The sequence below is a fragment of the Jiella soli genome, assembly GCF_020615385.1.
Taxonomy (GTDB): Bacteria; Pseudomonadota; Alphaproteobacteria; order Rhizobiales; family Rhizobiaceae; genus VKMB-3413.
On the sequence record NZ_JAJAVB010000022.1, the window covers coordinates 68,212 to 154,695 of the forward strand.

76 protein-coding genes and 1 pseudogene are annotated in these 86,484 nt (G+C 66.7%); 31 read left to right on the plus strand and 46 right to left on the minus strand.

All coding sequences use genetic code 11. The features are described 5' to 3' along the window. Positions 1 to 96 precede the first annotated feature (96 nt). On the plus strand, positions 97 to 408 hold the full coding sequence (locus LH400_RS11880; RefSeq protein WP_229152905.1) for a polyhydroxyalkanoic acid system family protein: 312 nt from the start codon (positions 97 to 99) through the stop codon (positions 406 to 408). A 131-nt stretch (positions 409 to 539) separates the two neighbouring features. Here LH400_RS11880 and LH400_RS11885 read toward each other — a convergent pair whose 3' ends face one another. Beyond that, positions 540 to 1,049 carry a hypothetical protein gene (locus LH400_RS11885; protein ID WP_229152906.1) on the minus strand — a complete coding sequence of 170 codons (510 nt, stop codon included), beginning with the start codon at positions 1,047 to 1,049 and terminating at the stop codon, positions 540 to 542. A gap of 248 nt (positions 1,050 to 1,297) precedes the next feature. Between LH400_RS11885 and LH400_RS11890 the strand changes: the two genes are divergently transcribed. Beyond that, positions 1,298 to 1,576 (plus strand): hypothetical protein, encoded by a 279-nt coding sequence (locus tag LH400_RS11890; protein ID WP_229152907.1) that lies wholly within the window; start codon positions 1,298 to 1,300, stop codon positions 1,574 to 1,576. A 150-nt stretch (positions 1,577 to 1,726) separates the two neighbouring features. On the opposite strand, the gene LH400_RS11895 is transcribed toward LH400_RS11890, so the two are convergent. From LH400_RS11895 to fliF, 19 genes are all read right to left on the minus strand, one after another. After that, entirely contained in the window at positions 1,727 to 2,215 is a 489-nt protein-coding gene (locus LH400_RS11895) for a hypothetical protein (RefSeq protein WP_229152908.1), read from the minus strand. After that, positions 2,212 to 2,559, minus strand: a complete 348-nt coding sequence (locus tag LH400_RS11900; RefSeq protein WP_229152909.1) for a hypothetical protein — start codon at positions 2,557 to 2,559, stop codon at positions 2,212 to 2,214. Before LH400_RS11900 ends, LH400_RS11895 begins: the two co-directional genes overlap by 4 nt. Before the next feature lie 16 nt (positions 2,560 to 2,575). Further along, the gene (locus LH400_RS11905) at positions 2,576 to 3,091 is read right to left on the minus strand and encodes a rod-binding protein (RefSeq protein WP_229152910.1); all 516 of its coding nucleotides are present in this window, start codon (positions 3,089 to 3,091) and stop codon (positions 2,576 to 2,578) included. A gap of 72 nt (positions 3,092 to 3,163) precedes the next feature. Further along, positions 3,164 to 3,571 (minus strand): hypothetical protein, encoded by a 408-nt coding sequence (locus LH400_RS11910; protein ID WP_229152911.1) that lies wholly within the window; start codon positions 3,569 to 3,571, stop codon positions 3,164 to 3,166. Beyond that, positions 3,568 to 4,323, minus strand: a complete 756-nt coding sequence (locus LH400_RS11915) for a flagellar biosynthetic protein FliR (RefSeq protein ID WP_229152912.1) — start codon at positions 4,321 to 4,323, stop codon at positions 3,568 to 3,570. Before LH400_RS11915 ends, LH400_RS11910 begins: the two co-directional genes overlap by 4 nt. Continuing rightward, positions 4,320 to 6,431 (minus strand): flagellar biosynthesis protein FlhA, encoded by a 2,112-nt coding sequence (gene flhA, locus LH400_RS11920; protein ID WP_229152914.1) that lies wholly within the window; start codon positions 6,429 to 6,431, stop codon positions 4,320 to 4,322. The genes LH400_RS11915 and flhA overlap by 4 nt, the downstream gene beginning before the upstream one ends. Positions 6,432 to 6,721: 290 nt before the next feature. Next, positions 6,722 to 6,991, minus strand: coding sequence for a flagellar biosynthesis protein FliQ (fliQ, locus tag LH400_RS11925; protein WP_229152916.1), 270 nt, complete (start codon positions 6,989 to 6,991; stop codon positions 6,722 to 6,724). Between the two features lie 4 nt (positions 6,992 to 6,995). Then, complete coding sequence (gene flgD, locus LH400_RS11930) at positions 6,996 to 7,403, minus strand: flagellar hook assembly protein FlgD (protein WP_229152917.1); 408 nt, start codon at positions 7,401 to 7,403, stop codon at positions 6,996 to 6,998. A gap of 2 nt (positions 7,404 to 7,405) precedes the next feature. Further along, the gene (gene flbT, locus LH400_RS11935; RefSeq protein WP_229152919.1) at positions 7,406 to 7,867 is read right to left on the minus strand and encodes a flagellar biosynthesis repressor FlbT; all 462 of its coding nucleotides are present in this window, start codon (positions 7,865 to 7,867) and stop codon (positions 7,406 to 7,408) included. 2 nt (positions 7,868 to 7,869) lie between these two features. Next, positions 7,870 to 8,217 (minus strand): flagellar biosynthesis regulator FlaF, encoded by a 348-nt coding sequence (gene flaF / locus LH400_RS11940; protein ID WP_229152920.1) that lies wholly within the window; start codon positions 8,215 to 8,217, stop codon positions 7,870 to 7,872. Positions 8,218 to 8,591: 374 nt separating this feature from the next. Further along, positions 8,592 to 9,680, minus strand: coding sequence for a flagellar hook-associated family protein (locus LH400_RS11945; RefSeq protein ID WP_229152921.1), 1,089 nt, complete (start codon positions 9,678 to 9,680; stop codon positions 8,592 to 8,594). An 11-nt stretch (positions 9,681 to 9,691) separates the two neighbouring features. Beyond that, positions 9,692 to 11,074: a flagellar hook-associated protein FlgK gene (gene flgK / locus LH400_RS11950; RefSeq protein WP_229152922.1), complete on the minus strand. Its 1,383-nt coding sequence runs from the start codon at positions 11,072 to 11,074 to the stop codon at positions 9,692 to 9,694. A gap of 38 nt (positions 11,075 to 11,112) precedes the next feature. Continuing rightward, a complete protein-coding gene (locus LH400_RS11955) occupies positions 11,113 to 12,273 on the minus strand; it encodes a flagellar hook protein FlgE (RefSeq protein WP_229152923.1) in 1,161 nt (386 codons plus the stop codon). A 163-nt stretch (positions 12,274 to 12,436) separates the two neighbouring features. Then, positions 12,437 to 13,108: a response regulator transcription factor gene (locus LH400_RS11960; protein ID WP_229152924.1), complete on the minus strand. Its 672-nt coding sequence runs from the start codon at positions 13,106 to 13,108 to the stop codon at positions 12,437 to 12,439. 242 nt (positions 13,109 to 13,350) lie between these two features. Beyond that, positions 13,351 to 14,922 (minus strand): flagellar hook-length control protein FliK, encoded by a 1,572-nt coding sequence (locus tag LH400_RS11965; protein WP_229152925.1) that lies wholly within the window; start codon positions 14,920 to 14,922, stop codon positions 13,351 to 13,353. Between the two features lie 208 nt (positions 14,923 to 15,130). Further along, a complete protein-coding gene (locus LH400_RS11970) occupies positions 15,131 to 16,570 on the minus strand; it encodes a hypothetical protein (protein WP_229152926.1) in 1,440 nt (479 codons plus the stop codon). After that, positions 16,567 to 17,808, minus strand: a complete 1,242-nt coding sequence (locus tag LH400_RS11975; protein WP_229152928.1) for a MotB family protein — start codon at positions 17,806 to 17,808, stop codon at positions 16,567 to 16,569. Before LH400_RS11975 ends, LH400_RS11970 begins: the two co-directional genes overlap by 4 nt. After that, on the minus strand, positions 17,805 to 18,671 hold the full coding sequence (locus LH400_RS11980; protein ID WP_229152929.1) for a hypothetical protein: 867 nt from the start codon (positions 18,669 to 18,671) through the stop codon (positions 17,805 to 17,807). Before LH400_RS11980 ends, LH400_RS11975 begins: the two co-directional genes overlap by 4 nt. 3 nt (positions 18,672 to 18,674) lie before the next feature. Continuing rightward, positions 18,675 to 20,369 carry a flagellar basal-body MS-ring/collar protein FliF gene (gene fliF, locus LH400_RS11985; RefSeq protein ID WP_229152930.1) on the minus strand — a complete coding sequence of 565 codons (1,695 nt, stop codon included), beginning with the start codon at positions 20,367 to 20,369 and terminating at the stop codon, positions 18,675 to 18,677. 436 nt (positions 20,370 to 20,805) lie between these two features. Here fliF and LH400_RS11990 point away from each other — a divergent pair, with 436 nt between their 5' ends. After that, entirely contained in the window at positions 20,806 to 22,188 is a 1,383-nt protein-coding gene (locus LH400_RS11990; RefSeq protein ID WP_229152931.1) for a chloride channel protein, read from the plus strand. A gap of 44 nt (positions 22,189 to 22,232) precedes the next feature. Here LH400_RS11990 and alaS read toward each other — a convergent pair whose 3' ends face one another. Together alaS and recA are read right to left on the minus strand one after the other, a co-directional pair. After that, positions 22,233 to 24,890, minus strand: a complete 2,658-nt coding sequence (gene alaS, locus LH400_RS11995) for an alanine--tRNA ligase (protein WP_229152932.1) — start codon at positions 24,888 to 24,890, stop codon at positions 22,233 to 22,235. A 155-nt stretch (positions 24,891 to 25,045) separates the two neighbouring features. After that, on the minus strand, positions 25,046 to 26,122 hold the full coding sequence (recA, locus tag LH400_RS12000) for a recombinase RecA (protein WP_229152933.1): 1,077 nt from the start codon (positions 26,120 to 26,122) through the stop codon (positions 25,046 to 25,048). Positions 26,123 to 26,285: 163 nt separating this feature from the next. Between recA and LH400_RS12005 the strand changes: the two genes are divergently transcribed. Beyond that, positions 26,286 to 27,254 carry a PfkB family carbohydrate kinase gene (locus LH400_RS12005; RefSeq protein ID WP_229152934.1) on the plus strand — a complete coding sequence of 323 codons (969 nt, stop codon included), beginning with the start codon at positions 26,286 to 26,288 and terminating at the stop codon, positions 27,252 to 27,254. Between the two features lies 1 nt (position 27,255). Beyond that, complete coding sequence (locus LH400_RS12010; RefSeq protein ID WP_229152935.1) at positions 27,256 to 28,170, plus strand: pseudouridine-5'-phosphate glycosidase; 915 nt, start codon at positions 27,256 to 27,258, stop codon at positions 28,168 to 28,170. Positions 28,171 to 28,308: 138 nt separating this feature from the next. Here the strand turns inward: LH400_RS12010 and cckA are convergent, their stop codons facing one another. Beyond that, positions 28,309 to 30,846, minus strand: a complete 2,538-nt coding sequence (gene cckA / locus LH400_RS12015) for a cell cycle histidine kinase CckA (protein WP_229152936.1) — start codon at positions 30,844 to 30,846, stop codon at positions 28,309 to 28,311. 267 nt (positions 30,847 to 31,113) lie between these two features. Between cckA and LH400_RS12020 the strand changes: the two genes are divergently transcribed. Further along, positions 31,114 to 33,246 (plus strand): flagellar biosynthetic protein FliO, encoded by a 2,133-nt coding sequence (locus LH400_RS12020; protein WP_229152937.1) that lies wholly within the window; start codon positions 31,114 to 31,116, stop codon positions 33,244 to 33,246. 449 nt (positions 33,247 to 33,695) lie between these two features. Here LH400_RS12020 and dksA read toward each other — a convergent pair whose 3' ends face one another. Beyond that, complete coding sequence (dksA, locus tag LH400_RS12025; RefSeq protein ID WP_229152938.1) at positions 33,696 to 34,115, minus strand: RNA polymerase-binding protein DksA; 420 nt, start codon at positions 34,113 to 34,115, stop codon at positions 33,696 to 33,698. Between the two features lie 475 nt (positions 34,116 to 34,590). Between dksA and LH400_RS12030 the strand changes: the two genes are divergently transcribed. Then, entirely contained in the window at positions 34,591 to 35,643 is a 1,053-nt protein-coding gene (locus LH400_RS12030) for a M42 family metallopeptidase (RefSeq protein ID WP_229152940.1), read from the plus strand. Positions 35,644 to 35,706: 63 nt separating this feature from the next. On the opposite strand, the gene LH400_RS12035 is transcribed toward LH400_RS12030, so the two are convergent. Further along, entirely contained in the window at positions 35,707 to 36,777 is a 1,071-nt protein-coding gene (locus LH400_RS12035) for a YeiH family protein (protein ID WP_229152942.1), read from the minus strand. A 148-nt stretch (positions 36,778 to 36,925) separates the two neighbouring features. Between LH400_RS12035 and LH400_RS12040 the strand changes: the two genes are divergently transcribed. Next, complete coding sequence (locus LH400_RS12040; RefSeq protein WP_229152943.1) at positions 36,926 to 37,822, plus strand: LysR family transcriptional regulator; 897 nt, start codon at positions 36,926 to 36,928, stop codon at positions 37,820 to 37,822. 66 nt (positions 37,823 to 37,888) lie between these two features. Here the strand turns inward: LH400_RS12040 and LH400_RS12045 are convergent, their stop codons facing one another. Further along, a complete protein-coding gene (locus LH400_RS12045) occupies positions 37,889 to 38,596 on the minus strand; it encodes a GntR family transcriptional regulator (RefSeq protein WP_229152944.1) in 708 nt (235 codons plus the stop codon). Between the two features lie 201 nt (positions 38,597 to 38,797). Here LH400_RS12045 and LH400_RS12050 point away from each other — a divergent pair, with 201 nt between their 5' ends. The 5 genes from LH400_RS12050 (at position 38,798) to LH400_RS12070 (ending at position 44,430) form a co-directional block, all read left to right on the plus strand. Further along, positions 38,798 to 39,754, plus strand: coding sequence for a Bug family tripartite tricarboxylate transporter substrate binding protein (locus tag LH400_RS12050; RefSeq protein ID WP_229152945.1), 957 nt, complete (start codon positions 38,798 to 38,800; stop codon positions 39,752 to 39,754). A gap of 82 nt (positions 39,755 to 39,836) precedes the next feature. Beyond that, positions 39,837 to 41,381: a tripartite tricarboxylate transporter permease gene (locus tag LH400_RS12055; protein WP_229152946.1), complete on the plus strand. Its 1,545-nt coding sequence runs from the start codon at positions 39,837 to 39,839 to the stop codon at positions 41,379 to 41,381. Beyond that, positions 41,365 to 41,871 carry a tripartite tricarboxylate transporter TctB family protein gene (locus LH400_RS12060; RefSeq protein ID WP_229152947.1) on the plus strand — a complete coding sequence of 169 codons (507 nt, stop codon included), beginning with the start codon at positions 41,365 to 41,367 and terminating at the stop codon, positions 41,869 to 41,871. The genes LH400_RS12055 and LH400_RS12060 overlap by 17 nt, the downstream gene beginning before the upstream one ends. Positions 41,872 to 41,921: 50 nt before the next feature. Beyond that, a complete protein-coding gene (locus LH400_RS12065) occupies positions 41,922 to 42,995 on the plus strand; it encodes a tartrate dehydrogenase (RefSeq protein ID WP_255617150.1) in 1,074 nt (357 codons plus the stop codon). Between the two features lie 265 nt (positions 42,996 to 43,260). Further along, a complete protein-coding gene (locus tag LH400_RS12070; RefSeq protein ID WP_229152949.1) occupies positions 43,261 to 44,430 on the plus strand; it encodes a mandelate racemase/muconate lactonizing enzyme family protein in 1,170 nt (389 codons plus the stop codon). An 86-nt stretch (positions 44,431 to 44,516) separates the two neighbouring features. On the opposite strand, the gene LH400_RS12075 is transcribed toward LH400_RS12070, so the two are convergent. From LH400_RS12075 to LH400_RS12095, 5 genes are all read right to left on the minus strand, one after another. After that, positions 44,517 to 45,119: a 2'-5' RNA ligase family protein gene (locus tag LH400_RS12075; protein WP_229152951.1), complete on the minus strand. Its 603-nt coding sequence runs from the start codon at positions 45,117 to 45,119 to the stop codon at positions 44,517 to 44,519. Between the two features lie 81 nt (positions 45,120 to 45,200). Then, positions 45,201 to 46,196 (minus strand): Ldh family oxidoreductase, encoded by a 996-nt coding sequence (locus tag LH400_RS12080; RefSeq protein ID WP_370638378.1) that lies wholly within the window; start codon positions 46,194 to 46,196, stop codon positions 45,201 to 45,203. Further along, the gene (locus LH400_RS12085) at positions 46,193 to 47,125 is read right to left on the minus strand and encodes a hydroxyacid dehydrogenase (protein ID WP_229152952.1); all 933 of its coding nucleotides are present in this window, start codon (positions 47,123 to 47,125) and stop codon (positions 46,193 to 46,195) included. Before LH400_RS12085 ends, LH400_RS12080 begins: the two co-directional genes overlap by 4 nt. A gap of 328 nt (positions 47,126 to 47,453) precedes the next feature. Further along, entirely contained in the window at positions 47,454 to 48,632 is a 1,179-nt protein-coding gene (locus LH400_RS12090) for a UxaA family hydrolase (RefSeq protein WP_229152953.1), read from the minus strand. 78 nt (positions 48,633 to 48,710) lie between these two features. Next, positions 48,711 to 48,998, minus strand: coding sequence for a UxaA family hydrolase (locus tag LH400_RS12095; protein WP_229152955.1), 288 nt, complete (start codon positions 48,996 to 48,998; stop codon positions 48,711 to 48,713). A gap of 161 nt (positions 48,999 to 49,159) precedes the next feature. On the opposite strand from LH400_RS12095, the gene LH400_RS12100 reads away from it, so the two are divergent. After that, positions 49,160 to 49,888, plus strand: coding sequence for a GntR family transcriptional regulator (locus tag LH400_RS12100; RefSeq protein WP_229152957.1), 729 nt, complete (start codon positions 49,160 to 49,162; stop codon positions 49,886 to 49,888). An 80-nt stretch (positions 49,889 to 49,968) separates the two neighbouring features. Here LH400_RS12100 and acmB read toward each other — a convergent pair whose 3' ends face one another. Next, positions 49,969 to 51,165, minus strand: a complete 1,197-nt coding sequence (acmB, locus tag LH400_RS12105) for a methyl acetate hydrolase AcmB (RefSeq protein WP_229152958.1) — start codon at positions 51,163 to 51,165, stop codon at positions 49,969 to 49,971. 543 nt (positions 51,166 to 51,708) lie between these two features. On the opposite strand from acmB, the gene LH400_RS12110 reads away from it, so the two are divergent. After that, entirely contained in the window at positions 51,709 to 52,767 is a 1,059-nt protein-coding gene (locus tag LH400_RS12110) for an AbrB family transcriptional regulator (protein ID WP_229152960.1), read from the plus strand. A 12-nt stretch (positions 52,768 to 52,779) separates the two neighbouring features. On the opposite strand, the gene LH400_RS12115 is transcribed toward LH400_RS12110, so the two are convergent. After that, a complete protein-coding gene (locus LH400_RS12115; protein ID WP_370638379.1) occupies positions 52,780 to 54,168 on the minus strand; it encodes a cation:proton antiporter domain-containing protein in 1,389 nt (462 codons plus the stop codon). 200 nt (positions 54,169 to 54,368) lie between these two features. On the opposite strand from LH400_RS12115, the gene LH400_RS12120 reads away from it, so the two are divergent. From LH400_RS12120 to LH400_RS12130, 3 genes are all read left to right on the plus strand, one after another. Then, positions 54,369 to 54,797, plus strand: coding sequence for a DUF4112 domain-containing protein (locus LH400_RS12120; protein ID WP_229152963.1), 429 nt, complete (start codon positions 54,369 to 54,371; stop codon positions 54,795 to 54,797). Positions 54,798 to 55,000: 203 nt separating this feature from the next. Continuing rightward, positions 55,001 to 56,203, plus strand: coding sequence for a chromate efflux transporter (chrA, locus tag LH400_RS12125; RefSeq protein WP_229153171.1), 1,203 nt, complete (start codon positions 55,001 to 55,003; stop codon positions 56,201 to 56,203). A gap of 156 nt (positions 56,204 to 56,359) precedes the next feature. After that, the gene (locus LH400_RS12130; protein WP_229152964.1) at positions 56,360 to 56,530 is read left to right on the plus strand and encodes a hypothetical protein; all 171 of its coding nucleotides are present in this window, start codon (positions 56,360 to 56,362) and stop codon (positions 56,528 to 56,530) included. 271 nt (positions 56,531 to 56,801) lie between these two features. Here the strand turns inward: LH400_RS12130 and LH400_RS12135 are convergent, their stop codons facing one another. Next, the gene (locus LH400_RS12135) at positions 56,802 to 57,017 is read right to left on the minus strand and encodes a hypothetical protein (RefSeq protein ID WP_229152965.1); all 216 of its coding nucleotides are present in this window, start codon (positions 57,015 to 57,017) and stop codon (positions 56,802 to 56,804) included. Between the two features lie 330 nt (positions 57,018 to 57,347). Here LH400_RS12135 and LH400_RS12140 point away from each other — a divergent pair, with 330 nt between their 5' ends. Beyond that, a complete protein-coding gene (locus tag LH400_RS12140; protein WP_229152966.1) occupies positions 57,348 to 57,611 on the plus strand; it encodes a hypothetical protein in 264 nt (87 codons plus the stop codon). Between the two features lie 40 nt (positions 57,612 to 57,651). Here the strand turns inward: LH400_RS12140 and LH400_RS12145 are convergent, their stop codons facing one another. After that, complete coding sequence (locus LH400_RS12145) at positions 57,652 to 60,180, minus strand: ligase-associated DNA damage response DEXH box helicase (protein WP_229152968.1); 2,529 nt, start codon at positions 60,178 to 60,180, stop codon at positions 57,652 to 57,654. 778 nt (positions 60,181 to 60,958) lie between these two features. On the opposite strand from LH400_RS12145, the gene LH400_RS12150 reads away from it, so the two are divergent. Continuing rightward, positions 60,959 to 62,230, plus strand: a complete 1,272-nt coding sequence (locus LH400_RS12150) for a tlde1 domain-containing protein (protein ID WP_229152970.1) — start codon at positions 60,959 to 60,961, stop codon at positions 62,228 to 62,230. A gap of 90 nt (positions 62,231 to 62,320) precedes the next feature. Here LH400_RS12150 and LH400_RS12155 read toward each other — a convergent pair whose 3' ends face one another. The 3 genes from LH400_RS12155 to LH400_RS12165 form a co-directional block, all read right to left on the minus strand. Next, positions 62,321 to 63,169 (minus strand): DMT family transporter, encoded by an 849-nt coding sequence (locus tag LH400_RS12155; RefSeq protein ID WP_229152971.1) that lies wholly within the window; start codon positions 63,167 to 63,169, stop codon positions 62,321 to 62,323. Between the two features lie 107 nt (positions 63,170 to 63,276). Continuing rightward, positions 63,277 to 63,636, minus strand: a complete 360-nt coding sequence (locus tag LH400_RS12160; RefSeq protein ID WP_229152973.1) for a DUF4156 domain-containing protein — start codon at positions 63,634 to 63,636, stop codon at positions 63,277 to 63,279. Positions 63,637 to 63,832: 196 nt separating this feature from the next. After that, entirely contained in the window at positions 63,833 to 65,116 is a 1,284-nt protein-coding gene (locus LH400_RS12165) for a flagellin N-terminal helical domain-containing protein (protein ID WP_229152974.1), read from the minus strand. A 406-nt stretch (positions 65,117 to 65,522) separates the two neighbouring features. Between LH400_RS12165 and LH400_RS26500 the strand changes: the two are divergent. Next, a pseudogene (locus tag LH400_RS26500) lies at positions 65,523 to 65,672 on the plus strand (DUF922 domain-containing protein); the annotation flags it as partial. Positions 65,673 to 65,714: 42 nt separating this feature from the next. Here the strand turns inward: LH400_RS26500 and LH400_RS12170 are convergent. The 3 genes from LH400_RS12170 to LH400_RS12180 form a co-directional block, all read right to left on the minus strand. Then, complete coding sequence (locus LH400_RS12170) at positions 65,715 to 66,389, minus strand: DUF1007 family protein (protein WP_229152975.1); 675 nt, start codon at positions 66,387 to 66,389, stop codon at positions 65,715 to 65,717. Positions 66,390 to 66,408: 19 nt separating this feature from the next. Further along, positions 66,409 to 67,581 carry a nickel/cobalt transporter gene (locus tag LH400_RS12175; RefSeq protein ID WP_229152976.1) on the minus strand — a complete coding sequence of 391 codons (1,173 nt, stop codon included), beginning with the start codon at positions 67,579 to 67,581 and terminating at the stop codon, positions 66,409 to 66,411. A gap of 158 nt (positions 67,582 to 67,739) precedes the next feature. Beyond that, positions 67,740 to 68,438, minus strand: a complete 699-nt coding sequence (locus tag LH400_RS12180; RefSeq protein ID WP_229152977.1) for a DUF1007 family protein — start codon at positions 68,436 to 68,438, stop codon at positions 67,740 to 67,742. A gap of 316 nt (positions 68,439 to 68,754) precedes the next feature. On the opposite strand from LH400_RS12180, the gene LH400_RS12185 reads away from it, so the two are divergent. The 6 genes from LH400_RS12185 (at position 68,755) to LH400_RS12210 (ending at position 78,697) form a co-directional block, all read left to right on the plus strand. Continuing rightward, positions 68,755 to 70,791 carry a hypothetical protein gene (locus tag LH400_RS12185; protein WP_229152979.1) on the plus strand — a complete coding sequence of 679 codons (2,037 nt, stop codon included), beginning with the start codon at positions 68,755 to 68,757 and terminating at the stop codon, positions 70,789 to 70,791. A gap of 164 nt (positions 70,792 to 70,955) precedes the next feature. Beyond that, entirely contained in the window at positions 70,956 to 74,357 is a 3,402-nt protein-coding gene (locus LH400_RS12190; protein ID WP_229152980.1) for a hypothetical protein, read from the plus strand. Position 74,358: 1 nt separating this feature from the next. Then, on the plus strand, positions 74,359 to 75,186 hold the full coding sequence (locus LH400_RS12195) for an FTR1 family iron permease (protein WP_229152981.1): 828 nt from the start codon (positions 74,359 to 74,361) through the stop codon (positions 75,184 to 75,186). Next, positions 75,183 to 76,586 (plus strand): FAD-dependent oxidoreductase, encoded by a 1,404-nt coding sequence (locus tag LH400_RS12200; RefSeq protein WP_229152982.1) that lies wholly within the window; start codon positions 75,183 to 75,185, stop codon positions 76,584 to 76,586. The genes LH400_RS12195 and LH400_RS12200 overlap by 4 nt, the downstream gene beginning before the upstream one ends. Positions 76,587 to 76,650: 64 nt before the next feature. After that, entirely contained in the window at positions 76,651 to 77,232 is a 582-nt protein-coding gene (locus LH400_RS12205) for a hypothetical protein (RefSeq protein WP_229152983.1), read from the plus strand. A 133-nt stretch (positions 77,233 to 77,365) separates the two neighbouring features. Next, the gene (locus LH400_RS12210; RefSeq protein WP_229152984.1) at positions 77,366 to 78,697 is read left to right on the plus strand and encodes a hypothetical protein; all 1,332 of its coding nucleotides are present in this window, start codon (positions 77,366 to 77,368) and stop codon (positions 78,695 to 78,697) included. A 6-nt stretch (positions 78,698 to 78,703) separates the two neighbouring features. Here the strand turns inward: LH400_RS12210 and LH400_RS12215 are convergent, their stop codons facing one another. The 3 genes from LH400_RS12215 to LH400_RS12225 are packed head-to-tail and all read right to left on the minus strand — an operon-like array spanning position 78,704 to position 80,203. Continuing rightward, positions 78,704 to 79,162 (minus strand): hypothetical protein, encoded by a 459-nt coding sequence (locus LH400_RS12215; protein ID WP_229152986.1) that lies wholly within the window; start codon positions 79,160 to 79,162, stop codon positions 78,704 to 78,706. After that, a complete protein-coding gene (locus LH400_RS12220; protein ID WP_229152987.1) occupies positions 79,159 to 79,734 on the minus strand; it encodes a hypothetical protein in 576 nt (191 codons plus the stop codon). The genes LH400_RS12215 and LH400_RS12220 overlap by 4 nt, the downstream gene beginning before the upstream one ends. A 4-nt stretch (positions 79,735 to 79,738) precedes the next feature. Next, positions 79,739 to 80,203 (minus strand): YbjP/YqhG family protein, encoded by a 465-nt coding sequence (locus LH400_RS12225; protein ID WP_229152989.1) that lies wholly within the window; start codon positions 80,201 to 80,203, stop codon positions 79,739 to 79,741. 221 nt (positions 80,204 to 80,424) lie between these two features. Between LH400_RS12225 and LH400_RS12230 the strand changes: the two genes are divergently transcribed. Continuing rightward, positions 80,425 to 81,471, plus strand: a complete 1,047-nt coding sequence (locus LH400_RS12230; protein WP_229152991.1) for a histone deacetylase family protein — start codon at positions 80,425 to 80,427, stop codon at positions 81,469 to 81,471. Positions 81,472 to 81,522: 51 nt separating this feature from the next. On the opposite strand, the gene msrB is transcribed toward LH400_RS12230, so the two are convergent. After that, entirely contained in the window at positions 81,523 to 81,930 is a 408-nt protein-coding gene (gene msrB, locus LH400_RS12235) for a peptide-methionine (R)-S-oxide reductase MsrB (protein WP_229152992.1), read from the minus strand. Positions 81,931 to 82,083: 153 nt separating this feature from the next. Here msrB and LH400_RS12240 point away from each other — a divergent pair, with 153 nt between their 5' ends. The 3 genes from LH400_RS12240 to LH400_RS12250 all read left to right on the plus strand — a co-directional run bounded on the left by LH400_RS12240 (position 82,084) and on the right by LH400_RS12250 (position 85,167). Then, positions 82,084 to 82,296: a hypothetical protein gene (locus LH400_RS12240; RefSeq protein ID WP_229152993.1), complete on the plus strand. Its 213-nt coding sequence runs from the start codon at positions 82,084 to 82,086 to the stop codon at positions 82,294 to 82,296. A gap of 155 nt (positions 82,297 to 82,451) precedes the next feature. Further along, positions 82,452 to 84,221, plus strand: a complete 1,770-nt coding sequence (gene ggt, locus LH400_RS12245; protein WP_229152994.1) for a gamma-glutamyltransferase — start codon at positions 82,452 to 82,454, stop codon at positions 84,219 to 84,221. Positions 84,222 to 84,258: 37 nt separating this feature from the next. Beyond that, complete coding sequence (locus tag LH400_RS12250; protein ID WP_229152995.1) at positions 84,259 to 85,167, plus strand: SHOCT domain-containing protein; 909 nt, start codon at positions 84,259 to 84,261, stop codon at positions 85,165 to 85,167. A gap of 162 nt (positions 85,168 to 85,329) precedes the next feature. Here LH400_RS12250 and LH400_RS12255 read toward each other — a convergent pair. Further along, positions 85,330 to 86,484, minus strand: a 1,155-nt coding sequence (locus LH400_RS12255) for a DHA2 family efflux MFS transporter permease subunit (protein ID WP_229152997.1), incomplete at its 5' end; no start/stop codon positions are given.

An 86,484-nucleotide genomic window follows, 5' to 3' on the forward strand; every position in this document is an offset into this window, starting at 1 on the left:
CCGTCGCCGGCCGCTTCATGATTTCAGACGCTTCGCGTTGTTCTCCTGCCTGCCCGTCGCCATATCCGGCCGAAGGAACCCCGCAAGGAGAGCATGATGGCCGAGACGGTCAAGGTCGACATTCCCCACAAGCTGACGCGCCAGGCCGCCCGCGAGCGGATCGACGAGGGCTTCGGCCGCCTGCGCCAGGACATCCTGGGCGGTATGGTCAAGTTCGAGGACGTGTGGACCGGTGACCGGCTGGACTTCCGCGCCCGGGTGATGGGGCAGACGGTAACCGGGCGCCTCGACGTCGGCGACGACAACGTCCATGTGGAGATCGACCTGCCGAGCTTCCTCGCCGCGATCGCGGACAAGCTGAAGGGCCGCCTGCGCAAGGAAGGTCAGATCCTGCTCGAAAAGAAGTAGGCGGCGGCGGGCTTCGCCTGAGCGGCCCGCGCTGTCTGGAGCCACGAAAGACGCGAAGCGCGCCGGCGCTTTCGCGTCCTTTTCGTTGCCGGATCTCGGCTATGGCTGCGGAAGCGGCTCTGCGCTCCGGCTTACTGCGAGGCGTTCATCGCCTTCAGCGTGGCGTGCTCGGCCTTGACGATACCGCCCTCTTCATTCGGCTCGATCGCCAGGATCTTACCGAGACCTGGGAGCACGGACCCCACCTTCACCCGCCACAATTCGCCCGGGGAGGCCAGATGCGCCTCGTTCTGGAAGACCATGACGATGGCATAGTCCTGCGGCTTCAGTGGCACGGAACGCACGATCGTCGGTGCCGGGATCGCCGCGACGCCATTGAGGGACCCCGCCTTCTCGGTCGACCCGACGGCCATGGTGTCGAGATTGTCGGCAACCGACGAGATCAGCATGCGGTCGAAATAGTTCGGATCGAGATAGGAAATGACCGTCACGGCACAGAAGAAGCCGGACGAGAGCATGAAGACGGTGAAGGCGAGCGCCTTGACGATCCGGTCGGAGGCGCTGGACGCCTGAATATCCGCCCTCGTCGGCACGGCGATCTGGGCGCGGGCGGCCGCGCGCGAAGAAATCGTGATGCTCATCCCGGCCTCGAAGTCTGTCCCCTCGCGAGAGCCCGTCAGGGACCCGCTGAGAGCCATCATCGCAGCTGCCGGTTAACGATTTCTGGCGCTCGTGGCGCGCATGCGTCACGGCGACGGCGAGGCGCCGCACGACGCTCGTCGGATTCAGGAATTCTTGGCAAACGAGGCGCTAGGCTCGCCTGATGGTGAAGGATCCGATTCCGCGGAATGGTTCGGAGAGCCGCACATCGTCGCGGCGACGCACTCGTTTGCGGCCGGTGAAGCTGGCGACGCTCGACCGGCGGTTTCTCGACGACGGCATGGCCTGCGATCTCTCGCTCGGCGGCGCGCGGATCCGCCGCTACTCGCCCCGCCCGCTGCCGACGCGGCTGATGATCTTCGATGAGGCGGCGCGCTCGCTGCGGCCCGCCCTTATCGTCTGGACGGCCGGCCAGGAAATCGGCGTTCGCTTCACCGGACCCGAGCGACCGGCCGACCGCAAGGAACTGCTCCGGCTCGCAGCACGCTACTACGCCGTCGGAAGCTGACGGCCTGTCCACGCGGGTCTCGTCCACGCAGGCCGCGCGGCATTCCGTCAGAACCCCTGCGCAGTTCGAGCCAAGCCAGATCCGGCAGCGCGAAACGCTCGCCACGGGTCGCTTGCGAGGACCCGGGATTGATCCCCGACGCCCGGACTGTCAGCTCTTGGATGCGTCCTTGCCGTTCCCGCCGCGCGCTTCGTTCTTCGGGACATAGTCGAACTGCTCGACCAGAACCTCGTGGATGAGCTTCTGCCCGTAGCGCTTGTTGATCTCTTCCTTGATGCTGTCGGTGAGGCTGTTCAAATCGTAGCGTTCCGGCCGGTCAAAGTCGAAATCGTCGGTCGAGTACAAGCGACGGAAGACCTCGTCGAGAATGAACGGGTCCGGCGGCACCTGCAGCTCGGCCGCCGTCTTCCCGTCGATCGTGTAGACGAAGCGCGCCAGGATGTATCCCTGCAGCTTTTCGCGCGAGATCATCGGGATGGTGACGGTTTCCGTACTCTTGTAGTCGAGCCCCTGGAAATAGTCGGGGTCCTTCGGCTTGGCCCCCGCCTCGGCTGCCGGCGACACCAACGTGGCCACGAGATAGCTCGAGCCGAGCGCGACCGCGCAGACCCAAAGACCGATGCCGATGAGCTTGATCACGCAGGCGCGCCCCTGCGGACCGTCCGCGCACTGTAGGTGCCGTCGGATTCGGCTTCGGCGATCGTGCGGGTGATCAGCGCGGCGATCTCACGGCTGGCCCTGATGTGCATGTCGAGAACCCTCTGGTTCTCCTCGACCGACAGCTTCAGGCCCTCGAGCCGGCGCCGCAGCGCGGGATCGGTGTCCGGAAGGGTGCGGGCGAGCCGGCTGAACTCGAGCAGGCACTGGTTCTTGCGCGAGGTGATCTCGGCGAGATTGACCGCATTTCCGGAGCGCAGCGCCTCGATCTCCGAGGCGAGAACGGATTCGAGCCGGTCGGCGGCCTTGTCGACGGCAGTGTTCATGGGGGCGGGATCCTTCCTATTCGTCAGACGTGTCGGCGAGCGTTCCGGCGCGGACGACGTCGGAGCGTGCGAGCAGAGCGTTGAGACCGCCGGAGATTGCGGCGCCGGTCGAAGACGAGCCGGTCAGCTTTTCCTTGGCGGCGATGGCGTCGGCGATGCCGATTCCGCCGTCCTTGGCGATCTCGTCGCCGATCTGTTCGGCAAGCATCGATTTCCAGACGGAGCCGGCGGTGCCGCTTCCGAAGAAGCTCGAGGATTCCGACGGCAGCATCGATTCCACGAAGCTGCGCAGGACGAAGCCTTCGAACTGTTCGAGCGGCGAGGCCTTGCGGGACTGGTGGGCGACGAGTGGTGCGAGCTGCGGCGAAAACGCCGACTGGCTCTTGGCGTCGTCGGTTTCGCCAACCAGCCCTTCGAGCGTGGCGGCAAAATCGTCGCCTGCGGCCGCGGCCTGTCCGGTCGCCTCACCCCGCTCGGCAAGCACCGACGTTGCGAGACTGGCGATCTTCGGAGAGATTGACGATACGGTCATGGGATTGGCGGGCCCCTCTTGCGATCCTGCGAAGGGTTAATTTTCCATGACCCGACTTGTAATCGCGCGGGCTTATTCGAAGCTTGATCCTGTCCGCGCCAGGAAGCTGTCGATGCTGGCGTCGCGCTCCTTGGCTTCCGTCTCGGCATCCGCCGTGCGCCGCGCCTGGTCGCGCCGCTTCTCGACCCCCTTCTCCACCCGGCGCACAGAGCGGATCCGCTCCTCGACCGCCGCCTTGCGCTGCTCGATCGCGCGGCGCTCGACATCGTTGCGGCGCAGCGTGCGCACCTTGACGTCGATAAACAGGCCGTGAAGCTGGGAGCCGGTGCCGAGGCTCGCCAGAAGCTCCGCGTCGGTCCGGTCGAGTTCGGCGCGCTCCTCGCGCAGATGATTGAGGCGCCATTCCTCCAGGAGGCGCTTCTGCGCCTGTACCTTGAGGATGCGGTTCAAGCGGTGCACGCGGTCGTTCTTGTTGCTCATCCGGCCAGCACCCAGTGTTGGAAGTCCTGCATGAAGAAGATCAGGAAGTCGGCGATCGAGTAGCCGAAGAGGACGAGCCCGCCGGCCAGGACGAAGGGCAGCGAAATGAAATAGATCGGGATCGTCGGCGTCAGCTTGTTGGCGAGGCCGATCGCGAAGTTGACCACCACCGCATAGAGGATGAAGGGGCTGGAGATCCTCAGGCAAAGCAGGAAGGCCTCGTCGAGATTGTCGACGATGTTGACGAGGTTACCGCGCGCCGAAAAGCCCAACGCGGGCGGCATCGCCGAATAGGAGGCGACGAGGGCGCGGGCGATCTCGGCATGCAGGTTGAGGACGAAGATCAGCGTCGTCGCGGTCATGGTGATCAGCGAAGTGATCGCTGGCGCCGCCTCATGGTCGTCGATCGAGACGCCGAGCGCCTGACCCATGCCGATCGAGTTGGCGACGACGTGGCCCCCGAACTGCAGCGCGATCATGAAGCTGCGGCCCAGGAGACCGATGAACAGGCCGTTGAGGAGCTCCGTCGCCATCAGCTGCAGCCGGGTATTGTCGTTGCCGGCGCTGACCAGCGGCTCGAGGGTCGGCAAAAGGGCTGGCGCAAGGGCCAGTGAGATCGCCAGGGCGACGAAAAGACGGATCTGCGTCGGCACGCGGCTCGACGAGATGCCGGGAAGAAGCAGCAGGCAGGTACCGACGCGGCAGAAGATCACGAAGAGCGACAGCACCACATCGGGCATGTCGCTGATCATGAGATCGATCCGATCGGCCTGATGTCGACACCGCGCGCGATCTCGACATGGCTGAGCACAGGCAGGTTGACGAAGATCCGCTCGATCATCATCCGCACGTAGGGACGGGCGTCCGGCGCCGCGACGAGAACGAACATCTCGCCCTGGTCCATCTTCTCGCGGATGACCTTGGTCGCCTCCGTCGCGAACTGCTCGACGAGACGGGGATCGATGTCGAACTCGACGACATCGCCCTTGGAGTCCCGCTTCAGCGCCTGGTGGAAGGCGAGGTCCCACTGGTTGCCGAGCCTGAGGACGTTCAGCTTGCCGTCATGCAGGAGATCGCCGCAGATCTGCTGGGCCATGCGCATTCGCACATGTTCGACGATCTGCTCGGAACGGCGCACATGCGGCGCGATCTCGGCGATCGCTTCCAGGATCAGGTTCATGTTGCGCACCGAGACGCGCTCGGCGAGGAGAAGCTTCAGCACCGCCTGCAGTCCGGAATAGGACATGTGGGTCGGGATGATCTCGTCGATCAGGCGCTTGTATTCCGGCTCCAGCCGGTCGAGCAGCGCTCGCATGTCCTTGTAGGACAGAAGCTGCGCCAGATTGTTGCGGATGACTTCCGACAGATGGGTGAGAACGATCGAGAGCGTGTCGATCGGCTCGAAGCCCTGGCGCTTCAGCTCCGAGGAGAAGCTCTCCGACACCCAGGCCGCCCGCATGCCGAAGGCCGGTTCCTTGGTCACGTCGTGCGGCACGTCCGGCGCCGGCGCATCCCCGAGGACGATCATCAGCTCGCCGAGCCTCAGCGTCTGCGAGGCGAGCGTCGTGCCGTGGATCTTGATCTCGTAGGACTTGGGATTGATCGCCAGATCGTCGGAAAGCTTGATCTCCGGCACGACGAATCCGTAGCGGGCCGCAAAGCGGCGGCGCATCTTCTGGACCCTGAGGGCCAGTTCGTCGCGCTGCACCACCAGATGCGCCGAAGTCTGCCGGCCGAGCACGAGCTCGATCTCGACGATCCGCAGCGACTCCTTCACCGAGTTCTTCTCGGCGTCGCGCGCGACCTTCTGCTCCTCGGCCTGCTGGGCTTCCTCCTGGCGCTTTTCCTGCTCGCGTGCCCTGGGGACGAGATAGGCGACCGAGGCGAGGATGCCGGCGATCCCGATGAAGGGCAGGAACGGCAGCCCGGGAAGGAAGGCCAGAATGCCCATCAGCATGGCCGCCACCGACATGGCCCGCGGATAGAAGCCGAGCTGGCCGATGACGGCGAGCTGCGCGGCGCCGCGGTTGCCGCCCTTGGAGACCAGGAGGCCCGCGGCGAGCGAGACGATCAGCGCCGGGATCTGGCTGACCAGACCGTCGCCGACCGAGAGCTTGGTGAAGACGTCGGCGGCGCTGGACGCATCCATGCCGTGGCGCGTGATGCCGATGACGATGCCGCCGAAGATGTTGACGGCGGTGATGATGAGGCCGGCGATCGCGTCGCCGCGCACGAATTTCGAGGCACCGTCCATGGAGCCGAAGAAGGCGCTTTCCTCCTCGAGCTCCTTGCGGCGGCGCTGCGACTCCTTCTCGTCGATCAGGCCGGCGGACAGATCGGCGTCGATCGCCATCTGCTTGCCCGGGATCGCGTCGAGGGTGAAGCGCGCGCCGACCTCGGCGATACGCGTCGCGCCCTTGGTGATCACCATGAAGTTGACGATGATCAGGATGGCGAAGACGACGAGGCCGATGAAGAAATCGCCGCCCATGACGAATTGCGAGAAGCCGCCGATGACATGGCCGGCGGCGTTCACGCCCTCGTTTCCCTGCGACAGGATCACGCGCGTCGTCGCGATGTTCAGCGACAACCGCAGCATCGTCGCGAGCAGGAGGACGGTCGGAAAGGCGGAGAATTCGAGCGGCCGCTCAATCCACAGCGCCACCATCAGGATCAGCACTGACAGCGCGATCGACAAGGCGAGGCCGATGTCGATCATGAAGGCCGGAATTGGGACGAACAGGATCGTCAGGATGAAGACGACGCCGAGCGCGAAACCGATGTCGCGGCCGCCCCCCTTGGTCGCACCCGTTCCCGATTTCGGAGCGCTCGTTCCCGCTTTCAGCGCGTCGACGGCCATGGCGCGTTCCCCGTTGCTGCAGTCCCTGGGCGGGAGACGGCGGGCCGCCTCATGCGAGCCGCCATCGTCCCCAGACGTCTCGTCGCAAACGAAGATTGCTCAGGGCTGATGCGGGGCGCCGCTCGGGCAGTCACCTCCCGACCGGGCCGGGTCCTGCCCCGCCGCTTGTGGCGCGGGTCCCAGAACGAACGATGCCGCGCCCGGCAAGCCGGCGCGGCATCAACACACTCATTTTAAGGAGCTCAAGCCCCTCGCCTCCTGCCGCGGAGCCTAGCCGCGGCAGTGGGCGATCATTTGAAGCCGTTCTCGATGCGGGAATAGGACTCGCTGGTGAACGCATAGACTTGTGCGCCGGTGAAGGATGCCGTCAGCGCGATGACGATGAAGATCCCCAGGATCTTCGGCACGAAGGTGAGCGTTACTTCCTGGATCTGGGTCAGCGCCTGGAAGAGCGCGATGATGACGCCGATCGCCATCGCCGCGGCGACCGCGGGGCCGCATGCCAGGACGATGGTCCACACCGCTGACTGGACGATCTCGATTGCTTCCGCCTCGTTCATGGCTCTACTCCACCTCTGTGCCGGACTGGAGCATCACGGTGTCGCCGCCTTCGAGGACGGCCTGGACGCCGCCATCGGCGACGCGCACCGCCGTCACGACGCCCGAGACCGAACCGTCCGCCGAGGTCACGGTCCGGCCGATCAGCTGGTTCGCCTGGGTCAGCGCCGAGACGGTCATCATCGAGTCGAGCTTGGTGTTGGTCTGAACCGCCTGCTCGACCGAGGAGAAGGTGGCGAGCTGCGACACGAACTCGGTGGAATCGGTCGGGTTAAGCGGGTCCTGGTTCTTCATCTGCGCCACGAGCAACGTCAGGAAGGCGTCGTAGTCCACCGTGTTGGATTTCGCCGCCGTGTTCTTTGTCGCATCGGCGCTGGTGGTGCCGGTCGTGGGGGAAACGCCGCTGACGCTCATGATTAGACTCCGGCTGCAAGCCGCAGCGCTTGCCGCGGCGGATTGATGGGCGCGTTCGACTGGCTGCGCCCGTCGCGCCCTTCGAGAATCTCGTCCTCGATCGGAATGAGGACGCGCAGCCGCTTCAGAGCCTCGAAACAGCGATTGCGCAGCACCAGCCCTTCGAGTTCGATCAGACCGTCGATGATGTCGCGATTGCTGTAGCTCTTCAGCATCGTCGGCTGGGTCTCGGCGAACAGCTTGCGGGCTGCGTCGGCGCTGTCGGGATCCATCAGGATCATCTGGACGATGAAGTAGAGCTGACGCAGCGGGGTCGTCGCCTGCTCGGCCTGGATGACGTGGCTTTCCAGGAGGAAGGTCACGTCATTGAGAAATTCCAGCGTCGTCTTCCGGTCGACCTTGAGGACCGCTCCGTTGACGAAGATGCGTTCGCCGGCCCTCAAGGAAATGCGGAGCGTTGCCATCGTCAATTCAATCCGTCGCGGATGAGCGTGGTGATCTCGATGATGCCGGCGAAGTTCTGGGAGCGGCCGAGCCGGATCGCCTCCGCCTCGCGCATGATCCACAGGCCGATCGAGATCAGCTCGGCGCGCAGCACTTCCGGAAGCCCGTTGTCGGAGCTCGACAGATCCTCGACGAGGATCGCCCAGAGGCTGCGCGTCGTGTAGATCGCCTCGATCGCGTCACGGGACCGGGGGCCGCTCTTCTCGGCCTTCCGGAGAAGCTCGATCGAGTGATCGAGTGCGCGCCGCTCGCGCTCCCGTGCATCGACCTCAACATCCCGAGCGACTTCCGCATATGAGAACTGGTACATTCCTACCCCTTGATCATCGCCCGGATGGCGCCTCGTCGCTACGATCCGAGCTTTGCAAAGCTTACTGATTGTCTCTGATCGATCTTGCCGCGACCTGACCTGGCGGTCCGTCCGGCTACACTCTTCAGAACAACCCGTCGGCGCGATCGGCGCCGCCAGGCAGAGGCTGCGTGCAGCAGACGATCCCCTTCGCCTGCCGGCCGGCAAGCCCAGGGACCTTGATCCGGCCACCAGAAAATCCGCGCATCGCGAGGGGCCTGTCCGGCGCCGGCAGGGACGCGCAGGAAATCGCGCGCCGCCACTCCAATGCGCCCTTGGGCCGATCGAATGATCTGTCCGTTCGCCTCATCGCCCTGCCCCGTCCGTCGTGAATTCTAGAGGTAGTCGAGGAGGCTCATGCGCGAGATCCGCGCAGTGAGCGCATAAGACGATTCCAGAAGATTGGTCAGCGTCGTGACCCGCGTCGAAGCCTCGTATGGATCGACGTCCTCAAAGCTGGAGATCGACAGCTTCAGCACGTTGCTTCGGCTGTTCAAGGCTTCGTCGGTGGTATCGAGACGCTGTTGATTGCCGCCGATCTCGGCCTGGATCGTCGTCAGCTGCGACAGTCCCCGGCTCAGAGTTTCCGTCGCCCGCCTTGTGAGAAGCTGACGTGCGGAATCGTTCATCCCGTCGGCTCCGAGATCCGACATCATGACATAGGCCTTGGCGATGTTGCGGAAGGCCTGGCTATTGGCGGAGTAGCTCGAATTGATGGTCTCGCTGTCGCTGATCCGGTTGCTGATCGAGGCATTGTCGGCCTTAGACCAGTTGGCGGTCCAGTTGGCGTCGTTGAACAGATTGTCGGGATCGCTGGAATCGTCGAAATACTTGTCCAGGAAGGCATCGAGCTGCGTATCGGTCATCGTCGACATGGCGCTGATGCCGTTGGCGCTCATATAGGTGCTCAGCGCATCGCTGACCGACTTCTGCGCCGTCGATCCGTCATAGCCCGCGGACGGCAAGCCGGTGCCGTCTTCCGTGAAGCTGATCGGCGCCTGGTCGGTCGCCGAGCCGGAGAACAGGAAGCGGCTGCCGAGCGACGCGTTCAGCGCGCCGACGAACTGCTGCATGTTCGCGCTCGCCTGATCCATGTCCGCGTTGATACCGGCGTCTTCCGTCCCGTTCGCCATCACCGACTGCAGGAGGCTGTTGCCGGTGTCGGCGAGAGACTGCAGCGAGGTCTGCATGATCTCGAAGCGCTGGCTGATGATGGAATTGGACTGGCGCTGGCGATGGGCCGCTTCCTGTTCGGCACGCAGCGAGATCGTCTGGATCGTGCGCACGCCGAGGGCGAGACCGACATCGTCGAGGTGGCCGGTCGTCACCTCCTTCTGCGCCTTGGTCAGGTCGCTCTGGATCCGCGAAATCGCGGAGCGCGGAGCGTTCATCAGGGAGAGATTGGAGACAAGAAAGTTGGACATGCTCTTGCCGATCAGCTGACGTTGAGAAGCGTGTCGAGCATCTGGCCGATCGTCGCGACGATCTTGCTCGATGCCTGATACGAGCGTTCGAGATCGAGGAGATGCGTCATCTCCTCGTCGAGATTGATGCCGGTCTTGTTGGACAGGGCGTCCTGGGTGCCGGTCAGCAGCGTCGACTGGTAGTCGATGTCGGAGGCCGTGGTGGCACGGGCGTTCTCGAGCCAGCTGATCGACGATCCGGCATAGCCGATCAACGAGGACTGGCCTCCGGAGCCGAGCGCGGGGTTGAAGCTGCGCTGGGTCGTCATCGCCGAGATCAGGCTGTTGATACGGTCGGAAAAGCCGCTGGAACCGGTGGTGTTATACTGGCCGGCCGAGCCGTCGCGCACGAGCGTGGGATCGGCGTCGAAGGCGGCCGTGACATCCAGCGAACCGGCCGAGCCAGGCGCGGTGCCGGCGGAAAAGAGCCCAGGCCCGCTCGCTTCGGAAAAGGCGTCGACGAGGTTCGTCGCGATCGCGTCGAGCTGGCCCTGGAAGGTGATGGCGGTCTCGTCGCGCAGTTTCAGAAGCCCGAAGACGCTGCCGCTCCCGATCGGCATGGTCGACGAGGCGCCGACACTGACGCCATCGATCTTGAAGGCATTGCCGGTCACGGTGGCGTCGTAGGCCGGCTGAGCGCTGAATTCGACCGAGCGCGGGGTCGTCTCGAAAAGGGTGATGCCCGAATCCGTCGTCAGCACCATGTCGTTGCCGGTTCGCATCTGGGTGTTGATGCCAACATAGCCGGAGAGCTTGGTGACGATCTGGTCCCGCTGGTCGATCGCGTCGGTGACGTCCGTGCCGAGCGCCGTGCCGGACACGACCCTGTCGTTGAGTGACTGGAACTGCTTGAGCAGCTTGTTCATGTCGTCCGCGGCCGCCGAAAGCTGGGTATCGGCGTCCTTGCGCGCGTTCTGAATGGCGGTGGTCGCGCTGTTCAGGCTGTTGACGACGTCCTTGGCGGCGTCGACCGCCGCCCGTGCGGTCTGGGCATCTTCCGGCGAGACCGCGAAGTCCGCGAGCGCCGACTTCAACGCGGTAAGCGTCGCGGCCGGCGTGTTGGTGGAATCGACGTCGCCGATGACCGCCCGGATGGAATTCAACGCGTCCGACATCGCCTTCGAGGCCGCCAGCGAACCGTTGGCGGCCGTCATCGAGCGGAAGAGCGCCTGATTTTCCGACTGGGAGATGGACGTGATCTTTACGCCGCCCAGACCGTTGCTGATCTGGTTGGCGTATTTGCGCGTCGCGCCGCTGTTATCGGCGTTGGCGATGTTGCGCGACACGAGGGCCGTCTGCGCCGAAACGGTTGCCAGCGACGATCGGGCGTTCGTGAATGCGGAAAGCAGCGACATGTCGCGACAGGCTCCCTAGGTGACGCTGGCGAGGCCGCTCAGCGCTTCAGATTGACGAGGACGTCGAGGATCTCCGAGCCGGTCTGGAAGACCTTCGAATTGGCGCTGTAGGACCGCTGCGCCGAGATCATGTCGGTCAGTTCGCCGGCCAGGTCGACGTTGGACTGCTCGAGCGCACGCGAGGCCATCGTGCCGAAACCGTTGCTGCCGGCCGCGCCATAGGTCACGGTTCCGGACCTCTGATTGGCCGAGTAGACGTTGCCGGTGTTGGCGGTCAGCTGGTCGGGGCTGGAGAAGTTGGCGAGGTTGACCGTGTAGAGTTCCTTGGTGGCGCCATTGTCCATGACGCCGCTGACAACGCCATTCTCGTCGACCGAGAAGTCGGTGAAGGAGCCGGCGGGATTGCCGTCGGCGGTCAGCCTGGCGGAATAGGCAGTGTTGTATTCGGTCAGCGTTCCGAAGTTGAGGTCGACGGCGCCGCCCCCGAGGGGGAAGTTCATGGTCGCCGGCGTCGCAGTCCCGACGCCGCCAGTAAACGTCAATGAACTGGTCGTCGTGGTCGTGCCGTCCGTCGCGCTGACGTCCCAGCCGCCTGTCGTCTTCGTCAGCGTGAACGTCAACGAGGTGGGGGTGCCGACATCGTCATAGACGATGAGCGAACTCGTCTTGGTGTCGCCGACGGCGGCTGTCGTCGGAAGCTGGAAATCGAGATTGGCGGTCGTGCTCGCTTCCGGCGCCTGGATCTCGCCGACCGGCAGCGTGATCGGGCCGATCTTGCCGTCTGCGGCGGTTCCAGTGAGCCGGTAGCCCGCGGAATTGACCAGATAGGTCGTCTCGACGCCGCCGACGGTCTCCGTCTTCTGCACGAAGGCGCCGGCCCTGGTGTAGAATTCGCGGCCCGCCGCATCCTGCACGACGAAGAAGCCGTTGCCCTGGATCGCGAGATCGGTCGAGGAGGAGGTGCCGGCGATGCTGCCCGATTGGGTGATCGACTGGCGCACCTGCGTCCGGACGCTGCCGGAATTGTAGTCGCCGCCACCGCCGCCGCCCTGGGCGAGGACGATGGTCGAAAACTCGGCCGAGTTTCGCTTGTATCCGGGGGTGTCCGAATTGGCGATATTGTCGGACACGGCCGACAGGCGGTTTGCCTGCGCGTTCATGCCCGATACGCTCGTCCTGAAGACGCCGTTGATGCTCATCCGCTGATGCTCCGTGCCATCCACACAGCGAAAGCAATAGGCGTCAAAGCTTGCGTCTGGCTGTTGGCGACCGCAACCAGATCGACATTCTCAATGTAGAAACGCCCCGCCAATATAATATTGGCGAGGCGCTTTCAATTAACGTTTTAGTAACGCTTCCTGTTTACTCAACACCAATGCCATACCCGAGGTAACGCTTGGACGAGACCGGGTCGTAGCCGAGGCGCATCTTGAGCTTCTTGCGGAGCTTGGAGATGTGGCTCTCGATGACGTTCTCTTCGACGTTCTCGTCGAAGATCCCGTAGATGGCGTTGAAGAGCTGCTGCTTGGACACCCGGCGGCCACGGTTGGACACCAGATATTCCAGGATCCGGCGCTCGCGGCGGGGCAGAGCCATCGGCTTGCCGGCGACTTCCGCGTCGCGGCCGTCCTGATAGACGCTGATTTCGCCGATCACGGTACGCGCCGCCTCGCTCGCCTCGCGGCGGCGGATCGCGCCGACACGGGCGAGGATTTCCTTGACATGGATAGGCTTGGAGACGACGTCGTCGACACCGGCAGCGAAGAGATCGAGGGTCCCGTCGAGGTTGCGGTTCTCAGAGAGCGCGATCAACGGAGCCTTGGAGCGGGCCCGGATCAGCCGCGGAGATACGGCGCGATCGTCGAAGTCGCCGAGCAGGAACGCCTCGACTGCGGAGATGTCGGCCTCCGGGGCGGTCTCCACCCAATCGCGAAATTCGCCGGCGTCGAAGCCCGCCGCAGAGACGCCCTCGCGGGCAAAAAGCGACTGGTAGCCGCTGGTCACGAGTTCACGATTATCAACCACTACGATCATTTTATCCTCCAAGGCCGCCGCCGCGTTGTTGGTAAACAAGAGGTAACCTGACCCGAGTCTTGCGCCTATCCTGAAATTTAGTGGTCTATTAACCCTCCCATGCCAGGATCAACCAAGTCATTGATTCTCATGAATATCTTTTTGGTTAACGAGAGGTTAACGGCGGTCGCGGACCCCTTGTGAGGCCTGCGCGCCACAGTCGCCGAGCGACCTTTTCCGGGGCTGATTATCAGCTTGACCGATCAGATGTAGATCGTCGGATCGAGTTCCGAGCGGCGGCTCCGGTTTTCACTCCGGTCTGCCGGGTCGGCGCCTGCCGGCATGCGCCCGCGCTGTTCGCCCCCACCTTGCGCACCGCCGCCATTCTGCGACGCGGCGTTCTGGCCCGCCGAGGCTCCGGCACCGCCGCCGGAGGTCCCGCCAGCCCCGCCATCCGCCTGGCCCGCGCCCGCATTCGCTCCCGGATTGGACCTCAGATTGCCGGGGTCGCGGACGGAGATGCTGATCGCCGCGTCGTCGACAGAAAAGCCGGCCTTGTTCAGAAGCTTCTTCAATCCGTTGGTGTCGTCCTTCAGGGCCAGCGCGGCTTCGGGCCGGCTCGCCTCGAGATGGACCGCGAGCGCGCCGCCGACCATGCGCATGGTGACGTCGACCGTTCCCAGGCTCTCCGGCTGAAGCTGGATCTGGATGGTCTTCAGCGCGGCGCCGCCGGCCTGCAGACGCAGCCGCTCCGCCGGAGCACCAGGGCCCTGCGGGACGATGCTGGGCAAAGTGCGGCCGAGCGCGCCGGAAAGCTGGCGCGAGACCGGCGCCCCGATGTCAGCTGCGGAGACGTCGGCCTTCAAGAGCCCGTTCTTCGTATCCGCGGCCCCGCCGTCGGCATCGAGGTCGTGGGAACCGGCTTCCTCGCGGCCGAGCGCGGCGATCTGATCGGCCAGGGCGGACCTCGCACCATTCGCCGCCTTGCCGATCGATGTGTCGCCGCTGCCGTCAGCCGATGCCTCGTCCGCGTCCGCACCGGATCGCAGCCCGGCCGGCTGAAAGTCGGTGCGCATCGAGACGAGGTCGACGCGTCCCTTCGGCGTTCGGTCTTCGGCTGCTGCGGCGGAGGGAAGCCTGCGCGTGACGTCGACCGCAGACGGCGCCGTGTCGGCGGTCGCGTGGGGTGCCTTTCCGTCCGCGGCGGCTCCGGTTGCGCCTTGCGCGGCGTTCCCGCTCTTGCCCGTCGTGGCGCCCGCCTCGTCGCCGGTTTCGGCAGATGTCGTCTCCAGGCCCTCCAGCTTGAGGTCTGCGACAGGACCGCTCCCGTTCCGGGTCGCCATGTTCGCGCCCGTCGCATTGGCGGCCTGTGCCGTCTCCGGCGAGGCGTTCCTGCCGGTGGCGGCGAGGGCCAGGCCTGCTGCAGCACTCAACGCGGCAACGGATACGCCGGCCGATCCGTCGGCCGTCGCCTTCGTGCCGGACTTCGACGACGAACCGCCCTCCTCCGCCGCGTCCGCCGTCTCGTCATCGTCGCCGATCGAAAGCAGGGCGGCGAGCGATGCGGGCATGGACTCCGAGCGGCCTTTGCCGGATCGATGGGCCTCCTTCGCCGTCGCGGATTCGTCCGTGGAGGTGGTCTTCTCCTCGTCCGCCTTCGCCGCGTCCTTCTTCGCCTTGCCGGGCGTCGAGCCTTCCTTGGCATCCCCGGCCGCGGCCACGAACTGCGAGAAGTCGTCGTCCGATCCGGACGTCTTCTGCGATGCGCCCGCCGATCCCGACTGGACCGGACGGCTCGGAGCATTGAGCGCAGCGATGCTTGGCGATGTCGTCATTGCGAAATTCCGGATCTGTTGCCGACACGGGCCGTTTCGCCGTGCCGCCGCGGATAGCCGCGGTGCCCCCCATGCAGTCTCGTCGCGACGTCGGCCGGGACCGTCTCCCCCGGCTGCCCCGCGAACGAAGCCGACGCCGCCCGCGCCTGAGCCTTCGCCACCCGTCCAGAGGTGCCCGCGTGCCCTGTTCCGTCATGTCCCAAAGCCGTCACTCGTCGGCGCTAGCGAGGTCGCCGCGGACTTCCTTGAGCAGCGCCTCGCCACGCGAAAGGACGTCGGAGTCGGGCATCGGCGGCGAGTCTGCGCTCGGCTTGCCTTCCATCGTGGCGGAGATCATCAGCGGCTTGCTGATCTGCTTCAGCACATCGGCCGTCGCTGTCAGCAGCTTGCGGTCGGCGGGATGAAGGTCCTCCGGCTTGATGGTATCGAGCACGGCCCGCGCCTCCAGGACGTTGCGCTGCGTCAGACCGGCGGCGATGTCGTAGAGCTTGGCACGCTGGAGATCGCCCTCGGCGACGTTCTTGAACCGCAGCGCCCTGTCGGACGCCATGGTCGCGAGCGTCATCCGTCCGGCGACGAGCGCGCGCCGCGCCACGGCAAGATAGATGGTGACCTGCTGGTCGTCGGGAAGCTTCGCCACGCAGTCCGCCACGGTGTTGATCGTGTCCTCCTCGGTGCCCGCCGGCCGCTCCGCATAGACGGCCGAGAACCGCGCACGGAAATTGGCGGCGTAGACGGAATTGCCGTAGCGGTCGAAATACTGCCTGGCGTAGCGGTCGGCCTTCGCATGGTCATTGTTCTGCTCGGCGAGGAGAACGCCGAGACGCAAGGCCGCCTCTTCCAGAAGCGTGCCGGGCGCTAGCAGCATCACCCGCTCGAGCCGGCCCAGTGCGTCGGCCGACGCAGTCATCTGTTCCATCTGCGCCAGCGCCAGCTGGACCTGCGCGGCAAAGCTCGGCTCGGCGAATTTGAGGTCGAGCGAGGACAGGAGCTTGACCGCTTCGTCGGTGCGGTTCTCGACATAGGCGAGAGCGCCCTTCAGCATGACCTCGTCCTCGCCCTGCGGCCGCAGCTGCGAAATCAGCTCGCGCAACACGTCCGGCGGACCGCCGCTGAGCACGTAGAGCGCCAGGGCCCGCATGTTGCGCGGATCCTTCCAGACATCCGGCTGCTCGCGCACGAAGGTCGGGCCATAATAGCGCAGGAGCTGTGACTGGACGCGGATCGCGGCAGCATTGCCGCGCGCAATCTGGTCCTGGAGGAACTGCAGCGAGCGGACCACCTCGTAGGGCATCGGCCCGCGCTGCTCCGGCCATGAGCCGGCGGCCTCCCCTTCGTGCTCTGCGCCCTCCTCCGCGGCGTGGTCCGCCTCGGCATGCATGTCGGAGTTCGCAGACGCATCCTCCGCATCGGCCGTATTCGCCTCGACCGCGCCCGCAACGGCTTCGTGGGTCTCGTCCGAGGCCGCCGCGGATTCATGGGGCTCGCCATGCGTGCGCTGGGCGTCTTCGGCGGCCCGCCGCACGCGCTCGGCGACCGAATCCCCCACCTGCGGGAGCGCGGTCTCTTCCGCTCGCGCCGGCATCGTGCAGAAGAGCGCGAGCAGGACGAGCAGGAAGCGACGATGGCAAACGCCCGCCAGGATCATGACTGCGGCTCGGTCAGCAGGATTTCGATACGGCGATTGACGGCCGCTTCCGGATTTTTCGGATCCTTCAGCTTGCGGTCGGCAAAGCCCTCGATCCCCTTGACGCGGTTTTCGTCGAGGCCGCCGCGCGCCAGCATGTAGTAGGCCATGTGAGCCCGGGCGGTCGAAAGGCGCCAGTTGTCGTAGTCCTCGCTCTTGTAGGGACGGGCATCGGTGTAGCCGCGAATGGTGATGTCGCCCTTGCGGGTGGCCAGGACAGCCGCGATCTTCTCCATCATCCTCACCGCGCCGGGCGTGGGCTTCGCCGAGCCGAGATCGAACATGCCGCTCGTCACCTCGTCGGTGAGCGAGATCGTCACGCCGCCGTCGCCGACCTTGACCTCGACGCTGGAGGGCACGTTCTTGCCCATCTCCGCGAGCTTCGCCTGAATCTCGGCCTTCAGCTTTTCGGCGTCGTTCTGACCCTTGCCTTCCTTGTCTCCCGTTCCGTCCTTCTCGCTCTTCCCGCCCTTGCCAGCGGGAGCAGCCTTCAGATCCTCGTCGGACTTGATCCCGTCTTCCGGGGACTTCGCCTCGTTCGGTCCAAGGCCGGCATCCGTGCCGTTGAGGTCTGTCATCGGATCCTCCGGCGGGATCACCGCCGTGCGGAACTCGATCGGCGGAAGGTCCTTCAGCCGGCCACCGCTCTCGGTGATGTTCGGCGTCAGCTGCCACGAGGTCGGGTCGAACGGATCACGATAGGCGTCGCCGCCGTTGAGACCGGGAAGTCCCGAGCCGTCCGGCTTGCCCTTTTCGCCCTGATTGCCGGTCGAGGTGCTCTGAGCGGCGATCTCGGCCAAGACGGCATAGGGATCGCGGAACAGTGCGCGTTCCTCGCCGCCGGTCTGGTCTCCCGCCACGGGCTTGCCATGCGGATCACCGTTGGTCTCGGCGATGCTCTCGCCCATCTGATCGGCCTCTCGGTCCGCCCCGTCGTCCTTCTGCTGAATGCCTCTGGTCGCGGGGGACGGATCGTTGAGCTTGATCGGATTGAAATACTGAGCGACCTGCTTGCGGGTCGCCATGTCCGATGCGTTGGTCAGCCACATCACCAGGAAGAACGCCATCAACGCCGTCATGAAGTCGGCGAAGGCGATCTTCCAGACGCCGCCATGATGTTCGTCGTGCTCGCCGTGGCCACGGCGAACGATGATGATTTCCTGGTGCTCCAGGTGGCCGGCTTCCGATGGTCCGCTCACGCAAGCGCCTCTTCGAGGGCAGTCTTCCAGCTGCCGAGACGAGACTCGAGCGTGGTCTGGGCGCAGACGATGCGGATGTCGGAGGCGTCCTCGTCGACTTCGACGGTGACGAGCTTGCGCCTTGCGCCCAGCGCCTCGACGAAGGCGTCGAGCAGCGCCTCGGGACCGGTGGCGTGCAGCGACAGCGCTTCACCGTCGAGGCCGAGCGTCGCCACGGCATCGGCGAGTTCCATCACGGTGCGCCGGGTGCGGGCGTCGAAGGCGACCGGTTTCAGCACGCTCGCGAAGGAAGTCCGCAGCGCCGTCTCGATCCGGTCGAGCCGGTCGGTCAGCGCCTTGGCGAGCGCCTCGCCTTCGCTGGCGCACCATTCGGCCCGTGCCTTTTCCAGTGCTTCGGCCCGCTCCTTGGCGGCGCGGGCGCGCTCGGCCTCGAGAGCTGCCACGACGGCATGGGCCTGCTGGGCCTGCATCTCGGCGATCGCAGCGGCCCGGCCCTGTTCGCGGCCCGCTTCGCGCGCCGCCTCGACATCCTCGTCGCTCGGACCGGTGATCTCCGTCGCCAGGTCGGCAAGCGGGGCCTCGTCGAAACCGCCCGGCAGGAGGGCGAGCGGCCCGGCGTCCGCCTCGTCCTCGGACATCTCGGGGATGGCCGTGGCGCCGCGCAGAACGGGGGGCTTGCGCTTCACCTTGCCATGCTCGGCAACGAGGGTGAGGTGCTCGAAGGCCGCGGCGCCCGTCCGTCCCGCCGCCTTGGCGGGCTTCGCCGGCTTGGCCCCCTTGGCGAAGCGTTCCGCCTTCAGGCTCTGGAAGGGAATGTCCTGTTCGTCCTCGAATTCGGTCAGGTACTGCGCGAGGGGAATCATGGCTTAAGCCGCCTCCTTCTGGTGAATCCACTGTTTGAGGACATTCGCCGCCTGGGCCTCGTCGAGATCCAGGAGATTTTCGAGCCTCGACTGAGCGGTGTCTCTGGACGGCTCGTCGAAGTTCGAGAGGAATGCCGGCTGCATGCCACCCAGCTGTGGCGTATCGTCCGAACCTTGAGCCGCGCCGAAGTCGAAGCCGCCGGGCAGTTGCAGCGCGCCCGGAAGGCCGTCGTCGGACAGGTCCAGCCCACCCAGGCCGCCTTCTTCGCTTGCCGCCGCAGGCGTCGCGGCGATGGCGCGGATCGCCGGCTTCAGGCCGAACCAGATCAGCATCACGGCGACCGCGAGAACGGTGAGCGCGTTGATCAGAGTGCCGGACTGGCGCATGAACATCTCGCCGAGGCCAGGACCGGGGACCGGCTCGAGGGATGCGTCGTTCGCCAGGAAGTCGACCGCAGTCACCTTCAGCTGGTCGCCGCGCTCCTCGTTGAGCCCGGATGCGGAGGCGACGAGAGACTGGATTTCCCCGATCCGCTTGTCGATCTCGGCATCGCCGGCGTTGGCGCCGAGCGAATCCTTGATCCGCTGCCGGTTGAGGACGACGGCGATGGACAGGCGCTCGACCGTATAGCCGTCGCTGGTCGTCTGGACCGTCTTCTCGTTGATCTCGTAATTGGTCAGTTCCTCGCGGCGGTCGTTGGCCTCCTTGGAGGTCTCGCCGCCATTGCTGGTCGGCGCCGGATTGGCCGCCTGGATGTCCTGCTGGACCCCGACCGAGTTCTGCGTCGAGGAGTTCTGCGTCTGGCCGCTCTCCTTGATCGTGCGGGTCGAGCGCTCGACGCGGCCGTCCGGATCGAAGATCCTCTCGCTGATCTGCTTCTTGTCGGTGTTGAGCCGCGCGACGACGCTGGTCTGGAAATTGCCGACGCCGAGATAGGGCGCGAGGGTCCGCCGGATGGAATCCTCGACGCTCTTCGAGACGATCCGCTCGATCCCGAACAGCTTCGTGGGCGCGGTGGAGGCCGCCGAATCGTCGCCCGAGGCGAGCAGCGTTCCGTCGGTGTTGAGGATCGTCACCTCTTCCGGCGTCATGGACGGAATCGCCGAGGCGACGAGATTGCGGATGGCCTGGGCCGATCCGAAATCCTCCGGCGCCTCGGTGCGGATGACGACGCTCGCCGACGGCTTCTGCCGCTCGCGGCGATAGGAGCCCTCGTCGCCAAGGACGATGTGGACGCGAGCGGCGCGCACATTGCTGAGCGTCTGGATCGTGCGGGCGAGTTCGCCCTCCAAGGCCCGGACCTTCGTGATCTCCTGCATGAAGGAGGTAAGGCCGATCGAGCCGATATTGTCGAACAGCTCGTAGCCGGCATTCTCCGAACGCGGCAGGCCCTTTTCGGCGAGCAGCATGCGGGCCGGTGCGGTCTGCGAGAACGGCGTCAGGATCGCGTCACCCTTGGCGTTGACGTCGAAGGGGATCCCGGCTTCGGTCAGCGCCGCGCCGATGCGGGTCACGTCCGTCCGGTCGAGACCGGAATAGAGCGTGTCCATATCGGGGCGGGACAGGAAGTAGCTCCCGAGGCCGACAAGGGCCACGACGAGCAGTCCGATAATGCCGAGGCCGGCAAGCTTTCGCGGTCCAAGCGCCGACAGGTTGCCGAGAACCTGTTGGGCCTGTCCACCGATGGCGAGCGCCATGCAATTCCCTCGCGTCTACACAATTAAGCACGTTTTGACGGTCGGACCATGCCGGTCAAAGCTTGCGCGAGACCCCGGTTAACAAAGGGTTAACGCGCTGCCGACGCTCCCCTGAAATCCGCCCAGCGCGTTCTGGCCGCGGCGCTCCAACCATCTCGAAATGCGGTCTTTTTGCCCTCGCAAGGCCGGTTGCGATGAGGAATGCGCGTTCTGATCCCGGCGCCTTCCCGCCGCCTTCCGCAAACCCTCCGCCGGACGCCGGCCGCCGATCGTTGATGGCGAAAGTTCGGCGCAAGCCTGTCCGCACGAGGGCCGGAGGGCAGCCATGCGCCCGCCCGACCCATTGCAGCGCGACGCCGGACAAGGTCCGAGGGTTGCGAGCGGGCGCACGACAGTGCATGCCGGGGCATCATCCACAAGAGGCGAAGAATCGACGGTGCGACGCGCGTCAAAGATCAGATGGGTGCGGCGATCGCGGGCGATGATGACGTCGCCGCGGGTCTGGAGGCCGCGGCTGGTCTTCTGGGCAGGCGCCCTGACGATCGGTGTCATCAGCGCGGGCTTTGCGGCCGTTGCCGACGAGGCGCAGCTTCTGTTCACGGCGGCGACGACGGACGGCACGGGGTACAACCTGTTGCCGCTTCTTCTTACCCCGCTCGGCTTCGTCCTTTGCGCCTATCTCGCCGACCGCTACTTTCCCGGCTCGCAGGGGAGCGGCATTCCGCAAGCGATCGCCGCACGCCATCTTCGCCGGGAGGAGGACCGCGGCCGGTTCCTGTCGCTCAGGATGATTGTCGGAAAGATCGCCCTCACCGTCGTCGGCCTCGGCTGCGGCGCCTCGATCGGCCGGGAGGGTCCGACCGTCCAGGTCGGCGCCTCGCTGATGCTGCAAGCCGCCCGCATCGGCGGGATGACGCAGGCGCGCGGCCTCATCCTCGCGGGATCAGCGGCCGGCATCGCCGCCGCCTTCAACACGCCGCTCGCCGGCATCGTCTTCGCCATCGAGGAGATGAGCCGCAGCTATCAGGCGCGCACCAATGGCGTCGTCCTTGCGGCGGTGATCATCGCCGGCCTCGCCTCGCTCGCGATCGTCGGCAACTATACCTATTTCGGCATCACCGACGTCACCGCCGCCTTTCCGGCCGACTGGCCGCTGGTCATCGCCTGCGGTGTGGTCGGCGGTGCGCTCGGCGCCGGCTTCAGCGACCTGACCCTGCGGATCACCCGCCGCATCAGGCGGGTGCGCGCGGTCACGCCGCGTCGCCGCACCATTCTCGTCGCCGCCCTTGCCGGCCTCGTCGTCGCGGTGATCGGCATCGCCACCGGCGGCATGACCTTCGGGACCGGCTATGCCGAGGCGCGAAGCGCGGTCGAAGGCGAGCACCTGCCGGTCCTCTTCTTCCTCGGCAAGTTCGTCGTCAGCCTCGCCTCGACGGTTTCGGGAATACCGGGCGGACTATTTGCGCCGTCGCTTGCCGTCGGCGCAGGCCTCGGCTCGACGCTCGGCCAGGTCTTCGGCGAGACGGCGAGCCTGGCGGCCGTCCTCGGAATGGCCGGCTATTTCGCCGGCGTCGTCCAGGCCCCGATGACCGCCTTCGTGATCATCATCGAAATGACCGGCAACCACGACAACATCCTGCCGGTGATGACGGCCGCCGTGCTCGGCTACGGGACTGCCCGTCTGCTGGCGCCCGAGCCGCTCTATCATGCGCTTTCGCGCCTGTTCATCGCCGATGTCCTGCGTCGCCGGCGCACGGAAGCGGCGGAAGCCGCGAGCGAACCGGCAAAGCCCGCCGGGACCGGAGAGGCCGCGGGCTGAGCCGGGCCTCCGGCCTGCCGACCGACACGGACGCCCTTTGGCGGTCAGGCGGCGAGCGCTGCCTCGACCGCGGCCACAGCGTCCTCGGCCTTGTCGGCATCCGGACCGCCGGCCTGAGCCATGTCGGGACGGCCACCACCGCCCTTGCCGCCGATCGCTGCGCTCGCCTCGCGCACCAGTGACACCGCATCGAAGCGCTGGGTGAGGTCGTCGGTCACGCCGACGACGACGCTCGCCTTGCCGTCAGCCACCCCGACGAAGGCGACGATCCCGGACTTGAGCTGTGCCTTCGCCTCGTCGACGAGACCCTTCAGGTCCTTGCCGGAGACGCCTTCGAGCACGCGCCCGAGAAAGCTGACGCCGGAGATCTCCCGGACCGCGGGAACCGCGGCGCCGCCTCCGCCGGAAAGCGCCAGGCGCTTCTTTGCCTCTGCCAGCTCGCGCTCCAGCCGCCGGCGCTCTTCCACCAGCGCCTCCAGCCGGTCCGCCACCTCTGCCGGAGCGGCCTTCAGCGTCGCCGCCATGCGCCGGACCCGCGCATCCTGCTCGAGGAGATAGTCGCGCGCAGCCGCGCCCGTCAGTGCCTCGATCCGGCGGACGCCAGCCGCGACAGCGCCTTCGGAGACGACATGCACCAGACCGATCTCCCCGGTGGCGCGCACATGCGTGCCGCCGCAGAGTTCGATCGAATAGGTCTTCCCGGCCTTCTCGCCCTCCTCGGCGACTCCCATCGACACGACGCGAACCTCGTCGCCGTATTTCTCGCCGAAGAGCGCCATCGCGCCCGAGGCGATCGCGTCGTCGACGGCCATGAGCCGGGTTTCGACGGGGGCATTCTGCAGGACCACGGCATTAGCCAGCCGCTCCACTTCCGCCAGCTCCGACGCCTCGATCGGCTTGGGATGCGAGAAGTCGAAGCGAAGCCGGTCAGGCGCGACCATCGAGCCCTTCTGCGCGACATGGCTCCCGAGCACTTCGCGCAGGCCCTCGTGCAGGAGGTGCGTGGCGGAATGGTTCGAGCGGATCATCGTACGGCGGCGGTGGTCGACCTCGAGCTCCAGTGCCGAGCCAACGCGCAGCTCGCCGCGCCTGACCGTCGCGCGGTGGACGAAGAGCCCGTCCGCGAACTTCCGGGTATCGGCAATTTCGAGTTCGACGCCGTCGCCGCGCATCGTTCCGGTATCGCCGAGCTGACCGCCGGACTCGCCGTAGAAGGGGGTCTGGTTGACGATGACGGAGACCTCGTCCCCTTCCCCGGCGCGATCGACTTCCTCGCCGTCTTTGACGAGGGCGACGACGGCCCCCTCCGCGCGCTCGGTATCGTAGCCGAGGAATTCGGTCGCCCCGACACGCTCGCGGATCGGGTACCAGACGTTCTCCGCGGCGGCTTCGCCCGACCCGGCCCAACTCGCGCGCGCCTCGGCCTTCTGCCGGGCCATCGCGGTGTTGAAGGCATCGAAGTCGACCTCGATGCCGCGCTGGCGGAGCGCATCCTGCGTCAGGTCGAGCGGGAAGCCATAGGTGTCGTAGAGCTTGAAGGCGGTCTCGCCCGACAGCTTCTGCCCGGCGGACATCCCCTCGGTCGCCTCGGCGAGCAGGGACAGGCCGCGGTCGAGCGTCTGCAGGAAGCGCTTCTCCTCCAGCTTCAAGGTCTCGGAAATCAGCGCTTCGGCGCGCACGAGTTCCGGATAGGCCCGCCCCATCTCGGCGACGAGCGTCGGCAGGACCTTGTAGAGCACGGGTTCGCGCGCCCCGAGCATGCGGGCATGCCGCATCGCGCGGCGCATGATCCGGCGCAGGACGTAGCCGCGGCCCTCGTTCGACGGCAGGACGCCGTCGGCGATCAGGAAGGCCGTTGAGCGCAGATGGTCGGCGATCACCCGGTGGCTCGCAGCCTTACCGGCTTCGGCCTTGGATCCGACCGCCGCTTCCACCGAACCGATCAGCGCCTTGAAGAGGTCGATGTCGTAATTGTCGTGGACGCCCTGAAGAACCGCGGCGATCCGCTCTAGGCCCATGCCGGTGTCGATCGATGGCCGCGGCAGCGCCAGGCGCTCGCCCGGCGTCACCTGCTCGAACTGCATGAAGACGAGGTTCCAGATCTCGATGAAGCGGTCGCCGTCCTCGTCGGGGCTCCCCGGAGGCCCGCCCGGAATGCCTTCGCCGTGATCGTAGAAGATCTCCGAGCACGGGCCGCAGGGGCCGGTCTCGCCCATGGACCAGAAATTGTCCGAGGTCGCGATGCGGATGATCCGGTCATCGGACAGGCCAGCGATCTTCTTCCAGAGCGTCGCGGCCTCCTCGTCCTCGGAAAAGACCGTCACGAGGAGTCGATCGGCCGGCATGCCGAATTCCCGCGTGATCAGGTTCCAGGCAAGCTCGATCGCCCGGTCCTTGAAATAGTCGCCGAAGGAGAAATTCCCCAGCATCTCGAAGAAGGTGTGGTGGCGGGCGGTGTAGCCGACATTGTCGAGGTCGTTGTGCTTGCCGCCGGCGCGCACGCATTTCTGCGCCGTCACGGCGCGGTCGTAGGGTCGCTTCTCAATGCCGGTGAAAACGTTCTTGAACTGCACCATGCCGGCATTGGTGAACATCAATGTCGGATCGTTGCGCGGCACGAGTGGCGACGAAGCGACCCGCTCATGCCCGTTCTTCTCGAAATACTCGAGAAAAGCCGACCGGATTTCGTTGACGCCACTCATGAGCGAGACCTTCGCATTGCGGATAGACACGTGATCGGCCGCCGCCCGCTCCACTCAGAGCGAGGCCGAAACAGGGCCTTTTACAAAGGCGACGAACACGTGTCTATCGGCCGGATGACAGCCGGCTGCGGCCGTCAGCCGGCCTGCCGGGACCGTCAGTCTTCCGAACTGTCCTGATCGTCCCGCCCGTCGTCGAGCAACTGTTCGGCGATCAGGCCCGCGTTCTGACGGATCGCCGTCTCGATCTCCGCCGAAAGCACCGGGTTGTCGCGCAGGAACTGCTTGGCGTTCTCGCGCCCCTGCCCCAGCCGCTGACTGTTGTAGGAGAACCAGGCGCCGGACTTTTCGACGATACCGGACTTCACGCCGAGATCGACGAGTTCGCCCATCTTCGAGACGCCCTCGCCATACATGATGTCGAACTCAACCTGCTTGAAGGGGGGTGCCAGCTTGTTCTTGACGACCTTCACCTTGGTCTGGTTGCCGGTCACCTCGTCACGATCCTTGATCGAGCCGATGCGGCGGATGTCGAGCCGGACCGAGGCATAGAACTTCAGCGCGTTGCCGCCCGTCGTGGTCTCGGGCGAACCGAACATGACACCGATCTTCATGCGGATCTGGTTGATGAAGATCACCATGCATTTCGAGCGCGAGATCGAGCCGGTGAGTTTGCGCAGCGCCTGGCTCATCAACCGCGCCTGCATGCCGGGCAGGGAATCGCCCATCTCGCCCTCGATCTCGGCGCGCGGCGTCAGCGCCGCGACGGAATCGACCACCAGGACGTCGATCGCTCCGGACCGCACCAGCGTGTCGGTGATCTCGAGCGCCTGCTCGCCGGTATCGGGCTGGGAGATCAGAAGGTTTTCGAGATCGACGCCCAGCTTGCGGGCATAGACGGGATCCAGCGCATGCTCGGCGTCGACGAAGGCGCAGATGCCGCCCTTCTTCTGGGCTTCGGCAACCGTGTGAAGGGCGAGCGTCGTCTTGCCCGAGCTTTCCGGCCCGTAGATCTCGACGATCCGGCCCTTCGGCAGGCCGCCGACGCCCAGCGCGATGTCGAGCCCAAGCGAGCCCGTGGATACCGTCTCGATCTCCACGATCTGTTCGTTCGCGCCGAGCCGCATGATCGAGCCCTTGCCGAACGCCCGTTCGATCTGCGAAAGCGCGGCATCGAGAGCCTTGTTCTTGTCCAACGAATTATCCTCGACGAGACGGAGAGAGTTCTGTGCCATGGAGACGGGACCTTATTCCACGCGTTGGATGGGGGTGCAATGATGCCAATCGGTTTGTTCTTGTACCGCATTTGTTCTCGCCCTACAAGGCGATATTCCTGTTCTGTTCTCAATCAGACGGGAAGCCGAATCGCCGGGACGGATTCGCATCCGCTAAGATTTTATGAATCGCTCCGAGCCTGAAGCCGGCGCCCCGCATATCTTCGTGGCCGGGGCCGCGCACATCGATCGCCGCGCCAAGGCGGACGCGCCCTACCGTCCGGCCGCGTCCAATCCCGGCCGGCTCGTCGACGCTCCGGGCGGCGCCGCCTTCAATGCCGCTATCGCCTTGAAGGCGACTGGCGCGCATGTGACGTTTCATGGCGCACGCGGCGGCGATGCCGACGGCAAGCGGGTCGAAAAGGCGATCGCCTCCGCCGGACTGGACGATGCCAGCGTCACCTGGCTCGACCGCCCGACGCCAAGCTATACGGCGATTCTCGACGATCACGGCGAACTCATCGCCGGCATCGCCGACATGGCGCTTTACGATCTCGTCGGCCCACGCCTGTTCTCTCGCCGCCACGTGCGCGCATCGATCGCGGCCGCGGATGCTTTTCTCCTCGACGCCAATTTGTCGCGCCTTGCGATCGAGAAACTGATGGAGAAGGCCGGGGACCGCCCGGTCCTGGCGATCGGGGTCTCGCCTGCGAAGGTGCGCCGGCTTCTCGGCATATTGCCGTCGCTGACGGCGATCGTCCTGTCGCGTGCCGAAGCGGCGAGCCTTGCCGAGGCGACGCCATCCACCAACCTCGTCCTTCTCGCCGAACTCGTGGCGGAGCTCGGCGCGCGCTGCGCCGTGGTCACCGACGGCCCACACGAAGCAGCGATCGTCGAAGGCGAGCGAATCGTGCTGCAGCGGCCGCCGATCGTCCGCCCGCGCGACGTGACCGGAGCCGGCGACACGCTTTCGGCGGTTGCGCTGGCCGGATTGTGCGGGGGTCTCGGCTGGATCGCGGCCGTCCGCCGTGGCCTCGTCGCCGCCTCGCTGCGCATCAGCCTGGAACACTTCCCGCCCGCCGATCTCGTCGCGCAGATCGACCGCGGGATCGAGGCTCTGGCCGAACCGGTCGAGCCAGAGAGGAGCATCTGACATGACCAAGAGCCTGAACCTCGCACTTTCTGCAGAGGTCGGCCAGGCGCTGGCCGGCGGCCGCCCGGTGGTTGCGCTGGAATCGACCATCGTTACCCATGGCATGCCTCATCCGGAAAACCTTGCGACGGCGCGCCGCGTCGAGGCGGTCGTGCGCGAGCACGGCGCGGTGCCGGCGACGATCGCTGTCGTCAACGGGGAGGTCCGGGTCGGCCTCGATGCGGCGACGCTCGAAGAGCTGGCTGTCGCTGGCGACGTCATGAAGCTGTCGCGAGCCGATCTCGCCTTTGCCGTCGCCTCCGGCAGGACGGGCTCCACGACGGTTGCCGCCACCATGATCGTCGCCGCGCTGGCCGGCATCCGCGTCTTCGCCACCGGCGGGATCGGCGGCGTCCACCGCGGCGCCGAGACGAGCTTCGACATCTCCGCCGATCTGGAGGAGTTGGCGCGGACACCGGTCGCGGTCGTCTGCGCCGGAGCGAAGGCGATCCTCGACATCGGCAAGACGCTGGAATTCCTGGAAACGAAGGGCGTGCCCGTCGTGGGCTTTCGAACCGACGGCTTTCCCGCCTTCTGGTCGCGGCATTCCGGGCTGCCGGCGCCGCTGCGGCTTGACGAGGCGTCCGATATCGCCGCGTTCCAGGCCGCGCGGGACGGGCTAGCGCTCGGCGGCGGCATGCTCGTCGCCAATCCGGTTCCCGAGGCCGCGGCCCTCGCCCGGGATCTCGTCGAGACGTGGATCGCACAGGCCGTCGCCGAGGCGGATGCCGGCGGCATCACCGGCAAGGCGGTGACGCCTTTCCTCCTGAAGCGGATCGTCGAACTCAGCGGCGGGCGCTCGCTGACGACGAACATCGCCCTGATCGAGGCAAATGCCGCGCTTGCCGCCGACATCGCCGTCGCGATGGCCGGCTGACTCCCGCCACGAAGCTGGGATCACCTGAGCCGCAGAGCGACCGGGTGAGGAATCGTCCGCACTCTCGGCGATCGTCTCCGCATGCCGGCCGCCCGACCGAACGACGCGCCGCCATCCATCGGTGCGTGCCGGGACCGGTCAGTCGTCGAGCGCGGTCTTCACGGCCACGGCAAGGTCGCGCAGCGAAAAGGGCTTTGCCAGGAAGCCGAATTTCTCGCCCTCGGGCAGGTTCTTGGCGAAGGCGTCCTCGGCATAGCCGGAGACGAAGATGAACTTCAGATCCGGCCGGGTCTTGCGCATCTCCTTCAGAAGCGTCGGTCCGTCCATCTCGGGCATCACCACGTCGGAGACGACGAGGTCGATCTGGCCGTCCACCTCCTCCAGGATCTCCATCGCCTCCTGGCCCGAGGCTGCCTCGTGGACGTCGTAGCCGCGCATCTTCAGCGCCCGCACATTGCCGGCGCGCACATGGTCCTCGTCCTCGACGAGGAGGATGGAGGCCGTGCCGGACAGGTCCATCTTGGCGCTAACCGCCGCGGCGCTGGTGTCGCCGCCCGATGCGCTGATCTGGGTCGGCACGTGGCGCGGCAGGAAGATGCGGAAGGTCGTGCCCTTGCCGAGCGTGGAGTCGACGAAGATGAAGCCGCCCGACTGCTTGACGATGCCATAGACCATGGACAGGCCGAGGCCGGTGCCCTTGCCGATCTCCTTGGTGGTGAAGAACGGCTCGAAGATCCGCTCGGCGACGTCCGAGGGCATGCCAGTGCCGGTATCGGCCACCTCGACGAGGACATAGTCTCCCTCGGTCAACTCGGCATAGCCGAAGCCGAGGGCCTCGTCCGCCGGCACGTTGCGGGTCGAGATCGTGATCTTGCCGCCGTCGGGCATAGCGTCCCGCGCGTTCTGGACGAGATTGGTGATCACCTGTTCGAACTGGCCGATATCGGCCATCACCGGCCACAGATCGCGCGCATGCTGCCGCTCCAGCGTCGCGTGGTCGCCGCTCACCCGCTTCAGGAGGAGATGCATATCCGCGACGACGTCGGTGAGGTTCAGCATCTTCGGCCGCATGGTCTGGCGGCGCGAATAGGCGAGGAGCTGACGCACCAGCGAGGCGGCGCGGTTGGCGCTCTGCTTGATCAGGAGGAGGTCCTGGAAGGAGGGGTCGCCCGTGCGGTGGTTGAGGAGCAGGAAGTCGACCGAGGCGGTGATGATCGTCAGGACGTTGTTGAAGTCGTGCGCGATGCCGCCGGCGAGGTTGCCGATCGCCTGCATCCTCTGGCTCTTGGCGAACTGTTCCTCGAGAACCCGCTGTTCGGTGATGTCGACGCCGTAGAGGATCGCGGATTCGTCGGCTTCGGGCCCGACGCGCGGCACTGCGCTGACATAGATCCGCACCGAGCGTGGCTTGTCGCCCTCGATCTCCGCGTCGACCGGCAGGATACCCGCCTTCCCGGCGGCGGCGGCGCGCACGGCGGTGCGCAGCGATTCGCGCCCGTTCTCGCGGATCCCGGTCTCGACCGCCGCCTCGCCATTGGCTGCGCCGGAGCCGAACAGCTGCCGGAAGGCGGCATTGGAGCGGACGACGCGGCCCGTCTCGTCGAGCGCCGCGATCGCCATGGGGGAGGAGTTGAAGAAGCGAGTGAAGCGCGCTTCGGCGACTTCCACCGGCGTTGCGGCCTCGCTTTCGCCGCTGCGATTGAGGACGAGCGTGCGAACCGTGCCCGGCGCGGCGACGTCGTCCGGCACGGGCTTGCGCAGGAGCCGCACCGGGAGGCTGCGTCCGCTTGCGGTGATCAGGTCGAGATCGACGACGCTCATGGCGTCGGTGTCAGCGCCTCCCGTGTCGGTCCGCAGCAGCGGGCGCGAGGCCTGCGAGACGAATTCCATGATCGAGCGGGCGAAGGGCCGGAACTCGCCGAGATCGAGACCGAGCCAGTCGGCCAGCGTGGCATTGATATAGGCGATGCGATGATTGGCGTCGGAGGCGAAGAAGCCGGCCGGCGCCTTGTCGAGATAGTCGATCGCGTGCTGCAGGTCCTGGAATGAGCTTTCCTCATGCTTGCGATCGGCGGTGATGTCGAGGACCTGCCAGGCCTGCATCGCCTCGCCCGCGGTCGGCAGCGGCCGAACGGAGATCCGGTACCAGCGCGGCGCGGAGTCCGGCCCGGCGGGTCCCGAGAGGCTTCGGGCCAGCCGGAACTCGCGTTGGCCCGCCCGGCTCTCGCGCGCCAGATTGGCGAGATAGTAGATCGCCTCGCGCGCTTCCGGCTCGCGGCCGAGCAGCCGCTCCAGCGTCTTGACCTCTGAGGCGTTGCCCGCGCCGGTGATATCGCCATAGGCGCGGTTGGCGTAGACCATCTGGCCGCGGCGGTCGATGATCATCGTGCCGGTACGCGCGGTGTCCAGGAAGTCGCGGGCGATCGACCCGTCGGGCGAGGCGCCGCCGAGGCGCACCACGCCGAGCGCCGCGCCGAAGATCGCGGCGATGCCGACGGCCGCGAGGCAGCCGAAGATCACCAGCAGCGCGATGCCTCCATAGGTGTGGCCGAAGAAGGCCAGCGCCGCCGCCAGCAGAATGAGGGCGCCGCCGAGCATCAGGAGCCGGCGCACGCCGGAGGCCGCCGTCGCCCGGTCGATCAAAGGCTTCTCGACCGATCCCGCCGCTCCGTTCATTCCGACTCGCCCTTTTGCTCGCAATTGCTTCCCCCGCGATTGTGAATCAAAACGAGATTCGAGGCGAGACCGCAATTGTACGCTTTTACACGGAAAGATTCAGCCAAACGGTTGACGAAGCTTCGCTCCGGTCTTTCGCTCGGCGGACGAAACGCACTATGAATTGTCCCACGGAGCTTGCGACAGCCGACGTTGCAGAGTTTTCGATCGAACGCCGTCCCGCGGGATGAAGGGCGCCGTCGTCCGAGAGTAGGAGTGCTAGGCCGCATGCCACAGTGGATCATCGATCTCTTCGGGGAAGGCGTCGCGCAGATCGTATGGGTGGCTATCGTGGCCGCGATCGTCTGCATCCTGGCCATGGCGGTGATCGTGATCGCCAAGAAGGCCTTCGGCGGATCGGCGGCCTTCAGCAGCCGCAACCGGACGCCGCGGCTCGCTGTGATGGACGTCGCCCGCATCGACGAAAAGCGCCGGCTCGTCCTCGTGCGGCGCGACGAGATGGAGCATCTGGTGATGGTGGGCGGCCAGACCGACATCGTTGTCGAGAGCAATATCCTGCGCGTTCCCGCTGCGGCCCATGCGCGCAACCACGACCGGACGCGAGAGCACGACTGGGCGCGAGAGCCCTCCGTCGCCGCCCCGCCCGAGCCGGAAGAGCGGGTCGCGCCGGCCTCGATCACACCGTTTCCGGAGCCTCAGTCCCGCCCGGTTCCGGCTGAAAGGCGGCAGGAACCCGCGGCCGAGCACTCGGCACCGGCAGCACGCTTGCAGGAAGCGCCGAAGCCGGAGGCCCGCGCGCCGATTGCCAGCCCGCCGGGCCGGCCAGCTGGCAACGCGCAACCAAGGTCCGACCGTTCGGCTGCCGAGGCCGGCGAGATCGTCCGCAAATTCGTCTCCCGCATGCCGATCGGATCCGGCAACGCCCGGTCCTCCGCCGAGCGGGCGGATGCGGAACGTCGCGAGCCGGCTCATCCGCCCGAGCCTCCGCGCCTGCCCGAGGCGCCGATCCAGCCGCGATCGCGCGCGACGCCGACACTGCCGCCGCAGCGGCGCGAGCAGGAAGAGACGATCCAAGCGCCGGCCCGTGCCGAGGAACAGGAGCCGGCGCGTTCTTCTGCGAACGGACTTCCGGCCGATGCCGAACGCATCGAGCCGGAACTGCCGATGCCGCCCTTGTCCGCCGCCCCGAGCGCGGCCCCTGTCGCCGAGGACCAGCCGGCGGAGCGCGCGCAGCTTCGCGACGCGATGAACCGGGCGCAGAACGCGGAGAACGCGCGCGTCCAGGACGCGACGGTGACGGCCGCAGCGCTCGACCGCCCGAACGAGCCGGCTCCCGCGCGCAAGCCGCTTTCCGTCAAAAGCTTCGCGATGGCGATTCAGAACCGCACCGCGCCGCAAGAAATGCCGCAGCCGCCCAGGGGCGTGCCGACTTCACGTCAGTTCGCGGGTGCGGGTGCGCAAGGCGGCGAGACGGTGCCCGAGACGAAGCCGCGGCCGGCCGCGGTGGTCCGAAATCCGTACGCTTCCCCCCTCGCCTCGCCCCTGGCGCGTGCAGCCGCTCCGGCGGCCCCGGCGGCTGCGGCTGCGGCTGCGGCTGCGGCGGATGCCGAACCCAGTCTGGAAGACTTTCTGTCGGCCGAACTCGACTCCGACTTCGGCAACGACAAATATTTCTCCGAGCAGGCGACCAGAGAACCGCCGGTGACCGAAAGGCCGACGCTGAGCGATCGCGAGCCTGAAAGCGCGCCCGACGCACCGGACCGGGACGCTTCCTCCGCCGAGGCCCCGGCGTCTCCGGCCTCCCCGGACGAACCAGCCGCGCAAGCCGATGACCCGTCCGCCCCGCCCGCCGAGCAGCCGAGGGCGGCGGTGCAGGATCCGATCTTCAAGCGCGGCGGTCAGCTGACGGGGTCGGTGGAGATGGCGGCACCGGCGGCCGTTCCAGAACCGGAGCAGCCGCAGCTGGAAGCTGGGCGGGCCGACGAACCGGCCGCGGACGAAGCACAACGCAAAAGCGAATCAGCTCATTCGGACTGGTCATCCGAATCCGCCCCCGTCGCCGAGACCGCGCCCTTGGCGGATGAAGAGGCCGCAGCGGCGGCACCGGAAGAGGCCGCCGAGAGAGCAGGCGACGCAGCGCCCACCGGCTCGCCTTCGCAGGAGGGAAGTGCGCCGCAGGCGGATGCCGCGCTGGTGGAGCCCGAAACCCAGGCAGCGGCGAAGGAGGATGCATCCGCCGAGCCGGTCGAGGTGAAGAGCGAAACCGCCCCCGCTCCGACGCCGACGCCCAGCGCCTCAGAGCGCAAGCCGGATTCGCGCAGACTGACGCTCGAAGAGGAGATGGAGCGGTTGCTCGGCGATCTCAGCTTCGCCACCTCGTCCGAACGCCAGCGGCGCTGACGCCGCTGCGACGAGCCTTGGAGGTGTGAGGTCAGGAACAAGCGGCGTTTCAGGCAGAACAGGCGCTTCTGCCGGTCTGCCATATGGGCGGACGCGCATTACCTGAGATGAATCGCAATCGGAGCGGTAAATCGAGATGATGTCGACAGGCGGCCGGATCAGGCCGGACGAGAAGTCGGATCGGTTCGGCGAAACCGTCCTTCGGAGGCAACTCCGCATCGAAACGCTCGGCGATGCGGCACCGATGCCACTCCATGCCGGGCGGCCTTCATGTCGGTGCCGAGGACGTAACCCGGACGTTTTCAGAATTGCAGCCCGGCGCGGATCCCTCCGCGCTGCGCCAGCCCGTCGAGCAGACGCTTTGCGCATGTTGAGAAGGGCCAAGCGTCCGGCCCTTCCCGAGGCCACCCTGCGCACGACGCCGGGGCGACCGCCGGGCGACCCGGCTCTTATTCGTCGCGGTAGACCTTCTCGCGGCGCTCGTGGCGCTCCTGCGCTTCCAGGGAAAGGGTCGCGATCGGGCGCGCGTCGAGGCGCTTAAGGCTGATCGGCTCGCCGGTCTCCTCGCAAAAACCGTAGGTCCCGTCATCGATTCGCTCCAGCGCGGCGTCGATCTTGGAGATCAGCTTGCGCTGCCGGTCCCGAGCCCGCAGTTCGATGGAACGATCCGTTTCCGACGATGCGCGGTCTGCAATGTCGGCGAGATTGCTGTTGTTGTCGCTGGCGAGAGCCGCCAGGGTCTCGCGCGATTCCCGCAGGATCTCGGCCTTCCAGGCGAGCAGCTTCTTCCGGAAATATTCCTTCTGACGGTCGTTCATGAAAGGACCGTCTTCCGAGAGGGTCAGATCGATATTGAGTGTCTCGCTCATCATGCGCCTCCATTCCCGCCCCGGGGCTTATAGCGACGGTTCGGAAGCCAAACAAGTTACGTTCGCTTTGACTACCGAACGGCTAACCCGAATCTAAATCCCGGTTTTGACTTATTTTTTCGGCGCCCTTCTGATCAGCGAGCGTGACAGGTGAATGACGCCGCCAGCTTCGCGCAGGCTTGCCGGCCGGTTTCTGGCGTATTTCTTGCTTCCACCGGCCGAAAGCGGCGTCGAAACTCTGCGGACCGATCGCGGCGGGATCCTCCCGTGCGGATGGGCCAGCCGGATGCCTTGAGCTCTTTCTCATATCGCTCGATGAAGACCAACCGGCTGCCGCGCGATTGCGGCTCTCACGCCGCCCGGTTTCGCTAGCAGCGACCGGTATTTTGCGCCGCCCTGCCTTCGCGAAGGTATGAACTCCTCCCGCCCAGGAGACGTTGGCGACATACCCGTCATCCGATCGACAGGAGACAACATGCAAAGCCTCGCCGAACCCGACCGGGCGTTGCTGAAGGAATTGCTCCTCGCCCGCGGCCCATCCGGAGATGAAAAGGAGGTCCGCGCCGTCTGCCAGAAGGCGCTCGAACCTCTGGTGGACGAATCCTGGTCCGATGCCGCAGGCAATCTCGTCGGGCTGGTGCGGGCCGAAAACGCCACCCGTCCGCCGATCATGGCTGTCGCCCACATGGACGAGATCGCGATGATCGTGAAGCGGCTCCTGCCCGACGGCCGGCTGCGCGTCACCAATCTCGGCGGCGACCGCCCGATGTCCTTCGGCCAGTGCGCCGTCGACATCCTCGCAGACGACGAGCACCTGACCGGCGTCCTGTCGCTCGGCTCGCTGCATCGCACGAACGACAGTCCGGAAATGGCGGAGATCCGTCGGAGCGGCGTCGACTGGGAGGTGGTCTCGGTCATCACCGGCCGCTCGCGGGAGGCTCTGGAAAAAGCCGGCGTCCATCCCGGCACGCGGGTCGTCCTGTCCTGCGTGGAGCGCCAGCTGATCGACGTCGGCGATCTCCTCGGCGCGCACTTCATGGACGACCGGGCGCTGATCGTCGCCGGCGTCGTCTCGCTCCGCCAGCTACTGGAGCGGCGCGGCGAGATGACCCGCGACGTCTACTTCGTCTGCTCGACCAAGGAGGAGGTGACGAATGGCGGCGCCAAGTTCGCCGCGCGCACGCTGCCGGGCGACCAGATGATCGCGCTGGAAGTGGGACCCGTGGCGCACGAATACGACACGGTTCTCGATGAGCGCCCGATCCTTTCCTTTGGAGACCAGAAGGGGATCTACAGTCCGGAGCTCATCGACGACATCCGGGCAGCGGCCAAGGCAGAGGACGTGACGCCGCAGCTGGCTCTCCTGGAGGAGTTCGCATCGGATGCGAGCGCCACGATCTCCTCCGGCCTGAAACCGCAGACGGCGGTCCTGTGCATTCCGACGCAGAACACCCACGGCTTCGAACTCATCCACAAGGGGGCGATTCCGACCTATGCCCGGGTCCTGACCCGCGCGCTCCTGGGCTGACTGACAATGCCGAAACCCGGCCGCCTCATGCGACCGGGCTTCTTCACTGTCGTCTTTCAGGCTTCAGAGGCCGGCCATCAGGATCAGGCCGAGGCCAAGGCATGAGATGAAGAGCCAGGCGATCGCCCCCAGCGCCAGAGGGCGCAGGCCCTTGGCCTTGAGCTTGAAGACATTGGTCTCGAGCCCCATCGCTGCCAGAGCGGCAGACAGGAGGAAGGTCGTCGCCAGCACCAGCGCGCCGTGGATGTCCGCCGGGATCGTGACGAGGCTGTTGACGACGACGAGCGCCAGGAAACCGAAGACGAACCAGGGCACCGGGGGCTTGCCCGCCATCTCGCCCTCTTCGGCCGTCCTGCCCCGCGCGGCGAGGAAGCCGAGCGACAGGATCAGCGGGGCGAGCAGCGCGACACGGCTGAGCTTGGCGATGGTGCCGAACTGGCCGGCGGCGTCGCCGCCCTGGAAAGCCGCGGCGACGACCTGAGCCACTTCGTGAATGGTGGCGCCGGTCCACAGGCCGTAGGCGGTCGGATCGAGCATCAGACCGGTCTGGATCACGGGATAAAGTATCATCGAGAGCGAGCCGAAGACGGTGACGCAGGCGACGGCATAGGCGACGTCCTCGTCGGAGCCCCTGGTGACGAGGTTGGTGGCGATGACGGCCGAGGCGCCGCAGATCGACGTGCCGGCCGCGATCAGCTCGGCCAGGCGGCGATCGACGCCGAGCACGCGGCCCATCGCCTTGGTGAAGAAGAAGGTGGCGACGAGGGTCGCGACGATGATCGCGGCTCCCGTGCCGCCGACTTCGATGATCTGCGTGACCGTCAGCTGCAGGCCGAGCAGGATGATCGCGAAGCGCAGGATCCGCTTCAGCGAGAAGGTGATGCCGGGCTTGGCGATCGCCGGAGCGCCGACCGTGTTGCTGACCAGCATGCCGAAGACGATCGACAGGATCAGCGGGCTGAGCGAGGCGATGCCGATCTGCGCCCTCGCGAAGAAGGCGAGCGCGGCGAGGCCGAAGGTCAGGGCAAGGCCGGGCAGGACCGCGACCAGCGGGTTCAGGGAAGCGGCGTAGGAAACACCCTTGGCGGCAGCAACATCATCCTCTTTGCGCGCGGCATTGGCGGCAGAACTCATCGCGAAACCTTGTTCGATAGAAAATTCATGGCTTGACGATAGGACTGTGGCCCTGACCATTCCAACGGATTGTTCTTTTCAAAATGATCGATTTTCTTTATCGATCACCGGTCTGGTACGAGCGAAACCGTTCGGAGCGCGATCCGGGATGACCCTTGAACAATTGCGCATCTTCCTCGAAGTCGCCGAATTGCAGCACGTCACCCGCGCGGCGGAGCGGCTGAACCTCACCCAGTCGGCCGTCAGCGCATCGATCGCGGCACTCGAGGCCCGTCACCAGGTCAAGCTGTTCGACCGGGTCGGGCGCCGGATCGAACTCACCGAGGCCGGCCGGCTGTTCGTGCCGGAGGCGCGGGCGACGCTCGGCCGGGCCGAGGCGGCGGAGCTGGTCCTCGCCGATCTCAGCGGTCAGACCATCGGCGAGGTCCGCATCCACGCCAGCCAGACGGTCGCGAGCTATTGGCTTCCCCCGCGGCTCGTTCGGCTTCACGGGCTTTATCCCCGGATCGACATCTCGCTGACGGTCGGCAACACGGCGCAGGTCGCGCGTGCCGTCTCCGAGGGTTCGGCCGATCTCGGCGTCGTCGAGGGCGCGGTCCATCTCGCCGAACTGGAGAAATGGGTTGTGGGGCGCGACCGGCTGGTCCTCGTCGTCGGCAAGGACCATCCCTGGGCGAGGCGCGAGAGCGTCCCGCCCGCAGACTATGCCGGGTCCGACTGGGTCTTGCGCGAGATCGGCTCGGGAACGCGGGCCGAGTTCGAGGATCTTCTCGCCGGCCTGGGAATCGCCATGGCCGACCTGCCGGTGCTGCTGGAGTTCCCCTCGAACGAGGCGGTGCTCGCGGCGGTCGAGGCGGGTTCGATCGCGACGGTTCTCTCCGACCGCGCCGCGGTGCCGGCATTGTCGGCGGGGCGCGTGGTCACGGTCGGTCCGGCGGTGAGGGACCGTGAATTCGTGGCGCTGCGCAACCGGGGCCGCTATCACACCCGGGCCGCGACCGCCCTCCTCGACCTGCTGCGGGAAAGCGCCGCGGATTCGGTCTGACCGGGCATTCGCCCTGTCCCCGCCGATGCCGAACCGACGAGACGCGCCCTTCCCCGGGCTCGCTCCTCAGAGGTGTTTCATGTCGTAGCGCTTCAGGAGGTCGACGATGAGGTCGCGCGCCTTGATCTTGTGGTTCTGCGCCATCTGCCGCGCCTGCATTGCGTCCCCCACCTTCAGCGCATCGATGATCAGACGGTGCTCCTCGATCGAATGGACCGGCTTCGGCCTGAGGTTCAGCGTCAGCCGGCGCGCCCGGTAGGACTGGTCGATATTGACCTTGGCAATCTTGCGAAGCCGGCCATTGCCCGAACTCTCGACGAGGAAGGCGTGGAAGCGGGCGTCGAGATCCGCCCAGCCGGTGAGGTCGTCGCGATCGAGCGCGCCCGCGAGTTCGGCGTTCAGCGCCTCCATGGAAGTCACGATCTCGTCGCGCCGGGCCGAGCTCATCTCGGCGACGAGGATGGCGGCCATGCCCTCGACGGCGATGATGACGTCGTAGACTTCCTTCATATCGAACGGCGTCAGCGCGGAGATGACGACGCCGCGCTTCGGCTTCAACTGGACCATCCCCTCGCTTTCGAGGCGGATGATCGCCTGATGCACCGGGGTGCGGCTCATGCCGAGCCGCTGGGCCATTTCCAGTTCTGATCCTTGGAAGCCGGGCGGGAATATCCCGTCGCGGATCGCCTGCTTCATGGCGTCGTAGGCGGCCTCGACCAGGGAGGATTTGCGCTCGCCTCTTGCCTCGCCGAAGAGCGTGGCTGCTGTTGACATCGGTTTCCGCCCTTTTTTTCGCCACGCTACAGGCTCGGCCAGCTGTCAACAAGTCCAAGCATGCATGCAGCACTGCATGCATCTTCGAACGCATGATTGACATTGCGGATTTCGTCGTGACAGATGCTGCGACCTGAATTCTGCACTTCCGCTTGGAGGAGCGGGCGGAATTTCGGCAAGGAGCATTCAAGGGAGGAAACGATGAAGCTCGCCAAGACCCTCGCAGGCCTGATGCTGGCCGCGAGCTTTGTGGCCGGCCCCGCCGCCGCGCAGGACTATCCGTCGAAACCCGTCAACTACATCATTCCGTTCAACGCAGGCGGCGAGTCCGACATCGCCGCGCGCCTGCAGCAGCCGGTGTGGGAGAAGTTGACCGGCCAGTCGCTGGTGATCCAGTACATGGCCGGTGCCGGTGGCGCCCAGGCTTGGTCGCAGCTCAACGGCATGGAAGGCGACGGCTACACGATCATGGGGACCAACCTGCCCCATATCGTCCTGCAGCCGATGGCGCAGGACGTCGGCTACAAGACCGACGACATTTCCAACGTCTACTTCTTCCAGTACACGCCGGATGCGATCGTCGTTCCGAAGGACAGCCAGTTCAAGACGCTGCAGGACCTCATCGACTACGCCAAGCAGAATCCGGGCGTCGTCACCGTCTCCGGCTCCGGCACCAATTCGGCCAACGATGTCGCCCAGACGCGCTTCAACAACCTCGCAGGCGTCAACACGACCTACATCCCGTTCTCTGGCACCAGCCCGGCAACGGCCGCCGTTCTCGGCAGTCAGGTCATGGCCGGCTTCAGCTACACCACCGCGGCCATCGCCCAGGGCGACCAGATGCGGGTGCTTGCCGTCGCCGCCGACGAGCGCGTCCCGAGCTTCCCGGACGTGCCGACCTTCAAGGAGCTCGGCTACGACATGGTCGGCGGTGCCTATCGCGGCGTCGCCGTTCCCAAGTCGACGCCCGAGGACGTCAAGAAGCAGCTTTCCGACGTGCTCGACAAGATCAATCACGACGAAGGCTTCATCAAGAAGATGGAAGACGGCGGCTTCGTGGTGATCAACGTGCCCTACGACAAGGTGCCGGACTTCATGGCCAAGCGCCAGGAAGAGTATCAGGCGGTCGCCGAGAAGATGGGCATCGCCAAGAAGTAGGCTCTCGGAGCCACGACCGGCGGAAGCGCATGGCGTTTCCGCCTCTCATTTCCCGCATCCCGACACATTCGAGGCGATGTGAATGGACAAGCTCGTCTATCTCGCCGAGGCGCTGACGCCGCTCAACCTCGTCCTCGCCTTGGCGGGCGTCGCCGCGGGGATCGTGATCGGCGCCCTGCCCGGCCTGTCGGCGACCATGGCGGTCGCCGTTCTCGTGCCCTTCACCTTCACCATGGACCCGGCCTCCGGTCTGATCGTGCTCGGCGCGATCTATACTGGCGCCATCTATGGCGGCTCCTATTCGGCGATCCTCGTCAACACGCCCGGAACGCCGTCGGCGATTGCCACCACATTCGACGGCTTCCCAATGGCCAAGCGCGGCGACGGCGCGCTCGCCGTCACGCTGTCGACCATCGCCTCGGTCACCGGCGGCCTCGTCGGCGCTTTGATGCTGATGTTCCTCGCGCCGCCGCTCGCCCGCGTCGCGCTTGCCTTCGGGCCGCCGGAATATTTCTGGCTTGCGGTCTTCGGGCTGACGCTGATCTCGGCGCTGTCGGTCGGCAATCTCGTGAAGGGCCTGATCGGCGCCTGCTTCGGCCTGCTCCTGTCGATGGTCGGGGTCGCGGTAATCGGCGCCGACGTGCGCTTCACCTTCGGCAGCCACGCCCTTCTCGGCGGCATCGACATCGTCGCCGGGCTGATCGGCCTCTACTGCATTCCCGTCCTGATCGACCTCGTCGCCACCAAGGACCCGCATCTCCGGGTGGAAGGCGCCCAGACCGGATTCCGGCTGAAGGAAGCCTTCGGCATCGTGATGAAGGACAAGCTCAACCTCATCCGCTCCTCGATCATCGGCACGCTGGTCGGCATCCTGCCCGGCGCCGGCGGCTCGGTCGCCAGCCTCGTCTCCTATTCGGAGGCACGGCGCTCCTCAAAGCATCCCGAACGCTTCGGCACCGGCGAGCCGGCCGGCATCATCGCGACGGAATCGGCCAACAACGGCACGGTCGGCGGCGGCTTCATCCCGACGCTCGTCCTCGGCATTCCCGGCACGCCGCCCGACGCCGTCATCCTCGGCGCGCTTCTCGTCCAGGGCATCAAGATCGGGCCGGCCCTGTTCACGGCGCAGAGCCAGATCGTCTACACCTTCATCTTCGGCCTGATCATCGGCACCTTGATCATGCTGCCCGTCGGCCTCCTCGTCGGCCGCTACGCCTATAAGAGCATCATTGCCATTCCGAAGGCGGCGCTGGTCCCGACCATCGCCTTCATGACGGTGATCGGCTCCTTCGCGATCCACAACAACCTCAACGACAGCGCGGTCATGGTCGGCCTCGGCGTCATCGGCTGGCTGCTCAACCGCGCCGGCTTCGCGCCCTCGCCCATCGTGCTCGGCCTCGTCCTCGGCCAGATCGCCGAGCAGGGCTACGTCCAGAGCTATCTGATCGGCAACGCCCAGCAGAACGTCCTCGGCATGTTCTTCGGCCGGCCGATCTCGCTGGTCATCGTCCTCTTCGCCGCGCTGACCCTGTTCTACCCCTATGTCGCGAAGGCGATCGGCGCCGCGAGAGCCCGCAGATCCCGGACCGACATGATCGTGGAGAGCCGCGATGGCACGAAACACTGACGCATCCGCCGGCCGGCGCGGGCTCCACGACCCCGCCGGCACCGCCGTCGCGGTCCTGTTCATCGCACTCGGCGTCCTCCTGATCACCCAGACCGGGCGGATGACGCCGATGGGTTCGGTCTTTCCGATCACAATCTCGGTCGCGATGATCGTGCTGTCGGCGGTGCTCGTCCTGCGCAACGTCATCATCGGCTTCCGCGGAACCGAGGCCGCGAAGGAGGACGACGGCGCCGCCGAACGCGGTTCGATGGCGAGGCGGATCCTCTTCCTTGTCGTCATGGCCGCCTGGGTCGCGCTGATCCCTTTCCTCGGCTTCTTCGTCGCCAGCCTCCTCGCCTTCTTCGCGATCATGGCGATCGCCACCCATGAGCGGGTGACGATGCGCGAACTCGCCATCCTTACCGCCGTCGGCGTCGCGATCCTCCTCGCCTTCTATCTCCTGATGGCGAACGTCCTGCTGATCCCGATGCCGCGCGGCCTGTTCTTCTGAGGCGCTTTCGCGCCCGCCGCGCCGGCTTACCCCCTATGGAGACAATAATCATGCCCATTACCAACGCCCTGAAAATCGCGACCATCCCGGGCGACGGCATCGGCAAGGAGGTCGTGCCGGAAGGCATGCGGGTGCTCGAGGCGGTCGGGCGCAAGTTCGACATCGCCTTCCAGTTCGACGAGGTCGACTGGAGCTGCGAGACCTACAAGAAGACCGGCCGGATGATGCCCGAGGACGGGCTGGAGCGCTTCAAGAAGCACGACGCGGTCTTCCTCGGCGCCGTCGGCTGGCCGGACGTGCCGGACCACATCTCGCTCTGGGGCCTCCTGATCCCGATCCGCCGCAACTTCCATCAATACGTCAATCTGAGGCCCTGCCGGCTCTTGAAGGGCACGACCAGCCCGCTGGCGAACCGGGGGCCGGAGGACATCGACTTCTACGTCGTGCGCGAGAATGTGGAGGGCGAATATTCCGAGGCCGGCGGCCGGCTCTATCGCGGCATGGAAGACGAGATGGCCATCCAGGAGGCGATCTTCACGCGGCGCGGCGTCGACCGGATCCTGCGCTACGCCTTCGAACTCGCCCAGACGCGCGCAAAGAAGCATGTGACCTCGGCGACGAAGTCGAACGGCATCGTCCATACCATGCCGTTCTGGGACGAGCGCTTCAAGGCGATGAAGGCGGACTATCCGGACATTCGGACGGACCAGTACCACATCGACATCCTGTGCGCGCATTTCGTCCAGCATCCGGACTGGTTCGACGTCGTCGTCGGCTCCAACCTCTTCGGCGACATCCTCTCCGATCTCGGCCCCGCCGTCGCCGGCTCGATCGGCATCGCGCCGTCTGCGAACATCAATCCGGAGGGCGATTTCCCCTCGATGTTCGAGCCGGTCCACGGCTCGGCCCCGGACATCGCCGGACAGGGGATCGCCAATCCGATCGGCCAGATCTGGTCGGCTGCGATGATGCTCGACCATCTCGGACACCCCAAGGCCGCCCAGGCGGTGATCGAGGCGATCGAGACGGTGATCGCCGACCCCGCATCGCGGACCAGGGACATGGGCGGCAAGGCGAACACGGCCGAATGCGGCGAAGCGATCGCGAGCGTGATTGCGGGCTAGGACATGGCGTCTACTGCCCGGCCGTTGGTGCGAGGCACCCCCCTCTGCCCTGCCGGGCATCTCCCCCACAAGGGGGGAGATCAGCGGTTCGATGGGCTGCACCTCTCCTGAAACGCGATGCAGAAGCGGGACGGTTGCGAGAAGCCGAGGCGTTGCTGCCGGGATGATCTCCCCCCTTGTGGGGGAGATGGGCGGCAGCCCAGAGGGGGGTGCGCCAGGCGCGACCTTGAAGAAAAGTCGTCCGAAGGCACGAAGGATCAATCCAATGCGCATCACCGACATCCGCGAGAAGACCGTGTCGATCGCGAGCCCGATCGCCAACGCCTTCATCGACTTCTCCAAGATGACCTGCTCGGTGGTCGCCGTGGTCACCGATCAGGTCCACGACGGCAAGCCGGTCATCGGCTTCGGCTTCAACTCCAACGGCCGCTACGGCCAGGGCTCGCTGATGCGCGAGCGCTTCATTCCGCGGCTGATGGAGGCGGATCCGGACACGCTGGTCGACCGGGACAACGCCAATCTCGACCCGTTCGCCATCTGGCGGACCATGATGACCAACGAGAAGCCGGGCGGCCACGGCGAGCGGTCCGTCGCCGTCGGCACGATCGACATGGCGGTCTGGGACGCCGTCGCGAAGATCGCGGGAACGCCGCTCTACCGGCTCCTCGCCGACCGCTACCGGAACGGCGTCGTAGACGACAGCGTCTGGGTCTATGCCGCCGGCGGCTACTATCATCCGGGCAAGGAGATCGAGGGCCTCAAGGACGAGTTCAAATCCTATCTCGACCGCGGCTACACGGTCTGCAAGATGAAGATCGGCCTCGTGCCGCTCGCCGACGACCTGAAGCGGATCGAAGCGGCGCTGGACGTGGTCGGCGGCGGCCAGAACCTCTGCGTCGATGCCAACGGCCGGTTCGACCTTGAGACCGCGCTCGCCTATGCCAAGGCGCTCGAGCCGTATGATCTCTACTGGTACGAGGAGGCGGGCGACCCGCTCGACTATGCGCTCCAGGCCGAGCTCTCGCGGAACTATTCCGGCCGCATGGCGACCGGCGAGAACCTCTTCTCGATGCAGGACGCCCGCAATTTGATCCGCCATGGCGGCATGAACAGAGACCAGGACGTCGTGCAGTTCGACTGCGCCCTCTCCTACGGCCTTGTCGAATACATGCGGACTCTCGACATGATGGCCGAGAACGGCTGGTCGTCCCGCCGCGTCGTGCCGCATGGCGGCCACCAGATGTCGCTCAACATCGCCGCCGGGCTCCATCTCGGCGGCAATGAATCCTATCCGGACGTCTTCCAACCCTTCGGCGGCTTCGCCGACACGGTGGAAGTGAAGGACAGCCGTGTCGGCCTGCCGGACGTGCCGGGCGTCGGGTTCGAGGCAAAGTCGGCGCTGTACGCGCTGCTGAAGCGGGAGCTGGTGGATTAGGCCGAGGTTGATCGACTCAGCGCTCCGGCTGTCTGAAACAGAATACAATGAAAGTGTTTCAACTAGCGAATCCGAAGGGCGCCCATTCAATCAAGCCGCTGCCGCCTGATCGATCTTATAGGCGGCCATTCCAAAGCTTCAGCCTCATCGAAGGTAATTTCGATTGGCTCGATTGGCTCATTCGCAAGTGCTTCAGCTTCGGTTTGTCTGCTCCTCGGAATCGAAGCCGCCAAGGTACAATGTGGGAGCCATGTTCCTTCGCAATAGTGAGGATCGCAGCGATCGTCACCGACCATTGCCTGCACTTTTGCGTGGACTTCCAGCAGACGGGAATCTGGGCAAGGAGCCAGCCAAAGCACGGACACATCACCTTTGAATATCCGCATATGGTGGAATTTCAGAGAAAACGCCCGAACCCCATGAAACGCATGAAGGGCTTCTTCTAGACGCTTTTGATCGACGTCGTCATAGCGGACGAGGGTCAGATGAGGTGGATATCCTAACGTTGCGACGGATGGCTCAATTTCTAGCTCTGAAGCGCGCTCTACCGTTCGCCAAAAAGCAGGCGCCGCCTCGGATGATCGGATCGTGATTCCTCGCATGAAGAGATAGTTCGATATTTCATCACGATGATCAATCTGAAACAGACTTGGCAAATCTGTTTCAGATCCAGGGCCACCAGCCCGCAAATTGCGATCTTCCGAAGGAGCCGCCGATCGTGCCTCAGTTCCGGCAACTGATCCGATTGCCCCGCTCCCAGACTTCCGCGATCACACCGCCTGGATCGTCGCCATCACGTCGTCCTCGATCGCGATGCCCTCCGCCGCCGCCTGGCGGCGGCCCTCCTGGCCGCGGCGGCCGGGGATGCGGGTCTCGGGCTCGGAGGCGATCTCGGCGGCGAGCGCGCCGAAGCGCTGAAGGACGCCGTCGCCGCCCATCGCCTTGGGATCGATGACCATCAGGAACTGGCCGAGCGCCGGCGGGGGGCCCTTGTCGTCGAAGAGCGAGGAGGCCTCGTAGGCGTAGTTCGCCCCGGTCATGCCGGCCGCGAGCATTTCGACCATCAGCGCCAGTGCGGCGCCCTTGGCGTCGCCGGCGGGGACCATCGTCCCGGCGAGAGCGGCATCGGCGTCGGTGGTCGGATTGCCGTTCTTGTCGAGCGCCCAGCCCTCCGGGATCGCAGTGCCCTTCTGCTTGGCGGCCATCACCTTGCCGCGGGCGACCTTCGACAGCGACAGATCGATCACGATCGGATCTTCGCCCGGCAGCGGCGCGGCAAAGGCGATCGGATTGGTGCCGAAGAGCGGCTTGGTGCCGCCCCAGGCCGCCATCGCGCCCGGCGCATTCGCCATCATGATCGCGACGAGACCGGCCGAGGCGAAGCGCTCCACGGTCAACGCCAGGACGCCGGCGTGGTGGGAATTGCGGATCGCCGCCGCGGCAATGCCCGTCTCCGCGACCATCCGCGGCAGCTGCTCGACGGCGAGATCGAAGGCGGGAAAGGCGAAGCCGTTCTTCGCGTCGATCCTGAGAACGCCCGACCGGATCCGCTCCGACAGCGGGCTCGCCGTGCCGGCGACCTTGCCGACCTTGGCCTGCGCGCTGTAGGCGGCGACGCGCCTGAGGCCATGGCCGCCCTGCCCGCAGGCTTCCGCGGCGACGAGGGCGCGGGCGACCGAGGCCGCCTGCGCCTCGCCGACATTCGCGCGCTGCATGGCCTCGGCGACGAGGCCTTCCGCCTCGGCGATCGAAAGGGTCGTGGTCACTCGGGCTTCTCCAGATGCTTCAACACGTTCTCGGCGGTCACGCGGCTGACCCGGACGTTCGATTCCGCCGTCACGCCGGCGATATGCGGCGTCAGGATGAGGTTGGCGAGGCCCTCGAACTTCGCGCCGGCCTCCGCCGTCAGGGGTTCAGTCTCGAAGACGTCGAGTGCCGCGCCGCCGATCCGGCCGGCCCGCAGCGCCTCGGCGAGAGCCGCCTCGTCGACGACACCGCCGCGCGCCGTGTTGATCAGGATCGCCCCCTCCTTCATGGAGGCGATGGCGTCGGCGCCGATCATATGCCGGGTCTTGTCGGTCAGCGGCACATGCAGGCTGACGACGTCGGACGTCCTGATGAGGTCGGCAAGGTCGAGCCGTTCGCAGTCCGTCCAGGCCGCGTCGTCCTCCGGCAGGAACGGGTCGAAGGCGGCGATCGAGAAGCCTAAGACGCGGGCGCGTTTGGCCGCCTGCCGGGCGATCGCGCCATAGCCGACGAGGCCGAGGCGCTTGTCCATCGCCTCGCGGCCCATCAGCCGCTGGCGGGGCCACTCACCGGCCGCGACCTCGGCGGAGGCCGTGTAGGCGCCGCGCAGGAGCGTCAGCGCGGTCGACACGACATATTCGGCGACCGCAACATCGTTGGCGCCGGTGGCCGGATAAACAGCGACGTTCTTCTTGCGGCAGGCGTCGAGATCGATATTGTCGAGGCCGACGCCGAGCCGGCCGACGCAGCTGAGCGTCTCGGCGGCTTCGAGGAGCGCGGCCGTCACCTTGGTGCGGTTGCGCACGACCAGCGCCCGGGCAGCCCGCACCGCTTCGGCGAGATCGTCCGGCCGGTCGACGAGGCCCGGATCGTAGAGCGTGTCGTGCCGGGCACTGATCATGCCCACCGCGGCCTCGTCCATGAATTCGGAAATGACGACCTCGGGCATGGGTGGCTCCTGTCGGGTTTGCAGTCGGGACGGTTGCGCGGCGGCCGCCGCAGAATTGGATGATGTGAACGAGCGGAGACGCCGGCGCACGCGCGCCCCCTCTGTCCTGCCGGACATCTCCCCCACAAGGAGGGAGATCGATCTCGCGGAGACGCCTCGGCTAGCCATCTACGCTCGTGACCGCATGGACGTCGAACGACATGCGCCGCCGCTGAAGCTGTCGATCTCCCCCCTTGTGGGGGAGATGGGCGGCAGCCCAGAGGGGGGTGTGACGGGCGCAAGCTTATGGAGACGAAGCCGGCGCCTTTCGGACGCCGGCCGCCGCAGATCAAGCGCTGCGGTAGAGCTTGGTCATCACGAACTCGCGGTGGCCGAGGGCCTCCGCGGCGGTCATGCGGCCGTTCGCGGTGCGCATGATGTTGTCGATCAGCGCGTCGCCGGCCTGGTCGATGGTCATGTCGCGGCGCAGGATGCCGGTGACGTCGACGTCGATATGCTCCGACATCGTCCTAAGCGTGCGGGGATTGGCCGAGATCTTGATCACCGGGACGATCGGATTGCCGATGACATTGCCCTGGCCGGTCGGGAAGGTGTGGATCACATAGCCCGCCGCAGCCATCAGGGTCACGCACTCGGCCGCTGCCGAGGAGGTGTCCATGAAGTAGAGGCCCTTGCCCTTCTGGGGCGCCTCGGCCGGCTCCAGGATGTCGATGAACTGGCAGTCGCGGCCGATCTTCTCGAGATTGCCGAGCGCCTTTTCCTCGATCGTCGTCAGGCCGCCCTCGATATTGCCCTTGGTCGGCTGGGATTCGGAGAGATCGTTGGTCGCATGGGCGAAGATGACGTCGTCCTGATAGGCCTTCCACATCTTGTACCAGCGCTCGCCGACTTCCTCGTCGACGGCGCGGGTCTTGCAGATGTGCTCGGCGCCCGTGATCTCGGAGGTCTCGCCGAAGACGCCGTAGATGCCCTCCGGGATCAGCTTGTCATACATGTTGCCGACGGTCGGGCAGGAGCCGAGGCCGGTGGTCGTGTCGCTCTCGCCGCACTTGGTCGAGATCCACAACTCGGAGACGTCGCACTCGGTCTTCTGCTGCTCGGTCGCCCACTGGACGAAGTCCTTCGCCTTGCGCGAGACGTCCATGATCGTCTTCAGGTCGCCATTCTGCTCGATCGAGAAGGCGGCGACGGGCTTGCCGGTCTCGGCGATGCCGTCGGCGATCTTCTGCGTCCAGCCGGGCTCGATGCCGACGACGATGCAGGCGGCGACGTTGGGGTTCGCGCCGGTGCCGATCATGGTGCGGAAGTGAAGGTCGAGATCGGCGCCGAACTGCAGCCGGCCATAGGCATGCGGCAGCGCCATCGTCCCCTTGATGTTGTTGGCGACGGCCTCGCAGGCCGCGTTGGAGATGTCGTCGACGGGCAGGATGACGACGTGGTTGCGCACGCCGACGCGGCCGTTCTCGCGCCGGTAGCCCATGAATTTGCGATTGGTGTTGATCGGCATGGCGATCTTCCTCCTGGAAAGGTCGGCTCCGGCCCCGGGGGCGCGGGAGCGTCTAGAAAAGGACGATAAGCCGCCGGCTCACCAGCGATTGGTCTTGAGGTTGTGGATGTGGACGTGGCCGCCCTTCTTCACGTCGGCCTTGAAGCGGCCGATGTCCTCGCCGTACTTCACCGCCACGTCGCCGGCCGAAATGTCCTTCAGCGCCACCTTGTGGCCGATCGGCACGTCGTCATTGCAGGTCAGCCGGAAGGAGGAATTGTCGTGCGTGACGACGCAGAGCATGTCCGTGCCGGCCTTCAGATTCTCGACGACGACCACGCCGACATTGTCCTTGTGGTCGTGGACGAGCAGTTGCGGAATGCTCATGTACTTCGCTCCCATGGGTTGAGTGCCTTCGACCGGGTACATCTGCGGCCATCGTTCCCGCGTCTCGCGCATCCAGGTCTTATATAAGACATAAAAGCTCTTTACATCCGCCTGTCAAGCGGGTTCGTATGGCCGCACGAGGGATGCGGAGCGACAGGCGCATGGAGGACGACAGAGGCACGCCGGCCTTCCGGCCGCTATACCGGCAGGTGCGCGAGACGCTGGTGCAGCGGCTGATCGACGGCACCTGGACGCCGGGCATGCTGTTGCCGAGCGAGTTCCAGATCGCCGCCGAGCTCGGTGTCAGCCAGGGGACGGTGCGCAAGGCGCTCGACGCCATGGCGGGGGAAAACCTCCTGGTGCGCCGGCAGGGCCGCGGGACCTTCGTGGCGATGCCCGAGGAAAGCCGGATCCTCTTCCAGTTCTTCCGCCTCGCAGCCGACGACGGCACCCGGCTGTTTCCCGAAAGCCGGGTCCATGGGCTCGCTCGCGAGCCCGCCGGGAATGTGGCCGCCGCGGCTCTCGCCATCGGCCCGAATGACGAAGTCTGGCGAATCGACCGGGTGCGCCATCTCGGCGGCCGGCCGGTCATCGTTGAGGAGATCGTCCTGCCGGTCGCCCGCTTTCCGACGCTTGCGGAGATGGAAGACATCCCCAACAACGTCTACGCGCTCTATTCCGAGCGCTTCCAGATCACCATCGGCCGCGCGATGGAGAAGCTCAAGGCCGACGCGGCCGACAATCCCACCGCCGAACGTCTCGGCTGCGCGCCGGGCCATCCGATCCTCGTCATCGAACGCGTCGCCTCGGCGCTCGACGGCTCGCCGGTGGAATGGCGCATCTCACGCTGCCTGACCGACGGCTTCCACTACCGCGCCGACCTGCGCTGACCGGCCAGCCCGCCCTCGCCCCCGGGACCCATGCTCGCGCCGCGACTTCGGCGCCGCGAGCCTCCTTGCCCGCTGGCCGCTCAGGCGGCGGCGGGAAGCCTCATGCGATCATAGACCGCGGTCTCGAAATCGACATAGCCGCCGAACGAGGTCGCATCGGCGAAGGGGAAGATCTGCGTCGCCCAGAACCCGCCGATCCCGTTTTGCCGGTCGATCCAGTAGTAGAGATTGGCGAGCCCCGCCCAGCCGAGCGAGCCGGCTGGGCGGCCGGTCGGTGCGACCGTGTCATTGACCATGAAGCTGAGCGCCCAGGACTTCGACAGGCCGGGGAAGAACTCCGCGTCGTTCGACAGGGCCGGGATGACGCCGGGCAGGAGCTTGATCTTCATGTCGCCGAGACCGTTGCGGACCGCCATCTTCACCGTCTCCGGCTTCAGCACCTGGCCATTCTCGCCGGCCCCGTCGTTCAGCCACATGCGGATGAAGCGCACGTAGTCGCCGACGGTCGCATAGAGGCCGTGGCCGCCCATGTGCACTTCCGGCTCCTGCGGCAGTTCGAACCCCTTGAGCGGCCGCAGCGAGCCGTCTGCCTCGCGCTGATGGACCCGCGCCAAGCGCTCGCGCATCGAGGCCGTGAGAACGAAACCGGTGCTCGTCATGCCGAGCGGCGCGAAGATCCTCTCCTGAAACACCGCGCCCAGTCGCTTGCCGGTGACGGCTTCGATCACCTGGCCCGCCCAGTCCATATTGGAGCCGTATTCCCAGGCCTCGCCGGGATCGAACAGGAGCGGCGTCCTCAGCGAGGCCTTGCTGGCGGACACGACGCTCGGCTGGCCGTGTTCGACCGCCAGTCGATTGTAGGTCGTGTTGAAGAAATCATAGCCGAAGCCGGCGGTGTGAAGGAGCAGCATCCGGGTGGTGATGTCGCGCCTCGCAGGCCTCAGGCGCGGCTTGCCGGCCTCGTCGAAGCCCTCGATCACCTGCAGTTCGCCGATCTCCGGCACGTAGGTCTTCGCCGGAGCGTCGAGATCGAGGTCTCCGGTCTCGACGAGCTGCAGCGCAGCCGTCGCGGTGATCGCCTTGGTCGTCGAAAAGATCGCGAAGACGGTGTCGGGCGTCATCGCCGGCCCTTCGCCGAGCACGCGCTCGCCCCTCGCGCCCTCGTAGATGTTGCGCTCGGCATCCGTCACCATGGCGACGACGCCCGGAACCCGCGGCGCCCCCGCAACCATCCGGTCGAGGACGCCGTCGAGGGTTTCCTGCAATGATTTGTCCATGTCGTTTCCATCCCTTGGTTCATGCGGGCGTCGAGGATTCTGGTTTTCGTCCCGATCGTCCGCGCTTGAAAAGCATACCCCCGAGACCGGTCCGAAACGAGCCCTTGGCCTCCGCTCGGCGCCGGCCGATCGGAGACGGACGCGCAAGCGCTTTCTGCCGCGGCGGCCCGAAACTCCTTGCGGCCCGCGCGAGGGAGATCCCCTCAACTTTCCTCCACGCCTGTGATTGGCCTTCGCGCCGCATTGCGGTAAGCCGACTTTATCATTTCGGGCGCCCTGCCCTGGCGCCCATCCGCCTCCCTGAGACGATCGCCGGCCTCCGCCATCCGTCCGATCCAAGCCGCCGACCGCAACGCGGGCCACACCCGCATCGTGGCGGGCAAAGTCCGGCCCTCACTGGCCGCGTCCAAGGAACCGCCCGAATGCCCGATCAGCCCGACGCATCGGCCCGAATGTCGAAACTCTCTGCCGGCCGGCATGATGCGTAGGGTCAAAGATCCGGGCCGTCCTTCGCGCGTCCTTTCGGATGCTCTGGACTCGCCAGTGCGCCGCTGGCTGGCGCTTCTGCTTCTTTCCGCCGCCGTCGGCGGACTGCTCGAGCTCGCCGGCATCCCGGCCGCGCTTCTGCTGGGGCCAATGGCCGCGGGCATCGTCCTTGCCGTCACCGGGAATGCGGTAACGATCTCCAACACTCCCTACAATCTGGCCCAGGGCGCGATCGGCTGCCTGATCGCCGCAGCCATCACGCCCTCGATCCTGTCCACCTTCCTCGAAGACTGGCCGCTCTACATCGCCATCGTCGTCGTGGTCATCGCCGCCAGCAGCCTCCTCGGCTTCCTGATGAGCCGCTGGCAGGTGCTGCCGGGAACGACGGCCGTATGGGGATCGTCGCCGGGCGCCGCGACCGCGATGATGCTGATGGCGGAAGCCTTCGGCGCCGATGCCCGCCTCGTCGCCTTCATGCAGTATCTGAGGGTAATCTTCGTCGCCGTTGCCGCCTCCCTGATGGCCCGCTTCTGGATCGGAGCGGAGGGAAGCATGACGTCGGACATCATGTGGTTTCCGGCGATAAACTGGCCGGCCTTCGGTGCGACGCTGGCACTCACGATCGGCGGCGCCACTCTCGGCACGGTTCTCCGTATTCCGGCCGGACCGCTGCTCGTGCCGATGGGCATCGGCATCGTCCTCCACCTGCTGGGCGTCACCGATTTCCAGCTGCCGGAGTGGTTTCTGGTCATCGCCTATGCGCTGCTCGGCTGGCGGATCGGGCTCGGCTTCACGGCCGAGGTGATGGGCCATGCCTGGCACGCGCTGCCGAAGATCGTCGCGTCGATCCTCGTGCTCCTGGCCTTCTGCGGGGGTCTCGCCGCGCTCCTCAACCTGTTCCTCGGGATCGACCCGGTGACCGCCTATCTCGCCACCAGCCCGGGCGGCATGGATTCGATCGCGATCATCGCCGCCTCGACCAAGGTGGACCTGCCCTTCGTCATGGCCCTGCAGACGGTGCGCTTCCTGATCGTTCTCGTCGCGGGCCCGCCGATCGCGCGGTTCATCGCGACCCGGATCGGCGAGACGTCGCCGGATGCGGCAAGGCGCGAGTGAACCGGGCGCCGTCTATTCCGCAGCACTGCCCTCGCCCGGCCGGGGCGACGCCGATTTGAGCGGCCTTTCCTGCACCGTCGGCTTCGGCGCGCCGCGCCGGCGCCAGGCGCGGCGGATCGCCCGACCGCGCACGCGCAGCCAGAAACCGAGGTCTTCGACATTCTCCACCCGGTCCTCGTAGAGCTCGGCGAGAGCCTCGCGGAATTCGGCGTAGCCGAAGCGCGCCTCGCCCTCGATCCGGCGCATCACCACCATCCAGGCCGGCGAGACGAGCAGCGAGATCGCGGTGACGGCGAGCGCCAGGCGATAGACGTCGGCCCCGATCGCCCCCGAGGCGAAGGCGGCGGCAGCGAGGACGAAGGAGAATTCCCCGATCTGCGCCATCGACAGGCCGGCCTCGATCGCGGTCTTGTGGCGCAGGCCCGCCATGCGGATCAGGAGCACGTTGAACAGCGTCTTCGCGACGATGACGAAGACGGCGGCGACGAGGACGATCTGCCAGTTGTCGAAGATGTAGCCGAGGTCGATCAGGAGGCCGATCGACAAGAAGAAGACGACGAGCAGGATCGACTGGATGGGCTCGACCACGTGGATCACCGGCGAGCGCAGCGTGGACGCGCCGACGACGAGGCCGGCAATGAAGGCGCCATAGGCCGGCGAGAGACCGGCGACGCCAGAGAGCGCGGCGGCCGCAAAGCAGAAGGCGAGCGAGCCGAGCGCCAGGATCTCGACATTGTTCTCCACCGCCGGCCCGAAGGCGGGCTTCAGCTTCGGCCGGCGCCCGAGATACCACAGGAGGCCGGCGAGCACGGCCACGGCGACGACGATCTTGGCGGTGAGCGAGACCCAGTCGACCGGCTCGCTCCCTCCGAGCGAGGTCGCGACGATCAGCATCGGCACAACGGCGAGATCTTGCGCGATCAGGACGCCGACCGCGATCCGGCCGGGCTCGGTGCGCAGTTCGCCGATGTCGTCCAGCATCTTCATCGCCACGACCGTCGAAGACAGCGCGATGATGAAGCCGAGAATGATCGCCTCGGGAACCGTCGCATCGGATATCGCCATCAGCCCGAAGGAGATCGCCATGGCGGCGAGAAGCTGGCCGCCGGCAATCATCACCGCCGGCCTCAGCGTCGCGACGAAGGCCTTGAGTGAGAGCTCCATCCCGATGAAGAACAGGAGCATCAGGACGCCCATCTCGGCGAGCATGGTGACGTTCTCGTTCGAGGTCGAGACGAAGCGCAGCCCGGACGGTCCGAGCAGCACGCCGGCAAGAATGAAGCCGACCAGCGGCGGCTGCTTCAGCCGCATCAGGCCGAGCCCTGCCGTCACCGCCACGACGACGACGAAGGCGATGACCGTCAGCCCCCCGGCATGTGCGTTCGCTGCTGCTTCCTCCAAGCCCCGTCCTTCTCCGCTCTCGCGATTCGCCCCGGGGGTCATGTCACGGGAGAACCGTGGCCTCGGTGTGATGAGGTGGCCGGACGCGGGAGACGGCGCACGATCCTCCGGCGCCGGCATGCAGCGAATTTGCCTTCCTGTGCATTCGGGAGGAGCGCCCCCATATGTGCCCCGCCGATCACCTCACCCGAAGGAGCCTCATGATGCCCGATCGCGACTTTCATGACCGAGCCGACCATCTGAGACGGCTAAGGCGCGTCTCGCGGGTCGCCCGGCTGATGGATACGGCGATCCGCATCCCCGGAACGGGGATCAGGCTTGGTGGGGATTCCATCGTCGGCCTGATTCCGGGCGTCGGCGATGCCGGAACGGCGCTGGTCTCGCTGTGGATCGTCAACGAGGCGCGCCGCCTCGGCATTCCGCCAAGCAAGCTGATCCGGATGCTCGGCAATGTCGGTTTCGATTTCGCGCTCGGCTCGATCCCTCTCCTCGGCGACGTCTTCGACGTCTTCTTCAAGTCGAACCGGCGCAATCTGGGTATGATCCTCGATCACTTCGGCGAGACCGCACCGGAATTCGACATCGATCAGCGCCGGCCGATGAAGGACATCACGCCGAAAGCGCGATAGGCCCGGACGTTGGGCCCGTCCATTGAATCGCGACCGTCGAAAGCCGTGGTAACTGGAGCTTCGAGCCGGCAACTCTCCCTGCGCCGAAAACCGCTCTCCGCGGTCTTTCGGCTGACATGGAAGGATGGCAGCCTCACGAGCACACAATGTTCCGGGCAGCGCCGTCGGTGAGCGAAGACGCCTTCTCCAAGACGACCGAGACGATGACCGGAGCCCGGCCGGCTGGGTCGGCGCGCGAAGTCCTCCTCGCCTTCGCCAAGCTCGGGGTCTCCGCCTTCGGGGGGCCCATCGCCCATCTCGGCTATTTCCGCGACGAGTTCGTCACCCGCCGGCAATGGCTAAGCGAAGCGCGTTTCGCTGATCTCGTCGCCCTCTGCCAGTTCCTTCCGGGTCCGGCTTCCAGCCAGGTCGGCTTCGCGCTCGGCCTGATGCGGGCAGGTCCCCTCGGGGCTCTCGCAGCCTTCACCGCCTTCACCCTGCCTTCGGCGGCCCTCCTTCTGCTATTCGCGGCGAATGCGGCGCATTTTTCCAGCGGGGCCGGGCTCGCCATTGTCCACGGACTGAAGCTCGTCGCGGTCGCCGTCGTCGCCCAGGCCGTTCTGGGCATGGCGAAGAGCCTGACGCCCGACGCGCCGCGCGCCACGATCGCGCTTGCCGCCGTCGGCGCGATCGCGGCGCTGCCAGGCTCACTCGGCCAGATCGCCGCGATCGGTCTCGGCACCCTTGCCGGCCTCCTCTTCCTGCGCCGCGACATCCAACCCGAGCCGGAGCGGGCAGACCCTGTTCCCGTCAGCCGCCGCGCGGGTCTTGCCGCGCTGGCAACCCTCGCTGTCCTCATCCTTGCCCTGCCGCTCCTCGTCGCGGCGACCGCCTCGTCCGGGTTCGACCTCTTTGCCGGCATCTTCCGCTCCGGCGCCCTCGTCTTCGGCGGCGGTCATGTCGTTCTGCCGCTGCTCCAGGCCGAAACAGTCGATCCGGGCTATGTGACGTCCGCGGCCTTTCTCGCCGGCTACGGAGCGGCGCAGGCGGTGCCGGGACCGCTCTTCACCTTCGCGGCCTATCTCGGCGCGATCGCCGATGCCGGACCGGGCGGCGTTCCGGGCGCCTTCCTCGCGACTGCGGCGATCTTCCTGCCGGGACTGCTCATTCTCGTCGCCGCGCTGCCGTTCTGGGAAGCGTTGCGCCGCCGGCCGCGCCTCCAGGCCGCGCTCAGAGGAATCAACGCCGCCGTCGTCGGCATATTGGCGGCCGCGCTCTACGATCCGGTCTTCGTCACCGCAGTCGCCGACCGGGTGGACTTCGCGCTCGCATTGAGCGGATTCGTGCTTCTCGTCGCCTGGAAGACGCCGCCGATCGTCGTCGTCTGCCTTGGGGCGCTCGCCGGGATCGTCTTGCAGGCAATTTAAAGCCGTTCCGGCAGATAAGCCGTTCCCGCGCAAGACACCTTGAACCGACCATCGATCGGCCACAGATCCCGATAGGGCATTTTTTTCCAGAATGTCGGGAACCGCTCCCCCGCCATGTGCGTCCTGACCAGAATGCGATCTCACGAGGATAAGACGATGACGACGACCGAGACGCTCGATGCCTACGAATCCGGCCTGATCACCGAGGCGGAAGCGGTGGAGCAGGCAATGGTCGACGCCATTGACGAACTCTATGCCCGTCAGGACAGCGGCGACGACCGATACCACCGCCGCATCGACGAAGCCCGGGCTGCACTGCACCACTGACCTTATCGGTTACCGCAAGAGCGCCCGCCTTCGCCGATGCGGGGCCCTGCGCCGTGGCGCGGTGTCGGCGAGGATGGAACGCGGCACCCACGGCGGGCAGGCACCGCTTCGCTCCGGCGAGGCGCAAAGGTCCGTCTGGATGTACCGGCACTGCGCGCTGGCCTCGCCGCGTCCTGGTCCACGGCGGCCCGGCCAAAGGGCCGTGGCGCTGTCGACCGGTCACCGAGAGGCTTCGTGCTTCGGTCGGAAGTGCGGCGCCGCCTTGACGCGTTCAGGCGAACTGCCCGCGCGACGGGCGCCGGTCGGTGCGGAAGTCGAGACAGTCCACCGGCAGCCGCAACAGCCCGTCGGCGCTATCCACGACGACCGTCATCTCGCCCCAGTAACGGGCCTCGCTGCCGAAGAGATAGCGGCAGATGCCGCCGATGGTGAAGCCGGCCTCGGTTGCGGCCTGCGTGCTGCGCCGAAGGATCGCATTCTTGAACATGTCGGGCCTCCTGATGTCTTGCCTTGTCCGCTCAATGGAAGGCGCAGGCGGCTTGCAGTGGCCGAGATCCGCGAGGGCGCCGGCAGACATCGCGTCCGCGCGGCGCGACCGTTCCGCTCCAGCGCTGGTCACGCAGAATCTTGGAAACGGGAGTACTTCAACTTCTCTGCCACTCGCAGAAAACGGTTGCTCCGCTCTTTCTTTTCAATTCTCCGTCAACGCGCAGCAACTTGAACATCCGAAACCTGCGACACATCGAGACAACTCACAGCGCAACTTATCGCGGGACGGAACAGTTATAGCTGCAACCAAACAATGGAGTTCAATACCATGGCCAAGCAAACCGACTCGACCAATGCCCGTCAGGGAAGCCGCGGAACGCCTGTGCTGATCGTGCTCATCGTGGCGCTGGTCCTGATCGTGCTCGGCTACCTGCTGACCGGCTGGATCGGCTATTCGACCCAGCCCGACCAGTCGATCTCCACGACGGAGACCGTTGGGAGCGGTGCGCCGACAACGTCCGCCAGCGGCACCGGCGAAGTCACGCCCAGCGATCAGGCGCCAAGCACCAGCGAAACCGTCGTCCGGCCCTGACCGCCGGCTTTTTCCCGCCCGGCCGCGCGAGATCGCGCGGTCAGGCCAGCGCCCGCTCGATCATCTCCGCCTCGGCAGCTTCCGCCAACACCTCGTCCCGCGCCTCTCCGACGACGCTCTCGCGCCCGATCTCCAGCATGATCGGCACTGCGAGCGGCGAGATCTCGGCGAGGTCCTTGTGGACGATGTGATGCTTGATCCGCGCGAGAAGATCGGAGACGCGCTTGACGTCGAGAAGCCCGGTCGCCGCATCCGCCCAGGTCGCCCTGAGGAGAATGTGATCCGGCTCATGGCTCCTGAGGACATCGTAGACGAGATCGGCCGAGACGGTGACCTGCCGGCCGGTCTTTTCCTTTCCGGGGTGGCGCTTCTCGATCAGCCCTGAAATCACCGCGCACTGACGGAACGTCCGCTTGAGCAGCCAGGAATCGGCAAGCCAGGCGTCGAGATCGTCGCCGAGCATGTCCTCGTCGAACAGCGCATCCAATGAAAGACGGCCGTCGGCGATCATAACACCCATGTCCGCCCTGCCCCAGATCGAGATCGCATAGTCCGTCGCCACGAAGCCGAGCGGCAGCGCCCGCGCCCGCTCCAGCCGGCGCGTGAGCAGCATGCCGAGCGTCTGGTGGGCGAGCCGCCCCTCGAACGGGTAGAGTACGAGATGATTGAGCCGCCCGTTCGGGAAGGTCTCGACCAGGAGATCGTTCGGCCCGGGGATCAGCGACTTGCGCTTCTGGATCCTGAGCCAGTCGGATACCTGCGGCGGCAGCGCCGACCAGCGCGCGGGATCGGCCAGCATCGCCCGCACCTCGCGCGCGAGATAGGTCGTCAGCGGGAACTTCGAGCCCCCGTAATAGGGCACCTTCGGATCTTCGCCCGCCGCCTTGGTGACGAGGCAGCTCGTCTCGAAGATCCCCTCGAAGCGCAGGATCTGCCCGGCGAAGAGGAAGGTGTCGCCCTGGATCAACGTTTCGAGGAAGGCCTCCTCGATCTTGCCGAGCACGGGCCCGCCGCGGGCGATCGCCGAGCGCGTGCGGCGGCGGATCAGGCGGATGTCCAGCATCGGCGCCTCGATGATCGTGCCGGCGTTCATCCGGTACTGCTGGGCGATGCGCGGATGCGCGAGACGCCAGGTGCCGTCCTCGGTCAGCTTGATCTTGGCATAGCGCTCATAGACCTTCAGCGCATATCCGCCGGTCGCCACGAAATCGACGACCCGGTCAAAGGTCTCGCGGTCGAGCCCGGCATAGGGCGCGGCGGAGGTGACCTCGGCAAAGAGATCATCCGCGCGGAACGGCCCGGCGACCGCCATGCCGAGGACGTGCTGGGCAAGGACGTCGAGCGCGCCCTCCCGCAACGGCGGCGTATCCTGCGCGCCGAGATAGTTGGCGTCGAGCGCCGCCTGGCACTCCATCACCTCGAAGCGGTTGGCCGGCACGAGGATCGCCTTCGACGGCTCGTCCATCCGGTGGTTCGCCCGCCCGATTCTTTGAGCGAGGCGCGAGGCTCCCTTCGGCGCGCCGACATGGACGACGAGGTCGACATCGCCCCAGTCGATGCCGAGATCGAGGGTCGAGGTCGCCACCACCGCCCTCAGCTGGTTCGCCGCCATCGCCGCTTCCACCTTGCGGCGCTGGTTCACGTCGAGCGATCCGTGGTGCAGCGCGATCGGCAGCGTGTCCTCGTTGATCCGCCAGAGCTCCTGGAACAGGAGTTCGGCCTGGCTGCGAGTGTTGACGAAGAGCAGCGTCGTCTTGTGCGCGCGGATCGCCTCGTAGATCTCCGGCGTGGCATAGCGGGCCGTGTGGCCCTGCCAGGGCACGCGCTCCTTGGACTGAAGGATCGAGATGTCCGGCTTGGCGCCGCCCGGCACGGTGATGAGATCGGCCTCGGGCGCGGCGTCCGGCGCCTGCGCCGCCAGCCAGCGGCAGAGTTCGGCCGGCTCCGACACCGTTGCCGAGAGCCCGATCGTCTGGATCTCAGGCCGCAGCCGGCGGAGCCTCGCAAGGCCGAGCGACAGGAGATGGCCGCGCTTCGACGTCACCAGCGAATGCAGCTCGTCGAAGACGACATAGCGCAGGTCGGAGAAGAAATCGGTCGCGTCCTTCGCCGCGATCAGCAGCGCCAGCTGTTCGGGCGTCGTCAGCAGGATGTCCGGGGGTTTGAGCTTCTGGCGCTGGCGGCGCACCTGGGACGTGTCTCCGGTGCGGGTCTCGAGCGTCACCTTCAGCCCGATCTCGCCCACCGGCCGCTCCAGATTGCGGGCGATGTCGGTGGCGAGCGCCTTCAGGGGCGAGACATAGAGCGTGTGGACGCCGCGCGGGCGCTCCCCCGGCTTCCTGCGCTTGCGGCGGGAGAGATCGACCAGCGCCGGCAGGAATCCCGCCAGCGTCTTGCCCGCCCCGGTCGGCGCAATCAGGAGAACGGAGGCGCCCGCCTCCGCCCGCGCCAGGAGATCGAGCTGGTGCGGCCGCGGCGCCCAGCCGTTCTTGGCGAACCATGCCAGGAACGGCTCAGGCAGGTGGATCGGTGCGCCTTCGGCGGCGAAGAGGTCGGGGCGGACGGTCATGTCGGCCTCGAGACCCGCAATATGCCAGGCGCCTCGGCCGGAAGCTGACCGGTCCCTCTTCCGGCCTGCAGGCACCCGCTTCCGGCGATCCGAAACGGTTCCGCGACGCGGCTGGCGAGACGGCTCCCGTCGTACCCAGCCATTCCCATCCTCACGTTCGATCCCGGCTGCATTTGAAGACGATCCCCGACTGCGCGGGAGCTTCCGCCCGCGAGGGGGGCTATCTAGGCCGCCGGCCGCCATCCGTGAACTCGCAGCACCCGGGATCCGGCGGAACTCAGCGACTTCGGGGCAATCCGTTGAATCTGCTTGTTAATACTTTCGAAAGAGTTTCCGATTGCGCCGCGCAAGGATGTCCGTCCACCTGCCGTCGCGGAAAATAGCCGCCAACCGATAAAAAACCGTACAGCAAGGAGTTGGTTACCAAATTTCGCCAATTATGATGCTTAGCGATTGGTTTCGCCGGACTGAGACGTGCCGGCGCCGAGCCGAGGGGGCTTGGACGACATTCGCGTCTTGAACGTCGTGGCAAGGAAACCGATTGACCGTAGCAAGTTCTGAGGGGGACCGACCGGTGAGACGCAAGAATTCGCGCGCGGCGCGAAGGACGTCGCGGCCCGTGGTTTGGGTCGGCGCCGCAGCAATCACGGCAACAGCGGTTCTGGGAGCGGGACATATTCTTCCCAGCTCGCCCGAGCCGGCCAGACAATCCGCACAGCTTGAAAGAGCCGACAGCCCGACTCCGACCGTCACGCCAGGAAAGGGCGCCGGCCGCCAAGTGGCAGAGGCTCGCGCGGCAGCAGCGCCGCATCCGGACGCGCGGGGGTCGCGCGTCTTTCATCCAAACGCCGGCGAAAGCGAAGCCGGGAGCCACTTCGCCCCGCGCGGCGGCCGGGTGTTCGAAGTCGCGACGGCCACACCGGTGAAGAAGCCGGCGGCAAAGCGCCACATCACATGGCTGCATCTCAATTCCGGCGCCCCGCTGCTGCGCGACGTCGCGATGCGTCCGGCCGGCCAGGATGGCGAGCCGACACTGTTCTCGAAGGCGATGTTCGAGCCGGCGGAGGGGTTCAGGCCCGGTTCGGGCGCCGGCCGGCAGCTCGCCGCGCTCGGATCGCATCCCGCAGGCGCTGGGAGCACGTCGGCAATGGCCGGCGAAGCGGCAGCGGATCACACGCCCGCGGAAGGCGTGCAGGTCGCCTCTCTCGATCCACGCGCGGGCGGACTGACGGATCCTGAAGCGTCCTCCGGCGAGGAAGCAGATGCTTCCGCCGGCGTGCCCCTGCCCTCCTTCCGCGAGTCCGTCGCAGACGACATCAGCGCCGAGGTCGCCAATGCCGCGCCCGATCCGGCCACGGTGGCCGTGCCCGTTCCGCGGCCTCGCGCGCCGGCTTCGGCCAACCGCCGCGTCGCGAGCCTCGAGCCGCGGGATGTCAGCCGTCGCGCCGACACGGCGACCGACGCAGCCCCAGCCGCGGATGTCCGGCCGCGGCAACGGCCCGCAAAGGACGTGCCGGCGGCGCTTGCCTATGCGCGGCAGAGTGCCCCGGGCGAGGATAACGCGGGCAGTGGCGGTGTCGGCAGCTTCTTCAACAAGCTGTTCAATTCCGGCTCGGCGCAGCTGCCGGGTCCGGGCAGCAAGGTCGCCGTCTACGACATCCAGTCGGCGACGGTCTATCTTCCCGGCGACAGACGCCTCGAAGCGCATTCCGGCCTTGGCCACATGCAGGACAATCCCCGCTATGTGAACCAGAAGAACCGCGGGCCGACGCCGCCCAACATCTACAATATGGTGATGCGCGAGAGCCTGTTTCACGGTGTCCAGGCCATCCGGCTCCTGCCGGCGGACGGCCGAAAGAAGTTCAACCGCGACGGCCTCCTCGCCCATTCCTACATGTATGTCGGCGGCGGCGACCGCTCGCAGTCGAATGGATGTGTCGTCTTCAAGAACTACGATCAGTTCCTGAAGGAGTTCAAGCGCGGTCGGATCAACCGGCTGATCGTGGTGAAGAGCCTGGACGACCTGCCGACCTACATGGCGGCGCTCTGATCCCATCCGGCGGTCGGACCCGGCAAGCCGGTCCGGTCAGGCGCTTCGCCTAACGGCGGAGCGCGCCGCCGCATAGGGCGCGTGCTCGTCTCAGATCGCCCTGCGCTTCGACAGGAGCGCAAAGGCGATGCCGCCGATGACGATCAGCCCGGCCAGGACGAAGCGCGGGCCGAGTGTCTCGGACAGGAAGAGGACGGCCCCGAGGGCGGCGATGACCGGCACGCAGAGCTGGACGATCGCCGCCGAAAGGGCGGTGAGCCCGCCGAGCGCCCGGTACCACAGGATGTAGCCGAGCGCCGAGGTGATGCCGCCCGAAGCGGCGGCAATCAGGATGCCCTCTCCCGTCATCCCGCCCTTGATCGCCGAGACGGCGATCAGCGGCAAGGCGAGAGGCAGGGTGCGGATGAAGTTGCCGGCTGTCGCCCGCATCGGATCGCCGGCGCCGCGCCCGCGCAGCGAGTAGACGCCCCAGGCTGCGCCCGACAGGACCATCAACCCCGTGCCAAGCGGATCCGGCCGGGTCAGGCCCGGCGTGAGCCACCAGACGAAGGCGGCGAAGGCGGCGGCGAGCCCGAGCGCTTCGCGCAGGCTCGGCCGTTCACCCTTGAAGAGCCCCCAGGCGATCATCGTCGCCTGGACGGCCGCGAACAGCACCAGCGCTCCGACGGCGGCTCCGACGCGCCCATAGGCGAGCGAGAAGGCAAGCGCATAGACGAAGAGGGCAGCGGCGGAAGCCCAGCTGCCGGCAAAGCGGCGCGCCTCGGAGGGCTTGCGTGCGTGAGAAAGCTGCAGGATGAGCGCGAGGACGGCGGCGCCGATCGAAAGGCGCAGGCCGGTGAAGCCAAGCGGGTCGGCAGTTCCGCTCGCCATGCCGAGCCGCGCCAGCAGCGAATTGCCGGCAAACGCGATCATCGCCAGCGTCGTCAGCCAGAGCGTCATGGCTTGCCCGTTTCCTCCGCAAATGCTCGCGGCAGATAGAGCACGGTTTCCGATGCCGGTCGACGCGCGGCTATTTCGCCTTCGGGACTAGCGTGATCGCTCGCAGGTCAGAAATCCCTGTCGCAATGATAGGCATCGCCGCTCGAGCGAACCTGCGGCAGGGCTGCCCCCGCAGGCGTGCTCGCCGATGCGGCCTGGACGGGCACGGCAGAGGCGCCGACGGCCGCAGACAGATAGAGCGTGTTGCCGCCGAGCGCCGCGGTCGCGGCCTTCATGCGTTCAACGGGGTCGGAGATGGTGTCCATCGCCATACCCTCGGGAATACGGTCGCCATCCACCCGCGTGATGTAGCGGCACTCGGCGATGCCCTGCTGCGTGCGGACGACGGTGACGGAATCGGCGGACGGATTGGCGGTCACGCAGCCGCTAAGGCTCACGACGAGAAGAAGCGGTGGAAGGGCGCGCATGGCTGAAGTCCCGGATTGTCTGAGCTGTCGGCGAAGATGTCCCGGACGAACTACAGCATTGACCCCGCAAGCGGAATCCCCACCGGCGGTCGGGCACGACCATTTGTGAGACGATCGACTTTTGCGCCGGCTTCGGCAAACGAAAAGGGGCCCGGCGCAAGGCCGGACCCCTTCCCTTGTGTCTTGCGGACGCTGCTTAGCGGAAGAGCGAGAGCAGGGTCTGCGAGGAGGAGTTGGCGATCGAGAGCGCCTGGACGCCGAGCTGCTGCTGGGTCTGGAGCGCCTTCAGCCGGGTCGATTCCTCGGTCATGTCGGCGTCGACCAGCGAGCCGACACCCTTGTCGATCGTGTCCATCAAATTGCCGACGAAGGTCGTCTGCAGGTCGATGCGGTTCTGGATCGCGCCGATCGTCGAAGCGCCCGCCGTCACCTTGGCGATCGCGTCGTCGACCACGTTGATGTACTTCTTGATGTCGGCCTGGGTGACCGAAGCGCCGGAGATGTCGATCGTGGACACCGCCGTGCCGGCATCGGCATCGGTGTTGGAGACCGTGATCGTGGTGCCGGTACCGGTGGCCGTCGTCGACAGCGACAGGGCGCCGGCCGTCGAGGCGGTGGCGGAGGCAGCGACGCCAGCGGCAGTCAGCGCCGCGTTCATGACCGAGGCCATGGCGGTGGCGCCGGCGATCTTGCCGTCGGTGACACCGAGCGTCGAATTGACCAGGGCCTGATCGATGGTCACGACCTTGGCGGTGGTGCCGGTGCCGATGGCGACGTCGAAGCTGATCGTGTCGTTGACGTCGAGCGTGAGCCCGGTGGTGGAGCTGCCCATGCTCACGGTCGCCGCAGTCGCGGTGGCCGCCGTATTGGTCCCGTCCGTGACGCCGTTGGCGCTGGTGTTGCCGCCCACGCCGCCGTTGAGGATACCGGTGCTGGTGGTGGAGTTCGAGTCGTAGAGCGCGATCTTGGAGGTATCGATGGAGATCGAGCCGAGCGCCAGGGCGCCGGAAGCGTCACGGGAGAAGTTCGAAACCATCGTCTTGGTGGCGTTGTAACCGGAGGCGCTGGAGTCGACCGACAGCCAGTTCTGGCCGGAGAAGGAGGCGGAGTCGGCGATGCTCTTCAGCTGTTCCTGCAGCTGCTTGACTTCGTCCTGGATCTTGGTGCGGTCGACGCCGTCCTGGGTCGCTGCGGTCAGCTTGGCCTTGATCTCGTTGAGAACGTCCTTGGCGGAGTCGAGGCCGGTATAGGCCGTGTCAACGGTCGCGGCGCCGATGCCGAGCGAGTCCTTGACGGCCGACAGCGCGTCATTGTCGGAGCGCATGGTGGTCGAGATCGACCAGTAGGCGGCGTTGTCCTTGGCATTGGCGACGCGGTAGCCGGTCGAGATCCGGTTCTGCGTGTCATCCAGCGCGTTGTTGGTCATGCTGAGGGTCTGCAGCGCAGTCATCGCCGCAGTATTCGTCATCAAGCTGCTCATAGGTCGTCCCGTAAAAAACGTAATTCAGGGTTGGGACAGTCCGGATCGGCCGGGATAACGAGGCGACATCATGTCTATGGCTTCAGGTTTCCCTGCTGTCCATCTCGCTATGCCCTCACCATCGGCCGATGGGTTTGCGGAATTCTTAAAATCGGCAATTTCAGGACAGACAAATGCCAGTTTTCGTGAGTGAACGTGAATATAGTGAACGCATCTTTGCCAAACGGGCTTAATATTTTTCAATCTTTCGATCTTGCTAAGCTTAATCCCCGGTAAATTCAACTCGAACATGCTTAATAGACATGGTTAATCAGGTGGTGCGACAGAAGCCGACGGCACGGAAGTCGCTGTCCGATCAATGAGTTGATCCTGCCGTGCCCTTCAGACATCGCGATCGTCCGGCAGATTGCGCGCGTCTCGCGGCAGGACGAGCGCTTGCGCTGCGAGGACGCGGATCGTCTGGCGCGTCCTGGCAAGAGACATCCGCCAGCACGAACTGACGCATGTGGCGATCGCCAGGGGCTGGCTGGCACGAACGGAACTCGCCTTGCGAGGGCTAAGGCGGGAGGAAGCGCCTTTCCGGCCTTTGCCTCGCGGCTCAGCGGCAGTCGAGTTCGAGCCGGGTCGCCAGAACCTTCGAGAAGTCGACGCCATCCTCCGGCATCGGCACCGTCTGGTCGCTGTTGAACCGCGCGATCGAGTTCATCCAGCGCGTCGCGGCCTCGTCGGGCGACGGCACCACGAACGCCTTCTTGCAGAGGACGGGCAGGTTCTTCTCGATGAAGTGGCTCTCGTCGGGAAAATTGAAGGCGACGAAATAGGTCTTGTCGTAGACCGAGAAGGTGATCGCCTCCTTGGTCAGGTCTACCTCGCTCTTCGGCTTCATCGTGAAGACGAACAGGAGCTTGCCCTTCTTGGCGTCGTAGGTCACGTCGAAGGTCGAGGGCGGCTGCATGGCGATGTCCTCGGCGCCGCGACTGACGAAGGTGTAGTAGGACCACTCTGCGATCGAGCTCTCGACCTGCTTGCCCACGGCTTCGAGTTCGGGCTTGTCCAGCCGGCCGTTGCCATCGGCGTCGAAGTCGGGGATGACGCTCGCCGAGAAGAGTTCGTCCATCGACCAGATATTCCTGATCTCGGCGAGCCGGCCATGGCCGTCGCCGATGATCTCCATCTTCGCGTCGACGAAGACATGCGGATGCGCCGAGGCCGCGCCGGTGCTTAGAGCCACAAGGGCGGCGGCGAGGACGCCGAAAGCCCCGATTCCTCGCAAAATGTGACTCCGGCGCATGTCAGCCTCCCTGGAGGACCGCGCCGACGAGCGTCAGGCCGAGCAGCAGAATGATCAGCGCGCCGCCGATCTCGAGCCCGTCCTGGACGAGGCCGCCGAACCGTCCGCGTCCACTCGCCTTGAGCGCCAGCGTCTTGGCGAAGACGGCGAAGGTGGCGAGCGCCGAAACGGTGATCGCCGTCCCGAGCGCCATGGCCAGCACGGACAGGATTCCGCCGAGATAGAGGCTATTGAGGAGCGAGAAGGTGAGGACGACGATCGCGCCGGCGCAGGGCCGCAGGCCGGTCGAGAAGACCACCGAGGCGGCGGTGCCGAGCGACAGTCGCCTGCCGCCGAGCGCGGCCGGATCGGACATGTGCGGACGGCCGCAGCCGCAGGCGTCCGCATCCTCGGCGGTGCAGACTTCCGCGGCATAGCCGCCGGACGCGTTGCCGACGAACCGGTAACCGCTTGCCGAAGCGGCCGGCCCTCCCCCGGCAGCCGAACCCGGAGCGGAAGCAAGGCTCGGATGCCGGACCCGGAAGGTCGGCGCTCTCATCGCGGCCCTGCCGGTCTCGGCCGATAGGCCGGCTCCGGCTCCGACTGGGACCGACCCGGAACCGAGGCCGAAGGCCGGGAACAGCCGCCGCCGGCGACCGATCGTCCAGAGTTTGCGGGTGAGGAGGACCGCGCCGAAGAGTGCGACGAGGCAGTAGGAGCCGAACTCCAGGGCATCGGTGGCGTTGGTCATCGAGACCCCGGTGCCGCGCAACACGTACCAGCCGAGCCCGACGACGACGAGCGCCGAGACCGCCTGCAGGAGGGCTGAGACGAAGGACAAGAGGACGCCGCGCCTCAGCTGCACCTCGTTGGCGACCATGTAAGAGGAGATCACCGCCTTGCCGTGCCCGGGACCGGCGGCGTGGAAGATGCCGTAGGCGAAGGACAGGCCGACCAGATAGAGGAAGCCGCCCGGTTCGGTGCGCATGGCGACCAGTGCATGCCGCAGGGCGTCGAAGAATTCCCGCTGATAGAGCGTGACGACGGCGAAGAGGCCGGCGAATGGCCCGCTCGGCGGCGCCATCGTGTCAGCCGTGCCGATGCCAATCGAGGAGCGAGCCAGCGCCGGATCGAAGCCAGCCAGAACAAGGACGAGCGCGGCGGCTGACAGGAGACTCGCTTGTTTCACCCGCATGACGCATTCCCCTGTGTCCCCGGCAGCGCGCGACGGCGCACCGGCATCGTTCGGCCCGTGCAGCCCGATCGCGCGATCGCAGCGCCATCGGCCATAAGAATGGCCGAACTTTGAGCGGAGCCAGACCGCGGCCGCTCGCGTCAGGTTGCGCCCGCCCGTTACCCGCAGCGGATCTCCATGCGCGCGGCAAGGATCTGCGAATAATTGACACCATCGGCCGGCGCTGCATCGTCGGGCCCGAGCGCCGCCATCGCCTCGATCCACTTCTTGGCTGCCGCGTCCTCGTCGGGCCGGACGAAATTCGTGCGGCATGCCGGGGGCATGTCGACCAGCTGGAAGCTGTCCGCGTTGAAATCGAAGGCGGTGTAGAAGGACTCGTCGAAATTCGACACGGTCAGCGGGTGCTTCGCGAGGTCCAGCGGCTCTTCCGCCCGCATCTCGAAGAAGAGCAGGAGCTGACCGTCCTGATCGAGCGCGTGAATGGCGTCGGGCGGCGCCAGCTTCACCTGGCGCCCGTTCGTCGTCACCGAGGTGTAGAAGGAATATTCGGCGATCGAATCCCGGATCGTCTTGCCGACGTCCTCGAGTTCGTCGTCGTCGAGCCGGCCATTGGCGTTCTTGTCGAACTCGACCAGCACCTGCGAGCTGAAGAGCTCGTCCATCCGCCAGACATTGCGGATCGCGCCGAGGGCTCCGCCGGCTGCGCCGACGATCTCGACGTGGGACTGAGCAAAGACGTGCGGATGCGCTGCAGCCGGGCGAACGGCGCCGAGGCTCAGGCCGGCGACCCAGGCGGCGATCGTCAGCGACACCGGCAGGAAGGTGGGGATGCGGGTAGACAGACCGGGGCCCTCCACGTTGGTCCTTGCACTTCGAGCCCAAGAGCATGGCCGAAGTTTGGAGCCCGTCAATCTGTTTCGGGGACTTCCGCGGCTCGAAGTATTCGTCCGCCGAGCCAGCCGAGAATCAGGCAGACTGGCAGAACGTCGCAGGCACTCTTTAGAAGCCTTCAAAACGGCCAGTTTAGAAGCTTTTAAAACTGAATACAAAAATCAAGTTTTCTCTTGCGACGACAAAACGGCCGGTGCTACGACACCCCTCGCCCGCTGCGGAAACTGATCGTCCGATCGCGGATCCGCCCGAAATCGCTCATCCGGAAGGGACCTTAGGGGAATGAGACGAACGCTTGCCTTTTCGTTGCTTTGCTGCACCGTTGCCGTACCGCCCGCGCTCGCGCAGGAACAGGTCGCGCCGGTCAAAGTGACTGTGACCGACAAGAGCTTCGACGTTGGGGCGGGCATGTTCGCCTATACCGAGTACGAGCTGTCCGGCGAACCCTTGGCCGAATCCCTCGGCCTCGACCTAGACATTCTCGATCCCGATCAGGCCAATCAGCCCACGCCGTTCGACTTTGCCGCCGGCATCGACACCTATGAATATTCCGAAGAGGCGATGTATGCGGTGAACTACGCCTCGCAGCTCGGGCCTCATCTCGCCAACGGGCCGGTCAATGCGGCCCGCGGCGGCACGCTGGCCGATCTCGGCAAGCGGGTGATCACCCTCGCCGGCGCGGTCGGCTTTTCGCCGGACGAGTTGCAGCAGAACCTCTACCCCCTCACCTTCCCCTTCGCGAAGGGCATGCCCGAATACGGCCAGTCCGTGGACATGACACAGGTCGGCAGCGACGCGGTCGATGCAACGACCCATTCGGGCGAAGAAAAGAGCCTGAAGACGGTGGTTCCGGCCTATTACCGCGACTTCAAGACCCTTGCCTGGAAATCAGATGCCATGGACCGCGTCTTCACGCCGACCGCCGCGGGCGGCGAGATGCTGAAGGACGTGATGTGGTCGCAGGACTTCCTCGGCGGCATGCATGTGAAGTCCTCCGACGAGGAGGTGAGTGACGTCGAGGACGCCAAGCTCGACCAGGACGGCACCCATGCGCTGGGCGTCTCCTCGGCGGACGGCATGAATGGCATGCTCCTTACCGAAATCACCTGGGACAAGCTCAGGATGCTGCGCGACCGATTCGGATACGACGGCAAGACGCTCGGCGCCAAGATCGGCCCGCAATACGATCCCAAGACCAATCCGGTGTGGTTCCCGGAGCGCGTTTCCGTCGATGTGGCCGAGAAGAACGGCGTCAACGCGGTCGGCGATCTCAAGGTGGTCGACGGCGGCTCCTCGCTGCGCGATGCCTGGATGATGCTGTGGCCGCTCGGCGAGATGTACGGCTTTTCCGACCAGCGCTCGGCGAACAAGAACCAGAACAAGGCGTTCCTGGCAGTCTTCGACGGCGATCCGTTCCCGGCTGCGCCGCAAGCCAATCGCGGCACGGACAGGTCGGCCTATGAGTCGGCGGACGATCCGTTCTCGCTCACCGAGACCCTGTCGAACATGACCTTCAAGAATCTGGACGCCCTGCACTACAATACCGACCTCAAGACCTTCGTGGACTCCTGGTCGGACGGACAGATGGGCGACGAGGTCACCACCTTCGACGCCGCCTATGCCATCGTCGCTCTCGACATCTACGAGCGCGCCGTCGACGCCCTACCCGTCGGCTATGCCTCTGCCTCCAGCGGCGATCCGCTCGGCACGCCCGAGGGCAAGCGCGCGACGGCGCTTATCAAGGCCGAGGCGGACTTCATCGTGAACAGGCTGATCGGCGAGGACGGCCTCGTCGCCGACAGCTTCGCCGCCAAGACCGGCGCTTCGGACAAGCACTCGCTCGGAACGCAGTTCGCCGCGATCCGCGGGCTCTCGGCCGCCTTCGTCGCGACCGGCGACGAGACCTACCGCACCGCCGCCCGCAAGATCTACGACGCCGTCGAAACGAAGATGTTCGACGAGGCGGCCGGCATCTTCAATCCGAACCCCGGCAAGGCGTTCGAGGTCGATGCGTGGACCGCGGGTGCGGTCGAGGGCGGGCTGCGCGCACTGCTTCAGACGCTGCACAACAAGGAAGGCGAGGACGATCCGCATCTCACCCTCGCCAATCTGACCCAGCGCTACACCCGCTGGTTCCATGTCGCCGGCCGCGGCCTGCAGCTCGCCGAATGGCTGGGCGACAGCGGCGAGCATGTCGTCGATGGCCAGGAGGACGGCGACGCGAACGGCAACGGCATCAATCGGCCCGACATGGCCGGCGGCGAATTCGGCACCGCGCCGGTCATGGCGGCCCGGATCGAGATCGATCCGACGAAGTAAGAACGGGGACGGCCGGGTTTGACCCCGCCGTCCCGACAATGACGAGCAGGCAGAGAGTGGATAACGGGTTTTCCACGCGGCACGAGGTGAGCGCGGCGGACATTGCGATAAAGCGGGGGCCTGAAAGGGCTCCCGCTTCGGCGCGTCCGCCGCATCGCGTCGTCGTGCCTGCCCGTCAGCCGGCAGCGGAGCCGCAGCCGGTCGCGCCCGAGCCTTTCTGCCATCGCCCGCGCCCGTCCCGCCTGTCGCGCAGGCTGGCACGGCCGGCGGAATACGTCCTCTACCTCCTTCTCGTCACCGGCGCTCTGCTGTTCGACCCGTTCGGCCTGCCCTTCTCGGTGATGCGCTGGGCGATCTATGTCCACATCGCCTGTGCCGTCCTCCTGGTGCCGACGCTGCTGGTGCCCTTCTGGCTGTCGCACCGCGGCATGCTGACCGGCAGCCGCCGGGCCTTCCAGGTCTGGAGCGGCCGCGTCATCGAGGTGATGCTCGTCGGCCTTGTCGCCGGCGGGACATGGCTGCTGGCGATCGGCAACAACGGCACGCTGTCCGGCGCGGTCGCGCATTGGAGCCATCTCGGCCTCTCCCTGCCGCTCGCCCTTCTCGTCGCGGTCCATGCCTGGCGCTACGGCGTCCTGCGCCGGCTCCTGGGGCTCGGCGTCTTCCTCCTCGCCTTCGGCGCCAATCCGTCGCCGGCCGCCGACGCGCCGCATCCGGCAGCCGTCGAGAGCGGCTCGCTCGTCCTGTCGAACGACGCCTCCGGCCTGTGGAGCGCCAATTTCGACGCGGGATCCGTCTCGAAGGTCGACCGCCAGAGCGGCGAGCGCCTCGGCGAGGCAATCGTCGGCGGCGACATCCGCAACCTCGCCTTGAATGCCGACGAGAGCCTCGTCGCTGCGACCGACGAGACCGGCGGCGCGCTCGATCTCATCGATCCCGCTTCGTTCACGCTCGAGCACAAGGTGAGCCTAGGCGGACGGCCGCACGGCGTCGTCTTCGACAGGCGCAACGATCTCTTCTGGGTCACCGCGACCGAAGCGGGCAAGCTCTACGGCGTCGCCGAGGACGGCACGATCAGGGTCGACATGAAGGTCGCCGAGACGCCGCGCGGCCTCGCCCTCCTCTCGGACGGACGGCTGCTCGTCACCCACGCCTTCCTCGGCACCGTATCGATCTACGATACGACGAGCCTGCCACTGAGGCTGGAGAAGACCATTACCCTCGCCGAAACGCAGGATCCGAACGAGAGCGTTTCGCAAGGCCTGCCCCGCGTCCTCGACACGATCGCGGTCTCCCCGGACGAGAAACAGGCCTGGCTGCCGCACGAACTGTGGAATTTCGACCACCCGTTCCAGTTCCAGTCGACGGTCTTCCCGGCGATCTCGGTCATTTCGCTGAAACCTGGCGGCGAGGAAGAGGCCGTCTCGCGGCGCAAGCAGCTGTTCAAGCAGATCAACATCGTCGAGGACGGCAACCGCACCCGGATCGTTTCCAACCCCTATCAGGCGGCATGGGCGAAGGACGGCTCCAAGGTCTATGTCACCATGGCCGGCAGCGAAGACCTCGTCGTCTTCGACCCCTCGCGCGCCCTGCCGATCACCTCACGATCGAAGAAGGCGAAGACCACGGAGGGCGCCAAGGCGGTCCAGATCTATCGCCATCTGCCCGGCCAGAACCCGCGCGGCCTCGTCGTCGACGGCGACGACATCTTCGTCCAGAACGCCCAGAGCCTCGATCTCTCGAAGCTCTCGACCGGCGGAACCGGCTCCTTCGCCAAGGTGAAGGGCGTCTCCGACAGCTTCGCCAGGCTGGTCGAGAAGGACCCGCTCCCGCCGGAGCTTCGGCGCGGCGCGAGGCTCTTCCACCTCGCCAACACATCCGCCTTTCCGGACGCGCCGATGGCCGGCGACAACTGGATGAGCTGTTCGAGCTGCCATGTCGACGGCTTCAACTATTCCAACCGCTTCCTCTTCCGCGACACGCCGGTCGACAAATTCCATTCCGCCTTCACCGGCCACGGCTCGATCAAGAATTTCGTCGCCGGCGACTTCGTCGGCGACTACATCCGCATGGCCCAGAACACCCAAGGCGGCATGGGCGCCGATACGCACTTCGATACGCCGAAGACCGATCCGGCGCAGCCGGACGAGACGGTCAAGGCGATGATGACCGACCTCCACGCCTATGTGACGTCGCCCGGCAATCTGCCGCTCCTGTCCACCTGGCTTCGCGGCGAGGACGGCACCGGTTCTGTGGATCCGACGGAATGGCAGAACTCGGCCGTCTGCGGGACATGCCACGCGCAGGTCTTCAAGGACTGGGCGAACTCGATGCACCATCTGATGGGCCAGTCGAACCCCTACTACATGGTCATGGAGGACATGGCCGCGAAGGTCGAGGGCGAGCCGTTCCGCAAGTGGTGCATGGGCTGCCACTCGCCGCAGGCGGTGCTGACCGGTGCGCTGAAGACAGCGGGCACCTCCCATCTCTTCGACCGGGACGGCGCGGCGCTGGTCGCAGAACTCGCCGACTATGTCCACACCACCGACGAGGGCGCCGGCTGCATCCTCTGCCACCGGGTGGACAAGCTCGAGGACGCAGGGCCGACGGCCGGCGGCAATGCCAGCTTCTCGGTCTCGCTGAAGGATCGCGAGCGATTTCCTGGCGAGGATTCCGACTGGTCGGCCCTGCGCTGGGCCGCCCACCGCGCGATCCGCGCAAAGCCGGAGACGCATGCGCAGTCCTATTCCAGCCCGGAAATCTCCAGCCCCGAGCTCTGCGCCTCCTGCCACGAAGAGTTCTCGCCCGGCACCGGCGCCTTCATCGCCGGGACCTATTCGGAGTGGGCGGCATCGCCCTACAACGCCCCGGACGATCCCCTGCGGAACCGTACCTGCCTCGACTGCCACATGCATTCCGACATCGACAGGATCGGCGAGGCCGTGCCCGGCCAGTCGACCGACGGCGGTCCGGTGAAGCCGAACGTCCGCAGCCACCAGTTCACCGGCGCGCAGTACCATCTCGTCGGCCTGCGCGATCCCAAGCTGAGGGATATGTCCGTCGCGCTCCTGCGCCGGGCCGCAACGCTCGACGCACGGCTGGACGAGAAGGGCCAGATAGTCCTGCGCGTCACCAATAGCGGGGCCGGCCACAATCTGCCGGGTGGGGTGTCGGACCTCAGGCAGATGTGGCTTCAGGTGACCGTCACCGACGCCGATGGCAAGACGGTGCTGACCTCCGGCCGGCCGGGTCCCGGCGGCCACTTGCCGGAGGACGTGCGCATGTTCCACAAGGTGCTCGGCGGAGAGGACGGCGAACCTGTCGGGCTTCTCTTCTGGCATTTCGGCAAAATGCTGAAGGACACGCGCATCCCGCCCATGCGCCACCGCGACGAGACCTTCGCGCTGCCGCCCGGCACCGCCTATCCGGTGACCGTCGATGCCAAGCTGATGTTCCGCACCTTCGCGCAGAGCGTGACCGACCTCGTGCGGCAGCAGCACCCCGAAATGCCGGCCCCCGAGCCGGTCGAGATGAACCATCTGCATCTGGTACTAGGTCAGGACTGACATGCTGGTCACCTTCCTCATCGCCTTCCGCGAGAGCCTTGAGGCGTTTCTCCTCGTCGGCATCCTCATCGCCTATCTGAAGCGCATGGACGCCGGCCGCTACGTCAAATGGATCTATGTCGGCGTTGCCGCCGGCGTCCTCGCCTCGTTGCTCGGCGCCTTCGTCCTGCAGGTCGTCGTCGACCAGTTCTCCAACGATGTCTACCGCGCCTATCTGTCCGCCGGCATCATGATCGCCGCGACCATCGCCCTCACCTACATGGCGATCTGGATGCAGAAGCAGGCCAAAGCCCAAACCGCCCACGCCACGCAGCAGTTGGAGAGCTATGTGACTGCCGGCAATGTCTTCGGCGTCGCCATCCTCGCCTTCATCTCCGTCTGGCGCGAAGGGCTGGAGACGGTGCTCTTCTTCTCCGCGCTCGCCTACACCGGCGAAACGATCTCGCTGCCGGGCTTCCTCGTCGGAGTTCTCGCGGCGATCGTCCTCGTCTGGGTGCTGATCAGCGGCACGCGCAAGGTGCCGCTCGGCACGCTGTTCCGCTGGACGAGCCTGCTCCTGATCGTCGTCGCGGCCGGACTGCTCGGCTCGGCGGTGAACACGCTGCAGGGCGTCGACATCCTGCCGGGCTCGATTACGCCGCTCTTCGACCTCTCGGGCATCCTGCCCGACCAGGACGGGATCGGCGCCTTCCTGCGCGGCCTGTTCGGCTATAATGCCTCGCCGACGCTCTTGCAGTTCGCTGTGTGGATCGCCTTCCTGGTCAACGCCATCGTGCTGTGGAGCCGGAGCTACACGTCCACTCCCGCACGGCCCATCGTTCGAGCATGATGATCGGTGACGTTCCCCGCCATGTCGTCGTCATCGGCGCCGGCCCGGCCGGCCTGACGGCGGCGCATGAGCTGACCGAGGCCGGCATCGCGGTGACCATCCTCGAACGCGGCAAGGATCTCGGCGGCCTCGGCGGCACGACCAGCTTCGAGGGCCTCCACGGCACCTATCGCTTCGACTTCGGCGGCCACCGGTTCATTACCCACAATGCCGACCTGTTGCGGCTGGTCGAGGAACTCGTCGGCGACGATCTCCTGACGGCGACGCGTCACAGCGTCATCCGGTTCGGCGGCCGGACCTACGACTATCCGCTGTCGCTGAAGAACCTCCTGAAGACCGCGCCGCCGGGCCTCATCGCCGGGGCGAGCCTCGATCTCGCCCGGCTCGCGCTCGGCCGCCGGGCGCCCTCGGACGACAGCTTCGCCGCCTGGATCGAAAGCCGTTTCGGCCGGACGCTCTACCGGACCTTCTTCGAGGGCTATACCGCCAAGCTCTGGGGCATCGACCCCAGGCAACTGTCCGCCGACTGGGCTGAGCAGCGCATCAGCCTCGTCGACCTGAAGGAGGTCGCCCGCCGGCTCCTGCCCGGCGCCGGCCAGGGTCCGCGCACCTATGCCCGCGGCTACCGCTATCCGCGCCACGGCTTCGGCATGATCTTCCAGCGGCTTGCCGAAAGGGTGATCCGTCAGGGGGCGGTCGTGCGCACGGGCGTCACCGTCAACGGACTCGCTACGGGTGGCGGCCGCGTCCGCGCGGTCCTGACCGACAAGGGGCCGCTCACCTGCGACGCCGTGATCTCCTCGGTGCCGTTGCCCGACATGGTCGCGATGACCGGCGGCGCGTCGTCGCTGAAGTTCCGTGGTCTGCGCTTCTTCAACATGGTGATGGCGACGCCGGACGTGTCGCCCTTCACCTGGCAGTACCTTTCAGACCCGGACATGCTGGCGACGCGGCTGCAGGAGCCGCGGCGGCGCTCGCCGCAGATGTCTCCGCCCGGCATGACCTCGCTGATGCTGGAGATCCCCTGCGATCCGGGGGACGCACTCTGGACCGTCGCGGACGACGTCCTCTTCGAGCGCGCCTGCGGCGACTTGCGGCGGCTCGGCATCGACGCCTCGAAGGCGACGGGCGAGTATTTCAGCGCCCGCACCCCATACGCCTATCCGGTGATGGATCTCGCCTACCGGGCCGAGCGCCGGCGCGCCTTCGATCATCTGAGACAGTTCGAGAACCTGATCCAGTGCGGCCGCCAGGGGACGTTCCGCTACGTCTTCACGGATGCCGCGATGGAAACGGGACAGATGGCCGCGCGCGGGATCCTCTCGCGCAGCGACGTGCGCGAAGCTATTTACGAGCACCGCAACGAGCGGACCGTGATCGAGACCGAGAGCATTGCCTGAGCAGTCGGCCGGGCGAACGGCCCGGCGGGGCGGCAGCGCCCGAGGAAAGGGAGAGGGAGAGACGATGCGCTTCACCACCATATTGGCCGCGCTGATCCTGGTCGTTGCTGGCTGGGCCGGCCGGGCCGAGGCCTATTCCTATGCCGCGGCCGGCGCCGAGCCGCTGCTCGACGGGCGCGAGGCGCTGATGAGCGCCGCCGCCAAGGGTGACTGGGACGCCGCGCAAGCCGCCCTTGATGGGATGAAGGCGGATCTCACCTATCTCGACGAAAACGACGATCCAGGCATCGCCAAGGTCTTCGCAGACGCCCTGGCGGAGAAGGATGCCGGCGCGCTCCACCAGGCGCTGATGCGCGCTTATGCTGACGAGATCGAGCGCCGACTGGCGGGCGCTAAGGACAATCTGAAGGACTACCAGACCTCCAAGGTCCTCGTCGTCAAGGCGCAGCGCTTCTACCAGGCGATGGCGCCGGACCTTCCGGAAGACAAGCGCAAGACGATCGAGGACGGGCTGAAACAGGCGCTGGATGCGATCGGCAATCCCGGCGTGTTCGGCGTCGGCGCGTCCGATCCCGATCCCGCCGCCTTCGCCGCCGCCCATGCCAATGTCGTCGCGGCGCTGGATGGTATCGGCCGCACGGGCTGATCCGCTGCTCCCGACCTCACCGGCGGCGTGCCCCCCCGCCGCCTCTTGCCCGCGCGGCCCCGCACGCCGCCTTTCCGCAGCTCTGGCCGGGTACCCCGCGCTCGCCGCCGGCTGGGTCCTTGCGGCGCTGCTGTTGGCCGCATGCGCCGTCTTCCTCTTCGCCCATCCGGCGGCGCTTTCCTCCGACGACGCGCTGTATTTCTCACGCGGGCTCGTCCGCTTCTCGATCCTCGACTTCTCGCCGCAATTTCCCGGCTATCCCGGCTTCATCGCGCTCGGCCGGCTGCTCGTGCCGGTCGCGGGGGGCGATCCCGTCGCTGCGCTCTTCGACCTCTCCGTCCTGTCGGCTCTCGCCCTGCCGCCGCTGGTCGCCTGGACCAGTTTCGCGCTGACCGGACGCGCCGCCGCGGCGCTCGCCGGCTTCGTCCTCGCGCTCGCCCAGCCGCTCCTGCCGACGCTGGCGCTGAGCCTCCTCTCCGACGGGACGGGCCTCGCCTTCCTTCTCCTCTTCCTCGCCCTCCTCGCAGCCTCGCGCGGCCGAGCCGGCACCGTCTTCCTGGCCGGCATCGCGCTCGGCATCGCCGCCTGCTGCCGTCCCTCCTATGCGGCGCTGTTCGCCGGAGCCCTGACCGGCCTCGCCTTCACCCGCCCGCGCGACCTCGTGCCGGCGATCGCCGGCGCACTCGTCGTCGGCATCCCCGCGCTCCTGTTCCTCCTGTCGCGCGAGGGCACGCTGCTCATCACCGAGGGCCTGCGCTTCACGCTCGGCCACACGCTGATCTGGGGCAACACGGTCCTGGCTGCCGCCCCTGCCGGCGGCCCGCGCGGCGGCTGGTGGTCGGCGGTCGCGGCCATTCCCCTCGGCCTGCCCCTCGCTTTCGCGACGCTCGTCCCGCCGGCGCTCGCCCTCACGCGGTCGGGGCCGAGACGTCCCGCAATCGCAGCGACCGTCGGAGCGTTCCTCGGTCATCTCGTCTGGGTTCTCCTGATGCAGAACCCCGACCATCTGCGCCATCTCGCACCGCTGCCATTTCTTTCAGCCATCCTTGCCGGACTGCTGGTGGCCGAACGCCGACGCGTGGGCACCGCAATCGCGGCGGTCCTTCTCGCTCTGGAGATCCTGGTCTCGGCTTCGAACCTGGGCGGCAATGCCTTCGCCGGCCCCCCGCTCGCGCGCGCCGCGGCCACGCTGCGGGCGATGCCGCCGGGCAGCGCCCTTGCGACCAATGAAGGCGTGGCGCTCCTGAGGACCGGGCTGCCGCAGCTGCGGGTCTACGACATGCGCTACCCGGCCGACGCCGCCTACGGTCTCGGCCGTGCGGCCGGTGAGCGGCTGCGCCTGTCGACGACGCGGCTTTCAGCGGGCAAGGTCGTGCGCGAATTCCCCGGCCGTTTCAGCGGCGAAGAAAGCCTCTATCTCTACCGGGCGACTGATGCAGCCGAGATCGCCGCCATGCTGCGCTGACGGCGATCAACCGGCACCCACCGGCTTCACCGGAAAGGTCAGCGGCATGGTGATCGTGCCGCGGTGGTAGGGAAAGCGCGCCCGCTGCAACGGGTCCGGCCCGGTGAAGATCAGCCTCACGCGGAACGAGACCGGGCTGACACAAAGGAGATAGTCGCGCAGCGGCTTGTCATCCGGCACGAACATCGGCCGCGTCAGATAGCGCCGGTCGTCGCGGACCCAGGCCGGAATCTCCGGCAGATGCCAACGCCTTGCCAGATGCTCGCCGACGCCGCCGAGAAAGGCGTTCGCCCGGTCGTCGTCCAGAAAGCCCGGGTCCTGCGCGATCATCGCCAGCTGCTTCGTGAGCTCGCCGTCGGCAGCGTAGAAGCTGTCCAGGAATTCGCGCAGGTGAAAGTCCCAGTCGCCCGCCTCGCCATCCTGCCGGGCGCGCTCCGCCACCTCCGCGAGCGAGACCGGCCTCATGGGGAGGACCGTCCTTGGCCGAGGACAGCTGCCAGGCGAAGCCGTACCTGGTCGGGCGGCGGCTCGTCATGGATGGCGACGTAGAGGTCCAGGAGGTCGGTGATGTCCGTCATCCCGAGATGGGCCGCGAGCGCGCGGGCGTCTTCGAGATCGCGATCGCCGCGGTCGAAGGATTCCAGGGCCTTCAGCTTCATGGCCAGGAGATAATGCGGCCGAGCGACGACGATCCGCAACCCCGCCGCTGCCCCCTCCGGATAGCTGCCGGCCAGTTGAAAAAGCTCGTCGGGCTCGTCGAGCGGGGTGAACATGCCGACCGAGTTGTTCAACCAGTCCGCAGTCAGCCCCATCGTCTCGGCCACCCGCGCCACGGACGGCGCCAAGAGCGTCTCGTCGAACCCTCCCCGCACCACGGCGTCCACGTCCTCGGTCGAATGCCGCCATTCGAACTGCATCATCAAGGCGCTGCCGCCATAGACGGCGAGTTCGACGAAGGCACCGCGCCGCGACAGGTCCTCGCCCAGCAATGTCAGCGCCTGGTGCAGCCTGCCACGGTCGAGCTGGCGGCGGTCCATTCCGCTACCGGCAGAGACCGCCGAGCGTCCACTCGCCGATCACGCTCTCGATGTCGGCCACCTTCCAGGCCCCCTTGTCCTGGCGAAGCGTCCAGATGAGCTCCTGGGCCTGGCCGAAATTCTTGAAGTCCGCGGTGACGACGGCGGCGTCGCCCTTCATCGCGCCGTCGAGCTTCAGCGTCTTTGCGACCTCGGCCTCGTCGAAGTCTTGGCCGTCGAAGACGAAGGAGAAGTCGAGGCAGCTTTCCTCGCCCTCCGGCGCCGCGGCCGCTCGCTGGATCGTATCGAGAGCCGGACCTGTGAACCGCCTCGGATCGCGCTCGTCGGCGTCGGGATTGGCGTAGAAGGCGCGCACCGTCTCGACGGCGCCCTTCAGGCTCTTGTCGGCGGCATGGCCGGAAGCGGCCGGCAGCGCAAGAAGCGCGGCGACGGCGGCAAGAAGAATGCGGGTAGCGGGCTTTGCGCGCATGGGGGCGTCCTCGACGATGAGCCGGCAATCTGCCCTGACGCCCCGTCCGCGGCAAGAGACCGCGTCAATGTCGGCTGGAAGGACCACGGGTGTGTCACGCTACCGGCCGGCGGGAACGACGATGTCCCGTTCGGCCGCACATTTCCAAGGGGCCGGAGATTGCCGATCCCGCCCCCCGAACCAGTTCCCCCACCGAGAGGCCGGACACATAAGGGGACACCATGCGCCTGTTCTTTTCCGCCGACCAGCTGCTCCATCGGCCGACGCAATACGGCGTCCATGGCCGGCTGGTCCGGCCGCTCGAAAATCCCGATCGGGCGGAGACGCTGATCGGCTCGCTCGCCCGGCTCGGCCTTTCGGCGGAAGCTCCGCCAGCTGTGGACCGTGGGGCGGTCCTGAAGGTCCACCCTGGGCATTATGTGGACTTTCTCGAGACCGCCTACGACCGGTTCCAGGCGCTGCCCAATGCCGGACCAGAGGTTCTGCCGAACGCCCATCCCTACTTCTCAGGCGCGAGCGTCTTCGGCGCGCGCCCCGCGCCGAAGACGCAGGGCATTCTCGGCCAGTGCGGCTGGTATATCGGGGACCTATCCTGCGCGATGACGGCGCAGACCTTTAAGGCCGCGCTCGCCTCGGCGTCCACGGCGGCTGCGGCGACCGAAGCCGTGCGCGGTGGCGCGCGTGCGGCCTTCGCGCTCTGCCGGCCGCCCGGCCACCACGCCTATCCGGACCGGGCGAACGGCTTCTGCTTCTTCAACAATGCCGCCATCGCGGCCGAAATCCTGCGCCAGCGCTTCGCGCGCGTCGCGATCCTCGACTTCGACACCCATCACGGCGACGGCACGCAGGCGATCTTCTACGCCAGGGACGACGTCTTCTTCGGCTCGGTGCACACCGACCCGACGGCCTACTATCCGCACTTCTTCGGCTATGGCGACGAGCGCGGCACGGGAGCGGGCGAAGGCTGCAATCTCAATCTGCCGCTGGCGCCCGGCTCCGGCGATGGAGCGTACGTCGCCGCCGTCCGGCGTCTCGCCGAGGCCGCGGACGATTTCGGCGCCGAGGCGATCGTGCTGTCCGCCGGCTGGGACGCCCACCGCGACGACCCGCTGTCGAAGCTTGACGTCTCGACCGCCGCCTATCCGAAGATCGCCGAGATCCTGAAGAGCCTTGCCCGGCCGACCGTCATCGTCCAGGAGGGCGGCTATTCGCTGGCGGCCGTCGCCGAGGCGGCGCCGGCGTTCGTGGAATCCTTCGGCGTCGATTGAGGCCGCTCCTGCCGCCCGGCCAGGAAACAGGCAGGCGGCAGGCAGATGCGATCAGGCGGCTTCCGGCTCGAAGGTCAGCGCGACGCCGTTGATGCAGTAGCGCAGGCCCGTCGGCGGCGGCCCGTCCGGGAAGACATGGCCGAGATGCGATCCGCAGCGGCTGCAATGGACCTCGGTGCGCACCATGCCGTAGCTGCGATCCTCGGTCGTCTCGACCGCGCCCTCGACCGGCGTATCGAAGCTCGGCCAGCCGGTGCCGCTTTCGAACTTCGTCCGCGCCACGAAGAGCGGCTGGTTACAGCCGACGCAGGAGAAGGTGCCAGGGCGCTTTTCCGACAGGAGCGCGCAGCTGCCCGGCCGCTCGGTTCCGTGGCCGCGCATCACCTCGTATTGCTCGGGCGTCAGCAGCTCGCGCCATTCCTCGTCGGTCCGCTCGACCGCATAGGTCTTGGCATCCATGAAAACTCTCCTTTCGGCTGTTCGGGCGCTCGGCGCAGACATCCACCTCTCGCCCGGTCGGGAACGAAGCGCCAGGGTCCACGGTTTTGACGGGGACAGGCGGCGTTCCCCGCACAGATGGGAAGCGCCGGCCCAATCGAGAAGGAGCGAGCCATGAGCAACCCGCCGGACAAGTTCGACAATCAGCAGAACCGCTCCGACGAACAGGACCGCGACCAGGATATGTCCTACCGCGCGAACGCGCCGAAGGCACGGCCCAGCAACGACAACCCCTTCGATCGCCCCGGCAGCGTCGATCCGCAAGGCGGCGAGATCGAGCGCCACCCGGATGAGACCGTGAAGGTCGAGGACGAGCGCGACCTCTGACGCATCTGCGCATCGCGCAGGGTTCCATGCATGCGGCCGTCGCCCAGCCCGGGCAGCGGCCGCTTTCGTCGGCGCACGTGCCGCCGCTCCCGCGGCTTCCCCCGCGCGGCGTTCTGCCATAGGCTCCGGCCCGGCCTGACCCGGAGGATGCGACCATGCTTCTGCGACTGTTTACCGCCCTCCTTCTCGGCATCGGCCTGTGCGGCTCCGCGCCGGCCCTCGCGCAGAAGCAGATCACCGACGCCGTTCGGCCCGAACAGTCTGCCGGCACGCAGGAAAAGACCCTCGCCCGCGCCGAGAAACGCATGGTCGCCGCGGCCAATCCGCTGGCCGCCGAAGCGGGGCTGGAGATCCTGCGCAAGGGCGGCAACGCCATCGACGCCATGGTGACGACGCAGCTCGTCCTCGGCCTCGTCGAGCCGCAGTCGTCCGGCCTCGGCGGCGGCGCCTTCCTCGTCTATTTCGACGCCAAGACCGGCCAGCTCACGACCTTCGACGGGCGCGAGACGGCGCCCGCAGCGGCCGATCCGAAGCTCTTCCTCGACGAGGCGGGCGATCCCCTCTCCTTCTATGACGCCGTCGTCGGCGGCCGCTCGGTCGGCACGCCCGGCACGGTGCGGCTCATCTACGAGACGCATCGGCGCTTCGGCGCTCTTCCCTGGAAGACCGTGGTGCAGCCGGCGATCGACCTCGCCCGCAAGGGGTTCGAGGTCTCGCCGCGCCTCAACACGCTGATCGGCGAGGACGGCAACCGGCTGAAGCGTTTTTCCGGCGCGCGCGACTATTTCTTCGACGAGAACGGCGCGCCGCTCGCTATCGGTTTCCTCCTGAAGAACGAAGCCTATGCGAAGACGCTGGAGACGATCGCGGACGAGGGCGCGGACGGCTTCTACACCGGCGCGGTCGCCGCGGACATCGTCGAGACCGTCCAGGGCGCCGAGGGCAATCCCGGCCGGCTCGCGCTGTCAGACCTTGCCGGCTACCGCATCGTCGAGCGGGCGCCGGTCTGCGCGCCCTATCGCAGCTTCGAGGTCTGCGGCATGGGCCCGCCCTCCTCCGGCGCGCTCACCATCGGCCAGATCCTCGGCATGATCGAGCCGTATGACATCGCGTCCCTCGGTCCCTACAGCACTGAGGCCTGGCGGATCATCGGCGACGCGTCCCGCCTCGCCTTCGCCGATCGCGGCCGCTACATGGCCGACATCGATTACGTGCCGATGCCACTCGCGGGCCTGCTCGACGCCGACTACCTGAAGGAGCGGTCCAAGCTTCTGTCGGGCGACAAGGCGCTGACCAAGGACGCCGTCCAGCCGGGCATGCCGCCCTGGGACCACGCGATGCTCGAACAGGGCGACGACATCGCCATCGAACTGCCCTCGACCAGCCATTTCGTCATCGCCGACGCGGCCGGGAACGTCCTGTCGATGACGACGACGATCGAGAACGGCTTCGGCTCCAGGCTGATGGTCGGCGGCTTCCTCTTGAACAACGAGCTGACCGACTTCTCCTTCGAAACCCATGACGACGAGGGGCGGCCGATCGCCAATGCGGTGGCTCCGGGCAAGCGGCCGCGCTCGTCGATGTCGCCGACCATCGTGATGAAGGAAGGAAGGCCCGTCTATGCGCTCGGCTCGCCCGGCGGCTCCTCGATCATCGGCTATGTCGCGGAGGCGCTGATCGCCGTCGTCGACTGGAAGATGAACGTCCAGGAGGCGGCGGCGCTGCCGCACCTCCTCAACCGCTTCGGCACGTTCGACATCGAGGCCGGCACCAAGGCGGAGGCCCTGGCCGACCCGCTGAAGGCGATGGGCTATGAGGTCAAGATCTCCGACCAGACCTCCGGCATCCACGCGATCGCGATTACGCCGGACGGATTGGAGGGCGGGGCGGATCCCCGCCGTGAAGGCGTCGCGGTCGGTGATTGAGGACGGCGACCGGACGGACGCCTCCCGGGAGAAGAGCATGGACAGACAATCCTCGACCGACGACGCCGCCGAGATCGGCCGGATCAGCGCCGCCACCGGCTTCAGCGAGGACGCGGTGCGCCAGATGGCGGAGGCGATACGCTTCGGCAACGGCACCATGGCGCAGTTCAACCATCCGGAGCTCGGCGGCTTCGGGCAGTGGTCCCATGGCGGCATGCTGATGATCGGCGACATGTTCAACAATGGCCTCAAGGGCCGCGTCGGATTTCTCGCCGAGCAGATCGCCGGGGCGCTGTCGCAGGGGCGCCTTTCGATGCGCAGCCCCTCTTCCGGCGGCTCCTCCTTCGGCGACGCCGGGCAATGGTGGCCGGATGAGCTCGGCCGACCCGCGTCGAGCGGCGCCCAGAACGGGATACGCTACGCGGTCTTTCCCGACGCCGCCCGCCTGGCGCTCGACCGGGGCGGCACGGTCAGCGTTCACGACACCGGCGCGCACCGGATCGGCGGCGTCTCGCAGCAGCAGGGCGGTGCGTCGACCCTCAGATTTTCGAGCCAGATCGGCACGGTCGATGCCGACGAATTTCCGATCGTCCGGACGGCCGTGGCCGAGGAAGCGACGACGTCCGCCCGCGACTTCGGTGCATCGTCCGGATCGCCGCCGGAGACGTTGACTCCCGCCGCACCGACCAACGCAGCACCGGGACCCTCCGATTCCGGCGCATCCGAAGCCCCGCAGCCGGCGATGCCGGAGCCGGTCATGACGCGGGCCGAGCCTGCCCGGTCGGGCGTTCCCGTGGAAAGCGCAGGGACTGCGACAACGGGGAACGAACACCGCGCCGACGACCCAATCGCCCTGCTGCGCCGCCTCGCGGAGCTGAAGAACGAGGGCATTTTGACCGAAGAGGAATTCGCGGCGAAGAAGGCCGAGCTCCTGTCGCGCCTGTGACGGGGATCCCCGGGTCGATTGACCGGACCTTGCACGAGCGCCAGGACGGCGGACGAGCGCTCCCGGCTCCGACGTTGCGAAGGCGGACAGCCGGCCTTCACATGAGGAAACCCGCGAGCGCACGCTGCCAAAGCCCCGGAGGCACCGCCTCCGGGCGAGTCCCTACTCCATCACGGCCGCGTGGCCGCCCTCCTCGCTGTCGGCGGCCTGCCGCTTGGGCGGGCTCATGAAGGCGAGCAGCGGGATGGCGCAGAGCGAGATCAGCATCATCAGCTTGAAGTCGTCGACATAGGCAACCATCGCCGCCTGCGCCGAGACGCTCTGGTTGAGGACGCTCATCAGCGTCGTCTGGTCGAGCGGGAGGCCGCCGACCGCATTGGTGAAGTTCGGGTTGAACGGCGTGATGTGCGAGACGAGGTCGGACTTCGCGATCACCATGTTGTGGGCAAGCTCCACCGAGACGATCGAGATGCCGACCGAGGAGCCGATATTGCGCAGCAGGCTGAACAGCGAGGCCGCGTCGGGGCGGAACCGCGGCTCCAGCGTCGCGAAGGCGAGCGTCGACAGGGGCACGAAGACGAGGCCGAGGCCGAGACCCTGGATGACGCCCGAGACGACGATCGGCGTCTCGTCCATCGTCGTGGAGAAGCCGCTCATCTGGTAGAGCGAGATCGCCGTCAGGATGAGGCCCGTCAGGATCAGGAGCCGCGTGTCGAGCTTGCCGATGATCCGCCCGACCACGATCATCGAGATCATCGTGCCGACGCCGCGGGGCGCGAGGACGAGGCCGGTGGTGACGACCGGATAGCCGAGAATGTTCTGCAGCATGGGCGGCAGCAGCGCGAGTCCCGCCAGCAGGATCATGCCGACGACGAAGATCATCACCAGCGCCATCACGAGGTTCTTGTCGGTGAAGATCTTCGGGTCGATGAAGGCGTGCTCGCGCCCGGTGATATGCAGGACGAAGGCCCACAGACCGCAGATCGCGAGGCCAAGCTCGATCCAGCATTCGGCCGAGGAGAACCAGTCCACCTGCTCGCCGCGGTCGAGGAAAAGCTGCAGCGCCCCGATGAACAGGGACAGCATGGCGAAGCCGAAGAAGTCGAAGCCGCGCTCGCGCTTCGGCGCCTTGGGCAGGAACAGGATCATGCCGGCAAGCGCCAGGATGCCGATCGGCAGGTTCACGAAGAAGACGTAGCGCCAGTTGAAGGTCTCCGTCAGCCAGCCGCCGAGCGTCGGGCCGACGATCGGGCCGACCATGATGCCGGCGCCCCAGATCGCCATGGCCGAGCCGTGCTGCTCCTTGGTATTGATGTT

Bases quoted from the DNA above. Each gene is read 5' to 3' on its own strand.
- chrA (WP_229153171.1), top strand. From the start codon at position 55,001: ATGACCGGAGCCCGGCCGGCTGGGTCGGCGCGCGAAGTCCTCCTCGCC.
- LH400_RS12100 (WP_229152957.1), top strand. From the start codon at position 49,160: ATGGAGGACGACAGAGGCACGCCGGCCTTCCGGCCGCTATACCGGCAG.
- fliQ (WP_229152916.1), bottom strand. From the start codon at position 6,991: ATGAACGAGGCGGAAGCAATCGAGATCGTCCAGTCAGCGGTGTGGACC.
- dksA (WP_229152938.1), bottom strand. From the start codon at position 34,115: ATGAGCGAGACACTCAATATCGATCTGACCCTCTCGGAAGACGGTCCT.
- LH400_RS12070 (WP_229152949.1), top strand. From the start codon at position 43,261: ATGCGCATCACCGACATCCGCGAGAAGACCGTGTCGATCGCGAGCCCG.
- LH400_RS12220 (WP_229152987.1), bottom strand. From the start codon at position 79,734: ATGGACCGCCGCCAGCTCGACCGTGGCAGGCTGCACCAGGCGCTGACA.
- LH400_RS12225 (WP_229152989.1), bottom strand. From the start codon at position 80,203: ATGCGCGCAAAGCCCGCTACCCGCATTCTTCTTGCCGCCGTCGCCGCG.
- LH400_RS11970 (WP_229152926.1), bottom strand. From the start codon at position 16,570: ATGATCCTGGCGGGCGTTTGCCATCGTCGCTTCCTGCTCGTCCTGCTC.
- LH400_RS12215 (WP_229152986.1), bottom strand. From the start codon at position 79,162: ATGAGGCCGGTCTCGCTCGCGGAGGTGGCGGAGCGCGCCCGGCAGGAT.
- LH400_RS12065 (WP_255617150.1), top strand. From the start codon at position 41,922: ATGCCCATTACCAACGCCCTGAAAATCGCGACCATCCCGGGCGACGGC.
- LH400_RS12230 (WP_229152991.1), top strand. From the start codon at position 80,425: ATGCGCCTGTTCTTTTCCGCCGACCAGCTGCTCCATCGGCCGACGCAA.
- flhA (WP_229152914.1), bottom strand. From the start codon at position 6,431: ATGGCCGTCGACGCGCTGAAAGCGGGAACGAGCGCTCCGAAATCGGGA.
- LH400_RS12160 (WP_229152973.1), bottom strand. From the start codon at position 63,636: ATGCGCGCCCTTCCACCGCTTCTTCTCGTCGTGAGCCTTAGCGGCTGC.
- LH400_RS12200 (WP_229152982.1), top strand. From the start codon at position 75,183: ATGATGATCGGTGACGTTCCCCGCCATGTCGTCGTCATCGGCGCCGGC.
- LH400_RS12250 (WP_229152995.1), top strand. From the start codon at position 84,259: ATGGACAGACAATCCTCGACCGACGACGCCGCCGAGATCGGCCGGATC.
- LH400_RS12040 (WP_229152943.1), top strand. From the start codon at position 36,926: ATGACCCTTGAACAATTGCGCATCTTCCTCGAAGTCGCCGAATTGCAG.
- LH400_RS12130 (WP_229152964.1), top strand. From the start codon at position 56,360: ATGACGACGACCGAGACGCTCGATGCCTACGAATCCGGCCTGATCACC.
- LH400_RS12205 (WP_229152983.1), top strand. From the start codon at position 76,651: ATGCGCTTCACCACCATATTGGCCGCGCTGATCCTGGTCGTTGCTGGC.
- flgK (WP_229152922.1), bottom strand. From the start codon at position 11,074: ATGTCGCTGCTTTCCGCATTCACGAACGCCCGATCGTCGCTGGCAACC.
- flbT (WP_229152919.1), bottom strand. From the start codon at position 7,867: ATGGCAACGCTCCGCATTTCCTTGAGGGCCGGCGAACGCATCTTCGTC.
- LH400_RS11945 (WP_229152921.1), bottom strand. From the start codon at position 9,680: ATGTCCAACTTTCTTGTCTCCAATCTCTCCCTGATGAACGCTCCGCGC.
- fliF (WP_229152930.1), bottom strand. From the start codon at position 20,369: ATGGCGCTCGCCATCGGTGGACAGGCCCAACAGGTTCTCGGCAACCTG.
- LH400_RS12175 (WP_229152976.1), bottom strand. From the start codon at position 67,581: ATGCGGGTGAAACAAGCGAGTCTCCTGTCAGCCGCCGCGCTCGTCCTT.
- LH400_RS11880 (WP_229152905.1), top strand. From the start codon at position 97: ATGGCCGAGACGGTCAAGGTCGACATTCCCCACAAGCTGACGCGCCAG.
- LH400_RS11960 (WP_229152924.1), bottom strand. From the start codon at position 13,108: ATGATCGTAGTGGTTGATAATCGTGAACTCGTGACCAGCGGCTACCAG.
- LH400_RS12120 (WP_229152963.1), top strand. From the start codon at position 54,369: ATGATGCCCGATCGCGACTTTCATGACCGAGCCGACCATCTGAGACGG.
- acmB (WP_229152958.1), bottom strand. From the start codon at position 51,165: ATGGACAAATCATTGCAGGAAACCCTCGACGGCGTCCTCGACCGGATG.
- LH400_RS12060 (WP_229152947.1), top strand. From the start codon at position 41,365: ATGGCACGAAACACTGACGCATCCGCCGGCCGGCGCGGGCTCCACGAC.
- LH400_RS12095 (WP_229152955.1), bottom strand. From the start codon at position 48,998: ATGAGCATTCCGCAACTGCTCGTCCACGACCACAAGGACAATGTCGGC.
- LH400_RS12085 (WP_229152952.1), bottom strand. From the start codon at position 47,125: ATGCCCGAGGTCGTCATTTCCGAATTCATGGACGAGGCCGCGGTGGGC.
- recA (WP_229152933.1), bottom strand. From the start codon at position 26,122: ATGGCACAGAACTCTCTCCGTCTCGTCGAGGATAATTCGTTGGACAAG.
- LH400_RS11910 (WP_229152911.1), bottom strand. From the start codon at position 3,571: ATGAGCAACAAGAACGACCGCGTGCACCGCTTGAACCGCATCCTCAAG.
- LH400_RS11965 (WP_229152925.1), bottom strand. From the start codon at position 14,922: ATGACGACATCGCCAAGCATCGCTGCGCTCAATGCTCCGAGCCGTCCG.
- LH400_RS12195 (WP_229152981.1), top strand. From the start codon at position 74,359: ATGCTGGTCACCTTCCTCATCGCCTTCCGCGAGAGCCTTGAGGCGTTT.
- LH400_RS12240 (WP_229152993.1), top strand. From the start codon at position 82,084: ATGAGCAACCCGCCGGACAAGTTCGACAATCAGCAGAACCGCTCCGAC.
- cckA (WP_229152936.1), bottom strand. From the start codon at position 30,846: ATGAACGGAGCGGCGGGATCGGTCGAGAAGCCTTTGATCGACCGGGCG.
- LH400_RS12185 (WP_229152979.1), top strand. From the start codon at position 68,755: ATGAGACGAACGCTTGCCTTTTCGTTGCTTTGCTGCACCGTTGCCGTA.
- LH400_RS12135 (WP_229152965.1), bottom strand. From the start codon at position 57,017: ATGTTCAAGAATGCGATCCTTCGGCGCAGCACGCAGGCCGCAACCGAG.
- LH400_RS12030 (WP_229152940.1), top strand. From the start codon at position 34,591: ATGCAAAGCCTCGCCGAACCCGACCGGGCGTTGCTGAAGGAATTGCTC.
- LH400_RS12155 (WP_229152971.1), bottom strand. From the start codon at position 63,169: ATGACGCTCTGGCTGACGACGCTGGCGATGATCGCGTTTGCCGGCAAT.
- LH400_RS11900 (WP_229152909.1), bottom strand. From the start codon at position 2,559: ATGAACACTGCCGTCGACAAGGCCGCCGACCGGCTCGAATCCGTTCTC.
- LH400_RS12145 (WP_229152968.1), bottom strand. From the start codon at position 60,180: ATGACCGTCCGCCCCGACCTCTTCGCCGCCGAAGGCGCACCGATCCAC.
- LH400_RS12050 (WP_229152945.1), top strand. From the start codon at position 38,798: ATGAAGCTCGCCAAGACCCTCGCAGGCCTGATGCTGGCCGCGAGCTTT.
- LH400_RS12090 (WP_229152953.1), bottom strand. From the start codon at position 48,632: ATGCCGATCAACACCAATCGCAAATTCATGGGCTACCGGCGCGAGAAC.
- LH400_RS12165 (WP_229152974.1), bottom strand. From the start codon at position 65,116: ATGAGCAGCTTGATGACGAATACTGCGGCGATGACTGCGCTGCAGACC.
- LH400_RS12055 (WP_229152946.1), top strand. From the start codon at position 39,837: ATGGACAAGCTCGTCTATCTCGCCGAGGCGCTGACGCCGCTCAACCTC.
- alaS (WP_229152932.1), bottom strand. From the start codon at position 24,890: ATGAGTGGCGTCAACGAAATCCGGTCGGCTTTTCTCGAGTATTTCGAG.
- LH400_RS12035 (WP_229152942.1), bottom strand. From the start codon at position 36,777: ATGAGTTCTGCCGCCAATGCCGCGCGCAAAGAGGATGATGTTGCTGCC.
- LH400_RS12045 (WP_229152944.1), bottom strand. From the start codon at position 38,596: ATGTCAACAGCAGCCACGCTCTTCGGCGAGGCAAGAGGCGAGCGCAAA.
- LH400_RS11980 (WP_229152929.1), bottom strand. From the start codon at position 18,671: ATGATTCCCCTCGCGCAGTACCTGACCGAATTCGAGGACGAACAGGAC.
- flaF (WP_229152920.1), bottom strand. From the start codon at position 8,217: ATGTACCAGTTCTCATATGCGGAAGTCGCTCGGGATGTTGAGGTCGAT.
- LH400_RS11915 (WP_229152912.1), bottom strand. From the start codon at position 4,323: ATGATCAGCGACATGCCCGATGTGGTGCTGTCGCTCTTCGTGATCTTC.
- LH400_RS12010 (WP_229152935.1), top strand. From the start codon at position 27,256: ATGACCAAGAGCCTGAACCTCGCACTTTCTGCAGAGGTCGGCCAGGCG.
- msrB (WP_229152992.1), bottom strand. From the start codon at position 81,930: ATGGATGCCAAGACCTATGCGGTCGAGCGGACCGACGAGGAATGGCGC.
- LH400_RS12005 (WP_229152934.1), top strand. From the start codon at position 26,286: ATGAATCGCTCCGAGCCTGAAGCCGGCGCCCCGCATATCTTCGTGGCC.
- LH400_RS12020 (WP_229152937.1), top strand. From the start codon at position 31,114: ATGCCACAGTGGATCATCGATCTCTTCGGGGAAGGCGTCGCGCAGATC.
- LH400_RS11885 (WP_229152906.1), bottom strand. From the start codon at position 1,049: ATGAGCATCACGATTTCTTCGCGCGCGGCCGCCCGCGCCCAGATCGCC.
- LH400_RS12140 (WP_229152966.1), top strand. From the start codon at position 57,348: ATGGCCAAGCAAACCGACTCGACCAATGCCCGTCAGGGAAGCCGCGGA.
- flgD (WP_229152917.1), bottom strand. From the start codon at position 7,403: ATGAGCGTCAGCGGCGTTTCCCCCACGACCGGCACCACCAGCGCCGAT.
- LH400_RS11955 (WP_229152923.1), bottom strand. From the start codon at position 12,273: ATGAGCATCAACGGCGTCTTCAGGACGAGCGTATCGGGCATGAACGCG.
- LH400_RS11905 (WP_229152910.1), bottom strand. From the start codon at position 3,091: ATGACCGTATCGTCAATCTCTCCGAAGATCGCCAGTCTCGCAACGTCG.
- ggt (WP_229152994.1), top strand. From the start codon at position 82,452: ATGCTTCTGCGACTGTTTACCGCCCTCCTTCTCGGCATCGGCCTGTGC.